The organism is Lichenicoccus roseus (assembly GCF_005844085.1).
Classification (GTDB): domain Bacteria; phylum Pseudomonadota; class Alphaproteobacteria; order Acetobacterales; family Acetobacteraceae; genus Lichenicoccus; species Lichenicoccus roseus.
The window spans coordinates 685400-799336 of sequence record NZ_VCDI01000002.1 but is presented as its reverse complement, the minus strand read 5'-3'; the positions used below and the strand labels follow the sequence as shown (position 1 = coordinate 799336).

Genomic DNA, 113937 nt, shown 5'->3' with positions numbered 1-113937 from the left:
TGCGCAGCGAGCAGAGTTTCGCGCCGATGCGCGCCGAACTGGGACGCGTCAGCGGCCTGCCCGTCGTCGAGATCATCGTCCAGGGCCGCAACATGCAGCCGGAAGCATCGGTGCTGGAAGCGCTCGGAGTCACCCGCGGCGACCCGCTGCTCGGCTTCTCGATCGAGCAGGCCCGTCGGCGCATCGACCGGCTCGCCTTCGTCGAGCACGCGACCGTCGAGCGCCGCCTGCCCGGCACCGTGCTGGTGCGGCTCACCGAGCGTCGCCCCTTCGCGGTCTGGCAGAACCAGGGCCGCTTCGTGCTGATCGACCGCAACGGCCAGGTGGTGGCGCAGCAGGGCATGAACGGCAAGGACGCCGAGGCTTTCGCGCAGCTGCCGCTGGTGGTCGGCGCCGGTGCTCCCGCCGCCGCCGCCGCCCTGGTCGACGCGCTGGACACCCAGCCGACGGTGCGCAGCCAGGTAGTGGCGGCGGTCCGGGTCGGCCAGCGACGCTGGAACCTGACGCTGCGCAGCGGTGCGGACGTGCTGCTGCCGGAAGGCGAGGAAGTGCCGGCGCTGGCCCGGCTGGCCCAGCTCGAGGACCACATGCAGCTGCTCGAGCGGCCGCTGGTGAATATCGATCTCCGGCTGCCGGACCGGCTGCAGCTGCGCATGCGTCCGCAGCCGGCGCCGGATGCCGCCGACTCAGGTCGGCCGCCGCTCGATCATGAGCAGTTGCCGGGCAGCGGCGTGGGCAAGGACAGTCCGTCCCACATCGCCCCGGAGGGCTCCGCCCCGACCAGGAGGCCGGCATGAACGAACTCACGCGTCCCCCGGAGCCACAGGATCCCGAGCGGCAGGCTGCCGGCAACCGGTTTCCTGTGCACGTTCCGCAACCCGAGCCGCCTGCCCCGGAGCCGGCTCCGCGCAAGCGCACTACCCGACGGACCCGCAAGGCGCTGCAGAGGAAGGCCGAGGACGCCGCGCAGTCGACGCCGGCCCGTACGCTGGCGATTGCCGACGGCAGCGGCGGCCAGCGCGCCCTGGCCCTTTCGCCGCCCGACCAGCGTCGCCGCCGCGAGTGGCAGCCGGGCGTGTTCGGGGTGCTCGATATCGGCACCAGCAAGGTCACCTGCCTGATCGGCCGCGGCGAGCCGGACGGCACGTTGCGCGTCATGGGCTGCGGCTGGCAGCGCAGCCGGGGCGTGCGGCTCGGCGGCATCACCGACCTCAAGGAAGCCGAGCGCGCCATACGCGCCGCCGTCGGCCAGGCCGAGGAGGCCGCGGACCACCATCTGCGCAGCGTCACCGTCAGCCTGACCTGCGGCCAGCCGGAGAGCCGGCTGTTCAACGTGCGCTGGCCGGTCGGCGGCCGCATCGTCGGAGACGCCGATATCCGCCGCATCGTCACAGAGGGCCGTCATCGCGCGAATACCGACGGGCGCGAGATCATCCATGCCCTGCCGCTCGACTTCGCGGTCGACGAAGTCACCGGCGTCGAGGATCCGCGCGGCCATCATTGCGAGCAGCTCGCCGCCCGGCTGCATGTCATCGATGCCAGCTCGATGTCGCTGCGCAACCTCACCGCGGTGATCGCGCGCTGCGACCTCGGCATCACCGAGCTGGTGGCGGCACCGTTCGCGTCCGGCCTGTCGGTGCTGGTGGACGACGAGCGCGAACTCGGTTGCACGGTGATCGACATGGGCGGCGGCACCACGCAGATGGCGGTGTTCGCCGACAACCAGCTGCTGCACACCGCGCAGTTGCCGGTCGGCGGGCTGCACGTCACCAAGGACATCGCCCAGGTGCTGTCGACGCCGCTGGGCAGCGCCGAGCGGCTGAAGGTGGTGTTCGGCAATGCCGAGCCCAGCAGCGAGGACGAGCGCGAGATCCTGCAGGTGCAGCAGGTCGGCGTCGACGAGCACAGCTTCATCCGGATGCCGCGCTCGCGCGTGGTGTCGGTGATCCGTCCGCGCCTGGAGGAGACCTTCGAGCTGCTGCGGGACCGGCTCGACAATGCCGGCCTAGGCCGTGCCGCCGCCGAGCGTGTGGTGTTGACCGGCGGCGCCAGCCAGCTCGACGGCGTGCAGCGGCTGGCGACCCGGGTGCTGAACCGCAAGGTCAGGCTGGGCGCGCCGACCGGCCTGCGCGGCCTGCCGGCGGATGCCAACGGTCCCGGCTTCGCCACCGCCAGCGGCCTGCTGGCATACGCCGCCGGCGGTGGGCGAACGCTGCACGATCTCGACCTCAGCGAGCCGCGGCCGACCGGGCTGCTGCGCCGCCTCGTCGACCTGCTTCGCGAGCACGTCTGAGATGACCCTCGCAGAGACCCTTCGCGAGCGTGCCTGGATCAATCGACGATGTCGGCTTTCGCAATCGTCAAGAACAAACCGAATCGGATGACCCGAGACGGATGCCTGCCTACAGTGACCCACCAGGGTCTAACCCAGGAAACCCCTAGGGTCCTCAAGCCCGGAGCGACGCCTTCATGACCCTCAACCTGACCTTGCCGCAGCAGACCTACTCGGACTTCACGCCACGCATCACGGTGATCGGCGTCGGCGGCGGCGGCACCAATGCCGTCGACAACATGATTGCGCTGCAGTTGCAGGGGGTCGAGTTCGTGGTGGCGAACACCGACGCCCAGCAGCTCACCCACAGCCGCGCCGACCGCCGCATCCAGCTCGGGCCGCACCTGACCCAGGGCCTCGGCGCCGGCGCCAAGCCCGAGATCGGCCGCGCCGCCGCCGAGGAGGCCGCCGACGAGCTCGCCCGCCACATGGACGGCGCGCACATGGTGTTCATCACCGCCGGCATGGGCGGCGGCACCGGCACCGGGGCGGCACCGGTGATCGCCCGCATGGCGCGCGAGCGCGGCATCCTGACGGTGGGCGTGGTGACCAAGCCGTTCACCTTCGAGGGCGTGCGCCGGAGCAAGGCGGCCGAGACCGGCATCTCCGAGCTGCAGCAGTTCGTCGACACGCTGATCGTCATCCCGAACCAGAACCTCTTCCGGCTGGCCAACGAGCGCACCGGCTGGAAGGAGGCCTTCAAGATGGCCGACCACGTCCTCTACATGGGCGTGCGCGGCGTCACCGACCTGATGGTGGCGCCCGGGCTGGTCAACCTCGACTTCGCCGATATCCGCACCGTCATGGCCGAGATGGGCAAGGCGATGATGGGGACCGGCGAGAGCGACGGCGAGAACCGCGCGATCCGTGCCGCAGAGGCCGCGATCTCCAATCCGCTGCTCGAGGACACCTCGATGGCGGGCGCGCGCGGCCTGCTGATCAACATCACCGGCGGCGACGACATGACGCTGTTCGAGGTGGACCAGGCGGCCAACCGCATCCGCGAGGAAGTCGCCGAGGATGCCAACATCATCTTCGGCTCGGCGATCGACGAGAGCCTGACCGGGCGTATCCGCGTCTCGGTGGTGGCGACCGGCATCGACACCCCGGTGGCGCAGGCCGACCGGCCGCGCATGGCCGAGGCGGCGCAGGTCAGCCAGCCGATCCCGTATCCGACGCCGGGTGCACATCCGCTCGGCGGCACCGCGCCGTCCTACGGCGGTTCGCGTTTCGGCGGTCCGGCGCGCAAGGCGGTGCCGGCGACCGGTCCGATCGGCGCCCCGGTGCTGACCCAGCAGCCACGCCACGCCGCGGGTGGCCAAGGCCACGCCAACAGCGACAACTGGTCGCAGTTCGCCCATGCGGCGGAAGCGCCGGCGCCGACGCCCAACTACGCGGCGCCGAACGCCTCCACCACCGGCTACTCCAGCGCCCCGTCGCAGCCAGGTCAGCGCGACGACCAGGACTACGTGCAGGCGCCGTCGCCGAGCGCGCTGCCGCACCAGCTGCCGGCGTCCGGAACCGTGGCCGGCGTCGGTGCACGTCCCGCCTCACCCCGTTCGGGCCTGTTCTCGGAGCCGCCGCGCGGCCATTCCGAGCCGATGCCGGCACCGGCTCCGAGCCGCAGCCTGTTCGGCATCGTCACCGGCGCGCTGCGTCGCGGCGCTGCCGGTCCGGTCCCTGGCGTGCCGCCGCAGATGACGCATGACGGCCGCCGCGCCGAGCCTCAGCTGGGAGACCAGCAGTACCGGGAGGCCGGGCCGCGCGAGGAGTACGACGCACGTGACGGCTCGGATCAGCGGGACCATCGCGATGTCCGGGAGACCAGGTCCGAGGCGCCGACCGCGACGGTGCGTCCGGTCGCCGCCGAGGAGGCCGGGCTGGATATTCCGGCATTCCTGCGGCGCCAGTCCTGACCACCGCCGCCTGATCACCGTCGCCTCGACCACGGCGGTTTGAAGCGAGTTGTGGCCGGCCCGGGGAAACCCTGGCCGGCCGCTTCGTTTTTGACACAAAAAGCGTGCGCGATGAGCCACTTAGCGCGAAATACTCGGCAATAATCGTTGACTGGCGATTGGGGGGTGGGCCGTCTAGACCTACGCTCAACGATATCCGTCCCGGCGCAGTGGCACGTGGGACCGATGCACGGGGACGAGGTAAATCCATGGATGGTCTGGCCACGCTGGAGAGCCTGCACGGTGCGGGTGGTGGCGACAGCATGGACAGCGCCCTCCAGGATCCGACCACCGATGCGCTGCTGGAGCAGTCCGCGTTCCCGTCCCTGGCCTCCGACATGCCGGTGCGTTTCGGCCGGGTCCGACAGCATACGCTGCGCAACCCGATCTCATGCGTCGGCGTCGGCCTGCATACCGGCCGCACCATCCGCCTGACCCTGCGTCCCGCGCCGGCCGATACCGGCATCGTCTTCGTACGCAACGACCTGGGCATCGAGATCCCGGCCCGGCACGACCTCGTGGTCGATACGCGGCTGAGCACGGTGATCGCCAGCCGCGAGCATCCCGAGGCGCGCATCGCCACCGTCGAGCACGTCATGGCGGCCTTGGCCGGTTGCATGATCGACAACGCCGTCGTCGAGGTCGATGGCCCGGAAGTGCCGATCCTCGACGGATCGGCGGCGCCGTTCGTGTTCCTGCTGGATTGCGCCGGCCGGCAGGAGCAGCAGGGCTCGCGCGGCATGATCGAGGTGCTGAAGCGCGTCCGCGTCGAAGCCGGCGAGTCTTTCGCCGAACTGCGTCCGGCAACCCGGCCCTGCCTGTCGCTGGCGCTCTCGATCGCCTTCCCGGCGCGGGCGATCGGCCGCCAGGCCTACAGCATGGCGCTGACCGAGCGGGCCTTCCGCGCCGAGGTCGCCGACTGCCGCACCTTCACCATGCTCGGCGAGATCGAGGCGCTGCGCGCCGCCGGACTGGCGCGAGGCGGCTCGCTCGACAACGCGGTGGTCGTGGACGATGCCCGCGTGGTCAACCCGGCCGGCCTGCGTCGTCGCGACGAGTTCGTCCGGCACAAGGTTCTGGACGCGGTGGGCGATCTCGCCCTTGCCGGCCAGGCAATCCGCGGCGCCTTCATCGGCCATCGATCAGGTCATGCGCTGAACAACCGCCTGCTGCATGCCCTCCTGTCGGACCAGTCCGCCTGGCGGATCAGCGGGCGCGGCGTGGTGCCGGACAGCATCGCGGCCTGACCCGGGGCGGCCTGACGCGGGGCAGCCTGACGCGGGGCGGCCTGAAGCCGGGCCACCCACTCTTCACCCTCGGACGCCGCGTGATATAAGGCGGCCCCTTTCGGAAGAGCTGGCATGCGCAACCCCCGACCCTTGACCACGCTCACCACCGGGATGGCGCCAGTCACTTGCCTGGCGTTGCTGCTCGCCGGATGCTCGACGCTCGACGCCATCAACCCGTTCAGCAGCTCGAAATCCGACCAGCAGCCGGTCGTCCGCGCCGACCAGGGCCCGGAGACGCTCTACAACAACGGCATCGACGCACTGCATACCGGCCGCTACCGGCTGGCGCAGGCGCAGTTCGAGGCGATCCAGCAGAACTACCCGTACTCCGCGTGGACCTCGAACGCGCAGCTGATGGAAGGCTACGCCTACTACCTGCAGAACAGCTATCCGGACGCGGTGTCGCAGCTCGACCGCTTCCTGCAGCTGCATCCGACCAGCAAGGACGCCGCGTACGCCTACTACCTGCGGGCGCTGTGCTACTACGAGCAGATCGCCGACGTCAGCCGGGACCAGCAGGGCACCGTCGAGGCGATGTCGGCGCTGAACGAGGTCGCGACCCGCTTCCCCGACAGCGCCTACGCCCGTGACGCCAGGCTGAAGATCGACCTCTGCCGCGACCATATCGCCGGCAAGGAGATGCTGGTCGGCCGCTACTACGAGAGCCAGCACTACTACGAAGCGGCGATCAACCGCTACCAGCGCGTGGTGCAGGACTTCCAGACCACCAACCACACCGCGGAGGCGTTGTCCCGCCTGGTCGAACTGTACCTCAAGCTCGGCCTGACCGACCAGGCCCGCCGCACCGCCAGCGTGCTCGGCTACAACTACCCGGGCAGCCCGTGGTACCAAACCAGCTATCGCGAGCTGCGGTCGGCGAAGGCGCTGGATCCGCACATGCCCGAGCCCGGCACCAGCGGCCCGGTCCCGGCCGCCGCAGTCCCGACGGCTCATCCGGGCTTCCTTGGCCGCGCCTGGAACTCCGTGTTCTAGCCAGCCGCAGCCGGCACCCCCATGCTGACCCTGCTCTCGATCCGCGACGTAGTGCTCATCGAGAAGCTCGACCTCGCCCTGCAGCCGGGACTCACCGTGCTCACCGGCGAGACCGGCGCCGGCAAGTCGATCCTGCTGGACAGCCTGGGGCTGGCGCTGGGCGAACGTTCCGCCGCCTCGCTGGTGCGCTCCGGCTCGTCGCAGGCCAGCGTCACCGCCTGTTTCGAGATCGGTCCGGATCACCCGCTGCATGCGCTGCTGAACGAGCAGGGCATGGTGCCGGAGCCGGGCGAGCCGGTGGTGCTGCGCCGGATCGTCACCATGGACGGCCGCTCACGCGCCTACATCAACGACCAGCCGGTGGGCGTCGGCCTGCTGCGGCGCGCCGCCGCTTTGCTGATCGAGATTCAGGGCCAGCACGAGCAGATGGGACTTGCCGATCCCGGCACCCATCTCGACCTGCTCGACGCCTACGGCACGCCACCGAAGCTGCGCGAGGCGGTGGCGCGGCACTACCGGGTCTGGATCGAGACCACGGCGTCGCTCGCCGCCGCCCGCGCCAGGCTCGAAGAGGCCGCCCGCGAGGAGGACTGGCTGCGCAATGCGGTGCAGGACCTGACCGCCCTGGCGCCGCAGGAAGACGAGGAGGCGGCGCTCGCCGGCACCAGGCAGGCGCTGCAGCAGAACGAGCGGCGCGGCGAGGCGATCGCCGCAGCCCTGGCCGAGATCACTCCGCGCGACCGCCGCAACCAGGGTCCGGCGGCGGCTCTGCGCAATGCCAGCCGGGCGCTGCAGCGGCTGCTGCCCTCGCCCTCCGATCCGCCGCCCGGCGAGGCCGACCCCGCCTCCCCGCAGGCACGCACGCAGGCGGCGCTGGCGGCGCTCGACCATGCCGAGGAGGCGCTGGCCGAGGCGGAGACCCTGCTCGACCGGCTGGCCAGCGATTCCGAAGCCGACCCGCGCCTGCTGGAGCAGACCGAGGAGCGGCTGTTCGCCCTGCGTGCGGCGGCGCGCAAGCACGGCATCGCCGTGGTCGAGCTGCCGGTGCTGCTGGCCGAGCTGCAGTCCCGGCTGGCCTCGCTGGAGGACGGCAACGCCCAGCTCGGCGCGCTGGAACAGGCGGTGACCGCGGCGCGTATCGCCTACGAGAACGCCTGCGCCAGCCTGTCCACTGCGCGAACCGCCTCCGCGCGCCGCCTGGAAACGGCGCTCACCGCCGAGCTGCGTCCACTGCGCCTCGAGCGCGCCCGCTTCTCGATCGCGCTGCCGAAGCTGGCGCCGGAAGCCTGGAACCTGCGTGGCGCCGAGCAGGCAAGCTTCCTGATTGCGGCCAATCCCGGCCAGGACCCGGGCCCGCTGGCGAAGGTCGCGTCAGGCGGCGAGCTGTCGCGGCTAATGCTGGCGATGAAGGTGGTGCTGGCCGGCCGCTCGGCGGTGCCGACGCTGATCTTCGACGAGGTGGATTCCGGCGTCGGCGGCGCCACCGCGGCGGCGATCGGCGACCGGCTGGCGGCGATTGCCCAGGACGTGCAGGTGCTGGTGGTGACGCACAGCCCGCAGGTGGCGGCGCGCGGCGACGCCCATCTGCGCATCAGCAAGCATGTTGCGCGCGACCGCACCGAGACCCGCGCCGAGCCGCTCGACGGCCGCGCCCGCCGCGAGGAGATCGCCCGCATGCTGGCCGGCGAGACCATCACCGAGGCCGCCCGCGCCGCCGCCGACAGCCTGCTGGGGGCGGCGTGACCGCCGCGGACCGCAGCACGGCGAACCGTCCCACCGCGGAGGTCGCGCCGGAGGCGCTGACCGAGATCGAGGCGGCCGCCGAACTCGAACGCCTGGCGGGCGCGATCGCCGGGCACGACCGCGCCTACCATGGCGGCGACGCACCGGGCATCGACGATGCCGGCTACGACGCGCTGCGCCGGCGCAACGATGCCATCGAGCGGCTGCATCCGGCGCTGGTGCGCGCCGACAGTCCGTCCGCCCGCATCGGCGCGGCGCCGGATCCCGGCTTCGCCAAGCACGCGCACCTGGTGCCGATGCTGTCGCTGGACAACGTGTTCGACCGCGCCGACTTCGATGCCTTCATCGCCCGCGCCCGCCGCTTCCTCGGGCTGGCCGAGGCGCCGCTCGCGCTGGTCGCGGAACCCAAGATCGACGGGCTCTCGATCAGCCTCACCTACGAGGACGGCCACCTGGTGCACGCCGCCACCCGCGGCGACGGCGCCACCGGCGAGGACGTCACCACCAACGTCCGCACCATGAAGGCCGTCCCGGCCCGGCTGCGCGGCGGTGGGCCAAAGCTGATCGAGATACGCGGCGAGGTGTTCCTGGCGAAGGCGGACTTCCTGGCGCTCAACGAGGCGCAGTCGGCGGCCGGCCAGCGCCTGTTCGCCAATCCGCGCAACGCCGCCGCCGGCTCGCTGCGGCAGATGGACGCGCGCATCACCGCGTCGCGCCCGCTCTCGTTGTTCGCCTACGCGCAGGGTCGCTCAAGCAATCCGGTCGCCGCCACGCACTGGAGCTACCTCAGGCAGCTCGAGTCCTGGGGTTTCGCGGTCAACCCGCTGTCGGAGCGGCTGGACGATGCCGCGGCGGCGGAGGCGTTCCAGGACCGCATGGCGCGCGAGCGTTCCGGCCTCGGCTACGATATCGACGGCGTGGTCTACAAGATCGACGATCTGGCGCTGCAGGAACGCCTCGGCTTCGTCGGCCGCGCGCCACGCTGGGCCACCGCCTGGAAATTCGCCGCCGAGCAGGCGATCACCCGGCTGCTCGACATACGCATCCAGGTCGGCCGCACCGGCGCGCTGACGCCGGTCGCGGTGCTGGAGCCGGTCAATGTCGGCGGCGTGCTGGTGACGCGCGCCACCCTGCACAACGAGGACGAGATCGCCCGCAAGGACGTGCGTCCGGGCGACCGCGTGCAGCTGCAGCGTGCCGGCGACGTGATCCCGCAGATCCTCGGCGTGGTTCCGCCCGTTGCAGACGGGGTGACGGGCGGGGCGGCAGGCGGGGCGGTAGACGGCGATCCGCCACGCGGGCCGGCATACGAATTCCCGCAGACCTGCCCGGCGTGCGGCAGCCGCGCCGAACGACCTGCCGGCGAGGTGGTGCGGCGCTGCACCGGTGGCCTGGTCTGCCCGGCGCAGGCAGTGGAACGGCTGATCCATCTCGCGTCCCGCAACGCCTTCGACATCGATGGGCTAGGGGCGCGCACCATCGAGGAATTCCACGCCGACGGGCTGATCGCGCGTCCGGCCGACATCTTCCGTCTCGGCGACCACGAGCCGGCGATCGCCGCGCGCGAAGGCTGGGGGCCGGTCTCCGCGTCGAACCTGATGCGCGCCATCGAGGCCCGCCGCACCATCCCGCTGGCCCGCTTCATCTTCGGGCTCGGCATAAGGCGGATCGGCGAAACCAACGCCCGGCTGCTGGCGCGTCACTATGGCAGCTATGCCGAGTGGCGCACGCAGATGCAGGAAGCGACCATGGTCGGATCGGATGCCCGGCTGGCGCTCGGCTCGATCACCGGCGTCGGCAGCAGCATCGCCGACGAGCTGGCGACATTCTTCAACGAGCCGCACAACCGCGACGGCGTCGACGAACTCGCAGGCCTGTTGACCATCGAGGATTCGGCGACGGCTTTTGCAGGCACCGGTGCATCGGCGGGCGCCCTCGCCGGCAAGACCATCGTGTTCACCGGCACGCTCACCAGCATGACACGCCCCGAGGCGCGCGCAATGGCGGAGCGCATGGGGGCCAAGGTCACCGACAGCGTCTCGAAGAAGACCGATCTCGTGGTGCTCGGCGCCGAGGCCGGTTCGAAGGCCAGGAAGGCGGTCGAACTCGGTATCGTGACGCTGGACGAAGCCGGCTGGCGCGAATTGGCGGGATTACCCGCTGAACCATAAAGGATAGGCAGCCTCGCAGCCGATGTTTTGGGATTGTAATATTCTCGGCGTGTAGCTATTTTGAGCAGTCGACGAATTTCGCGAGTGGCCTTAACCACTCCAACCAGATCAGTTCGTCGTCCCGATCCAGCCCGCTTCTCGCAACATGTGTCGCGACCTCGCGTCCCGGGCCTGATCGCCGACATGCGTGTGCTCCGCCGAAACAATCCCATGCAGGAGAGCGTCCATGGCCAAAGGACAGAAGCGCGGCAACCGCGAGACCAAGAAGCCGAAGGCCACCAAGGTCGCGGTCGCCCCGCCCTCGACCTTCATCCAGAGCAAGGCGGTGCGTCCGCTCCCGTCCAAGAGCGCCGGCAAGTAAAGGACCGCACGCATGGCAGCCCGCAGCGTCACCAAGCCGCTCGACCCGGACCTGGTCTGGTTCCAGGTCAGGAACGGCATCCACCTGATCACCTGCAACGTGTCGGACGAGGCACTGGAGGCGGTATCGAGCCTCGAGGCCGAATCCAGCATGAGCCTCCGGCGACGTTCGTTCGACCGCTTCCGCATGTTGATCGAGGCTGCCGCGAGGCTGAAGCTGACCTCGATGCCGGCAGACTTCAGCGGCCGCCTCGTGCTGTCCAGCCGTGACTTGCGGCTGGTGCCGCCGGCCGCGGGCGTGCCGGTCTATGGCAGCCTCGGCAGGCGTGCGCCGGATCCGGCAGTCGCCGCCTGAACCTTCCGGTCAGCCGCCTGAACCTTTTGGTCAGAAAGCGCACACAAGCGTAAGGCCACCGATCATCGTGATCGCGCCGACGATCCGCCAGATATTGGCCGAGTGGACCGAGAAGCCCAGCAGGCCGTAATGGTCGAGCAGGATCGATGTCACGATGGTCGAGGTCACCACCAGGCCATTGAACGCCGCCCCGCCGAGCCTGCCCGCGAACAGCAGGGTGGTGATCACCGGCACCGCGGCGATCACCGTGCCCACCCAGGCCCACCAGGGGGTGCCGGCGATACTGGCCAGCGACGGCAGGCTCTCCCTGCTGATAAGCACGCCGGGCAGGATGGCGATCCCGGATACCGCGCAGACGAAAACCGCGGCCCACCACGGCCGCGACATGCTGGTGGTGAGCTGGGCGTTGGTCCCGGAATGGATGGCGTTCAGCACGCCGGCCAGCACCGGGAACGCATAGAGCGCGATCTGCATGGACCGAAGTCCAGGTCAGATCGCGCGCGCGGTCAAGCGGCCTCCTCGAGTTTCAACGACGCCATGTCGATGACGTAGCGGAAGCGCACGTCGCCGCTCAGGACCTTCTTGTAGGCGTCGTTGATGTCCTGGATGGCGATGAGCTCGATGTCCGGCCCGATGCCGTGCTCGGCGCAGAAGTCCAGCACCTCCTGGGTTTCGGCGATGCTGCCGATGATCGAGCCCGCGATGCTGGTGCGGTGCATCGCGCGCTGCTGGTTGTTCACCGGCGCCAGCGGCTCGAGCGCGCCCACCACCGCGATCGTCTTGTCGCGCTTGAGCAGCGTCACGAACGGGTTGAGGTCGTGCTTCTCCGGCACCGTACTCAGGATGAAGTCGAAGCTGCCCTTGAGCGCCGTGAATGCCGCCTGGTCGCCTTCCAGCACGGCGGTGGCACCAAGCCGGGCGGCCTCGGACAGCTTCTCCTCGCTGCGGGTGAAGATGGTCACCTCGGCGCCCATGGCGCGGGCCAGCTTGGCGGCCATGTCGCCAAGCCCGCCGAAGCCGATGATGCCGACCTTGTCACCTTGCTTGACGCCCCAGTGCCGCAGCGGCGAGTACGTGGTCACGCCGGCGCACAGGATCGGCGCCGCCACCTCCGGACGCAGGCCGTCCGGGATCGCCAGCACGAAATCCTCCGGCACCACGATCACGTCGGAATAGCCGCCATAGGTGTTGTCGCGGCCGTAGCTGTTCTCGCCGGTCGGCGACATCTTGGCCGGCATCATCGGGCCGTTGTAGGTGGCAAGCCAGCTGTTCGGTCCCTCGCAGTAGTTCTGCTCGCCGGCCTCGCACGGCTCGCAATGGCGGCAGCTGTCGATCATGCAGCCCACGCCGACCATGTCGCCCACCTGGTGACGGGAGACCGAGGCCCCGGCACGCCTGACCCGACCGACGATCTCGTGCCCCGGCATGCAAGGATAGACCGTGTTGCCCCACTCGTTCTTCACCTGGTGGATGTCGGAGTGGCAGACGCCGCAATAGAGGATCTCGATCTCGACCTCGCCCGCCTTCGGATCGTCACGCTCGAAGCTGAGCGGCCTGAGGCGGCTGAAGGAGTGTTTGGCGGCATAGCCGGTTGCCTGGATCATGATGGTGCGCCTCGCTGGATGAGGCGAGGCAACGCCGGCGATCCCGGGAAGATCGAACACGCTCTGGCGATGCCGGCCTACGAGGCGACCCCGAGCAGGCGGCCGCCCAGGATGCGGTTGAGCAGGATCACCAGCCCGACCGCCAGGGCGTGCACCGCGAGGTCGGTGGCGGCGGCGTCGAACGGGTGGAACAGGTTGAGCAGCGTGGCAGCCGCCGAGGCGGAAGCGAGCCCGATCAGCAGCGCGCTCAGGTCCGGCCGCAGCGGGCAGGCACGACGCAGCATCAGCACCAGCAGCGCGGAGAGCGGCAGCGAGAACGAGACGATGAAGACGAGGCAGTGCATGCCGTCGCTCGGCGGCTCGACCATGCTGTCCGGCAGCAGGTCGGTGCGCAGGCAACCCAGTCCGCTGGCGCCGATCCACAGCGCGGCCGCCGGCAGCGGGAGTGCGGCCCACCAGGGCGAGCGCCCGGGAACGCTGCTGATGAAGGCGGCGATCGCAGCCAGGATCGCGCATCCTGCGGCGCCGATGGCGGCGAGGGTCATATCGGGGGTGGCGGTCAGCCGGGCCCACATCCGGTCGAGGTCGGCGAAGCCGGCCAACCCGATCCCCAGCAGGCAGACCACGGCGATCCACAGGCAGGCACGCCGCACCGGGCCGGGCAGCGGCCGCACCGGCGACAGGTCCTGCGCCAGGGCGTCGATCAGGGGATCGTGCAGCCGCGTCTCAGACATCCGGGCCGGTCCCCGAACGGCGCCGCAAGGCCGCCAGTGCCCGATGGAAGTTGACCTTCAACGCCCCCTTGCTGCGGCCGGTGATGCGTGACGCCTCCTCGAGCGACCGCTCCGCCAGGCCGAGTTGCTCGACCGCCTGGCGCTGGCCGGCAGGCAGGCGGTCGATCATCGCCCGCAGGGTCTGCCGCTGCTGCCGCCGCTCGATCAGCGCGACCGCCGGTGGCGCCGGATCCGCCTGCAACTCATAGGCTGGATGGTCGTGCAGTTCGCGCGACTGCTCGCGCCCGCTCCGGCGCAGCACGTCGATCGCCCGGTGCCGGGCAATGGCGCGCATCCAGGGCAGGAACGGACGGGACGGATCGTAGGTCGCCCTGGCCTGGTGCAGCGTCAGCAGCGTCTCTTGCACGGCATCATCGATCAGACTCTGGGCGACCCCTTGCGACCGGGCTACGCCGATGATGAGCGGCACGCATTCATGCAGCAGGCGGCGGTAGGCGTCCGCATCGCCTCCGAGTGCCGCACCCATGCGGTCCGCCAGACCCTGCTCGTCCGGGACCTGGCCAGTCACGCCTGTCGTGCCGCTACACTCATCGGTGAAGCATAGCAGCAGACGGGCCTGAGGCTATTGGTGCGGCGCCATCGTGTTCGGCGCCATGCCGCCACGCGCCATGCCGGGCGGCGGGACGACCGGGGTGGTCCCGTTCGGCATGGTTCCCGGGCTCATTGCATTCGGGGCCATGGAGTTCGGGGCCATGGTGGCCGTCGCGGTGCTTGCGCTCGAGCCGGGCGCCGCCGGCAGCGCGTTCGGCGACGGCTGCATTGCGTTTGGCGAGCTCATCGAGTTGGGCGAGCTCATGGCGTTGCTCTGGGCCCGCGCAGGAGCCGCGGCAACTCCTGCCGTCGCCAGCATCGCCGACGCGATCAACAAAGTCTTCTTCATGACAATCTCCGGGAGGGTGCCCGGTCCATCTACAGTGACCTCAACATTACGTGGCGGTGCGGCCAGGGTTACGATCTCGCGGAAATATGCCTCCGTCGCTACTTCGCGTGGCCGGATCCGGACCTGGGCAGCGGCCCTTCCATGCGCAGGCCGTGCCATGCCAGCAGGCTGTCGCCGATGAAGGCGGCGAGCGCGCCCATCGTGCAGACCAGGGCCACGCCGAACAACAGCACCAGCCAGGAGCCCGCCCCGGCATTGCGCAGGCTGCCAAGGAACAGCACAAGCGCCGCTCCGCACGTAGCCGCGCCGCCTACCGCGCCAAGGCCGATCGACATGTCGAGCATCACCACCCGCTGGTGCAGCCGGCGCGAGTGCCGGAGCAGCATCGCCGGCGCCGCGGCATCCGCCGGATCGGGCCCGGCCCGCAGGCCGTCCTGGTGTTCGGCGATGGCTTCCAGATGATCCGAGACGCGGGCCAGCCGGGTGTTGAACAGGTTCAGCAAGGTGCCGATGCCCGACAGCATGAAGACCGGCGTCAGCGCGACCTGGATGATATGCGCGACGTCGTCGACCGACTGGTTGGCGACCATGGCGGTGAACGGGAATACCATCGGGCGGTAGCCCGGATCAGGCCGGAGCGTGGATCGGCTCGGCGCGCAGCCATAGCGCGTCCTTCAGCGTCGCCACGAAGGCGGCATGCGCCTGAGCCGCCTGGGCGTCGGCTACCAGCAGCCGTGGGCGACGCCCTGCCACCGGCTGGTAGGTCACCGAAGCAAGGCCGCCACCCTCCTCGATGGCCAGCGCCAGGCCGCGCTGCCGGCCACCCATAAGCTCGAGATAGACCTGCGCCAGCAGCCGGCAATCGAGCAGGGCATTGTGGGTGGTGCGCTCGGACAGGTCGATCCCGTAGCGGCGGCACAGGCTGTCGAGGCTGTTCGGCAGGCCGGGGAACCGCTCACGCGCCAGCTCCAGCGTATCCACCATGCGCGCCCGCTCGAGCGGCGGCAGCTCGAGCCGCGCCATCTCGGCGTCGAGGAAGCCGAAATCGAACGGCGCGTTGTGTGCGACCAGTGGATCCTCGCCGACGAAGGCCAGGAATTCGTCGACCACGGCGGCGAACTTCGGCTGTCCGACCAGATGGGCACGGGTATAGCCGTGCACGCGCGAGGCCTCCTCCGGGACGTCGCGCTCCGGGTCGAGCAGCACGTGGTAGTGCCGCCCGGTCGGCAGGTCGTCGATCAGCTCGACGGCCGCGATCTCGATGACGCGGTCGCCGGTGCGGGGATCCAGACCCGTGGTCTCGGTATCGAACAGCACCGCCCGCCTCATGTCGCCCCCTGCGTTGCACCCGACTCGCGCCTGAGCCGCGCCAGCATGCGCCTGATCTGCCGCAGGCTGTGCCAGCGCGACAAGCCGGTCCGTATCACCACGTCGGCACGCCGGCGCTTCTCGGCATCCGGCATCTGCCGGGCGATCAGCGAGCGCGCCTCGCTCTCGCTCATGCCGCGGCGGTTGCTGATGCGGCGGATCTGCGTCGCCGCCGGCGCCGACACCACCACGACCACATCGCAGCCGCGCCAGCCGCCACGCTCGAACAGCAGCGGGATGTCCAGCACCGCGAACCGTGCGCCGCCGGCCCGGGCCTGCGAGCGGGCGCGGGCCAGGAAGCGCCGCTGCGCCGCCCGCACCATCGGGTGCATGATCTGCTCGAGCGCCTTGAACAGCGAGGGATCGGCGATGACGGCGGCGCGCAGCACGGCACGGTCGATGCGGCCGTCCTTCACCGAAGCCGGCACCAGGGCCGCGATCGCCGGCACCGCGGCGCCGCCCGGCGCCTGCAGCCGGTGCACCTCGCGGTCGGCGTCGAACACCGGCAGCCCGGCCCGGCGGAGCGCCTTTGCCGCAGTCGACTTGCCCATGCCGATGCCGCCGGTCAGGCCGATCACCTTCAACCAGCCGGTCTCCCGACACTCTCCGCAAGCAGGGCCGTCACCTCGTCATCGACAACCGGCGTCGTGCCGAACCAGGCCGAGAAGCCGGGCACTGCCTGGTGCAGCAGCATCCCCAGGCCGCCGACGGCCGCCAGGCCGCGTGCGCGCGCTGCCGCCAGCAGCGCCGTCTCGGCCGGCACGTAGACGATGTCTGCCACCACCAGACGGTCGCTCGCGCGCGACAGGTCGGCGGGCAGCGCGGGTTGGCCCGCCATGCCCAGCGAGGTGGTGTTGACCAGCAGGCCAGCCTCGCCGAGCCGGTCCGGCCAGCTCTCCCAGTCGATCACCGCGACGCGGCCCGCCGGTGCCGGCAGACGGGCGGCGAGCGCGTCGCTGCGTGCCCGGGTGCGGTTTGCCACCAGCACCGGCATACCGCGCCCGAGCAGGGCAGCGGCGATCGCCAGTGCCGCGCCGCCGGCGCCGAGCAGCAGCGCCGGACCGGTCGCGGCCGCCATCGCGAGGTCGATCCCGGCGGCCTGCAGACTGGCGAGGAAGCCGGCACCATCGGTGCTGCTCCCGAGACAGCGCCCATCGGCGCCGAACACCAGCGTGTTGACGCTGCCGGTAAGTGTCGCCGCCGCGTCCAGCCCGTCGCACAGCGCTGCCACCGCCTGCTTGTGCGGCACGGTGACGTTGAGGCCGGCAAAGCCCGCCGCCTGCAGGCCGCGTATGGCGGTCTCCAGCCGATCGGGCGGCACCGCCAGCGGCAGGTAGGCGCCGTCGAGACCATGCCGGGCGAGCCAGAAATTATGCAGCAGCGGCGAGCGGGACTGCGCGACCGGGAACCCGACCACGCCGGCGAGGCGTGCCGCGCCGGTGATCATCGACCCGCACTCACGGATTGTCCTGCCGGTAGCGCGCCCAGGCCAGCGGCAGCAGGCGCGCGAACCGGGCCGCCCAGGCCGCCTCGCCCGCCGCGTCGCCGATCAGGTCCTGGCGTATCTCGATCTCGACCTGCGGCAGGCCGCGCCGCTCGCCGTGCACCGGCACCGTGTAGTCGTCCTCGTCCGACAGCTGGTAGGGCTCGTTGTCGCCGACCACCAGGTCGCCCTCGTCGCGCAGCAGGTCGCGCAGGATCAGGGCGAAGCGCGGATCGTGGTTGTGCAGCAGGCCGACATGCCACGGACGCGGCGCGGTGCCCCCCGGCGCCGGGCGATCCGGCCGGCCGAGCTGTGGCGTGAAGCTGTGCAGCGCCACCAGCACGGTGGGCAACCCGAGCATCAGGCGGCGTTCGAGCAGGCCGGCGAGGCACGCGTGATAAGGCGCGAAGATCTCGGCCTCGCGCGCACCGCGTTGCAAGGCCGGCATGTCGCGGTTTGCCGGGATCGCGGTCCCGTCGCTCGCCTGCGGGATCGAGGAAGGATGGCCCGGCCGCCGGTTGCAGTCGATCACCAGGCGTGAGTAGGACTGCGCGACCAGTGGCGCCTCGAGCGCCTCGCTCAGGCGCAGGCCGGTGCCGGCGATGCCGATATCCCAGGCGATATGCCGGCCGAGATCGGCGATGCCGACACCGAGATCGCCGAGTCGGCCGGGGATCGCCCGGCCGGCATGGTCGGAGGCCAGCACGAACGGCGATGGCGAGTTTTCGCGCAGCACCGTGACCGGCGGCGGATCGTCCGCCTGCAGCAGGTACTGTCCGGCAGGGTGGGCCGATTTGGTTTGGCCGTGATCTTGCACCGTGTTCTTATCACTCACCCTGGTCGCATCCGATCATGTCGCCGGTTCCTGCAATGCCGCCAAAAGGACGGCCCCGCGCAGAAGACCCGGCTTCCGCCAGGCCACCCGCTTGCTCCGGCCGCTCTTTCGTTCAAGCCACTCGCTCATCCAGGTCATACGCCGGGACCCTGGCCAAGGCCGTCCCCCGGGAGAAGGATCTTCATGCCGGTTCTGTCTGTCCAGCATGTCACGACCTACCGATACCGCCGACCGGTTGGCTTTGGCGAGCACCGGATGATGTTCCGGCCGCGCGACTGCGTCGACCAGCGGCTGGTGTCCTGGCACGTCGAGATCTCGCCGGAACCGTCGCTGCTGCGCTCGGTGCCGGACGCGTTCGGCAACGTCATCACCCTTGCCGGCTTCAACCGCCGGGGACGCGAGCTGCGCGTCGAGAACCGGCTGGTGGTGGATCATGCCGAGACCCTGCTGGACCCCGCGCAGGTCGCCCCCTACGCCCGCCACTGGCCATTCACCTACGACCTCGACGACATGATCGACCTCGCCCGGGTGATGGAGCGGCACTATCCCGATCCCGAGCACCGGGTCGACGCCTGGGCACGCAGCCTGCTGCCGGAAAGCCGCACCGGCGCCACGCTCGACGTGCTGATGGCGATGACGCGCGCGATCAAGCACGACTTCACCTACTGCGCCCGCTACGAGGAGGGCGTGCAGGACCCCGCCCGCACGCTCGCCCTGCAGGCCGGCACCTGCCGCGACTACGCGGTGCTGATGATGGAGGCGGTGCGGGCGCTGGGCATGGCCTCGCGCTTCGTCACCGGCTACATCTATTCGCCGGCGTCCGAAGGCCGCGTGAACCAGGGCGGCGGTGCCACCCACGCCTGGGTCGAGGTGTTCGTTCCGGGGTGCGGCTGGGTCGATTTCGACCCGACCAACGGCATCGTCGGATCGCGCGACCTGATCCGAGTGGCCAGCGTGCGCGAGCCGCGGCAGGCGGTGCCGCTCGCCGGGACCTGGACCGGGTTTCCTGCCGACAGCCTCGGGATGACGGTCTCGGTCCATGTCGGCCGGGTGGACCCCGGACGCGAAGACGGCGGCAGCCAGGACGGCACGGTGGTGCAGTTGCGCGACCGCGACGGCTCTGCGCCGATGCTCGCCACCGCCGGCCGCGATCCGCTCGATCGCCGCCGGGACAACAGCTACGCCGCACCTTTCTGAAAGAAGCGAGAACGACCCATGCTCATCCGCGCCGGATTCGACATTGCCTTCAACGCACCGGTTCCGACGCCCCTGCTGCTCATGCTCAACCTGCATCCGAGCCGCCATGCCGACCTGCGCACGCCGCACAGCCTGATGTTCGACCCGCCGGTGCCGGCAACCGACTACACCGACGGTTTCGGCAACATCTGCACGCGGGTGGTGGCGCCGCCGGGCCTGCTCCGCATCACCAACCAGTTCACCATCTACGATAGCGGCGAGCCCGACCCGACCGCGCCCGAAGCGCAGCAGGTGGCGGTCGAGGAGCTGCCATCCGATGTGCTGGTCTACCTGCTCGGCAGCCGCTACTGCGAGACCGACCGGCTCTCCGACACCGCCTGGTCGCTGTTCGGCCAGATCGCGCCCGGCTGGGCCCGCGTCAAGGCGATCCTCGACTACACCCACGAGCGCATCACCTTCGGCTACGAGTACGCCCGCTCCACCCGCACCGCGCACGAGGCGTTCATGGAGCGCCAGGGCGTGTGCCGCGACTACGCCCATCTCGCCGTCACCCTGTGCCGCTGCATGAACATCCCGGCGCGCTACTGCACCGGCTACCTGGGAGACATCGGCGTGCCGCTGGACGAGAACCCGATGGATTTCTCCGCCTGGTTCGACGTCTATCTCGGCGGACGCTGGATCACCTGCGACGCGCGCCACAACAAGCCACGAATCGGCCGCCTGCTGATGGCGCGCGGCCGCGACGCCACCGACGTCGCCATCTCGACGGCGTTCGGCAGCGCCTGGCTCGCGGGCTTCGAGGTGATCACCTACGAGCAGACCGGCGATGTCGCGGGTGCCGACGCCCCGATCAGTGGGACCGCCGGCGCCTGACCCCGATGTCAGCCGGATTGCAACCGCGTTCCGGCTGGTGGCAGAGCGACGATGCGCTCGCCAGGGTGCTCTGCGACCTGATCGCCGCCGAGGGAAGGCGGCTCAGGGTCTCGCTGCGGCTGCCGCCCGGTCCCTGGCCGCGCGAGACCGCCATGGAAACGCTCGGCTTCGACAGCCTGGACCGCATCGCGCTCGCAGCCGCGGTGTCCGCCCTGCTGCACATGCACGAGAGCGGCCTGGTCGACAGCATGCAGTCGGCGCCCGGGTTCGGGGCCTGGTGCGACGCAGCCCGCGCCGCGTTGGACCGCGTCCACGCGCGACTGAGCTTCAGCACCTCCGGCAGCACCGGTGCGCCACGCTCCTGCACCCACGCCCTGGCCGACCTCGAGGCGGAGAGCGACGAGCATGCCGCCCTTCTCGGGGCGACACCGGGGACCCGCATCGCCCGCATCCTGTCGGCGGTGCCGGCCCACCACATCTACGGCTTCCTGTTCACCGTCCTGCTGCCGTCCCGCCTCGACGTGCCGGTACTGGACATCCGGCCGCTCTCGCCGGGTGCCGTTGCCGCCTGCTGCCGTCCCGGTGACCTGATCGTCGCCTATCCCGAACTCTGGAGCGCAATCGCCCGCGGCGCGCCAGCGGGCTGGCCACCCCGCGTGACCGGCGTGACCTCGACCGCACCCTGCCCCGCCGGGACCGCCCGGGCACTGACCGCGGCCGGGCTGCACCGGCTGCTGGAGATCCATGGCGCGTCGGAGACCGCCGGCCTCGGCTGGCGCGACGATCCGGCGGCGCCGTACAGCCTGTTCGCGCACTGGCGCCGGCTGTCCGACGATCGCCTGGGCCGCCCCGGATCGGACACCGCCACCGCCATGCCTGACCGCGTCGACTGGTGTGGCCCGCGCGCCTATCGCGTCCGTGCCAGGCACGACGGCGCGGTGCAGGTCGGCGGCGTCAATGTCTGGCCTGATCGCGTGCGCGACCTGCTGTGCCGGCATCCCGACGTGGCTGCGGCCACGGTCCGGTTGATGAACGAGGTCGAGGGCCGCCGCCTGAAGGCCTTCGTCGTGCCGGCGGCGCATGTCACCGACCTCGCAGCCCTGCGCGATGCCCTGGAGGCGCTGGCGGCAACCCTGTCGTCCGCCGATCAGCCACGTGCGTGGCGGTTCGGGCCGGTGCTTCCGTCCACCACCATGGGCAAGGCCGCCGACTGGACCATCGACGACCCGGAAACGGCCCCGGTCAGGTCTCCCAGCGGCTGAACATCCAGTAGCCGCCATCCGACGCCGGCAGCACGCGAACGGTCACCTCCCGCTCACCCTCCGGAAAATCGTAGACATAGTTGAATTCGATATCGAGGTGGCCGCGTGCATGCGCCGCATCGACCCGGCCGCGGAAGCCCGGTGTGTCGAGGCAGGGCGCAACCTCGGTGAAGAAGTTGCGGCCGACGCGGGCGCGATCGCCGGAACGCGATTCCTGCCGCTCAGTCGCGCTGTACGATGTCACGGTGCCGGAAGCATCGAGCCGCACCGCGCCGAACGGCAACGCATCGATCTCTCCCTGGGTCATCGCCTCGACGGCAGCGACCACATTCGGCATGTCGAAACGTGCCGGCTCACGATCATGTCCCATGCGGTGTCCAGTCCTACTCGCCAAGCTCGGTCGGCATGCCGTCCACGACCACCATCGCAACGAGCCGGTCGACGATCACGCCGTCGTCGCTGAACGGCAGCAGCAGCCGCTCGAACACCACTGGCCGGCCCTCGCCGAGATCGAAGCGGGCATATTCGTAGCTCGGCCGGCACAGACGGACACAGCGCCGGTAGGCCGCCTCGCGCGAGCCGAGCGCCTCGTCGCCGGTCACCGCGACATCCATGCCCTCCAGCGTCTTCAGCGAGAGCCTGGCGAACTGGGCCGGCATCTTCTCGACCTTGAAGGTCATCGGAAGCTGCGTGAGGTCTACCTTCAGCAGGACCAGCGTACGCGCGGTATCGCCGGTGGCGACGTCGAACGCGGCGAAGCCCGGCAGCCGGTTGCCGGCGCAGGCGGCGCGCCAGTGCCGGAACAGCGGCCTGAGCGCATCCGAGCGCAGCCGGCGGTCGAGACGGTCGAGCCCCTCCTGGTCGAGCCGCTGCAGGCCGAGCCCCTCCTTGTTTAGACTGGCCAATGGCCGGCGCCGCCCGAGCACGTCGAGCATGCGGTCGGCCAGCTGGGCGGGGGCAAACGGCTTCTCGATCACGGTCTCGCTGGCAAGCCTGGCCCGGTCGGCATGACCGGTCATGAACAGCACCGGCAGCGACGGTCGGGAGCGGCGGATGATCTCCGCAAGGCTGCGTCCATCCATGCCGGGCATGATCACGTCCACGATCGCCGCGTCGAACGGCGGCCCGGCTTCGGCCAGCTGCACCGCCGCGTCGCCATCGGCGGCCTCGATCACCACGTAGCCGAGATCGGCAAGCTGGGCGGCGAGAACACCGCGCACCGCGTCGTCGTCTTCGACCAGCAGCAGCCGCGCGCCGCCATGCAGCCGCTGGTCCGGCGCCACGCGATCATCAGGCTTCATCGCCACGCCCTCCGCCTCGCCCGCTGCGCTGGGCAGGTGCAGCATGATCCTCGTCCCGGTGCCGACCTGGCCGGCGATGCGCAGCGCACCGCCGGACTGGCGCAGGAAGCCGTGCACCATGGCGAGCCCGAGGCCGGTCCCCTTGCCGGCGCCCTTGGTCGTGAAGAACGGCTCCGTCACCCGCTGCAGCACGTCCGGCGGGATGCCGGGGCCATCGTCGGCGAGCTCGATGGTGACCGCGTCGCAATCCTGCAGCTCCGCCGGGCGCAGCACCTGATCGACCGGGCAGCGGGCAGCCGTGATCGCGAGCCTGCCGCTGCCCTGCATGGCGTCGTTCGCATTCACCACGAGATTGATCAGCGCGGTCTCCAGCTGCACCGGATCGACGCGCACCGACGGCAGGTCGGCGGCGCAGGCGATGGTCAGCACCACCCCCTCGCCGACCGAACGGCGCAGCAGCGGCTCGACCTCCTCGAACAGCATGCACAACCTGATGGTGCGCGGTTCGAGCACCTGCTGGTGCGCGAACATCAGCATCTGCCTGACAAGGGCGGCACCGCGCCAGGCCGCCTTGACGCCATGTGCGGTGATCTCGCGTATGCGCGGATCGTCGCAGCGGCGCTCGATCACCGAGAACGCACCGGAGATCGCCGCGATCACGTTGTTGAAGTCGTGCGAGATGCCGGCCGTGAGCTGGCCCAGCGCCTCGAGCTTCTGGCTGTTCACCAGCGCCGCCTGCACCCGCTCGCGCCGCTCCATCTCGATCAGCAGCTTCGCGTTCAACCGGCGCAGCTCGTCGGTACTGTCGGCGATCCGGCGCTCAAGCTCCCGGCGTCCGGCAGCCAGCGCCTCACGCGCCTCGATCACCCCCTGCAGATCGGTACAGGTGCCGATCCAGCGCACGATTTTGCCGGGCCCGGACGGTCCAAACTCGTCGTCCTCCCGGATCGGCAACGCACGGCCGAGCACCCACCGATAGGCGCCGCCGTGATGGCGCAGCCGGTACTCGATCTCGAACGTCGCGCCGGTGAGCAGGCAGTCGCGCCAGTGCGCCCAGGCCCTTGCCTGGTCGTCCGGATGGAACATGCCGTTCCAGCCGGCGCCCTCGGTGGCGCCGTCGCGCATGCCGGTGAACTCGTACCAGCGCCGGTTGTAGAAATCATGGCTGCCGTCCGGTCGCGCCGACCAGACCATCTGCGGAATCGCATCGATGATCGAGCGGAAGCGCGCACCGCTGGCCGCTGCGGCCGCCTCCGCGCGTGCCTGGCCGGCTGCCGCCCAGGTGCGCTCGCAGACTTCCTCGACCAGCTGGTGTTCTGCCCGCGTCCAGGTCCGCTGGTCGCAATGGTGCACGAACAGCACCGCCAGCAGCCGTCCCTGCTTGACCAGGGGGACATCGAGAAGCGCGCGCACGCCGATACGGTCGAAGGCCGCCGCCACCTCGGGCGCATTGGTCCGGCCGTCCGCGCGCACGTCGGCGATCGCCAGCGTCGCACCGCGCTTGAGATCGGCGATGATGCGCGGCCCGTAATCGTCGAGGCGCAGGGTGCCGGCGACGCTGGCGAGGCGGCCATCGTTCCAGTCGCGGTCGATCACCGCATGCATCTGTGCGGCGTCGATCTCGCTGTAGCCGACCTGGGCCACACGAAGATGGCGGCCCAGCATCTCGGCGGCGGTCGCCATCACCGCGACCGGGTCGCCGAGCGGACGCAGCCGGTCGGCCAGGGCGAGCAGGAAGCTCCTGCGCTCGTCCGCTTCCGCGAGCATCACCGCCTGCCGGCGCTGCTCGGTGATGTCCTCGATGATGGCCAGTGCGAAGTCGGGCTCGCCGGCGGCGTCACGCACCAGCGTCACCGTGAGGGCGGCCCAGACAGTCTGCCCGGCCTTGTGCCGGTAGCGCTTCTCGGTGCGGAAATGCGCCAGCCGGCCTTCCGCCATCCGGGCCAGCGATCCGGGGTCGTACTGCACCGGCTCCGAGATCGCAGTGCAGGCCAGCGCCATCAGCTCGTCGCGGCCGTAGCCGAGCATGGCGCAGAGCGTGTCGTTCACCTCGATCCAGCGCGCGGTGTGCAGGTCGATGCGCGCCATGCCGATCGCCGCCGCCTCGAAGGCGGACCGCAGGCGCTGTTCGCTCCGACGCAGGTGCTGTTCGGCGCGCTTCGCCTCCGTGAGGTCCCTGCCCTCCGGGATCAACTCGACGACGCGGCCGTCGTCGGCGCGGACCGGCGTAATGGAGAAATCGATGACCGCGATCCGACCGTCGGCCGAGCGCACCCGGGCCTCGTAGTGGATGAAGCTGCCCGCGGCAGCGCTGGCGACGGCGTCGCGCAACCGGTCGCGCTCCGCCTGGCCGACATCCCACCAGGGCGTGTCCCAGAACTTGCGTCCGATCACCTCGCTGCCCTGTAAACCCCCGAACGCGAGCGCCGCGTCGTTGACTTCGAGCAGCGTGCCGTCGAGGCAGAGCAGGCCTGCGAAGTTGAACATCGAGTGGAAGATGGTGCGGAACCGCGCCTCGCTGGCCGACAGCGCCGCCGCCACCTGTGCATGCTGCACGCGGCTGTTGGTCTGGGCCTGCTTGCTGTCGTCGATGTCGCTGCAGTTGCCGACCCACCGGACGATGCGGCCTTGCTCGCGCACCGCCGCGCCACGTACCAGGAACCAGCGATGATCGCCGTCGGCGGAGCGGAAGCGGTATTCGCTTTCATAGGGCTCGGCGGTCGCAACCGAGACTGACCAATTCTGCATGGTGCGGACGCGATCGTCCGGATGCACGACGTCGAGCCAGCGATCGCCGAGCAGCGCCGGGGCACCCTGGCCGGTGAAATCCTGGAAGCGCCGGTTGGTATAGAGGCAGCGGCCGGCTGCGTCGGTCACGAAGATCAGGGTCGGCAGCGTCTCGGCGAGAGCGTGGAAGTCCAGTTCGCCGGACCATGAAGCATCGTCGGAGCGGTATGCGCCTCGCGCCATCCTTACCTGCCCCAACCTCTGGATCTGCCGAACCGTTAATTCGGTCGCATTCATTGATTAGAGCCGGCACTCGACCATCCTGGCCGGCGTGGCGTGTATCGATCCGTGCATCCGCACCGTCTTCCGGCGCTGCGGAAGCAAAGCCACTAACGCATTGCGATAGCAACGCCCATCGCACTGTGCCTGGATTTTACTATGGATTTAACGTTCAACCGTGACCGCGGCATGGTCGGGGCCGGCGCCTTGCCGCCCTACTATGGACGACCATATTCGCGCTATGGCCAGAAGCTCGAACAGAGAGAAGATCCTGACGGAAGGCCTGCGCCTGATGCACCAGCGCGGCTTCGCCAGCGCCAGCGTGCGCGACATAGTGCAGGCCGCCGGCGTCCCGCAAGGCTCCTTCACCAACCACTTCGCGTCCAAGGAAGCCTTCGGACTCGAGGTCATCGACCTCTACTGCCACGGTATCCGCACCTTCAACGACGAGACGCTGAACAATGCGGGGCTGCCGCCGGACCGGCGGCTGCGCAACTGGGTCGCGGGCGCGGCCGGTGGCTCCTGCGACGGCTGCCTGCTGGGCAACTTCGCGGCCGGCGGCTGCGAGCAGAGCGAGCCTATCCGCCAGCGGGTGGCGTCGGCGTTCGCGGAGACCCGCACTGCCCTCGCCGCCTGCCTGCATGCCGCCGGCCAGGCCGGCATGCTGCGGCCCGGCCTCGACCACGACGACGTCGCCGGCTTCCTGCTCGCCTCCATCCAGGGCGCCAGCCTGCTGGCGCGGGTCACGCAGGATCCGGCACCGCTGCGCGGGATCGACCGCCTGCTGCTGGCCACCATCCTGACGTCCCCCGCTCCGGCGAACGACCACTTGCTGCATTAATACGGACGTCCATATTGGGGCTCGGGCGGCCGATCCCCGGCCGCCGGCAAGGAATGCATCCCATGAGCAGCCAGGTTGTCCTGATCACCGGGGCACTGACCGGCATCGGTCGCGCCACCGCCTTCGCCTACGCGCACGAAAAGGCGCAGATCGTCGTCTCCGGACGCAGGCGGGAGGCCGGCCTGGCGCTGGCCGCCGAGCTGCGCGATCTGGGCGTGGAGGCGGAGTTCATCCAGGCCGATGTGCGCCACGAGGACGACGTGCGGGCGCTGGTCGACCAGACCGTCGCACGATTCGAACGTCTCGACGTCGCCGTGAACAATGCAGGCACCGAGGGCACGGGCGGCCCGATCACCGGGCAGACGGTCGAGAATTACACGGCGATCTTCGACACCAACGTCCTTGGCGTGCTGCTCAGCCTGAAGCACCAGCTGCGCGTCATGCTGCCGCGGGGCCACGGCAACATCGTCAACGTCTCCTCGGTCGCGGGATCGGTCGGGTTTCCGAACGCCTCGGTCTATGTCGCCAGCAAGCACGCCGTCGAGGGGCTGACCCGCAGCGCCGCGCTGGAAGCCGCGAAATCGGGCGTGCGCGTGAATGCGATCGCGCCGGGGCCGATCGTCACCGACATGCTGAACCGCTTCACCGGCGGCAGCGAGGACGGCAAGACCTTCATGACCTCGCTGGTCCCGACGGGCAGGTTGGGCAATGTCGAGGAAGTCGCGCAGGCCATCCTGTTCCTCGCCTCGGACAAGGCGCCGTTCATCACCGGACAGAGCCTGGCCATCGATGGCGGCATGCTGGCCGGCTGATCCGCTCCCATCCCGCTCAAGAGCCGTCGCGCGCGCCGCATGAGGCGCGCACCATCAGGCGCGGCGGCAGCTGTAGGGTGCAGGCGGTGACCGTCGGATCGGCGATCACCGCCTCCATCAGGCAAAGCGCATGGCAGCCAATCTCCTCCACCGGCTGCGCGACCAGGGTCAGGCGCGGATCGAAGCAGTCGGCCCACTCGAAATCGTCGAAGCCGGCCACGGCAAGCTGTTCCGGCACTGCCAGGCCGGCATCCCGCACCGCCTGCATCAGCCCGATCATAGACCGGTTGTTGCCGGCGATCACCGCCGTCGGGCGGGTGCGCGACGAGAGCAGCCGCCTCGCGGCGGCGCGCGCAGCGGGCAAGTCGGCGCTGGCCGGCTCGGCGATGTCCGAGGATGCCCCCGCCAGTCGCCGGAACGCCGCGACACGCTCCGTCGTGGTGGCGACCCCGGGCTGGCCTGCGACCATGCCGAGACGACCATGGCCGAGACCGCGCAGGTGCTCGACCAGCAGCCGGATCCCCGCCTCGTTGTCGACACCGACCTGGCTGAAGCCGCCCGCCTCGCCCGCGCTCGGACTGACCAACCGGTCCACCAGGACCGTCGGTACCCGCGCCGCGGCGAGATAATCCAGCGAACGCCAGGGCGCCTGAACTCCCGCTGGAGCCAGCAGGATACCGTCCACCTGGCGCTGGTGCAGGGATCGCACGACATCGAGTTCCTGCGACGGGTCCTCGCCGGTGTCGGCCAGGAACACCGTCAAGGCGCGTTCGCTGCAGGCGCGCACGATCGACTGCACCATTTCGACGAAATACGGGTTCGCCACCGCCGACAGGGCGACCCCGAGCGTGTGGGTGCGTGCGCCGCTGCGAGCGAGCGAGCGGGCCAGCGTGTTGGGTACGTACCCCGTTGCGGCGATCGCAGCCAGCACGGCGGTGCGGGTGCGCGACTGCACCACCCGCGTGCCGTTGACCACGTGCGAGACCGTGGAGACCGCGACCCCGGCATGCCGGGCCACGTCCATCATCGTGGTCACCGCACGCATCCTTTGCTGCGAAGCCGGCTCCGATGGTCCGCCTTCGTCTTGCAATCCGGGCCGGTCAGAACGCGAAGCTGTCGACATTCTCCGGCGTCGCCACCTTCGGTGGACCTAGTAGGACGATGGTGTCCGTGCCGACGGTGTACTGGCCGAGATGGCCGGCGGTGAAGGTCGCGCCGGGCTCCGCCTTGAACTTGCACCGCGCCAAACCCTGCGCCGCGTAGTACGAAAGGTAGCCGAGGTCCGGCACGCTCCACCACACGTCCTGCACGGAGCCGTTGCGGATGTATTTCCGCAGCAGGCTGACCGGGCCCAGGCCGGACAGCTTGATCTTGCCGAGCAGTCCGGCCTGGTCGAGCGCCCGGGCTGCGGCGGGCAGGCCGATGCCGGCGGGAACGATGATGCCCTTGAGCTGCGGGAACGCCTGCACCAGCGCCAGCGTCTGCTGCTGGTTGATCTGCTCGCTCTCCTGGCCGTAGGCGACCTGCACCAGCTTCATCTTCGCGAACTTCGGATCGGTCGCGATGGTGTGCTTCATGTTCGCGATCCACTTGTTCTGGTTGGTCGCGGTCGGCGTGGAGGACAGGATGGCGAACTCGCCCTCATAACCGATGGCGCGGCCGAGGCTCTCGAGCATGCCCTCGCCAAGCAATTCCGACTTCGCCTGATTGACGAACAGAGAGCGGGCCTTGGGCGCCACGTCGGAATCGTAGGCGATCACCCAGATGTTCTGCGCCTCTGCGCGACGCAACGCGGGGGCCACCGCATTGGCGTCGTTGCCGGAGATGGCGATCACGTCGACGCCCTGGGTGACCATGTTGTTGATGAAGGCGATCTGCGCCTCGGCGGTCGCCTCGGACGGTGCCTGCAGCAGGATCTTGCCGCCGATCTCCTTCTGGGCCTGCTGCGCGCCGGTGTTGGCGGACTGGAAGAACGGATCGGTGTCGAGCTTGGGGATATAGCCGACGGTGACCGGCCCCTTGCGGCACTCGGCGGCGACGGCCGGCGACGAAACCGCAGCTGCGGTGGCCAGGGCCGCTGCCGCGACCCCGCCGAGGATCATGGTCCGGAACGGGAGCTTGAACATGAGATGGTGGTTTCCTCGACCTTGTTGATCATGGTTACAGGGTTAGGCGATGCCCCCGGTCAGGGCGGCGCCGGGACCGCGGGACTGCGCTGCCGGTCCCGGGTGGCTCTGAGCCGCGACTGTGCAACGCCGCTGAGCAGCAGCGACAGGATGAGCAGCAGCCCTATGGATATGCCCTGGGCGTCGCCACCGACGCCCTCGAGGCCGAGCACGTCGCGCAGCAGCGCCACCAGGATCACCGCCCAGATCACCCCGGACAGCGCGCCGCGGCCGCCGAACACGTTGATGCCGCCGAGCAGCGCCATGGTGATGATCTCGAGCTCGAAGCCCTGGGCATTGTTGGCCCGTGCATTCGACAGCCGCGCGGTGAACACGATGCCGGCCAGGGCACAGATCACCCCCGACAGCACGAACAGCCCGAGCTTGAGGCGATTGCTGTCGATGCCGGAATAGCGCGCCACCTCCGGGCTTCCGCCGACGGCATAGATGCGCCGGCCGGTCGCGGTCAGGTGCAGAACCACCGCAAAGACCGGCGCCAGCAACAGGAACGGCAGGATGGTCTGTGGCAGCACGCTTGTGATGAGCGGATCGATGCCGAAGTTGGTGAGTGCATCGGGCAGTTCGTTGACCGAGTCCGCGCCGAGGAGCACGTAGCCGAGGCCGCGGAACAGCCCCATGGTGCCGAGCGTCACCAGCAGGGACGCGAGGCCGAGGCGGGTCACCAGCCAGCCATTCAGCGCGCCGCAGGCGGCGCCGGCGAGCAGCACCACCGGGATCGCAGCCACCAGCGGCCAGCCGGCCTGCAGCAGAGCGCCGAGGATGCAGCTGGTCAGCGCCAGGATGCTGGCGACCGAGAGGTCGATCTCGCGCACGATCATCAGCAGCGCCATCGGCAGCACGATCAGGGCCTTTTCCGACACCACCGCAATCGCCTGCGACAGGTTGAAGGCCGTCGCGAAACGCGGCACCAGCATCGCGGCAAGCGCCAGCGCCAGCACCGTCACCGCGCCGAGGCAGCTATCCCAGGTCGCCAGCCGGCGCAGGCCCGCGGACGGTGGGCGTGTGCCGGCCGGACGCGATACGGGGGCGTTCACGAGGCCGCTCCCGCGCTGGCCGTGTTGGGTCCGGATGTTGGCCCGCGCGCGATGCGTCCGGTCTGCGACCTCGTCGCGCGGCGCGACACGAAGGCGTCGAGCGCGATCGCCATGACGATGACCAGGCCATAGACCCCGGACAACCAGAGCGGATTGACCCGCACCAGGGTCAGTCCGTTCTGGATCGCCAGCAGCAACAGCGCGCCGAGCACGACCCCGGTCACGGTCCCGACGCCCCCGCGTATGGCGGTGCCGCCGACCACCACCGCGGCCACGACGGTCAGTTCGTAGCCGGTGGCGACGCGCGCATCGACCACCGCATAGCGCGACGCCCACAGCGCCCCATCCAGCCCGGCCAGCATGCCGGAGGCGGCGAAGGCGAGCAGCACCAGCCGCTCGCGCCGGATGCCGATCAGCCGCGCGCCGTCAGGATTGGAGCCTACCGCGAACAGCTCGCGGCCCGGCTCGGTGAGCCGCAGGCCGGTGCCAAGCAGCGTCATCACCACCGCCGCCAGCAACAGGATCACCGGCACGCCGAACAGATGGCCGCCGGTCATGTCCAGCCAGGATTGCGGCACCTGCTCGGAGCTGATCTGGCGACCGCCGGCGATCATGGAGTTGAGGCCGCGATACAGCGACAGCGTGCCGAGCGTGACCACGATGGACGGCACCCGGCCGAACGCCACCACCAGCCCGTTGCCGATGCCGCACAGCGTGCCCACGGCGCAGGCGACCAGCACGCCGCCGACGACGCCAAGACCAGGCGCCAGGCGGAGCACGTCTGCGGCGATGTATGCCGACAGGCCGATGGTGGACGCCACCGAAAGGTCGATGTTGCGGGTGATCATCACCAGCATCATGCCGGCGGAGACGATCATCAGCAGCGCGAGATCCATCGCCACTGCATCGATATTGGCCAGCGACAGCAGGCGCGGATTGATGATTGCGGCCGGGATCACCACAGCCGCCACCGCGGCGAGCAGCCCGAGCTCGCGACGCAGCAGCCAGTGCCGCTTCGATGCCGGCGGCCGCACCTGAGGATCGGCACGGGCGGCCTCGATCGCACCGGTTGCCTCGATGTCGGCCTCGACCGCAGCCGGCGACTCGTGGCCGGCATCGGTGGCGGCGAGCAGTACCGCCTCCTGGGTCGCCTGCGCGCGCGGCATGATGGCGCTCAGGTGGCCTTCGCGGAACACCGCGATGTCGTGGCACATGCCGAGGAGCTCGGGCATGTCCGACGAGATCAGGATGATCGCCATGCCGTGCCGGGCCAGGTCGGCGATGATGGCATGGACCTCGCCCTTGGCGTTGATGTCGATACCCTGGGTCGGCTCGTCCAGGATCAGCACGCGCGGGTTGGTCGCCAGCCACTTGGCCAGCACCACCTTCTGCTGGTTGCCGCCCGACAGCGTGCTCACCGCCTGGTCGTAGCTGCTGAAGCGCAGCCGCATGCGGTCGAGCGGCCGCTCCACCAGGGCCAGTGCGCGGCCGCGATTGACCATCCCGCCACGCGTCGCCTCGCGCAGCACCGACAGCGAGGCATTGTCGAGGATGGAGAAATCCATCACCAGGCTCTGGCCGAGCCGGTCCTCGGACACATAGGCGATACCGGCCCGCATCGCCTCGCCGGAGCTGCGGAACGACACCTCGTTGCCATCCAGGACGATGCGCCCGACGCTTGCCCGGTCGATGCCGAACAGCGCGCGCGCCACCTCGGTACGACCGCTGCCGACCAGGCCGCCGAAGCCCAGCACCTGGCCGCCGCGCAGGCTGAACGACACATGCGAGAAGGCGCCCTGCCGCGACAATCCCTCCACACGCAGGATCTCCGCACCGGCCGGCGGATCGAGCGGCGGGTAAAGGTCCTGCATCTCGCGCCCGACCATCAGCCGCACGGCGGCGGCGGGGGTGAGCGCGTGCGCCGCGGCCTCGCCAACCTGGCGGCCGTCGCGCAGGACCACCACGCGGTCGGCGACGCGATACACCTCCTCCATGCGATGGCCCACGAACATCATCGCGACGCCGCGACGACGGAGGTCATCCACCACCGCGAACAGCTTCTCCACCTCGCCACGCGACAGCGAGGCGGTCGGCTCGTCCATGATCAGCACCTGCGCATCGACGGCGAGCGCACGGGCGATCTCGACCAGTTGCTGCTCGGACGAGCGCAGCAGGCCCAGCGTCCGGTCGGGCGGGCAGTGGAGACCGACGGTGCGCAGCAGCCGCACCGCCTCGCTATCGATGCGGGATCGATCCAGCAGGTGCAGCGACGAACGCGGCATGTGGCCGATGGCGATGTTCTCCGCGACCGACAGATCGGGAAACAATCCAGGATGCTGGTGCATGATGGCGATGCCGCGTGCCAGCGCGTCCTGCGGCGAACGCAGCACGATGTCCTCGCCGTTGAGGCGCACGCTGCCCTCGTCGGGGCGATGCACGCCGGCGAACATCTTCACGCAGGTGCTTTTGCCGGCGCCGTTCTCGCCCAGCAGGGCGACGACCTCGCCGGGTCGCAGCGCAAAGCTCGCATGCGCCAGCGCCACCACGCCGCCGAACACCTTGCGCACGTTGACCAGTTCGAGGGCGGCGCGGCTCTGCGGGGCTTTCGCCGCAGCTTCGGCGGCATGATCGGTCATGGCCGACATGTTCCCTCCAGGATCCACGTCCCGGCCCTTGAACAGACCATCGGCGGATCATCCCGAGGGAAGCCTGTGCTTATCGACGCCTTTGCGCAAGCGCTTGCCTTGGTTCCGGCGTGCGCATCTGGCGCGGTGCCTTCAGCCCGGCACGGCGGCGATCACCCGGGCCACCTCGTCGTCTGTCAGGTCCGGATGGATCGGCAGCGCGAGGATCCGGGTGGCCAGATCCTCCGACACCGGCAGCGCCGTGCCGTCGTGCTGGTCGCGGTAGGCCGGCTGGTGGTGCAGCGGGCGCGGATAGTAGATGGCGCTCGGCACGCCGGCCGCGCGCAGCGCCTCCTGGGTGGCGGTGCGCGCGGCCGCGTCCGGCAGCAGCACCGAATACACCGCCCAGGCACTGGAGCTGTCACGGACACGCACCGGAATGGCAAGCCTGTCGGCCAGGCCTGCATCGTACGCCTGCGCGATCGCCTCGCGCCGGGCGAGCTCCTCGTCGAAGACATCGAGCTTGGCCAGCAGTATCGCGGCCTGCAGCGTATCCAGCCGCCCGTTCATGCCGATGCGCAGCACCTCGTAACGGGTCTCGCCCTCGCCGTGCGTGCGCAACGACCGGTACAGCTTCGCGCGCGCCGGATCGTCGGTGAGCAGCGCGCCGCCATCGCCGTAGCCGCCAAGCGGCTTGGACGGGAAAAAGCTGATCGCGGTGGCGTCGGCCTCGCGGCCCAGCTTGCGGCCGTCCAGGCTGGCGCCGAAGCTCTGCGCGCAATCGTCGAGCAGGAACATCGCCTCCGCCTGCGCGATACCGCGCAGCTCCACCCAGGGTGCCGGCTGCCCGAACAGGTCGACCCCGACGATGGCCGCCGGCCGCAACCTCCCGGCGCGCCGCACGGCCTCGATCCGGTGGCGCAGCGATACGCAGTCGATCTGGAAGCTCCGCGGATCGACATCGACGAACACCGGGGTCGCCCCCAGCAGCAACGGCACCTCTGCGGTCGCGGTGTAGGTGAAGGCGGGCAGGAACACGGCATCTCCCGGTCCGATGCGCTCGGCCATCATCGCGATCTGCAGGGCATCGGTGCCGGAACTGACGCTGACGCATTCGGCGGCCCCGCAATACTCCGCCAGCCGCTGCTCGAGCGCCGCCACCTCCGGACCCAGCACGAACTGGCAATGCGCCAGCACCGCCTCCAGGCGCGCGCGCAGGCCGGTGCCGATGCGGGCCTGCTGCGCCTTGAGATCGAGGAAGGCGATCGGCGTCATCAGGCGGTCCTCTCGGCATGGATCAGCGGCACCGGCGGGTACGGGCTCGCCGGCGGCGCACCGTCCCGGTTGTGCGCGAACTCCGGGACCAGCGCGTGCAGCAGGCGGATCGCGACCGCGGGATCGCCGCCGCGGCAGGCCGTCTCGATGGCATCGATGGCATTGCCGACCGCCAGCAGGTCGGCGGTGCGCGGCGTGGCCATCAGCAGCCCGGGATGGCTGGTCGGCACCGGGGGCTCGTGGCCGTGGAACAGCTCCTCGACCAGCTTCTCGCCCGGACGCAGGCCGGTGTAGCGGATCGCCACGTCCTCGTCCGGCCGCAGCCCGGCAAGCCGGATCATCTGCCGCGCCAGATCGACGATCTTCACCAGCCGGCCCATGTCGAGCACGAAGATGCCGCCGTCGCGCAGGCGGGACGCAGTGCTGTCGCTCAGGCCGGCTGCGATCCCGGATCGTGCCGTGCCCAGCACGCTGGCCTGCAGCACCAGCCCGACCGCCTCCGGCACCGTCATGAAGTAGCGCTGCATGTCCGGGTGCGTCACCGTCAGCGGACCGCCACGCTCGAGCTGGCGCCGGAACAGCGGCACCACCGAGCCGTTGCTGCCGAGCACGTTGCCGAACCGGACCGTCACGCAGCGCATCGGGCCAGGCGCGTCACCTTCGGGCTCGCTCTGCCGCGCCCGGATATCGAGCGCCTGGCAGTACATCTCGGCAGCACGCTTGGAGGCGCCCATCAGGCTGCTGGGATTGACCGCCTTGTCGGTCGAGATCAGCACCATCGCCCGGGCTCCCGCCCGCGCGGCGGCGTCGGCGACCTGCCTGGTGCCGACGATGTTGGTCAGCAGCCCCTCGCCCGGATTCAGCTCGACCATCGGCACATGCTTCAGCGCCGCCGCATGGAAGACCAGTTCCGGCCGGTACGCCTGGAACACGCGTTCGATGCGCCCGGCGTCGCGGGTATCGGCGATCACCGCGGCGCGCCGAACGTGCGGCACCGTCTCGCCGAGCTCGAGGTCGATCTGCCAGAGCGCGAATTCGCCGTGGTCGACCAGGACCAGCAATTCGGGATCCAGCGAGGCGACCTGGCGCGCGAGCTCGGAACCGATGCTGCCGCCGGCGCCGGTCACCAGCACGCGCCGGCCGCGCACCAGCCCGGCCATGCCGTCGCGATCCAGCGGCACCTGCGGCCGGTTCAGCAGCTCCTCGATCGCCACCGGCCGCAGCTCGACCCGCGCCGCCGGGGCCAGCGTGGTCGGGTTGGGCGCCCGGCGTACCGCGATGCCGCGCGCATCCGCCGCCTCGATCAGGGCCGCGAGGTTCTCGCCGCGAAAATCCGGCTCGGTCACCACCAGCGCGCGCGGCGCGCGGCCGGCGGCGGCCAGGCGGTCCAGCACCGCGCCGGCATCGCGTACGGTGCCGAGGATGCCGTGGCCGCGTATGCGCCTGCCGGCCTGGTGGGTGCCGAGCGCCAGCAGGCCGAGGATGCGGAGGGACGAGGAGCGGTCACGGCCGATGGCGCGCAGGAACAGGTCGGCCGGCTCGTCGGCGCCGACCAGCAGCACCGGCTGCACCTCCTCGGCCGACAGCCGCACCCGCTTGGATTGCGACAGCCGGTAGACGATGCGCAGGCCACCCAGCATGAGCAGGAGCACCATGGCGTGGATCACCGGGAAGGTGACGCTCGGCAGCGGGTAGCCGGTGACGTGGAACAGCAGGGCGAACAGGGCGGCGCTCAGCACCGATCCACCGGCGATGCCGAGCAGGTCGGCGATGCCGGAGAAGCGCCAGTACTGCTGCGGCATGCGGAACGGTGCGCCGCCGACCAGCAGGGTGATGGCGCCGCTGGCGAGGAACCAGAGCGGATGGATCAGGCCGCCCTTCGGATCCGCGAGGTAGCGCGCGATCGGCGCCGCCGCCGCCGCGAACGCGCCGTCGAGTGCCATGTTGACGAGGATCCGGTTCGCCGCGCGCATGCGGGCCGACCGGCGGGTGCGCGCTGGATCCGGAGGCACCTGGGTTCCGTCGGGGCGTTGCGAGGCCATCACCGCCGCCGTATAGCCCAGCCGGTCCCGGCCTAGAAGCGCCCCGGGTCCTCCAGGGCGCCCGGCCCAAGAGCAACTCGCCAGCAGGGAGGCGGACCGCGCACGATGCCGATGGCCGTCTTCCCGCTGCTGCTCCCGCTCTGCCTCGCGGCCCTGCTGCTTTCGGCGGCGACGGTGCGGCTGATGATCGGGGTCGGCGTGCTCGACCGGCCCGGCCATCGCAGTTCGCATGCCAGACCGACACCCAAGGGCGGCGGCGTCGGCCCGGTGCTGGCGCTGCTGCTGCTGCTGCCGGTGGCTGGCTGGCTGGGCGCCGGTCCCGCGCCATCCCGGATGGCGGCGCTGCTGCTGCCGGTCGGAATGCTGGCCCTGGTCTCCTGGCTTGACGATGTGCGGCAATACAGGCCGATGGCGAAGTTGATGGCGCAGGCGGTCGCCGCTGCGATCCTAGCCGCCGTCCTCGCCCCGCTGCCCTCGCACCCGGAGATCGGGTTCGCGGTCGGCTTCTGCTGGCTGATGTTCGCGACGAACGCGCTCAACTTCATCGACGGCCTCAACGGCCTGGCCGCGGGAAGCATGGCGCTGGCCAGCCTGTTCCTCGGCCTCGACACGCCGGACCCGCTTGCGACCATTGCCGGCTGCCTGCTGAGCGCCGGCCTGCTCGGCTTCCTGCCGTTCAACTACCCTGGCGCCCGGATCTTCCTCGGCGACGTCGGCAGCCAGGGGATCGGACTGGCGGTTGCAGCCCTTGCCCTGCTGCACTGGCGCGCCGGAGCGATGACCGATGGCGCACTCGACGCCGCCCTCGCCGGCCCGCTGCTGCTGTCCGGCATCCTGTACGATGTCGGCTTCACCCTGTGTCGCCGCCTCGTGGGCGGCGAGCGGCTTTTGCAGGCGCATCGTGGCCATCTGTATCAAGTTGCGTTTCGCACCGGCATCCCGGCCTGGCAGGTCACGCTGGTGCATTGGGGCTTCGTGCTGTGGGGAGCGCTGCTGGCGCTGGCGCTGCAGGCCGGGACCGATGTCGCGGCCATCCTCGCCGGCGTGCTGCTGCCGCAACTCGGATGGACCAGCTGGGTAATCCGCCGCGCCCGCCTGCGACCGATCGGCTGTTGGTAGCCTGGCCCGCAACGAGAACGGGCGGCGCGCCTTTCAGCCCGCCGCCCGATCGCTCGTCGCTGGGAACATGCGGACCGACCGAAGTCGATCCGCACAGCCATGCTTACTGGGGCGACAGCTTCAGTTCGATACCCTGGGCGGCGCCGGAAAGACGGGCGCCCTTGCTGATGTCGTCGATGCGGATCTCGACGCCGTTGCCGTTCTTCAGCACGCGACCGCCGATGCCGTTGCCGAGCGTCGCCTCGCCGTCGGCAGCCGCGTAGGTACCGTCGAAATCATGCAGATGACGGAGGTGATAGACGCGGCCATGGCCGGTCACGCTGGAATATCCGACGGCGGCCACATCCACGCCCTTGACGCTGAAGTGGTAGTCGCGGCCGTGGAAGCGGAGCACGCCGTCTCCCCATGTATAGCCGACGCCGATATCGGCCGCCTTCGCGGTGATGGTGACGTGGCCGGCCACCGGTCCGGAGGCGCCGGGATCGCGCGCGGCTAGCGCGGGCAGGGCGAAGGTCGAGAGGGAGACTGCGAGACCGGTGGCGAGGGCAGCCATCCGCATGGCGAATTCCTTTCTTAAAGACTGGCGTGCGGCATCGACAGGAGATGCGCTTGCGCCACTATCGTTCGAGAACCGGGCCGGTTGCGACGGACGCCACAAGCATGCGCTGTCGGCTCGGCCGCGAAGCATATCGACCACCGCGCACCGCGTCTCCCGCCAGGACGGCAGACGTGGTGAAGCTGTGATGCCGGCGGCCCGTGACACCGGGCCGGAAGCGATCAGCCGGCGCGGCGAGATCCGTGCTCGGAGGCGTGGCCGCCCTTGCGCGCGATGCTGGAGGCTTCGGTCATGATCGAGCGAAGCTCGCGCAGATAGGCCGCGCCTTTCAGCGTGCGCTGCACCAGGATCGAACGGCGATCCATCGGATCGACCTTGCGGCGGGCAAGGTCGAGTTCGCCAAGGCGGTCCAGCGCGCGGGTGATCGCGGGCTTCGAGACGTTCAGCTCCGCGGCCAGGCCCCGGACCGTGTGCGCGCCCTCCTGGAGATAGCAGGTCAGGAAGACACCGAGTTGACGAGCCGACAGGTCAGGTCCGTCGCGACGGACCATGGAGACGACGGTATCACGCAGAGTTCCGACAAGCTGATCAGACGACGAGGGTTGCGGCACCTTAAAATCCTTTCTTCAACGACACGACCGATAATCCGGAGGGTCCGACTACAACCAAGCCAGGAGGACACGCGTGTGCGCCACCCCGGGAAGCGTTAACAAGATCGTAACAGCTCGCTTTATAGACAGGTAAACTGATTTGGTTCAGTCCCGATTACGTTACCAAGATGATTTGGTTACCCCTGAAGGTTAAGAGTCTGCAACAAACCTCTGTAACAGGCTCCGAGTCCCTGGGCATCACCCCCCTCCGGACGACCGGGTGACGCCGAGTCGCGCCATGCGTATGTATCGAGATGTGCCCAAGGTACAGATTTTTTGACGAATCGTTGCAGGAACAACGCTGCCGTGACTGCCCCGGCCATCGGTTTTGATGAAACATTATTCAGGTGACCGACAGAGCTGCTGAGCCAGTCGTCGTAGGCGGCGTGCAGTGGCAGGCGCCAGACCGGGTCGTGCGCTTCCACCCCGCCGCGCAGCAGGGCGCCGGCTAGCGCGTCGTCGTTGCAGAACAGCGCGGGCAGGTCCGGGCCGAGTGCCACCCGCGCCGCGCCGGTGAGCGTCGCGGCGTCGATCAGCACGTCGGGACGATCCTCGCAGGCCTCGTCCAGCAGGTCGCACAGCACCAGCCGGCCCTCGGCGTCGGTGTTGCCGATCTCGATATGGAGGCCGGCGCGGGTGGCGATGACGTCGGACGGCCGCATGGCCTCCCCAGAGACACTGTTCTCCACGCAGCCGAGCCGCAGCTGCAGCCGCACCGGCAGGTCGCGCTCCATGATCAGGCGCGCAAGGCCCAGCATGATCGCGGCGCCGCCCATGTCCTTCTTCATGCGCAACATCGCCGCCGAGGGCTTGAGGTCGAGGCCGCCGGTGTCGAAACAGACGCCCTTGCCGACCAGCGAGACCAGCGGCGCCTCGCCGGTTGCCGCCGAGCCACGCCATTCGGCACGCACTACCCGAGGCGTGCGCGGCGAACCCCGCCCGACGGCGTGGATGGCCGGATAGCCGCGCTCGATCGCCTCGCCTTGCAGGATGCTGACGTCCGCGCCGAAGCCTGCAGCAACCTCACGGGCAGCGTCCGCAAGCTCGGCCGGGCCGAGTGCATTGGCCGGCATGTTGATCAGGTCGCGTGCAAGCCAGATGGCCCGCGCCTGCGCCGCCCCCGATGCTCCGTCCCCCGACGGGTCGACGGAACGCGTCACCAGCCTGGCCGGCTGCCGCGGCTCGGCGTCCCTGTAGGGTCGGAAACCATAGGCGCCGAGGCAGAAGCCGAGCACGGCGCGATCGGCGTCCGGCAGCTCCGGTCCCTCCAGCTGCCAGTCCCCGGGCGGCAGGCCGCGCGGCAGACCGGCATAGGCGTAGGGTCCAGGCGGTTCGCCGCCGGAGCCGATGCCGAGCAGCGCCGCCGACACCCCCGCCTCGCCGGGCAGCAGCGCCAGTTCTCCGGCCTTTGCCGTGAAGCCGATGTCCCGCAGCCAGCCGCCGAGCTTTCCGGCCCCGCCGAGGCGGCCCAACGCATCATCCAGCGACTCGGGCCGCACGACGTGCACGGGCCGCACGCCGGTGGCGCGATCGGCGGCGACAAGACAGTCGAGCGGTCGGTCGAACATGAAGGTCATCCTTGTATGCGGGCCCTCGGCGGGCGTCCTCGAATCGCTGGCAAGCGTCCTGCAGGAAGCCAGTGCTTGCAATCGGCGGGCGGCGACCCGACCATCACAGGCATGCCGGGCTCATCGATCAGGGTGCGCAGCCCTAACCTGTCGGCCGCCGGCAGCCGACTGCACGGCACGGACGATCCGGGCCGCGTCCGGCATCGCGTCAAGGCCGTGCTTGGCCCCACCAATACCGGCAAGACCCACCTCGCCATCGAGCGGCTGCTCGCGCACAACTCCGGCATCATCGGCTTCCCGCTGCGACTGCTGGCGCGCGAGAACTACGACCGCATGGTCGCCGCCAAGGGCGAGCGCAACGTCGCGCTGATCACCGGCGAGGAGAAGATCGTGCCACCCGGCGCGCGCTACTTCTCCTGCACCGTCGAGGCGATGCCGATAGACCGCGGCGGCAGCTTCGTCGCCCCGGAGTTCCTGGCGGTCGACGAGATCCAGCTCTGCGCCGACGCCGACCGTGGCCATGTATTCACCGAGCGCCTGCTGCACGCACGTGGCCTGGTCGAGACCATGTTCCTCGGCGCCGAGACCATACGTCCCCTGCTGTCACGCCTGATCCCGGACGCCGAGATCGAGACCCGGCCACGACTGTCGCAGCTCACCTATACGGGTGCGGCCAAGCTCACCAAGCTGCCGCCGCGTTCCGCCGTGGTCGCCTTCTCGGCCGCCGAGGTGTACGCCATCGCCGAGCTGATACGCCGCCGCCGCGGTGGCTGCGCGGTGGTGATGGGCCGGCTGTCGCCGCGCACCCGCAACGCCCAGGTGGCGCTCTACCAGGACAAGGAAGTCGACTACCTGGTCGCCACCGACGCGATCGGCATGGGGCTGAACATGGACGTGAACCATGTCGGCTTCGCCGGGCTGTCGAAGTTCGACGGCTCGCGGCCGCGCCGGCTGACCGCCCCCGAGGTGGCGCAGATCGCCGGACGCGCCGGGCGCGGCATGCGCGACGGCACCTTCGGCACCACCGGGACCTGCCCGGAACTGTCCGAGGACGTGGTGGCGGCGGTCGAGGCGCACCGCTTCGATCCGCTCGAGCAGATCTTCTGGCGCAACGGTGACCTCGATTTCACCAGTCCCGACCTGCTGCTGGCGAGCCTGCTGGTGCCGCCGCCGCGCCGCGGCCTGGTCGCCGGCAACGAGGCCGCCGACCTGCAGACGCTCGATACTCTGGCCCGCGAGCCGGACATCCGCCGCCTGGCGAGCAGCCGCAGCGCCACCCGCCTGCTCTGGGAGGCCTGCCAGATCCCGGACTTCCGCAAGCTCGGCGACGACAGCCACACCAGGCTGTGTGCCCGCGTGTTCACCAGCGTGATCAACCAGGGGCGGTTGCCGACCGACTGGCTGGCGACGCAGATCGCCCAGCTCTCGCGCAGCGACGGCGACATCGACACGCTGATGCAACGGCTGTCCGGCGTGCGCGTGTGTTCCTACATCGCCGCCCGCCGCGACTGGCTGGACGATGCGCCGCACTGGCAGGCCAAGGCGCGCGAGGTCGAGGACCTGCTGTCGGATGCGCTGCACGAGCGGCTGACCGCGCGCTTCGTCGACCGCCGCGCCGCGCTGCTGTTCCGCCGGCTCGACGAGACCGAGGGCCAGGACATGCTGTCCGCGGTCACCAGCCAGGGCGAGGTGGTGGTCGAGGGCCACTCGGTCGGCCACGTGGCGGGCTTCGGCTTCCAGCCCGACCCGCTGGCGGAAGGTCCGGAGAAGCGCCTGGTGCTGCGCGCCGCGCGCCGGGCCCTGCGCGAGGAGATGCCGCGCCGGGTGCAGGCGCTGGCCGCCGCCGCCGATGCCGCCTTCTCGATGTCGGCGGATGCACGGCGCCTGCTCTGGACCGATGCCTCGGGCGGGCGTGGCGCGCCGGTCGCCCGGCTGCGACCGGGCGCCGGGCTGTTGCGGCCGATGGTCGAGGTGCTGGACAGCGAATTCCTCGACGGCTCGCAGCGCGAGCGGGTGCGGGCACGCCTGCAGGCCTGGCTGAACCGCGAGATCGAGATCCACCTGGCGCCGCTGTTCGAGGCGCAGTCCCGGGCACAATCGGACCCGCTGCTGCGCGGGCTGCTGCACCGGCTGGTCGAGGAGGGTGGCCTGGTCGGCGGTCCGACCGCGCAGGCGATCCCGCCGCTGCTGCGCCAGCGTCTCAAGCCGCTCGGCATCAGGGCGGGACGGCTCGCCTTGTTCATGCCGGCGCTGCTCAAGCCCCGGCCGGCGACCTTGCGCGCGGCGCTTCTGGCGGTCCGCGCCGGCGTCCCGGTGCCGCCGCTGCCGTTCGCCGGAGCGGTCAGCGTGCCGCGCCAGGAGGCAGCGACGGACGGCAGCGCCCTGCTGGCGGCGCTCGGCTGGGTGCCGGCCGGTCCGGTCTGGCTGCGTCTCGATGTCGCCGAGCGGATCATGGCGGAGATCGCCTGGCTGACCCGCGACCGGCCGGCAGCGCTTCCCGCCGACCTCGCATCGCGGCTCTCGGTGCGCGCCGACCTGCTGCCGGCGGTGCTGCGCGGCCTCGAGGTCCGGTTGCGGCCGGCCGCCCCGCTGCCGGCCGGCCATGCCGGGCCGCCCTGCCCGCCCTTGATGAGCATCGCCCGCCGCCGGGAAGCGCCTGCTCCGGGCAGCACCCGGCAGCGCGTTCAGGCGGCGCCGCCCGAGGTGACGCCTGCCCCCCAACCCAGCCGTGACGGCCCGTTTGCGGCCCTGGCCTTGCTGCGCGGTCGCCGGTGAGCAGGCCACCGGCGGTGCCGGACCAGGAGGACCGCAACTGGCAGCGGCTCGACAAGTGGCTCTGGTGTGCACGCTTCCTGAAGGCCCGGTCGGATTGTGCCCGGCTGGTGCAGGACGGCCTGATCCGGGTGAACCGGCAGCCGACCGACAAGCCGCATGCGCGCCTGCGGCCCGGCGACGTGGTGACGCTGCCCCGGCGTGGCCAGGGCGTCACCGTGCTGCGCATCCTGGCGCTGGCCTCGCGCCGTGGCCCGGCCAGCGAGGCGCGCACCCTCTACGAGGAGATCCCCGAGCCAGGCCGGTCCGGGATCGAACCGACGACGGCCGGTCTGCAGCCCGCCCCATGAAGCCGCGCGCCTTGCGCTTGCCCGCAAACCTCCGCATATCTCCCGGCCCGCCTTGTCCTGCCGGACGACCGCATTTCTGGAGATGGTGATGACCTACGTGGTCACCGAAAACTGCATCCGCTGCAAATACATGGATTGCATCGAGGTGTGTCCCGTCGACTGCTTCTATGTCGGCGAGAACATGCTCGTGATCAATCCGGACGAATGCATCGATTGCGGCGTGTGCGAACCGGAATGCCCGGCGGAAGCGATCTTCCCGGACAGCGACGACCGCGCCGGCGCCTGGGCCGAGAAGAACACCGAGTTCTCCCGCATCTGGCCGAACATCACCCGGAAGGGCACGCCGCCGGCCGACGCCGACGAGTGGAAGGACAAGCCGGACAAGGCCGCGCTGTTCTCGCCGGAGCCGGGCCAGAGCGCCGGCTGAGCGGCAGCACGGTCTGATCCGCCGACCTGACGGAAAAGTTTGCCGGATTCCCCTGGCAGCCGGCACGACCGCCACGCATAACCTCGATGGCGCGTGGCTTGGTGCAGGGTGGGACGGCATGACGAACTCCAGGCAGGCCAGCCCGCGCCGGCGCACCTAGGCCAGAGCGCACAGCGGCCCATGCGTCAGCTTTTTGCACCCGGAGCGGATGCCTGGCTTCGGCTTGCAATGTTGTCCCTGCTGCTGCTTGTGGGCGCCAGCGCTCTGACCCTGGAGCTGCTGCAGCACTCGTCGTACATCTCGCGTGTCGGCATCGCGCCGGAACAGCCGGTGCCGTTCAGTCACAAGCATCATGTCGGGGAGCTCGGCCTCGACTGCCGCTACTGCCACACCGGGGTCGAGGCGAGTGCGAGCGCCGGGCTGCCGCCGACGCACACCTGCATGACCTGCCACTCCCAGCTCTGGACCGGGGCGGCGATGCTGGCGCCGGTGCGCGACAGCCTCGCGCACGACATGCCGCTCGCCTGGGTGCGGGTGAACCGGCTACCCGACTATGTCTATTTCAACCACAGCATCCACGTCGCCAAGGGCGTCGGCTGCTCGTCCTGCCATGGCGCGATCGACCGGATGCAGCTGACCGCGCGGGCGCAGAACCTCTCCATGCAGTTCTGCCTAGACTGCCATCGCAACCCGGCGATGCGCCTGCGCAACCCCGACCAGGTCTGGAACACCGAATGGATGCCGCCCGCCGACCAGGCCGCACGCGGAAAGGCGCTTCTGGCGCAGTACCACATCCGCAGCGGGGCACAGCTCTCCGACTGCTCGGTCTGCCACCGGTGACGGCCGCACCGGCAGGCTGCGCATGAGCCGCGAGCATCCCGGCCTGGCGACGCTGCGCGGCAGGCTGTCGGCCCAGCACGGCGCACTCTGGCGCAGCCTGGACCAGCTCGACGGCAACGACGCCTTCCGCCGCTTCCTGCACACCGAGTTCCCGAACGCGTCGCCGGGGCGTGGCGTCGACCGGCGTGCGTTCCTGCGCCTGATGGCGGCGTCGCTATCGCTGGCCGGGCTCGCCGGCTGCGACGATCCGGATGACGACCCTCGTTCGAAGGAGATCCCGTACGTCGAACAGCCGCGCGAGGCGCATCCGGGACAGGTGATGCGCTACGCCTCGTCGACCCTAATCGATGGCCATGCCAACGGCGTCACGGTGCTCACGCGGGACGGCCGTCCGATCAAGATCGAGGGGGCGCCGGCGCATCCATGGAGCCGTGGCGGCACCGACATCGCCGGACAGGCCTCGGTGCTGGATTTCTGGGACCCGTTCCGCTCGCAGGCGGTGCTGCGGCTCGGACGCCCGGACGATTGGGACAGCCTGCGCCCCGTGATCGAGGCTTTGCCGCGCGACGGGCTGCATCTTCTGACCGGGCCGGTCACCTCGCCGTCGCTGCTGGCGCAGATCCGGGGCCTGCAGCAACGCTTCCCCGGACTACGCTGGCATGTGCACGCGCCCGCCGATGCGTTCGCAGCGCGTACCGGTGCCGCGCGCGCGTTCGGGCAGCCGCTCGACATGCTCTACGATTTTTCGCAGGCACGAACCGTGGTGTCGCTCGATGGCGACATCCTTGATCCGGGTCCGCGCCAGGTCGGGCTGGCCTCGCGCTGGGCCGAGGCGCGACGGGCCTCGGCAGCGCGCGGCACGCTGCTTACCCTGCACGCGGTGGCGCCGACACCGACACTGACCAGCAGCAAGGCCGACCATCTTCTGGTGGCGGCGCAGTCCGACATCGAGCGGCTGGCGCACAGGCTCCCCGATGGGGGCGACGATCCCTGGCAGAAGCGGGTGGCGCAGGCGCTCGCCAACGCGGATGGCAGCACGATGGTGGTGGCGGGCGCGTGGCAGCCGGTATCCGTGCACGAAGCAGTGCACAGGCTCAATGCCCGGCTTGGCAATCTTGGCCGCACCGTGCTGCCGATCGCCCCGGTGGCGGCGCAAGCCGAGGACCTGCCTGCCCTGGTGCAGGCGATGCAGCGCGGGCAGGTCCGCACGCTGGTGATGCTGGACGTCAATCCGGTGCAGGACGCCCCCTCCTCGCTTGGCTTTGCGCAGGCGCTCGAACGGGTGCCGATGAAGCTGCATGCCGGCCTCTACGCCGACGAGACCGCCGCCGCCTGCGACTGGCACATCCCGCTCGCCCATCCGCTGGAAAGCTGGGGCGATGCCCGCGCCGCCGACGGCACCATCGGCCTGATCCAGCCGACCATCCTGCCGCTGTACGCCGGCCGTACCGTGCCGGAGATCCTGTCGCTGCTGACCGACGCGCAGCCGCAGGACGGGCAGACGCTGCTGCGCGCCTACTGGCGAACGCGGATGGGCGGGAATTTCGACACGGCCTGGCACCAGGCGCTGCTGCAGGGCTTCATCGCGGATAGCCAGGCCGGACCGGTCGCGGTCACTTCCGCACCCGGTGGCGGATCGCCGACGCCGCCGGCTACGCCACCGGGCAAGGTGGACGTGCTGTTCAGGCCCGATCCGGTGCTCCGCGACGGCGCCGGCGCCAACAATGCCTGGCTGCAGGAGCTGCCGAAGCCGCTGACGCGTATCGTCTGGGACAACGCCGTGCTGGTCTCGCCCACCCTCGGCAAGGAGCTTGGCATCGTCGCGGGCGACGTGCTGCGGCTGGAAGCCGATGGCCGCGCGGTCGAGGGGCCGGCCTGGATCATGCCCGGACAGGCGGCGCGCAGCGTCACCCTGACGCTGGGCTATGGCCGCAGCAATCCGGACATGCTGGCGACCGGCATCGGCTACGACGCCGCCCTGCTGCGTCCGGTGGCGAATTCGTTCCACATCCCGTCGGCTTCCATCACGCGCACCGGGCGCAGGCACCAGCTGGTGACGACGCAGGACCACAACACGATGGAAGGCCACGACCTGGTGCGCGTGCAGCAGGTCGGCGCCGCACCGGTGGGCGACAAGGCTGATACGGCGGACCGGCTCTACGGCGGCAGGGCGGCAAGCGGCAGTTCCCCCGCCGACACCGGAACCACCGCCACCAGGGCATGGGGCATGGTGATCGACCTCGACAGCTGCATCGGCTGCAATGCGTGCGTGGTGTCGTGCCAGGCGGAGAACAACATCGCCGTGGTCGGGCGCGAGCAGGTCGCCGAAGGCCGCGAGATGCACTGGCTGCGCATCGACCGCTACTACGAGGGCGACGCGGCGAGCCCGGCGACGCATTTCCAGCCGGTTCCCTGCATGCATTGCGAGGACGCGCCGTGCGAGGTCGGCTGTCCGGTGGAGGCCACCGTGCACGACCATGAAGGCCTGAACGTCATGGTCTACAACCGCTGCATCGGCACCCGCGCCTGCTCAGGCTACTGCCCGTACAAGGTGCGCCGCTTCAACTACCTCGACTACAGCGCCGGCGCCGCGCCGCAGCTTGCCGAGCAGCGCAATCCCGATGTGACGGTGCGCGCCCGCGGGGTGATGGAGAAATGCACGTACTGCGTGCAGCGCATCGCCGAGGGCCGCATCGACAGCGACAAGACCGGCAATCCGATTTCCGACGGCACCGTGCGCACCGCCTGCCAGACCGCGTGCCCGACCCAGGCGATCAGCTTCGGCGACCTTGCCGACGCGACCAGCGCCGTGCGTGCGAAGCGGCAGGATCCGCGCAACTACAGCCTGCTCGGCGACCTCGGGGTGAAGCCGCGTACCACCTACCTCGCCAAGTACGAGCCCGCAGCGGGTCCGGCATGAGCGGGCCGGCGCGCTGGAAGCTGGCGCTTGCGGCCTCGGTCGGCCTGATCGGCGTGCTGCTGATCTCGCTTGGCTGGCTGCTGTACGAAGGCACCGGCATCTGGGGCAACAATATCCCGGTCACCTGGGCGCTCGACATCGTCAGCTACGACTGGTGGATCGGCATTGCCTGCGGGGCGCTGGTGGTGTCGTCGGCCATGCTGCTGCTCGGCACCCCGGAACGCGATGCGCTCAACCGCATCGCGGAAACCATCGCCGTGCTCGCCGCGGTCGCGGCGGCGGCGTACCCGGTCATCCATCTCGGCCGCCCGTGGTTCTTCTACTGGAACCTGCCATACCCCAACACGATGCTGCTGCAGCCGCAGGTGCGCAGCCCGCTCTACTGGGACGCGATCGACATCCTCGCCTACCTCGTCATCAGCGTCGCGTTCTGGGGCATCGGCCTGCTGCCGGATCTCGCCAGCCTGCGCGATCGTGCCGCCGAGCGCATCGCCGAGGGCGACCCGGACTACCAGCACCGGCGCAGGCTGGTCGCGCAGGTGTATGGCGTCGCCGCACTCGGATGGCGCGGCTCGGCGATGCACTGGCATCGCTGGCGGCAGGCGATGCGCTGTCTCGCCTGGCTCGGGCTGCTGGTGGTGCCGACCCTGCAGACCGGCGCCGCGGTGATGTTCGCCGGCACCGTGCTGCCCGGCTGGCACGATACCATCCTACCGGTGAGCTTCCTGGTCGGCGCGGTGTTCTCCGGGACCGCCGGGGTCGCGCTGGTCACCATGGTGGCGCGATCGGCGCTGCGCCTGGAGCGCACCATCGATGCGCGTCCGCTGGCGCTGCTCGCCTGGGTGCTGCTCGGCCTCGGGGTCGCGGACCTCTATTGCGAAGGCGCCAGCCTGTTCACCACGCTGATCGGCGGCGACAGCTTCGAGATCGCGTCGCTGCATCGCCGGCTGGCCGGCGGCCAGGCCTGGATGTTCTGGACCATGCTCACCGCCGGACCGTTGGCGGCGCAACTGTTCTGGCTGCCGTCCCTGCGCCGCTCCGCCACCGCGATCGCATCCATCGGCGCCAGCATCTGCGTCGGCATGTGGGCGGATCATGCGATGGTCATCGTGACCACGCTGGAACACGACTTCCTGCCGTCCTCGGCGCATTCGTACGGCATCGGCCCCTGGGGGCTTGCGACCTTCGCCGGAACCGGCGGGCTGTTCCTGTTCCTGCTGCTGGTCCTGCTCCGCGTGCTGCCCGCGGTGGTGCTGGTGCTGCGGCCGCAGGCGGACCCGCATCCGGCCGCGCAGTCCGACGATCCGGGGGACGGCGCGCCGCTCTGGGCTATCGCCGCCGAGTACGACACGCCGCAACCCGCCCTGGACGCCGCGCATCGCATGATGCGCGAGCACGGCGTCGTCCGCCCCGGCATCTCCCGGCTCGACCTGTTCTCGCCGATGCCGCTCGACGAGGCGGACGCGGCGCTGCAACTGGCGTCGCGCGGGGTTCCGGAAGCGGCTCTGGCCGGCTTCGCGATCGGCACGCTCGCGATGTTCGGCTACTGCGCCTACGTGAGCACCGGCTACTACATCCTCGATATCGGCGGCCGGCCCTGGTTCTCCTGGCCGTCCTTCATCGTGCCCAGCATCTCGTCCGGGCTGCTGTGCGCCGCGCTCGGCACGCTGGCGATGCTGCTGCTCAAGAACCGGCTGCCGCGGCTGAACCACCCGGCCTTCAACATCCCGAACTTCAACCACGCCTCGCACGACCGCTATTTCCTGGTGCTCGAGGGACTGGTCGAGAGCTTTCCCGCCGACCGCGCGCTGGCCGTGCTGCAGGACCTGAAGCCGAAGCCGTTGCAGGTCAGCCGGGTGCCGCGGTGAAGGCCGCGATCCCGCTCGCGGCTCTGCTGGCGCTGTCGGCGTGCAAGCGCGAGGACATGGCGGTGCAGGACAAGTCGCGGGTCTGGAACGCAAGCCGCCTGCTGCCGCACGGGCAGGTGGAGCAGCCGCCGGTGCCGGGCACCGTCTCCCCGGACGACCATCCGGCGGCGCCGCAGCCGGCCCGCATCGATGCCGGGCTGCTGGCGCGTGGCGAGCAGCGCTACGGCATCTTCTGCACGCCCTGCCACGGGCGCGACGGGCTGGGCGACGGCATGATCGTCCGTCGCGGCTTCCCGCATCCGCCCGACCTGCACGCCGCCGCGGTGCGGGGATTGTCCGCGGCAAGGCTCTACGACGTCATCGATCGCGGCTACGGAGTGATGTACGGGTATGGCGATCGCATCGCGCCGGCCGATCGGTGGGCGGTGATCGCCTGGGTACGGGCGCTGCAGCGCAGCGGCGACGTGCCTGCCGCAGAGCTGACGGCCGACGATCGCGCACGGCTGGACCGGGCGGCTCGCAATGGGGCGGGACCGCGATGAACCGCCCCGCGATCCTCCTCGCCAGCCTCCTCGTGGTCGCCGTGCTGCTCTGCCTGCCGTTCGCGGGTCCGGTCATGCTGCAATCCTGGCTGGCTGCCTGGCTGGCGCTATCGGCGCTGCCGGTCGGGGCGCTGGCGATGCTGATGGCCCTTGCCGCCACCGGGGCCGAGGACCATCCGCTGGCCGGCAGCCTGCGCCGGCTGCTGCCGCTGATGATCCCGTCGGCGCTGACGGCACCGTTGCTGGAGCGAAGGGCATTGCCGACGCTGCCCGGGGCGTGGTTCGCGCCGGAAGCACTGCTCGTGCGGGAGGGGCTGGTTCTGCTGGCCTGGTGCCTGCTGGCGGTGGTGTTCTTCCGTACGTCCCGACCATCGCCGCGGCCTGGGCGGCGCTTCGCCGGGACGATCGGCCTGCTGCTGCATGTCGCCCTGGTCACCCTGGCGGCAACCGACTGGATCGCGTCGCTGCGACCGGGCCTGGTGCCGGCGGGCCTGGGCCTGATGCTGCTGAGCGCGCAGGCCGGTGCCGCCGTCTCGCTGGCGATCCTGCTGCTGCCACCCGCGCGACGCCGCCAGCACGCAGGGCCGCTGGCCGGGCTGCTGATGCTGCTGCTCGCCGCCTGGGCGTTCCTGCATTTCACCCAGTACCTGATCGTCTGGTCGGCCAACCTGCCGCGCGAGGCGGGCTGGTACCTCGCGCGCACCAGCGGCACCGGCCTGGCGATGCAGGCGCTGCTGCCGGCTGCCCTGGTGGTGGCGATCCCGGCGCTGGCGCTCCGGCCTGCCCGCGCCCTGGCACCCTGCGCGGCGGCGCTGCTCGCGCTGCATGTGCTCGGGATGTTCTGGCTGGTGACGCCGAGCCTGCGCGGGAGGTTCGTCGTGATCCCGCTCGATCTGGCCGGCATGCTGGTGATCGCCGGGCTTGCCGGCGCAACGCTGACCCCGGCCGGCGATCGCCGGGAAACGCCCCGTGTCCCGGCCTGACAGCCACGAGCCCGGCCGGACGCCGCCCGGCCTGCTGCTCGGTGCTGCGATCGGCTCGGTGGCGGGGGCAGCCGCGGTGCTCGGCGGCGGCCTGCTCTGGCGATGGCGCCAGGCGACGCCGGGGATTGCGGCCGGTGCGGAGGATCTCGGTGCGCGCGGTCTGCCGGAGACACCGCCGAGCCCCGCCGCCCTGGAACGCGGCTTCGAGCCGTCCGACATGCGCGCCGGAACCCTGGCGCGCAGCATGGCGGTACTGTTCCTGGCCGCCTTCGTCGCGATCGCCCTCACGGTGGCCATGCTGGCGGCGTTCGGCCATGCCCGTCGCGGCATCCCGGCACCGACCCGGCTACAGGACACCACGATCGTGCCGCCGCAGCCGCGCCTGCAGGCCGATCCACTCCAGGAGTACAAGGACGCCATGCAGGCCATGGATCGCGCGGCCGGCTCGTGGTCCTGGCTGGACGCCGCGCACACCCACGCCCGCGTGCCGCTGCAACGCGGCGCCGCGCTGAGCGTCGGCCATTCGCTCGACGACGACGCCACCCCGGTTGCGCCATGAAGCCCGATCAGCAGGCCCTTGCCCTGTGGCCGACTTCCGCCTCGCTGAACGCCGCGGAGACCGACCACCTGGTGTTCGGATTCACCGCCCTGACGCTGCTGCTGACGGTGCCGATCTTCATCGCCATCACCGTCTTCGCGATCTGGTTCCGCGACGGCCGCATCGCCCATCGCAGCTACCGCGAAAACCGCAACCGGCTGCTCGAGGTGAGCTGGATGCTGATCCCGTTCCTGCTCACCCTCGTTTTCTTCTACTGGGGTGCGAGGATGTTCGACACCCAGAAGCACGCGCCGGGCGATGCGATCCACATCAGTGCCATCGCCAAGCAGTGGATGTGGAAATTCCAGCATCCCGGCGGCCAGGCGGAAATCAACGACCTGCACGTGCCGGCCGGCCAGCCGGTGGTGATCACCATGATCTCGCAGGACGTGATCCACGCGCTGTTCCTGCCGGCGTTGCGCATACAGATGGAGACCTTGCCAGACCGCTATACCGAGCTGTGGTTCAAGGCCGACCGTCCCGGCACGTATCGGCTCTACTGCTCGGAATATTGCGGCACCGATCATTCCGAGATGGGCGGCTACCTCACCATCATGCAGCCCGCCGCCTACCAGAGATGGCTGGAACGATCCTCGACGCCCGGCTCGCTGGTGGCGCAGGGCCGCGCCGCATTCAGCGCGCATGGCTGCTCGGGGTGCCACGATGGCGGCGGAATGGTGCGGGCACCGTCGCTGGCCGGGCTGTTCGGCTCGCCGGTGCCGCTGGCGTCCGGCGGCACGCTGGTCGCCGATGATGGCTACATACGCGACAAGATCCTGGATCCCGGCCGCAACCAGATCGCGGGCTACCGCCAGCTCATGCCGTCCTTCAAGGGTGCCATCGACGAGGGCGAGATGATCGCGCTGGTCTCCTACGTGAAATCACTGGGCAGCGCGGCCCCTTCGGAAGGAGCCACCCCATGAGCCTGTCCGAGAGCCTGCTGCATCGCGACCCGGCGCCGGGCCGCGGCACCATCGGCAGGCCGCCGGACTACCTGCATGACGAGCATACGCTGCGCTCGTGGTTCTTTTCCATCGACCACAAGCGCATCGGCATCCTCTACCTGCTGTCGATCACCTTCTTCTTCGTGCTGGGCTCGATCGCCGCCGGGCTGATCCGGCTGTCGCTGGTGGTGCCGAACGGCGCGATCTTCAGCAACGATACCTACAACAAGCTGTTCACCATCCACGGCGTGGTCATGGTGTGGTTCTTCCTGATCCCGTCGATCCCGACCACCTTCGGCAACTTCCTGCTGCCGATCATGATCGGCGCCAGGGACGTCGCCTTCCCGCGGCTGAACCGGCTGAGCTGGTACATCTTCGTGTGCGGCGCCTTGTTCACCCTGTTCACCATCGTGGTCGGCGGCGTCGATACCGGCTGGACCTTCTATGCGCCGTTCAGCACCACCTTCTCCAACACCTGGGTGATCCCGGCGCTGCTCGGCGTGATCGTCGTCGGGTTCTCCTCGATCCTGACCGGGCTCAACTTCGTCGTCACCCTGCACACCATGCGCGCCCCCGGAATGACTTGGTTCCGCCTGCCGATCTTCTGCTGGACCATGTATGCGACCAGCCTGATCTTCCTGCTGGCGACGCCGGTGATCACCATCGCCCTGCTGCTGCTGGTATTGGAGCGCGCCTTCGGCATCGGCATCTTCGACCCGGCGCTCGGCGGCGATCCGGTGCTGTTCGAGCACCTGTTCTGGTTCTACTCGCATCCGGCGGTCTACATCATGGTGCTGCCCGGCATGGGCGTGATCAGCGAGATCGTGCCGGCGTTCGCGCAGAAGAAGCTGTTCGGCTACCGCTTCGTCGCCTATGCCAGCCTAGGCCTCGCCTCATTGACGTTCTTCGTGTGGGGCCACCACATGTTCGTCAACGGCCAGAGCGAGGTCGCCAGCCTGAGCTTCTCGCTGCTGTCGTTTGCGGTCGCGGTGCCGTCGGCGGTCAAGGTCTATAACTGGACCGCGACCATCTACAAGGGCAGCATCAAGCTCGACACGCCGATGCTCTACGCGATGGGCTATATCGGCCTGTTCGTGCTCGGCGGCCTGACCGGCCTGTTCCTGGCAACGCTGGCGATCGACGAGCACGTGCACGACACCTACTTCGTAGTGGCGCATTTCCACTACATCATGGTCGGTGGTACCGCGCTCGCCTTCCTCGGCGGGCTGCACTACTGGTGGCCGAAATTCACCGGCAGGATGTATCCCGAGGGATGGGGCCGGGTCTCGGCCTTCTTCATCTTCATCGGCTTCAACACGACCTTCTTCCCGCAATTCCTGCTCGGCTATCTCGGGATGCCGCGGCGCTACCACACCTATCCACCCGAGTTCCAGCTGCTCAATATCCTGTCCTCGGCCGGCTCGCTGATCCTGGCGCTGGGCTACATATTCCCGATGATCTACCTGGTCTGGTCGCTGCGCTACGGAAAGCGGGCGCCGGCCAATCCATGGCATGCGCGCGGCCTCGAATGGATGACCACCTCGCCACCGCCGAAGCATAATTTCGAGACGCCGCCTACGGTGGATTTCGAGCCGTACGACTACCGCGATCGGGAGAGCCGGGTGTGAGGCCGGTGCTTTCGTACGTGGCCGCGGCACTTCCGGTCGATATCGCGCTCGAGGAGCAGTTCACCACCAAGGCCCAGCAGCGCCATGCCGCGAAGTTCGGCATGTGGTGCTGGCTGATCACCGAACTGCTGCTGTTCGGCGGCCTGCTGCTCGTCGCCACCGTGCTGCGGGTGCTGCATCCGGCGTCGGTCTCCGCGGCCGCCACGCACCTGAAGTTCTGGATCGGCGCCTCGAATACCGTCGTGCTGATCTGCTCCAGCCTCACCATGTCCGGCGCGATCAATGCGTCGCGCCTCGGCCTGCAGACGCTGATGGTGCGCTGCATGCTGGCGACCGGTGGCCTCGGCTCGGTGTTTCTGCTGCTCAAGGCATATGAATATTACCGGGACTACCAGGAGCACATGGTGCCGTTCCTGGATTGGCGTCCCTATGCCCTGCCGCACGACCATGCCAGCCGGCTGTTCATCAACGACTATTTCGCAGCCACCGGCTTGCACGGGGTGCATCTGATCACCGGCATCGCAATCCTGCTGGTGCTGACCCGGCAGGCGAGCCGCGCCGGCTACCTGTCGCTGCACCAGAACCGGATCGAGATCTTCGGCCTCTATTGGCACTTCATCGACCTGGTCTGGATCATCGTGTTCCCGACGCTCTACTTGGTGAACCGCGGATGACGCCGGATTTCGTCCGCTCCATGCGTGTGCCGGTGCTGGTCTGCGCGGCGCTGCTCGGCCTGCTCGGCGGCAACCTGCTGCTCGGGCAGTTCGCCTTCCCGGGTGCGGGATACTTCGAGGCAGCACTGTCGGGTGTCATGGTGTTGCTGCTGCTGTTCTTCTCGATGGAGCTTATCAGGGAGCCGCCGGTCATCCGCTTCTTCGGCGTCGCCGGCTTCCTGTGGGTCGCCATCATGTTCGTGATGACGCTCACGGACTACCTGACCCGCTGATATCCGGGTTTCCGCACGATCGCCCCTTCGCAACGAACCGCCGAACCGGGAACCAGCGCCGGGGTTGCGACATTGACGCAACGTCAAGTGGATCAGCCTCGACTGGATTACGACGATGAACGATGCCCAGGCCCTGCGCTACTACCCCGCCGTCGAGGAAATCCGGCCCGACGAGGCCGAAACGATCGCGGGCCTCAACCAGACCTTCGACACCATCCTAGAGACCACTGCACAGGATTACGGCCATGCGGTCCGCTCGGTGCATGCCAAGGCGCACGGCATCCTCGAGGGCAGGCTGGAGATCCTTGGTGACCTGCCGCAGGAACTCGCGCAGGGACTTTTTGCCATGCCGGGCGAGCACAAGGTCCTGCTTCGCCTGTCGACCAATGCTGGCGACATCCTGCCGGACGCGATATCGCTGCCGCGCGGCCTGGCGGTCAAGGTGCTCGACGTGAAGGGCGAGCGCCTGCCGGGTGCCGCCGGGACGACGCAGGATTTCATCATGGTGAACGGCCCGGTGTTCCAGGCCAGGACCGCCGACAAGTTCCTCGGCAACCTCAAGCTGCTCGCCGGCACCACCGACCGGATGCAGGGCGTGAAGAAGGCGATGTCGTCCGTGCTGCGTGGCGTGAATACCGCGCTCGAGGCAGTCGGGATCGAGAGCCCGAAGATCGCCTCCCTCGGCGGTGCACCGAATGCCAACCCGCTCGGCGAGACGTACTACAGCGTCACGCCGTTCCGGTATGGCGATCATGTCGCCAAGTTCAGTCTCTCGCCGGTATCGCCCGGCCTGCTTGCCCTGAAGGACAACGTGATCGACGCCCACGATCGGCCGGACGCGATACGCGAGACCGTGCAGGCCGGGATGCGGGATGTGGATGGTGTCTGGGAGTTCCGTGTCCAGTTATGTCGCGATCTGGAGCGCCAGCCGGTCGAGGATCCGACCGTGCGATGGGACGAGACCGAGGCGCCGTTCCACACGGTCGCCCGGATCACCGTGCCGCGCCAGGACAGCTGGGACGCGGCACTGGTGCAGACGGTGAACGAGGAGATGCAGTTCAGCGTCTGGACCGGCCTTGCGGCGCATCAGCCGCTGGGAAACATCAACCGGGCGCGACGGGACACGTATCGACATTCTGCCGAGTTCCGCCAGCGCTTCAATGGCTGCCCGATCCACGAGCCCTGAAACGGCTGCCGGCGCGGCGTCCGGATCGGAGCCGCGCCGGTCCGAAGTCAGTTCGGCAGCAGGACGTGGTCGATGACGTGGATCACGCCGTTCGACTGGTACACGTCGGCGATGGTGACGGTGGCGACATCGCCCTTGACGTCGGTCAGCGTGATGGTGCCAGGGGCGCCCATCATCGCCACCAGCGGCTCGCCGGCGACCGTCGTCAAGGTGGCCTTGCCGCCGCCATTCGCGATCGCGGCCATCAGCTTCTTGCTGTCCATGCTGCCGGAGACGACGTGGTAGGTCAGCACCTTGGTCAGCGCTGCCTTGTTTTCCGGCTTCAGCAACGTCGGCACCGTGTTGGCCGGCAGGAGCGCGAACGCCTCGTTGGTCGGCGCGAAGACAGTGAACGGACCGGGACTGTTCAGGGTGTCGACCAGACCGGCCGCCTTCACCGCTGCGACCAGTGTCGTGTGATCCGGCGAGTTCACCGCATTTTCCACGATCGTCTTGTTCGGATACATCGCGGCGCCGCCGACCATGGGATCGGCGGTGGCGGTCAGGCCGGGCTGCGGGCCGGCTGTCGGCTGTGCCATCTGGTCGGCGCAGCCGGCGAGCAGGACGGCCGCCAGTATTCCAGGCACGATGCTGAGTTTCATCGGATAGTTTCCTTCCCGAACCCGCAGGAGGCGGGTTGCTGGATGAGTTACCGACGAAGTCGCAGGTTGGATGCACGCGGAGTTATTCGCGACTGCCGCGGGTCGCTGTTCGGAGAAAAGCTCGCCGGGTTTCTCGAATGCCTCCAACCAAATGGCACTGCCTCCACAGTGGCGAAGGAACTTGGTCGCATGACCGCCGTCGACAAAGTCACCGTCGGCATCCGGCGCCGCTATTCCCGGCAGCGGACGGCTCTGCAACGGCCAGCGGCGGCCCCGGCACCCGCACCGGCCGGGGACCCCTCCGTCATCCGAGGTCGGGCTTGGTCTTCTCGTACGACGGCAGCGCCTGGATGCGGGTCCACCAGTCGGCGAAGCCGGGGACGTCGAACACGCTGTCCTGGTCGGGTGTCAGCGAGACATAGAAGGCAACCGGCGCCAGGTAGAGGTCCGCCAGGCTGAGTTCGCCGGCGATGAACGGCGACGATGCGCGCGTCTGCATGGCGAACTCGATGACCTTGCGCCCGGTCTCGATCCCCCGCTGCCGCGCCTTGTCATCCTTGCCGCCGACGAAGTCGGGAAACAGATGATATGCCGCAACCCCTCCGAGCAGGCTGCCATAGCCGTAGCTGTCGATCAGGCCGATGACCATGTCCATGCGCGCCCGGTCCTGCGGCGTCGACGGCACCAGCGACGGTCCCGGCAGCACATCGTTCAGGTAGCGCACGATCGCCGAGGTCTCGAGGATGCGCAGGCCGTCATGGTCGAGCACCGGCACCTTGCCGAACGGATGACGCTGCAGATGGTCGGGCTGCTTCGGCTCGCCCTTCAGGACGTTGAGCGGCACCTGCCGGTAGTCGGTGACGCCCTTCTGGTCCAGCAGCATGCGCACGGTGCGCACGTAGGTCGAGCCATTGAAGCCCCACAGGGTGATCTCGGACATATCCGTTCCTCTCGCGTTGGTTTCTGTCGCATTGCGTCCGGGCTTCCGGTCGCGCTGATGATCGTCTCAGCCAGCCAGTCGCTCGGCGGCCACGGCCCCGTCAGCCGTCCCTGGACCCGTTGCCGCGCCGGCCGGTCGCCCGGTCGCCCGCGCCGATCCTGCGCCGCGGACGCCCGCCAGCACATGGATAGGCGCCGGAGCATCGACAATACGCAGCGGCGTGCTGCCGGCCGGATCGCCGTCCGATTGTGCGGGCAAGGCGACCGGTGTGGTGATCGTGATCTCGTAGCCGCGCAGCCTTCGGGTTCCCGGCAGCCGCTGCAGCATGTTCAACGGCAGCGCTGCCCCCGCCAGCAGGGCGGATGCCACGCCGGCGCGCCCGAACAGGATGATCGAGAAGCCCCGCTCGCCCGGCACCGCCTCGGGCGCCAGCATATAGGGACCGCCATACAGGCTGCCCTTGCTGACGATGATGCCGCCGGTCTCGTGCGCCACCCCGTCGATGGTCGCCTGCATCCGCGCGAAGCCGTAGCGCGGCAATTCGCGCAAGGTCTGCACCACGTAGGCGCCACGGCCGAGCGCGCGCTTCACCGGCCGCGACACGTTGTGCACGACGTGGGCGTCGAAGCCGATGCCGAGCATCTGCACGAACAGCCGGCGGCCGGTGGGTCCGTGCGCGATACCCGGCCAGAGCGGCACCGGGCGCCCTGCCGCCAGCACCGCGGCAACTTCAGCGGCCGCATGCGGAAGTCCGAGTTCGTGCGCCAGCACGTTGGCGGTTCCGAGCGGGATGATGCCAAGGTGGCAGGCAACCGGACGCCGCGTCGCGGCCGGCGCCATGCGGCCGCCGCGAAGGGTTCCCTGCGGGCTGGCAGCCGGGTCGTGCTGCACGCTCAGTCCCTCGGCGACCTCGGCGATGGTGCCGTCGCCACCGGCGGCCACCACCAGCGTCGCGCCGCGCAGCACCGCCTCGCGGGCCAGCGCGGTCGCATGGCCGGGATGCGTGGTCTCCGCGACATCGAGCCGCACGCCGTGCGCCATCAGGATGTCGAGCACGCTCCACAGCAGCCAGATGCGTCGACGGCCCGCGGTCGGGTTATAGATGACAAGCATATGACAGCTCCGCTTCCGGCACGCCTGCAGTGCCGACAAGCCATATTCTCGATCCGTCGTCGTGACACCTTCGAAGCGAACATGTCCTGCGATTCATCATCTAACCGTCACGGGAAGACTCCAGGTGGGACAGTTATACCTCCGCGCGAAGACTGGAACCGAGTTGGAACCGACCCTGGGGGCGACGAGCGATGGGATCTTCTTCGAGAACGCCACGGGTACGATATCGGACAGTCTTCGTCTCCGACGTGCATCTCGGCACACGCGGTTCGCGCTGTGATTTCCTCACCGATTTTTTGCGCAGCTGCACCTGCGACACACTCTATCTTGTCGGCGACATCGTCGATGGCTGGCGCCTGAAGAAATCCTGGCATTGGGATGCGACGCACGACGAACTGCTGCGGGTGATCGTCGGCATGGCCCGCGGCGGCACCGATGTCGTCTACATCCCCGGCAACCACGACGAGATGTTCCGCTCCTGGCTGCCGATGTCCCTCGAGATCGCCGGCATCCGGCTGTGCCAGGACGCGGTGCACACCACTGCCGACGGGCGCCGCCTGCTGGTCATGCATGGCGACGAATTCGACAGCGTCGTGCGCTACGCCAAGTTTCTGGCCCTCCTCGGCGACCGCGCCTATGACGGCGCACTGGTGGTCAACCGCTATTTCAACATCGTCCGCCGGCGCCTCGGCCTGCCCTACCGCTCGCTGTCGGCGTGGCTGAAGCGCCAGGTCAAGGGCGCGGTGAAGGCGATCGACCGGTTCGAGATCGCGCTGGCCGCCGAAGCCCGCCGCCGTGGCCTGGACGGCGTGGTGTGCGGCCACATCCACCACGCCGAGATGCGCGACATCGGGGGAATACTGTACATCAACGACGGCGACTGGGTGGAGAGCTGCACCGCGCTCGTGGAGCACGAGGATGGCCGGCTCGAACTGATCGACTGGGCCGAGCGCAACCGCGTGTCCTTCATGCAGCGCCGCCTGGCGCAACCGGCCTGAACGGACCCCAGGCCATGGATGGCAGTCCGGTGCGCGACGCCTCGATCGCGCCCGATGCTGTCGCGACCGCTCCTGTCGCGCACATTCCGGTCGCGCGCATCCTGATCGTGTCGGACGCCTGGATGCCGCAGGTGAACGGGGTGGTGCGCACCCTGTCCACCGTCGCCGCCGAGCTCCGCCAGATGGGCCACGCCGTGGAGGTGGTCGGCCCCGACCGCTTCGTCACCATCCCCTGCCCGACCTACCCGGACATCAGGCTGTCGCTGCTGCCCGGCCGCCGGCTGGCGCGCCTGATCGCCGCGTTCCGGCCCGATGCGGTGCATATCGCGACCGAGGGCCCGCTCGGCATGGCCGCCCGCCGCTGGGCAAGGCGCCGGGGCGTCCCGTTCACCACCTCGTTCCACACCCGCTTCCCGGAGTACATCCAGGCCCGCACCGGCCTGCCGCCCGGCCTCGCCTACGCCGTGCTGCGCTGGTTCCACAACGGCGCCGCGGCGACCCTGGTCGCCACCGAGACGCTCTCTCAGGACCTGGCGTCGCGCGGCTTCACCAGGCTGCGGGCCTGGACCCGCGGCGTCGACCTGCAGCGCTTCCGGCCGGAGCCGCGCGAGGACTGGGAGGGCGACTGGAAGGCGCGCCCGCCGGTGTTCCTCTATGTCGGGCGCATCGCGGTCGAGAAGAACATCGGCGCCTTCCTCGATCTCGACCTGCCGGGCTCGAAGGTGGTGGTCGGCGGCGGCCCGATGCTGGCCAGCCTGAAGGCGGCCTATCCGGACGTGGTGTTCACCGGGCCGCGTTCCGAGCGGGCGCTGGCGCAGTCCTACGCCGGCGCCGACGTGTTCGTGTTCCCGAGCCGCACCGACACGTTCGGGCTGGTGGTGCTGGAGGCGCTCGCCTGCGGGGTGCCGGTCGCGGCCTACGACGTGATGGGACCACGCGACATCCTGCGCGGCGCCGCCGGGCGTCCGGGCGCGGTCGCGGACGACCTGCGGGCGGCCTGCCTGGCGGCGGTGGAATGCTCGCGAGCCGATGCCAGGGCGCATGCCGAGCGCTTCAGCTGGCGTGCCTGCGCGGAAATGTTCCTTGCCGCCCTCGCCCCGATCGGCAATGCCGCGCCGTTCTCCGGCGCCGCTGCCGCACCGGCTGCAACCAGGCGGCCGATCGACGCTTGACGCCACCTCACTGAAGTGGCGTCCAGGCCCGATGATATCCCGCAAGGCGGGCGACAGGCGCGCATCGGCCGCTTTCGTCCTGTTCACCGTCGCCCTCGACGCAATCTGCTTCGGCATCGTGATCCCGGTGCTGCCGGACCTGGTGCGCGAGGTCTCGCACCAGCCGCCGTCGCAGGCCTCGTTCTATGTCGGCGCGCTGTTCGCGGTGTTCTCGCTGACCCAGTTCGTCTGCGCCCCGATCCTCGGCGGCCTGTCCGACCGGTACGGCCGCCGCCCGGTGCTGCTGACGTCGCTGAGCGCGCTGGGCATCAACTCGCTGCTCTGGGTGTGGGTGGACAACCTGGCCCTGCTGTTCGCGATGCGGGTGTTCGCCGGCCTGTTCGCGGCCAACGTGCCGACCGCATCGGCCTACATCGCCGACGTCACCCCGCCGGAGCAGCGCGCGCGCTATTTCGGCCTGATCGGCGCGATGTTCGGCCTCGGCTTCATCCTCGGGCCGGTGATCGGCGGCATCCTCGGCACCTACTGGATCCGGCTGCCCTTCCTGGTCAGCGCCGGCCTGATCGGCTGCAACGTGCTGTACGGCACCTTCGTGCTGCCCGAGAGCCTGCCGCGCGAACGCCGGCGACCGTTCGAGTGGCGGCGTGCCAACCCGCTCGCCTCGCTGCTGCGGCTGGGCCGGGACGCGACCAGCCTGCGGCTCGGCTTCGCCTGGTTCGCCACCTGGTTCGCGATCGGCGCGCAGCAGACCAGCTTCATCCTGTCCAACCAGATGCGCTTCGGCTGGAACACGCTCGACAACGGGCTGGCGCTGGCCCTCGGCGGCGCCGCACAGGCGGTGGTGCAGGGAGTGCTGGTGCGGCGGGTCATCGGGCGGATCGGCGCCCGCGAGACGGCGATCTGCGGCACCCTGTTCGCCGCTGCCGGCTACCTTGTCTACAGCTTCGCGGTGACGCCGTGGCTGATGGTGAGCGGCATCCCGATCCTCGCCCTCGGCGCGATGTCCGGTCCGCCGGTGCAGTCGCTGCTGTCCGCCGCCGCCGGGCCGCAGAAGCAGGGCGAGGTCCAGGGCGGGCTTGCTTCGCTGCAGGGCCTGGCGATGGTTCTGGGTCCGCTGGTGATGGGCACCCTGTTCGCCGCCGCGACAAGGCCGCACGGACCGGTGCATGTACCGGGTGCGCCGTTCATGCTGGCGGCGCTCGCCTGTCTGGCCGCCGCCATCGGGTTGCGACGGGTGTCGGTGCCGGATGCCGGGACGGCGACCGCAGCCGCGGAAGCCGGCCGCGCCTGAGCGCCGTGCGGCTTCGAACGGCGCGGCTCCGTCCGACGCGGCCTCGGCCCACGCCGCTTTGGAGAGTGCGCCTTGCCGGGGCACGCCGCGCGCGTTAGTTCCGCCTCGGATGCACCGGAACCGGGGCCGCCTCCCGGACCGGACCGCGCGATGGAGACCTGAACAGATGGCTGTGGACTTGCAACGCGGAGGGCCGCAACCCGGTACGGTCCTGCGCGCAATCCGGCTGATGCTGTGGAGCATCGTGCATTTCGTGTTCTACTTCATGCAGCAGGTGGCCGAACTGCTGGCGCCGCTGCTGCTGGTGCTGGGGCTCGGCTGGTGGGCGCTGCCGCGGCTGGTGGACGCGATCACCACCCACGAGGCCACCGCCGACCAGCAGGCGCGGGATATCCTGAACAGCATCTCGGGCACCATCCCGCACACCCTGGTCCTGGCCGGTCATTCGCTGACGCCGACCGGGCTGATCTTCGACGGCTTGCTGCTGATGGCGCTCGCCGCCCTCGGCGCGACCATTTCGGCGGTAGCGGCACGCGGCATGTGAGCGTTGCCGAATGCGGCATAGAGCCTGGTCGAGGGCGGCCAGCGCAGCATGATCGGCTCGCGCCAGTGCACGCTGCCGGCGCCCGCCATCGCCAGCAGCAGCACGCTCGCCGCCCAGGCCGCCCGCCAGCGTGTCTCCCGGGAGGGTGGCACCGGTGGCGGGGACGGAGCGGCCGGCCCGGTGGCATGGGTGATGGGGGCAGGCAGGTCGAACTGCGGGAGTTCGGCGTCGCTCCAGTCGGGCTCTTCCGGATCGACCAGCTCCGGCCCGGCCTGCCCGGCCGGCGCCTCCACGACCTCGTCGGTCGCGGCTGCATGAAGCTGCAGGCTGGCTGCGATGCTGCGGCTGGGTTCGGGCGGCGTCACGTCGACCGGCGGCGCCTCGGCGTCCGGTGCGGGCGGCGGCAGCTCGAACGGCAGCCATTCCATCGTGCAGCCAGCACAGCGGACCAGGCGGTCCGGCCGTGCCTGCGCCTCGGGCACCGCGTAGGTGGCAGCGCAGCCCGGGCAGGTGATCCTGATCGACGGCATGCTCCGGTTGTCCCCAATGAGCCGGGGCACCGATGATCCGCCTGTCCGACGTTTCACTTCGTATCGGAAACGGACCGAATTGGCCAGGGCGAACTCGGTTCCTCGGTCGCGCCGCCCAGCGCCGCGAGGTGCTGCAGGGGGTCAGCTTCACGGTGCCCGCCGGCGCCTTCCGCTGGCTGCTCGGCGCGTCGGGGGCCGGCAAGTCGAGCCTGCTGCGCGTGCTGCAGCTCGGCGCGATGCCGACGACGGGGGAGTTCGAGCTGTTCGGCACCAGCGTGCAGCGTGCGCCACGCCGGCAGCTGGTGCGTCTGCGCCGGCGCATGGGCGTGGTGTTCCAGGATCTGCGGCTGCTGCCCGAGCTCTCGGTGTTCGACAACGTGGCGCTGCCGATGCGGCTGGCGCAGATCGCCGAGCCCCGCGTGCAGGCCGAGGTCAGCGAGATGCTGAACTGGATCGGCCTCGGCCGCCGTCTGCTGGCGCGGCCCGGCGAGCTGTCCGGCGGCGAACAGCAGCGCGCCGCGATCGCCCGTGCGGTGGTGCTGCGGCCGCCGCTGCTGCTGGCCGACGAACCGACCGGCTCGCTCGATGCGCCGCAGGCGCTGCGCCTGATGGAGCTGCTGATGGAGCTGAACCAGCTTGGCTCCACGGTGATCGTGGCCACCCACAACGACCACCTGGTGCGGCATTTCCAGGCGCCGTCGCTTCGGCTGGATCGTGGGCGCCTGGTCGAGGACGGCGCCCGCGCCGTACTGGTGCCATGAGCGAAGCGCCGCGCCTGCCCAGGGCACCCTCACGCCCTGCCGACGGGCTGGGGCTGCGGCGCGCCATTCCCGACCGCATGCTGCCGAGCGTGGTCGCCGCGATGGCATTCCTGGCGGCGCTTGCGCTGGCCGGCGCGGTAGGTGCCCACGCGCTGGCCACACGCTGGAGCGGCGGCGCCGGCGCCATCGTCATCGTGCAGGTGCCGGAACCGCTGGCCGCAGCTACCCCCGGCGCCGCCGGGGGCGCCGCTGCCGGGACCCGCATCGACGCCGTGCAGGCGACCCTCGCCGGCATGCCCGGCATCGCCAGCCGGCACCTGCTGGACGCGCGAGAGCTCGACCAGCTGCTGCAGCCCTGGCTCGGCGGCCACGGCGGAGCGCACGCCGATCTGCTCGCCCTGCCGCTGCCCGCCGTGGTGCAGCTCCGGCTGCAATCCGGCGCGAGCCTGCCGCCGGCGCTGCCGGACGCGCTGGACCGGCAGGCGCCCGGCACCCTGGTCGAGGACAGCGCAGCCTGGAGCGACCGCCTGCTGGCCCTGACCTACAGCCTGCAGGCCTGCGCCGGACTGGCGCTGCTGACGGTAGCGGCGGTCGCCGGGTGGGTGGTCGCGCTGGCAACCCGTGCCGGCATCGTCCGCCGTCGCGGCGCCATCGAGCTGGTGCACAGCCTCGGCGCCACCGACAGCTACGTGGCCCAGCGTTTCGCCCGTCGCACCGGCTTCCTGGCACTGGTCGGCGGCATCATCGGCGCCCTGGTGGCGCTGCCGGTGCTGGCCCAGCTCTCGCGGCTGGCGGCGCCGTTCTCCACAGGCGCTGCTGCGGGCGGTGCGGCCGGCGCCACGCCGCTGGCGGGAACGCTCCCCGGAGTGCTGGTCCAGGTCGGGGGCGGGGGTGGGGGCGGCCTGTTGCCGGGCCTGATGCTCGATGCGCTGCCGCTGCCGTTGCTGGTCGCGCTGCCGTCGCTGCCGCTGGCGACCGGGCTGATCGGCTGGCTGACCGCGCAGGCCACGGTGCGCGCCTGGTTGCGCAGGCTGCCGTGAGCAGACCGCTTCGCCTCGCCGCCGGCCTCGTGCTGCTGACCGGCCTCGCCCTCGGCGCCGGTTTCGCCTGGTTCGCGCACGACGCGCTGCAGCCTTCCGGACTGCCCGGGCAGGCCGACGGCATCGTTGCCCTGACCGGCGGCAGCGGGCGTATCGAACTCGCCCTGTCGCTGCTGGAGGGCGGCCACGCCCACAGGCTGCTGATCTCAGGGGTACGCCCGAGCCTTGACCTCAACCGCCTCGCCCGTGCGTCCCGCCTGCACATCCCGGAGGGCACCGCGCCCGCCGCCATCGCCATCGGCCACGACGCCACCACCACCAGCGGCAATGCCGCCGAGACGGCGTCATGGGCGCGCGCCAACGACCTGCACAGCCTGATCGTGGTCACCGCCGGCTATCACATGCGCCGCGCGCTGGCGGAGATCGGCGCCGCCCTGCCCGGGGTGCGCCTGATGCCGTGCTCGGTGCAGCCGCCGGCGCTGCTGCGACCGTTCTCGCCGGGCACGCTGCGCCTGCTGCTGGTCGAATACCTGAAGTGGCTTGCGGTCGAGATCGGCCAGGCCGTCGGTGCCCTGCGGACGCTCGCATGACCCTGGCCCGCGCTGCCCTGTTCAACCTGTATTTCGTGCTGCTGACGCTGGTGATGGGCATGGCTGCCTTCTGGGTCAGGCTGTTCGGGCGCCGGCACGCGCTGCGCTACGCGACGCTGTGGTGCAGCCTGTCGATCGCCGGACTTCGGCGCATCTGCGGCATACGCATCGAGCTGACCGGCCTCGAGCATCTGCCGGAAGGCCCGGTCCTGATCGCCTCCCAGCACCAGAGCGCCTTCGACACCCTGGTCTGGCTGACCCTGTTGCCACGCCCGGCCTACGTGATGAAGCGCGAGCTGACCCGGCTGCCGCTGGTCGGGCCGATGCTGCTGCTCGCCGGCATGATCCCGGTCGACCGCGACGCCGGCGCCCGCGCGTTGCGCAACCTGCTGCGCGAGACCACGCGGGCGGTCGAGGATGGCCGGCAGATCGTGATCTTCCCGGAGGGCACCCGGGTCGCTGCCGGCGACACCGCCGCCCTGCAGCCGGGCGTCGCGGCACTGGCGGCGCATTCCGGCCTGCCGGTGGTTCCGGTGGCGACCGATTCCGGTCGCTGCTGGCCGAGGAACGCCTTCATCAAGCGGCCGGGCACCATACGGATCGCCATCTCGCCGCCGCTGCCGCCCGGATTGCGACGCCAGGCCCTGCTCGACGCCATCCGCCAGGCGTGGCAGGTCGAGCAGGATCACATGGGATACGAAACGACCGAGCCGCCGATCGCGCGCTGCAAGCATGTGGATAACTCTGTGGGCGGTCCGCCTGTGCTGTCCTGATCCCGCGGGCCCGGCTTGCAACGCAAAGGCCGCCATCGGCCGTTTCCACGGGTCAGGCGTCACCGTCGCAATTCACCGCGCGTGCAGCCGGATTGGAAATCCCTTGTATACAGGCTTGAACTCTGTGACCGGCGGGGCCGCACAACGTCTGTTAAGGGCTATGGACACACGTCCGTTACCCGGTTTCGCGTCGTCACAACGCGTCGGCTGCATCTTGTGGATGATTTCCCGGCTCTGCGTGGAAGCGGTTGAAAACCAGCCCATTCAACGACTTCGAGGGGTACCCCGAGGTGATCTGTGAAAGTCGGGCGGTAATCGTCCGGATCGTTACGTGATGCGACGCAACCAGCCTTTGCGCATTGTGCTGGCGGTCGCCATCGCCCTGATCGCGGTCGACACGCTGGGCTGGATCGGCGGGCAGTTCCTGCTGGACCGGCAGATCTCCCGGCTGGATGCCGAGGCGGCCGCCAATGGCTGGAAGCTCGACCGCGGGACGCCCTCTCGTGGTGGCTGGCCGCTGGCGGTGACCCGGACCTTCACGAAGCCGGTCCTGCGGCCAGGGTCCGGTCAACCCGGTCCGGTCTGGACCGGGGACGCCGTCACCGTCGGGATCTCCGTGCTGCGACCCACGGTCCTCGGCATCCGCCTGATCGGGGGACAGGTGATCGCGCCGGCCGGCACCGATCTGCGCCACGCACTGCGTTTCCGGGGCACCGACCTCGAGGTGGTCCTGCCGATGCGGGGCCACGCCGGCACGCCCCATACCGGCGAGCTGGAATTCAAGGCATCCCGTCTGCGCGTCGCCTCCCCGGCGGGTATCCTGCCATCGCCCGGCGTGCTTGCGGACGTGTCGGACCTCGATGGCCGCATGCGCTGGACCGACGCGGCGCACGCCATCACCCTGACAGCGCGCGGCATCGTCCTGTCGACCCCCCTCGCGGTACCAGGCCTGTCGATCCCGGCCGGCAGCCTGGAGATGTCGCTGACAGGCGGCTCGGCAGTTGGCGGGGGTGGCCAGGGCAGCCGGCTGATGCTCGCCAATGCCGGACTGCGGTGGCCCGATGCGCGGGCCGACCTCGCCGGCACCGCGACGCTGGACGGAAAGTTGCTCGCCGACGGCGGTTTCAGCCTCCATGTCGTGGCGCCGGACCGCCTGCTCGATCATCTCACGCAAGCCGGCCTGCTCAGCGCCGCGCAGGCAGTTCCGGTCCGCGCCGTGATCGGCCTGCTGCAGGACGCACGCGGCGCCGCGCAACGCGATATCCTGGACCTTCCGCTCACCCTGCATGGCGGCCTGCTGTCCCTCGGGCGCCTGCCGCTCATGCAGATCCCGGCAGCTGGCGGGCTGCCACACCCGATGCCGTGATGGCTTTCTCCGGCACCGGGAGGATTGCCCGCCTGGACTGCATCACCATGTTTATGCTGCGACGCAGCACGCGAACTCGCTGACTTCCGCCTGAGGCAAAAACGCATGTTCGGCATCGACGCCCTCTATCTCGCCCGTGGGCAGTTCGCCTTCACGGTAGGCTTCCACATCGTCTTCCCGGCCTTCTCGATCGGCCTTGCCGCCTACCTCGCGGTGCTCGAAGGGCTGTGGTTGAAAACCGGGCGTCAGGTCTACCTGGACCTGTGGAAATACTGGGTGAAGATCTTCTCCGTCGGCTTCGCGATGGGCGTCGTCTCCGGCGTGGTGATGTCGTACGAGTTCGGCACCAACTGGTCGGTGTTCGCACGCAAGGCCGGCCCGGTGCTGGGTCCAATGCTGGCCTACGAGGTGCTGACCGCCTTCTTCCTCGAGGCCGGTTTCCTCGGCGTCATGCTGTTCGGCATGGAACGGGTCGGGCGCGGCCTGCATTTCCTCGCCACCTGCCTGGTCTCGATCGGCACGCTTATCTCGATGAGCTGGATCCTGGCCTCGAACAGCTGGATGCAGACGCCGCAGGGCTACACCATCGACAAGGTGACCGGGCAGTTTCTGCCGAAGGACTGGTGGGCGATCATCTTCAATCCGTCCTTCCCGTACCGGCTGGTGCACATGGGCCTCGCCGCCTTCCTGTGCGTGGCCTTCGTGGTCGGCGCGGTCGGCGCCTATCACCTGCTGCGCGATCGCAGGCTGGGCCGGAAGCCGACCGAGGCGGTGCGGACGATGTTCTCGATGGCGATGTGGATGGCCGCCATCGTGGCGCCGGTGCAGATCCTGGCCGGCGACACCCAGGGCCTGAACACCCTGCAATACCAGCCGGCCAAGATCGCGGCGCTGGAGGGCGACTGGCAGACCCGCGACCATGCGCCGGAGATCCTGTTCGGCATCCCGAACATGCAGAAGGAGCGCACCGACTACGCCATCGAGGTGCCATGGGCGGGATCGCTGATCCTGACGCACAGCCTGAGCGGCAAGGTGCCCGGCCTGAAGCAGTTCAAGCCGCAGGACCGGCCCTACTCGCCGCTGATCTTCTTCACCTTCCGCATCATGGTCGGGCTCGGCATGCTGATGGCGCTGCTCGGCGTGGTGTCGCTGTTCCTGCGCTGGCGCGGCAGCTTCTACAGCAATCCGTGGCTTCACCGGTTCGCGCTCGCCATGGCGCCGTCCGGCTTCATCGCCCTGCTGTGCGGCTGGATCACCACCGAGGTCGGCCGCCAGCCGTACACCGTGTATGGCCTGCTGCGCACCACGGAGAGCGTCTCGCCGATCGCGCTACCGGGCATCGCGACCTCGTTCGCCGCTTTCGTGGTGGTGTATTTCGTGGTGTTCGGCGCCGGCCTGGTGTTCATCCTGCGCATGATGGCGCACGAGCCGGTGCCCGGTGAGACCGGCCTCGATCCGCACGAGCCGACCCGCACCGCGGGCATCACTCCCGGCCCGGCGCAGGGTCCGGGCGAGCGTGTGCTCGACCAGCGTCCGGGCGGCTTCGCGCCGCACGCCGCGGAATGATGGCGCTCTCGCACGGCCATCTGCTCACCGGCCAGGCCTACTGGCTGCCGGTGCTGTGGAGCGGCATCGCGGCCTTCACCATCCTTGCCTACATCGTGCTGGACGGCTTCGACCTCGGCATCGGCCTGCTGTTCGCCGTCGAATACCGTCCCGACGACCGCAACGTCATGGTCAACACGGTGGCCCCGGTCTGGGACGGCAACGAGACCTGGCTGATCCTGGGCGGCGCCTCGCTCTACGGCGTGTTCCCGGTGGCCTACGCGACCGTGCTGCCGGCACTGTACCCGACCATCATCGCCATGGTGCTGGCGCTGATCTTCCGCGGCGTCGCCTTCGAATTCCGCTTCCGGGCAGACTCGAAGCGTGGCCGGTTCTGGTGGGACGTGGCCTTCTTCGGCGGCTCGCTGCTGGCGGCCTTTGCGCAGGGCCTGACGCTGGGCGGCCTGATCCAGGGCATCAAGGTCACCGACGACGCCTATGCCGGCGGCTGGTGGGACTGGCTCACGCCGTTCTCGCTGCTGTGCGGCGTGGGCGTCGTGATCGGCTATGCGCTGCTCGGCGCCGCCTGGCTGGTGTGGCGCACGGACGGCCCGCTGCAGGCGCGCTGCCGGCATCACGCCCGCACCCTCGGTCTGTGCACGCTGGCCCTGATCGTGGCGGTCAGCCTGTGGACGCCGACGCTGCAGGGGCACTACCTGCGGCACTGGTATGCATGGCCGCGCATCCTGTTCGTGAGCCCGGTACCGGTCCTGGTGGCGGGGCTCGCGGTGGTGTTCTGGCGCGGACTTTCGCGCGAGGACGTCCACATCACCCCGCTGCTGTGCGCGCTCGGCTGGTTCTTCCTGTGCTTCACCGGGCTGGGCATCAGCGTCTGGCCGTATATCGTACCGCCCGGCATCACCATCTGGGATGCCTCGTCGCCGCCGAGCAGCCAGTATTTCCTGCTGGTGGGAGCCGCCGTGCTGATCCCGACCATCCTCGCCTACACCATCTATTCGTACTGGGTGTTCCGCGGGAAGATCGGCGTCGAAACGCATTATCACTGATGGAGCCGGCAGCGATGCCTCAACCGCGTTCGTTCACGATGCGCATGCTCTGGTTCATCGGCATCTGGGCCGCGAGCGTCGTGGTGGTCGGCGTGGTGGCGGAAGGGCTGAAGCGCATCATCCTGGGCTGAGGCAACGATTGACTACGCCGCCAGGCCGGACAGGCGATAGGCGACGGCACGCAGCATCGTTCGGGATGGTCGCTCGACCATCCACCACGTAATTGCCGAACAGATGAGAAGCAGGACGTAGAACAGGCACAACCAGCTTCCTTTGGTCGCGCTCAGGCCGTAAGCGACAAGCACTTGTTGCGCGTCGTGGGTCAACCGGGTTTGCCCCTTGAGAACGATCAGCGGAACCTGCAGCAGGTAGACGGAGTACGAAACCTGCCCGGCCCAGTAGGCTGGTCCCGTACGCAGCATCCGGTCGACCACTCCGCGCTGCCTGGACAGGCAGAGGATCAGCAGGCTGAACAACGCCACGATGGCCAGGTCCGTGTGCGGCTTGCCCATCATCGCCAGGATCAGCCCAGTGGCCACGACATCCGCGAGCGGCGAGGACACGAGCGGCTCCAGGCGCCGATGTCCGCATCCACGCCAGAGCGCCATGCCCATCGCAAACGACGCCATGCACCGCAACACCGGGAAGGGTGTTGCGGGAAGTGCCAGATCGAGCCCTCCGGCGCGAGCCGGTACCGGCAGCCACGCAAGCACCGTGAGCACCGCGAAGGCGGCGAGATAGAGACCGGCCGCCGAGCCTCCGCGACGATTGTCGAGCAACCGCAGGAACAGCGGGAACATCAGGCAGCACGCCCATTCTCCGCTGACCGACCAGCCGGGCACGTCGATGCTATCCTGACCGACCCATGCCTGCGTCATCGTGAGATTCGCGACCAAGACCCATCCCCAGGGGTGGATCGTGTCGGCATACCAGGTACGTCCTGTCTGTCGGGCGACGAACGTGGCCACCGTCGCCAGGGCGAACAGCGGCCACAGGCGTGCAAGCCTGCGCAGCAGGAAGTCGGCGTAGGCGATCGGGAACGGCCTCTCCTGGAACAGCCGTTCGTATGTCCGCAGCAGGATGAAGCCGCTCAGCAGCAGGAACATGTCCACCCAGAGGTAGCCGTGCCGGATGAAGACGGCACCGAAACCTGCTACCCCGCCCGCCGGCGCCGTATGAAGCAGGACGACGAGCAGTGCGGCGATGCCACGCAACCCGGTCAGGCTGCGCACCTCCCGTCGATCAGCGCGCGTGCCCATGCCCATCGCCGGACCATGCCGCCTTCAAAGCAGGCTGTTCAACCTGAAGCGGCCGGCGTGGCCGCGCCATCAACACCACGGGCCTCAGGCCGGAACTGGCCTCGCAAGACGGCGGAATGGTCGCTCGATACCGACATAGGTGAAGTGCGCGAGGCCGATCGTCGCAGCGAGGTAGAGCGCGATGAACATCGGGATCGCCGCGGCCGGTGGAAAGTGATGCGACAGGTGCGTCTCTATCGACATCATCCGCGGCAGCAGGAGCCCGAACAGCATGTAGATCGAGAACGAGATCTCGCCCAGCCAGAAGATCCAGTGCTGGCGGAAGACGCGCGAAACCACCCCGGCGTCCGAGAAGAGCAGGAACACGAGGCCGCCGGTGATGACCGGCACAAGGCGAAGCCTGTCGGCCGCCACGACCACGAGCAGGCCGGCGACACAGGCGACTTCACCGATGCCCGCCCAACGTGGCGGGCATCTCGGGACGCGCAGGGCGAGTGTACCGAGTACCACGCCGGGCCAGAAGCTGCTCATGCCGCGGGCCACGCCGTGCCAGCCGCACGGCCAACCAAGACAGAACCCCTGGATCCACCATGAAAGCGCGAGGAGCAATGCGGCCAGGGCCGCGACGATACCGGTGGGAAGGCGACGCAGGCCGATGACCACGAAGGGGAAGCAGGCGTAGCACGCCAGCTCGACCCCGACCGACCAGGTGACCGGATTCCAGGCCGGAACCGGCCACGGCTTGAAACCCTCCAGCATGAGGATGAACAGCGGCAGCTGGTGCGGGTCGGTCCAGGACCCCAGCGGCATGATCGTCGCCGACAGCACACCAAGCACCAGCAGGATCGCGATGTTCAAGGGATACAGGCGCAGGATGCGCTTGAGGAAGAAGCGCGGCGTGCCCGCAAGCCGTAGCGGCTGGTAGACAACGCTCAGGATGAAGCCGCTGAGGACGAAGAAGACATCGACGCCCATGTAGCCGTCCCGCAGCATCCGCGCGGATGCCCCGGTCCACTGCGCCGTGAAGTTCGGCGTGATATGCGAGAAGATCACCCAGATGGCGGCGAACGCGCGCAACGAGGTCAACGGTCTGTTTTCGGCGGCGGCCATGACGGTTTCAGAACATGCCGGTCACCCCGGTGCAACCTCTCACGATGCCCCCGAGGCGATCCGGCGGCACGGTGCTGCCTGATCAAGCCTGGTCGGGCAGGCCCGCCAGAACCTTGTCCAGCGTCATCGGGTAGTCGCGGATGCGGACGCCGCTCGCATTGTAGATGGCATTCGCGACCGCGGCTCCGGCGCCGCAGATCCCCAGCTCGCCGACGCCCTTCGCCTTCAGCGGATTGGCGATCGGATCGACCTCCTCGACGAAATACGCCTCCACCGCCGGCACGTCGGCATGCACCGGCACGTGGTATTCGGCGAGGTCGTGGTTGACGAAGTCGCCGTGCCGCCGGTCCGGCACCACGTCCTCCATCAGCGCGGCACCGATGCCGAAGATCATGCCGCCGATCGCCTGGCTGCGCGCCGTCGAGGCGTTCAGCACCCGGCCGATCCCGAACACGCCCAGCATGCGGCGCACGCGCACCTCGCCGGTATCCGCGTCCACGCCGACTTCCGCGAAATGCGCGCCGAACGAGGCCTGCGCGTACTTCTTCAGCAGGTCGCCCGGCTTGATCCCGCCGGTTGCCGCGATCCCCTGCGCGCCGGCCAGCGACGCCAGGGACACCGCACGGCCGTCCTGGATGATCTGGCCGTTCTCGAAGCGCGACCTGGCCGGGTCGAACCCGGCGCGGCGGGCCAGCGCGATGCGCAGCTGGGCGCAGGCATAGTAGACCGCCGAGCCCGAGCTCGCGGCGCCGAACGAGCCGCCCGATCCGGAGGCCTCCGGCAGGTCGGTATCGCCGAGCTGCATCACCACGCGCTCCGGCGGCAGTCCCAGCATCTCGCCGGCGATCTGCGTCAGGATGGTGTAGGTGCCGGTGCCGATATCGGTCATCGCGGTGCCGACCGTGAGGATCCCCCGGCCGTCCAGTGTCGCCTCCGCATTCGACGGCTTGAGCGCCACGTTGCGTATGGCGGACGCCATGCCCATGCCGACCAGCCATTGGCCCTCGCGACGCTGCCCGGGCACCGGCGAGCGCTTCTCCCAGCCGAAGCGCGCGGCGCCCTCGTGCAGGCATTCGGTCAGCCGGCGGCTCGAGAACGGCCGCGACGGCCCCTTCTCCGGATCGTACTGGGTGTCGTTCCTGACCCGCAGCGCCACCGGATCCATGCGCAGGCGCTCGGCCAGCTCGTCCATGGCACATTCCAGCGCCAGCAGCCCGACCGCCTCGCCCGGCGCACGCATCGAGGAGGCCAGCGGCAGGTCCAGCCGCACCTGCCGGTGCGCCGTCATCCGGTCGTGCGCCGCATACAGCAAACGGGTCTGGTTGGCGGCGGTCTCGTAGAAGGTCTGTCCCTGCTGGTTGCCCGACCAGCTCTCGTGGCCGATGGCGCGCAGGGTGCCGTCGGCGTCGGCGCCGAGCCTCACCCGCTGGATGGTCGCGGTGCGATGGGTGGTCTGGCCGAACACCTGCGGCCGGGTCAGCGCGATCTTGACCGGGCGCCCGAGCTGCCGGGCGGCCGTCGCCGACAGGATGGCATCGGCATAGGTGACCAGCTTCGATCCGAAGCCGCCGCCGATATAGGGCGACAGCACCCGCACCTGGTCCGGCCGCAGCAACAGCGTCGAGGCCAGCGTCTGCGCGCAGGTCGACAGCATCTGGTGGGAGGTGTGCAGGGTGAGATGGTCGCCGTCCCACACCGCCATCGACGCATGCGGCTCCATCATCGCGTGCGCCTGGTGCGGCGTCGTGTAGGTGGCGTCGATCTTCACCGCGGCAGCCGCGAAGCCCTGCGCGAAGTCGCCGACATTCGTGTCGACCGGCTGCGACGGGCTGCGCGGCGGCGGCACCGTCGCCTGCGGCACGCCGGCGGCGAGATCGGTGAGCGCCGGCTTCACGTCGTAGGCGACCGCGACCATCGCCGCGGCGGCGTTCGCCTGCTCGAAACTGTCGGCCACCACCAGCGCCACCACCTGGCCGTTCTGCCTGACGGTCGCGTCCGCCATCTGCGGCTTGCAATGCTCCGAGGCGGGACCGCCCTGGCGCTGCATGTTGCGATGGGTCAGCACCAGGCGCACGCCCGGCGCATGCTCGGCGGCCACGGCGTCGAGCGTCCTGATGCTGCCCTGCGCCACCGTGGACAGCACCAGCACGCCGACCAGCGCGGTGTTCGAGGGGTCGTGCACCTCGTAGGCATACGGCGCGCGGCCACTGACCTTCAGCGGGCCGTCGACGCGGGCGATGCCGCGGCCGAGCAGATGCTCCTGGTCGAGCGGGTTGGGGCCGGCCGGGCTGTCGAACAGGCTGGGCCGGATCGGTGTCTGCGACTGCATGCTGCTCAGCCTTCCGTCGCCTGCCGAAGCGTCGCCACCAGGGTGCGTCGCAGCAGCGGGATCTTGTAGTCGTTGCTGCCCTGCCCGGCCGCACCGGTCACCACGCTGTCGGCAACGCGCTCGAACAGCGCATGCGATGGCGCGTGGCCGACCAGCAGCTGTTCCGCCGCATGGTTGCGCCAGGGCCTGTGCGCAACGCCACCGAAGGCCAGCCGCGCCAGTTCGATCCGGCCGTGGCGGGCCTGGATCAGCGCCGCCACCGAGACCGCCGCGAAGGCGTAGGAGGCACGGTCGCGCACCTTCCGGTACAGCTGCACCGACGGCACCGGCGGCGGCAGCCGGACGGCCACGATCAGCTCGCCCGGCTGCAGCGTGTTGTCGATCTGCGGGGTGTCGCCGGGCAGCCGGTGCAGCTCGGCGATCGGGATATGGCGACGGTCGGTCTCGACCACCGCATCAAGCGCCAGCATCGCCACCGCCATGTCCGACGGGTGCGTCGCGATGCAGGACGCACTCGCGCCCAGGATGGCGTGGATGCGGTTGTAGCCGCCGATCGCCTCGCAGCCCGAGCCTGGAACCCGCTTGTTGCAGGCCTTCGAGACATCGGTGAAGTAGTAGCAGCGCGTGCGCTGCAGCAGGTTGCCCGCGGTGGTCGCCTTGTTGCGCAGCTGGGCGGTGGCGCCTGACAGCAGCGCCCGGGAGAGCACCGCATGATGCCGGCGGACATGCGGATCGGCGGCCAGCGTCGAGTTGCGCACCAGCGCGCCGATGCGCAGCGATCCGTCGTTGAGCAGTTCGATCCGCTCCATCGGCAAGCGGTTGACATCGACCAGATGCGCCGGCTGCGCGACATCGAGCTTCATCAGGTCGAGCAGGTTGGTTCCGCCGCCGATATAGGAAGCGTCCGGATGCGTGGTCGCGGCATGGGCGGCCTGGGCGACCTGCGTCGGCCGCTCGTAGCTGAACGCCCTCATGCGACCTGTCCACTGGCGTCGCGGATCGCGGCCACGATGTTCGGGTAGGCGGAGCACCGGCAGATGTTGCCGCTCATGCGTTCGCGCAGCTCGGCATCGGTCAGGCCCTGGCGCGTCTCCTGCAGATCGGCGCTGACATGGCTCGGCATGCCCGCATGCAGTTCGGTCAGCATCGCCACCGCCGAGCAGATCTGGCCCGGCGTGCAGTAGCCGCACTGGAAACCGTCGTGCTTCACGAAGGCGGCCTGCATCGGATGCAACGCGTCGGGCTCACCGAGGCCCTCGATGGTGGTGATGTGCTCGCCGTCGTGCATCACGGCGAGGGAGAGGCAGGAATTGATCCGATGGCCGTTCAGCAGCACGGTGCAGGCGCCGCACTGGCCGTGGTCGCAACCCTTCTTGCTCCCGGTCAGCAGCAGATGCTCGCGCAGGGCATCCAGCAAGGTGACCCGTGGATCGAGCTGAAGCGCGTGCCGGGTGCCGTTGACGATCAGTTCCACCGGAATGGCCATCCCGGGCGCAGCCGCCGGTCCCCGGGTCGAAGCCGGAGCATCCGCCCCGGCAGGCCCGCCAACCCCGAGGACAGCGCCGGCTGCCAGGGTGGCGGCGCCCCCCTGCAGGACTCCACGCCGCGACGGCTGCGGGAGCCAGTCTGTATTCACCCCGTCCTGGGTCGCCATGCCGCCACTCTCCCGGCGCCGCTTCGGCAGCCGGCCGGCGGGTATCCCGGTCGAGCCTGCCGTGGCAGCGGCGTCAGACGTGAGCGAAAGGCGCCGCCGGATCAAGCATGCACCGCGCCGTGGTGGCGGATTGTGAAGTGGCTGTCACACTTCGTAAGGTTGCGAGCGACGGCCGGGCAGCGACACCAGGGGATCCAGGCATCGCGTCAGTGCCGGGCGCCGCCCCGGACCAGGCTACGGATCGGCTGCTCCGGCAGAGCAGCGGAGGCCTCCGCCAGCTCCCGCCGGAGTCGTGCCACCTCCTGTCGCAGCAACAGGTTCTCCGCGAGTGCCTCGGCCGGATCGAGCTCGACGGCGGCCGCCGTCTCCGCCGTTGCCGTCTGCGATACGGCGGCCGTATCAGGTCCGGGCCGGTGGAAGGGCTTGTAGAGGTTCGTCGTCCGTTCGAGTACGGCAATCCCTGGCTGGACGGCCTCGTCCCGGCTTGGCAAGGCCGGGCGGGCGGGCTGCGCCAGGGGCTGCACGACAGCCTCCGACGCTGCCTGCTGTTCGGCCGAGAACTGCTGCATCATGCGCTCGAGATAGGCCGGCACCAGGCCCTGCAGACTGTCGCCGTATAAGCCGATCAACTGGCGGAGGAACGAGGTCGGCAACATGTTGCGACCCTTGGTCTCCTCTTCCATGATGATCTGCGTCAGCACCGCGCGTGTGATGTCGTCGCCGGTCTTGGCGTCATAGACGACGAAATCCCGTCCGCGCCTGACCATGTCGGCCAGGGTATCGAGCGTGATGTAGATCGAGCTCTCGGTGTCGTAGAGTCGCCGGTTGGCGTATTTCTTCACTACGACCGGCTGCAGCGGGCGATCCTCTTCCGACAAGACGTCCTCCCATCCGGGATCCACTTCGGTCTGCTGCGACCCGAAACCCCGTAGCTAGCACGGGAGGCAGCCGATCGTCCCAGTGCGCGGTTGCATATCACCCAATCGGGCGGCGGCCCAAGCCCCGTCGATGCCGGCGGGATGCATCGTCACGCCTTGTCCAGGGCGGAGGGCCGTCGCATCTAGGGTGTCGCCCCTAAACTGGAGAGTTCATGTTCGATTGCACCGGCTATGCAAGCCACGCCGCCGACAAGCCCCTGTCGCCGTTCCGCTTCGAGCGCCGCGACCCCGATGCCGACGACGTCCAGATCGAGATCCTGTACTGCGGCGTCTGCCATTCCGACCTGCACATGGCTCGCAACGAGTGGTCCAACAGCGTCTTCCCGGTGGTGCCGGGGCACGAGATCGTCGGCAGGGTGACCAGGGTGGGCGCCAACGTGACCCGCTTCAGCGCTGGTGACCTCGCCGGCGTCGGCTGCATGGTCGATAGCTGCCGCAACTGCGCGAGCTGCCGGGAAGGCCTCGAGCAGTATTGCGAGAAAGGCTTCACCGGCACCTACAACGACCCCGATCGCAAGACCGCTGGCCTGCGCACCTATGGCGGCTACAGCCGCGCGGTGACCGTGGACCAGTCCTTCGTTCTGCGTATCCCCGAGAACCTCGAGCTGGCAGCGGTGGCGCCGCTGCTCTGCGCCGGCATCACCACCTATTCGCCGCTGCGCCACTGGCGGGCCGGCCCGGGGACCAAGGTGGGCGTCGTCGGCCTGGGCGGCCTCGGCCACATGGCCGTCAAGCTCGCCGTCGCCATGGGCGCCGACGTCACGCTGTTCACCACCTCGCAGAACAAGGTCGAGGACGGCAGGCGCCTGGGCGCGCAGCATGTCGTGGTGTCGAAGGACAAGGAGGCAATGAAGGCGGTCGCCGGCAGCCTCGACCTGATCATCGATGCGGTGGCAGCCGACCACGACATCAACAGCTACCTGGCCCTGCTCCGGCGCGACGGCACGCTGGTGCAGGTCGGCGCCCCGGAGAAGCCGCTCGCCCTGCAGGTCTTCAGCCTGATCGTGCCGCGCCGCAATTTCGCCGGATCGCTGATCGGCGGCATCGCCGAGACCCAGGAGATGCTGGATTTCTGCGGCGAGCACGGCATCACCTCGGACATCGAGATGATCCGGATGGACCAGATCGACGAGGCCTACGAGCGGATGCTGCGCAGCGACGTGAAGTACCGCTTCGTGATCGACATGGCGACGCTGGCCGCCTGATCGGTCCTACCGCCGCGGCCAGCCGCGGCGGCAGCCTCTACCGGAAGCTGTCCTTCCAGCGCCGCAGCCGGGTGAAGTCCGCAAGATCCGGCGAGCGCAGGAACGGGTTGGTCGACAGTTCCAGTCCCAGCTGCACCGGCAATGTCGCGGCATGGTTCCGGCGCAGGGCGAAAACCTCGGCCGCCCGTTCCGCAACCACCCGGTCGTCCGGCAGGGCGGCGAGTGCGAAGCGGGCATTCGCCTCGGTGTACTCGTGACCGCAGCAGACCAGCGTCTGCGGCGGCAGGGTCGCCAGACGGCGGAGGCTGTCGAACATCTCGGCCGGGCTGCCCTCGAGCAGCCGCCCGCAGCCGAGACTGAACAGCGTGTCGCCACAGAACAACGCCGGCGTCGCGGCAAAGAAATACGAGATGTGGCCGCGCGTATGGCCGGGTGTCTCGATGATCTGCGCGACACTCTCCCCCAAAGCCAGCGTGTCGCCTTCGGCAACCTCACGGTCGAGCCGGGGCAGACGACGGCGGTCGGCGGTGGCGCCGACGATCGCCATTCCGGTGCGCTCGCGGACCGCTTCCGCCGCGTCGATATGGTCGGAGTGATGGTGGGTGAGCAGGATCATCGCCGGCCTGCCGCCTGCCTCGCGCTCTGCCTCGATGGCCTTCATCACCGGATCGAGTTCGGCGGGATCGACGATGGCGAACTCGTCGCTCGCGGCATCGCGCAGCAACCAGGCGTAGTTGTCCGAAAGGATCGGGATCGCCCGGATGTTCAGCGCCACGCTCTTCCTCCTGTTCCGTCTGGCAGGCAGATACAGCGAAGCGGCCGGGCATGCCACCACCGGCCTGATCCCGACGCCTTGTGCAGCGGCCGGATCAGCGCCAGCTTTTGTCCGGCACCGGTCTTCATCAAGCCGACCTGGCAAACGACAAGCAGAGCATGATCAATCGGGTCATGCTCCGGCCTTCATCTGGATCCCCGGCATGAGTGACGATTTCCGCGCGATGACGGAATTCTACGCCAGCCGCGGCGGACGCGTGGCGGCCCGGCTGCTCCGGCGCCAGCTTGGCGAACTCTGGCCCGACCTCGCCCGGCTCAACGTCCTCGGGCTTGGCCACGCACAACCGTTCCTGTCGCTCTGGCAGGACGATGCCAGGATCTGCATCGCCGCCGAGACACGGGCGCTGGCCGACACCCAGGCGCTCGCCTCGGCCACGTGCATCGTCGACGAGCAGGGCCTGCCGTTTCCCGACCTGAGCTTCGACCGCATCCTGCTCTGCCATGCCCTCGAGACCGCCGTCAGCGCCCCTCGCCTGCTGCGCATGGTCTGGCAGGTGCTGAAGGACGACGGCCGCGTGATCCTGATGGTGCCGAACCGGCGTGGCCTGTGGGCGCACCGGGAGAGCACGCCGTTCGGTCAGGGGGCGCCCTGGTCGCGCGGACAGATCGACCGGCTGCTGGCGCAGTCGCTGTTCCGGGTCGAGCGCAACGCGGGGGCTCTCTGGATGCCGCCCGTCGATCTCCGGCCGGTCCTGCGCCTTGGCCGTCTGGCCGAGCGCACCGGGGCGAGGATGGCGCCGCAACTGCCGGGCGTGCTGCTGGTCGAGGCGGTCAAGGACGTCTACGCCGCGCTGCCGACGGCGAAGCGTGCGCGGCGGCGGGTGCTGGTGCAGGCGGTCTGAGGCCTTCTCCAGCCAGCCAGTCGACGAACCCCGCCGCGACACCGGCGGCATCGAAATGTTCCGGGATGATCGCGACGTAGCCCTGTCGTGGAACCCGGATGTGCGGCAACGGCGTCATCAGCCGGCCAGAATCCATATCGGCCCCCAGCAACGGGAGCGGCCCGATACCGATGCCGAGCCCGTCCTCCACCGCCTGTCGCGTTACGAAGAAGTGATCGTAGATCTGGCGGGAGTGCCCGGCCAGGCTGCGCAAGCCGGCCGCCTCCAGCCAGTCGGGCCAGTCGCCGGCGCGGGTCTCGCTCGCAAGCCACACATGGGCATCGATGTCGGCAGGCTGCAGGATCGGCCGGCGTGCGAACAGGCCCGGGCTCATGATCAGCGTATCGATATCATCCAGCACCGGAACGACCCGACGGCCGGGCCAGGCCGGCCCCGCGACACCACGGCGGATCGCCACGTCGACGTCGCCACGCACCTGCTCGATGATGGTCGTGACCGTGGTGACCGCGATCTCGACGTTCGGATGGTCGGCCTGGAAGCGATCGAGGCGGGGGATCAGCCAGCGGATCGCGAAACTGGTCGGCGCGCTGACGCGCAGGATCCGGCGCGTTGCGGGACGGCCGCAGGCCGCCGCGGCCACGGCCAGCCGATCGAACGCCTGGCCGACCTCGGTCGCGAACGCGATCGCCATCGGCGTCGCGACCATGCGGCGGCCTTCCCTGGTGAAGAGGCGCTGTCCGAGCCAGCCCTCGAGAGCCGCGATCTGCCGGCTCACCGCGCCGTGGGTGACGCCGAGTTGCGCCGCCGCCTCGGCGTAGCTGCCCGTGCGTGCAGCGACTTCGAAGACCCGCAAGGCATTGAGAGGGGGCAGCCGGCGCATCGACCCGTGATTAAAGCTGCCCCGTATCGTGAGCAATCACCGGCTGGTTGCACCGCTGGCGCCTGCCTACCGTTGGACGCATGACCATCGCTGCCCAACTTCGCATCCTCGGCGACGACGGGACCTCGTCGGAAGCAAGCCGTTCACGCAGCCTGCTCGCCGCCTGCCTCGCCCACGCGCTGCATGATGGCTACACCGACGGCCTCTACGCCTTCCTTCCGGTCTGGCAGGCGCAGTTCGGCCTGTCCTATGCAGGCCTGGCGGTCATGCGCGCCCTCTACTACGGCACCATGGGCGGCCTGCAGCTGCCGGCCGATCGCGCCCTGCGCGGCCTGTCGCCACGCGCTGCCCTGATCCTTTCGACGGTCGTCGCGGCGACCGGCCTGCTGACGATGGCGCTTCCACTGGGGTTTGCCGGCCTCTGCATCGGGCTCGTCGTCGCCGGCATCGGATCGAGCATCCAGCACCCGCGCGGCTCCATGCTGGTCACCGACAGTTTCGGTGCATCGGCGCGACGTCCGCTCGGCGTGTATAATTTTTCCGGCGATCTCGGCAAGGCGATACTGCCGGCCGGTGTCGCGCTGCTGCTGCCGATCCTGGCCTGGCGACCGGTGCTGGGCCTGATGGCGGCGTTCGGGGTCGCGGTCGCGATCATCCTGGCATCGCTGGCCCCGGCGACCCGCATCACGAAACCGGCCGGCGCCGTGGTGGCCGGCGCTGGCCGCGGCGGGTTCGGCCTCCTCACCATCATCGGCGGCCTCGATACCGCGACCCGCATGGGCTACCTGCTGTTCCTGCCCTTCCTCATCCATGCGCGGCACGGCGGCTCGCCGACGGTCGGGATCGCGCTGGCCCTGCTGTTCATCGGTGGCGCGCTCGGCAAGGCGACGTGCGGCTGGCTTGGAGAGCGGCTGGGCGTGGTCGGCAGCGTCATGCTGACCGAGACCGCGACGGCCCTGCTGATCGCAGCCACGCTGGCCACGCCGCTGACCTGGACACTCGTGCTGCTGCCGCTGCTCGGCATCGTGCTCAACGGCACGTCCTCGGTGCTGTACGGGACCGTGCCCGAACTGTCCGGTGGCGATACCGGCCGCGCCTTTGCCGTCTTCTACACCAGCGTGATCGGCTCGGGCGGGGTCGCGCCGATTTTGTACGGCGCGGTCGCGGATCACAGCAGCCAGACGATCGGCGTCCTGGCCTCCGCGGCGACCGCGGTCCTGGTCGTGCCGCTGGTGCTGGCGCTGCGGCCACATCTCCGCTCCAAAGCCTGAAAGGCCACACGATGGGAAACGCCATCCAGGCACCGCTCATCCTGGTCACCGGGGGTGGTCGTGGCGTCGGCGCCGCGACCGCCCGGCTTGCCGCCGCACGCGGCTACGATGTCGCGATCAGCTTCGTCGCCGATGAGGGCGCGGCGGCGGCGGTGACGGCCGATGTGCAAGCGAGCGGACGCCGCGCCCTCGCGGTGCGCGCCGACAGCGCCGATCCCGTGCAGGTCGCCCGGCTGTTCGACGAGATCGACCGAGTGTTCGGCCGCATCGACGTGCTGGTGAACAACGCCGCGATCCTCGCACCGCAATCCCGGCTGGAGGATCTCGGCTTTACGCGGATGCAGCGGATCTTCGCGGTGAATGCGATCGGCCCGATGCTCTGCGCGCAACAGGCGGCAAGGCGCATGGCGTATCGTCACAACGGCCGTGGCGGCGCCGTCGTCAACGTATCGTCCGCCTCTGCCAGGCTCGGAAGCCCGGGCGAGTATGTCGACTACGCCGCCTCGAAGGGCGCCCTCGAGACCTTCACGATCGGCTTCGCGAGGGAAGTTGCGCGAGAGGGCATACGCGTGAATTGCGTCCGGCCGGGGCACATCTACACCGGCATGCATGCAAGCGGCGGGGAGCCCGACCGGGTCGACCGCGTCAAGCACTCGATCCCGATGGGACGCGGCGGCCAGCCCGAGGAGGTTGCCCGCGCGATCCTGTGGCTGGCGAGCGCGGAGGCGTCCTTCGTGACCGGCACGTTCCTCGATGCCACCGGGGGGAAGTAGGCCGGCGGGGTTCGTTCACGCGCTACCGGTCCAGCCCCAGGCCATTCTCGTCGAGCAGGTCCAGGAACGGCGCGGCGGTCAGGCAGAACTGCACCATCGGCACCAGCAGGTCGCTGATCAGGGCCGGCATCGGCACCTCCTGCTCGGTGTACAGGTAGAGGCTGTGGTCGCAGGCCAGGGTCAGGGTCCAGCCGGGAGGTAGCAGCGGCGGCAGGTTCGAGGCGAGCGAGAGCGCGTCCGGCCGGACCGCGGCGGAATGCAGGCTGCTCGGCACCCGCCCGACCTGCGCCCGCAGGGCGATCATGCCGACGCCGTCCGACAGATCCTGCAACTTCGTCGAGATCCGCCGGCCCCTCCAGCGGCACTCCATCATCGGCATCGCATCCGGCGGGTTCGGCCGCAGCCGCCCCGTCGTATCGAAGCCGAAGAAGCCGAGATCGCCCATCAGGGCGGCGGCCGGACTACCGGCGTCCGCACTGCTGGCGGCCGGACTGCTTGTCTGCGTCATACTCATGGCCTGCCGAAACCTCCTGGCCAACGATCCGCTCGATCAAGCCGACCCCGCCGGCCTGCAGCTTGACCGCAAATGGTGAACCCCCCATGAACGGGCCCGCATGTCCTCGATCATAAAGTCCCTCAGGCTCGTCCTCGCCCCGCCGCATCCGGCCGGGCGTCCCTTCCTCGCCGCCGGTGCCGGCGCCGTGCTCGCCGGCTGGCTGCTTCGGCGCCTCACCGGCTGGCGCGGCTTCCGCCTGGCCAGCCGCGCCGGGCTGCTGTTCAGCGGCTTCTGCCTGTATTTCTTCCGCGATCCCGCGCGCGTGACGCCCGCCGGCGAAGGCACGGTGGTGGCCCCGGCAGACGGTCGCGTGGTCTCGATCGCCCTGGTGCCGCCACCCGCCGAGCTCGGTCTCGGCAGCGAGCCGCGCTGGCGCGTCGGCATCTTCCTCTCGGTGCTCGACGTCCACGTGAACCGCATGCCGGTCACCGCCACGGTGACCCGGATCGCCTATCACGAGGGCAGCTTCCTCAATGCCAGCCTCGACAAGGCCAGCGACGAGAACGAGCGCAACGCGATCGGACTGCGACTCGTCGATGGCCGCACCATGGCAGTGGTGCAGATCGCAGGCCTGATCGCGCGGCGCATCGTCTGCAGCATCCGCGAGGGCGACACCCTCGCCACCGGCGAGCGCTTCGGCATCATCCGCTTCGGCAGCCGCACCGACCTCTATCTTCCGCCGGAAGTCACCCCGCTGGTCGCCGATGGCCAGACCATGATCGGCGGCGAGACCGTCATTGCCCATCTCTGACCCCGCGCCGGGCCGCCCTCCGCCGGGCGGCCCCGGTTCTGATGGCCCCACTTCTGATGGCCCAGATTCTGATGGCCGGCTTTACGGTGGCCCGGTGCCGGTACGCCGGCGCCGCCTGAAGCGGCTGCGACGGCTCGGCCGCCGCGGCAGGCCGCGCTTTCGCGGCCAGTCCTTCAACCGGCTGATTCCGAACCTGCTGACGATGATCGGCCTGTGCGCCGGGCTCACCGCCATGCGCTTCGGGCTGGACGGGCATTTCGGCCACGCCGCGGTGGCGCTGCTGCTGGCCGCCGGCATCGATGGGCTCGACGGCCGCATCGCCCGCCTGCTCCGCGCCACCAGCCAGTTCGGCGCCGAATTCGACAGCCTGTCGGACTTCCTGTGCTTCGGCGTGGCGCCGCCGTTCATCCTCTACATGTGGTCGCTGCACAACGGTGGGCGCTACGGCTTCCTGCCGTGCATCCTGTTCTCGGTGTGCATGGCGCTGCGCCTGGCGCGTTTCAACGCCGCCATCGTCGGCCCGTCGGAGACACCGACCTACGCCTACAACTTCTTCACCGGCGTGCCCGCCCCGGCGGGCGCCGGCCTAGCCCTGTTCCCGCTGTTCGCCGGCCTCGAGGCGCGCAAGACCGACTGGCTGTGGCTCTACACCACCGTCAACCACCCGGCCTTCGTGGCGGTGATGCTGACCGGCGTCGCGTTCCTGCTGGTCTCCACGCTGCCGGTCTGGTCGTTCAAGAACTTCAAGGTGCCGGCGGAGTTCGTGCTGCCGCTGCTGCTCGGCACCTGCGGCTTCGCCGCCGTTCTGGTGGCCGATCCATGGGCAGCGCTGGCGGGCGCCGGGCTGATCTACCTGGTCATGCTGCCGTTCAGCCGGCGCAGCTTCCACCGCCTGCGTGCCGATGCCGAGGCACTGCAGGAGGAAGTCCCCGAGGAGGATGTCGCCAGCGCCTGACTGGCGCTGCGTCGCCGCTCAGTCGCCGGCAGCCCCGAGTATCGCGCCGCCGGAGCCGTCCTGAACCAGCACCGCGGTCCTGAGGCCGTTCCGGCTGGCGGCAGGCAGGGCGTAGGACCGCGTGCGGCCATCCGACGTGCCGAGCAGCGCCACGTCACGGACGACGTTGCGATGCGGCAGCGTGCGGCCGCCGTTCTCGCCCCGGGCAATCGGCACCTGGATGACGTGCGGGTCGTAGCGCACCAGCAGCACGATCGCGCCCGAAGGAGCCGCGGAGACCGTGACCCCGGTTCCCGACAACATGATCGCCGGTCCACCCTCGCCGCGATCGGCCCGCGAGATCAGCGCCTCCAGCTCATCCCGTCGGTTGCCGACGACGTCCGCGCGGCCGTTGACCACGATCTCCGGCGTGAAGACCTGGTCGCGGCCGAACGCCCGGGCGTAGTCGCGCTGGCGATCGGTGAATGCAGCCTTGCCGAAGGTGTCGGTCCACCCGAGCTGGTCCCAGTAAGTCACCTGCCAGGAAAGCGCGAGCAGATCCGGCCGGTCGGCCAGGGCCAGCAGGTTGGCGTTGGCAGGCGGGCAGGACGAACAGCCCTGGCTCTGGAACAGTTCGACGACGGTCGGGTGCACGCGATCCGCCGCCGTTGCCCCATCCCATCCGGCCAAGCCTGCAATCACGCCGGCGACGATTGCCAGTCCCGTAGATCGTACCATCCGAATGCTTCCCCGCTGCCTTCGTCATGCGTGGGCGGGGGTGCCGAGGTTACCTCACGAGGCGACTACAGCATCGCCAGCGGCTGCTTGCTTTCCGGCGGCGGAAACGCCCGGTCCAGTTCTGCAAGATCATCCGGCTGCAGCGCCAGATCGGCGGCGGCGGCGTTCTCGCGGACATGCGCCTCGGTGGCGGCCTTGGGAATGCTGATGATGCCACGCTGCCGGATGGTCCAGGCCAGCGCGACCTGCGCCGGGCTCACCCCATGCCGCCCGGCGACCGTTCGCAACGCCGGATGGCGCAGCAGTTCGCCGCCCTGCCCGACCGGCGAATACGCCATCAGGGTGACGCCCTGCTCGACGCCATACTGGATCAGGTCGTGCTCGATGCCACGATGCTCGAGATTGTACAGCACCTGGTTGACCAGGCAGCCGCCCGGCCGGGCCTTGCCCACGAACTCCTGCATGTCGTCGACGTCGAAGTTCGAGACGCCCCACTGCAGGATGAGCCCCTCGCGACGCAGGATCTCGAAGGCGTCGATGGTCTCCGCGAGCGCCACCCCGCCACGCCAGTGCAGCAGGTAGAGATCAAGCCGGTCGGTGCCGAGCCGCTTAAGGCTTTCCCTGCAGGAGCGGGCGACTCCGGGCCGGCTGGCATTCGATGGCAGCACCTTGCTGACCAGGAACACCTCGTCGCGCCGCCCGGCGATCGCCTCGCCGACCAGGCGCTCGGATGCACCGTTGCCATACATCTCGGCGGTGTCGATCAGGGTCATGCCGAGGTCGAGGCCGAGGCGCAGGGCCTGGATCTCGGCCTCGTGCGCGGCGCGGCTGTCGCCGATATTCCAGGCGCCCTGGCCGAGCACCGGAACCTCGACGCCACCGGCCATGCGCACCCTGCGGATGCTCACGCTCCGGGAACCTGTTCTCCGGGGTCCTCCTGCGCGCCCGGCTGGCCGGCCGCGGTCTCGCTCTGCTCGCGGTCGCTGGTCGGGTGCGCCGACGCACTGCCCTGGTCAATGTCGTCGGGCACGCCATTGGTCATGCCGGGGCGGTTGGTCTCCGAGTGTCCGCCCGGCTCCTCCGGATTGTGCGGATGCTCGGTGTCGGGGCCGGCAGGCTGGGACGCTTTGTCACTCATGGGATCCTCCGATGTCCTCAACCAGCCGGCGTCGGGCAGGTTGCGCGTCGTGCCGGCGCCAAACCGATCAGCGCCGTGGGGCACCCGCTTTGGCGGCGAGGCTTGCAGCCAGGTCTCGCGGCTGCGGGATGACCGGGATCTGCAAGCGTCCGGCAGTCCGGTGGCCAGCAGCGGGCTGAGCAGGCCACGCCGGTGGACCGGGAGTGCAGCAACGGCATTGGCGGGCGATCAGCCGGCCCGGCTCCAGCCTTTGCTGTCCTGGCGCCAATAGGCCAACCGGTGGCCTGCCGCCTTCAACGCCGACCAGCGTTGCCGGGCCGCCGCCACGGATTGCTCGTCCGCGCCATCGAACAGATCGAACGCCCGCTCGAAGCCGTCGAGACCCGCCGCGACGCCATCGAGCAGGAACAGGTAGCTTGCCTTGTTCGGTGCCTCGACCACGCCATCCGCACCCGGCGCCGGCGCGATCCATATCGGCTGCAGCGCGGCATGGCCGATCTTCGCCGTGCCGTGCGGCAGCCAGGAAGGCTCCGGGGCCTGCCACAAGGCCTCGTCGATCTGCTGCACCCGCGCCTGGTCGCGGCACAGCACCAGGGCGCGGTGGCCGGCCTCCAGCGTCAGCCCGAGCAGCCGCGGCAGCGCCTGCTCGGCGCTGCTCCGGGTCAGGTGGTAGAAGCCGATCTCCGCCAGCGGGGCTACACCCCGTCCTCGTAGTGCGCCGTCACCAGCCGGTCGAGCAGGCGGACGCCGAACGCGGTGGCGCCCTTCGGAATTCCGGGCGCGTCCTTGCTGCTCCACGCCATGCCGGCGATGTCGAGATGCGCCCACGGGGTGGTGCCGACGAAACGCTTGAGGAACTGCGCCGCGGTGATCGCGCCGCCGGGCCGGCCGCCGATATTCTTCATGTCGGCGATGTCGGAGCGGATCAGCTTGTCGTAGCTGTCGCCCAGCGGCATCCGCCAGACCGCCTCGCCGGTCGCAAGCCCTGCCTCGGTCAGCTGCTGCGCCAGGCTGTCGGTGTTGCAGAACAGCCCGGCATGCTCGTGGCCGAGGCCGACGATGATCGCCCCGGTCAGCGTCGCGAGGTCGACCATGAAGCGCGGATTGAACCGCTCGATCGTGTAGGAAAGCACGTCGGCCAGCACCAGCCGCCCCTCGGCATCGGTGTTGAGCACCTCGATGGTCTGGCCGGAATGGCTCTTCACCACGTCGCCCGGCCGCTGCGCGCTCCCCCCCAGCATGTTCTCGACAAGGCCCACCACGCCGATCGCGTTCACCCGCGCGCGCCGTCCGGCCAGCGCGGCCATCAGCCCGACCACGGTGCCGGCCCCGGCCATGTCCCACTTCATGTCCTCCATGCCGCCGGCCGGCTTGATCGAGATGCCGCCGCTGTCGAACGTCACGCCCTTGCCGATGAACGCCACCGGGGCGGTGCCTGCCGCGCCGCCGTTCCAGCGCATGATGACGGTGCGCGGCTCCTTGTCGCTGCCCATGGCGACGCCGAGCAGCGCCCCGAAGCCGAGCCGCTCCATCTCGGCCGGCCCGAGCGTCTCGATCTCGAGGCCGAGGCTGGCGAGCGCCTCGATCCGCTCGGCGAACACCGGCGGGCTCAGCACGTTGGCGGGCTCGCTGACGAGGTCGCGGGTCAGCGCGACGCCGTGCGCCACCGCCTCAAGCGCCGGCCAGGCCGCACGCGCCGCCTCGACGGTGCCGAAATCCCCCGCGAGCACCGTGAGGCTGGCGAGGCGGGGCTTGTCCTCGGCGGTCTCGCGGGTGCGGTAGCGGTCGAAGCGGTAGGCGCCGAGGCGCGCTCCGAGCGCCGCATGGGCCGCCTGCTCGCCGCTCAGGCCGTCCACCGACAGGTATCCGGCGGCGGCGCTGCGCAGCGCGCCCGCCGCGGTGCTGCCGGCCGCCTCCAGCGCCCGCGTCTCGAGATCGGCACGCCTGCCGAGCCCGACCAGGACGACGCGCGAGAGGCCGGCGCCGGGGCCGTGCAGGATGCAGGTCTTGTTGCGGCCGAAAGTGAACTCGGCGGACTGCAGGCTCCGCGTAACGGCGCCGCCGGTGGCAGCGTCGATGGCGTTGAACAGGGCCGGCCGGTCGCCATCCTCGGCCACCAGCAGGGCCAGGGCGGCCGCATCCGGCAGCGTGTCCAGCCGCCCCTCGGCGAAGTTGATCTCGAGCATGGCGCTGTCTCCGGCTGGCGTGGTCTCGGCAATGACCCCGTAGGTATGTGACAATCACGCAGATCGCCAGGGGGCGGCCGCCTTTGCGTCCGCCGGCCCGGACCGCTAGGTGATCGACGATGAACGATCCCGAGCTGCTCGACCTCGCCGCCGGCCTCGCGCGGGCGGCCGCCGACACCATCATGGCGATCCGCGCACGCGGCTTCTCGACCCTCACCAAGTCGGACGACAGCCCGGTGACCGAGGCCGACCACGCCGCCGAGATCCTGATCCTGCATGGGCTGCGCTCCGCCACCGACATCCCGGTGATCGCCGAGGAGGAGGTCGCCGCCGGTCATGCGGTCGGCCACGCGGGCAGCTTCTGGCTGGTCGACCCGCTCGACGGCACCCGGGAGTTCGCCGCCGGGCGCGAGGACTTCACCGTCAACATCGGCCTGGTGCGCGATGGTGCCGTGGTGCTGGGCGCGGTGGCGCTGCCGGCCTATGGCGAGCTCTATCTCGGCGACGTCGGCGCCGGGCGCGCGATCCGCCGGGACGCCAGCGGCGAGCACCGGATCCAGGTCCGGACGGCGCCCGCCGAGGGCCTCGCGGTGCTGGCGTCGCGCCACTACGCCAACGACGAGCGGCTGCGCGCCTGGCTTGGCGCCCAGCGCGTCGCCAGCGTCGGCAATATCGGCTCGGCGGCGAAATTCGTGCGCGTCGCCGAGGGCCGCGCCGATCTGTATCCGCGGCTCGGCCGCACCATGGAATGGGACACGGCGGCGCCTCAGGCGGTGGTGGAGGCGGCCGGCGGCAGCGTGTGCCTGTTCGATGGCAGCCCGCTGCGCTACGCCAAGCCCGGCTGGGAAAACCCGCATTTCATCTGCCGCGGCGCGACCTGAGGCGACGGGCAAGCTGCTATGGTCGGCGACGATCGTGCCGATTCGGGGCGGCCTGAGCGAGAAGGGATGCGGGCGGGACGCATGCTGGTAACCGAGAGCCTGGGCGCGGGACCGGAGGGAGCGGCACGGGCTGCGGCATTGCTGCAGGCCGGCCGCCTGGTCGCATTCGGCACCGAGACGGTCTATGGCCTGGGCGCTGATGCCACCGATCCGGTCGCGGTGCGCGCCGTGTTCGAGGCGAAGGGCCGGCCCGTCCACAATCCGCTGATCGCGCATGTCGCGGACGCCGACGCGGCGTTCGCCCTGGTGGTGCGCACGCCGGCCGCCCGCGCCCTCGCTGCCTCGTTCTGGCCCGGTCCGCTGACCATGGTGCTGCCGAAGCGGCCGGACTGCATCGTCTGCGCCGAGGCCACCGCCGGGCTGCCGACCCTCGCCATCCGGGTGCCCTCGGGACCGATCGCGCAGGCGTTGCTGCGGACGGTGGCGCGGCCGGTCGCGGCGCCCTCCGCGAACCCCTCCGGACGCATCTCGCCGACCACCGCGGCGCACGTGCTGGATGGACTGGCCGGACGCATCGACGCGGTGCTCGACTGCGGCCCGTGCCCGGTCGGGCTGGAAAGCACGGTGATCGACCTCTCCGGCGAGCGTCCACGCCTGCTGCGGGCCGGTGGCATCGCTGCAGAGGCGATCGCGTCGGTCCTCGCCGCGGCCGGGCTGCCGGAACTCGACCACGCCCCTCGTGCCTCCGCAGCCGGGCCCGCCTCGCCCGGCATGCTGGCGTCGCACTACGCTCCCCGCCTGCCGCTGCGTCTCGAAGCGGATGCGGTCGCCGGCGACGAGGCGCTGCTGGCATTCGGCACCGCGCTGCCGGGCGCCGCGCTGACCTGGAACCTGAGCGCCGGCGGCGACACCGGCGAGGCTGCCAGCCGCCTGTTCGCCGGGCTGCGCATGCTCGACGAGAAGGGCATACAGCTCGGCCTGCGCGGCATCGCGGCGATGAGGGTGCCGGGCGCCGGGCTCGGTCCGGCGATACGCGACCGGCTCGCCCGCGCGGCGGCGCCGCGCCCTGGCCAGCCGACCGGTGCGGGACCGGCTGGCGGATGAGCCCGGCGATCGATCCGAAGGAGCTGAAGACCCTCTCCGACATCCTCGCCCTGGTGCTGGAGGACCAGCCCGGGCAGTCGGCGAGCGCGCTGGAGGCGATCCGCGCCCGCGCCCGCAAGAATGCGGTGACCGGCGGCGCGCTCAAGAACCTGTTCGTGGCGATCGCTCCCAACCCGCCGGCCCAGGCCGCACCGGCGCCGCGCACGACCCGCACCCGCACGCCCAAGGCCACCACCGGGTCGCCCGCCGAGATGCAGGCCGCGCGCACCCGCATCTCGCAGCTCACCGCCGACCTCAACCGGCTCGATCTCGAATTGCGCGAGGCGATGTCGCGCAACGAGTCGATGCGCTCGGAACTGAACCTGACCCGGCGGGCGCGCGCCGAGGCGCAGCAGGCGGCGATCCAGGCGCAGGCCGAGAGCCGCCCGCGCGCCATGCTGCTGGTGCTGTCGCTGCTCTGCGGCGTGCTGGTCGGCATCGCCGGCAGCGCGGTGGTGCGGGACATGATGCCTGCGCGCACCACCACCGACATCTCGCCGCTGTCGCCATAGGCCCGTGGCCACACTACCTTGATCGCCATGCCATTGCCCCATCCCGCCTCCTCTTCCAGACCGGCCGACACCGCCCTGCTGGCCGCACTGCGCGAACAACTCGGCGAGGCCGGGGTGCTGACCGGCCGCGACACCGATGGCTATGTCGAGGACTGGCGCGGGCTGTATCGCGGCCGCACGATGGCGGTGGTCCGGCCGGCCGATACCGACGCGGTGGCGGCTGCGGTGCGGCTGTGCGTGCAGCACCGGGTCGCGATCGTGCCGCAGGGCGGCAACACAAGCATGGTCGGCGGCGCGTCGCCGCACGCCGACGGCAGCGAGATCGTGCTCAGCCTGTCGCGCCTCAACCGGGTTCGTGGCGTCGATCCGGTCGACATGACGCTGTCGGTCGAGGCCGGCGTCACGCTGCAGGCGGCGCAGGCCGCGGCGCGCGAGGCCGGCTGCCTGCTGCCGCTGTCGATCTCGTCGGAGGGCTCGGCGCAGATCGGCGGTGTGCTGGCCACCAACGCCGGCGGCAACAACACCGTGCGCTACGGCAATGCGCGCGAGCTGGTGCTCGGCGTCGAGGCGGTGCTGCCCGATGGCCAGGTGTTCAACGGCATGCGCCGGCTGCGCAAGGACAATACCGGCTACGCGGTGCGCCACCTGCTGGTCGGATCGGAAGGCACCCTCGGCATCATCACCGCCGCCGTGCTGCAGCTGGCGCCGCAACCGCGCAGCGTCGAGGTGGCACTGTGCGGCGTCGCATCCCCCGAGGCGGCGCTCGCCCTGTTCAGCGAATTCCGCCGCCGCGATCCATCCGCGATCCAGGCTTTCGAGTTCATGTCGGGCACCGGCATGGCGCTGGTCACGTCGCTGATCGACGGCGCCACGCTGCCGCTGGCGGAAACCGCGCCGCACTACGTTCTGGTCGAACTGGCGTCGGGGCGCGAGACCGCCGGCCTGCGCGAGCTGATCGAGGAAGTCATCGGACAGGCGCTCGAGGACGGCTCGGTGGCGGACGCGGTGGTGGCCGAGAGCGGCGCGCAGCGGGCGGCGATCTGGCGGTTGCGCGAGGAGCATTCGGAGGCGCAGAAACGTGCCGGCGCCAGCGTGAAGAACGACGTCTCGGTGCCGGTCTCGAAGGTTCCCGAACTGATCGCGCGCGCCACCGCGGCGTGCGAGGCGCTGGTGCCCGGCGTGCGGATCGCGCCGTTCGGCCATCTTGGCGACGGCAACATCCATTTCAACCTGATCCAGCCTGCCGACATGACGCGCGAGGCGTTCCTGGCGCGTGACCACGAGATCATGGACACCGTCTGCGCGGTGGTGCGAACACTCGACGGGTCGTTCTCCGCCGAGCATGGCGTGGGAATGCTCAAGCCGTACATGATGCCGGACTGGCGCGGCGGTGCCGAGCTCGACGCCATGCGCCGCATCAAGCAGGCTTTCGATCCGCTGGATCTGTTCAATCCCGGCAAGCTGCTGCCCTGATCTTTCCTCCGACGTCCGAGTCCCGATGCAAACAACGTCCAGAACCCTGTTGCCGCGCGCGCTTCTGCTGCTCGGCGCGATCGCCCTGACCGGAGCCGCCGCCATGTCGCCCGCCAACTACGATGTGCAGCACAAGGGGATTGCCGACGTGGCTGCCGACATGCAGGCGGGGCATGTGTCGTCTGCCGCCCTGGTGCGGGCCTATCTCGCACGTATCTCGGCAATCGATCATGCCGGGCCCTCCCTGCACTCGGTGATCGTGGTCAACCCGCAGGCCGAGGCCGAGGCGGCGGCCAGCGACAGGCGGCGCCATTCCGGGGCGGCGCCGCGTCCGCTCGAGGGCGTGCCGATCCTGGTGAAGGACAATATCGAGACCGCGGATGCGATGCCGACCACCGCCGGCTCGCTGGCGCTGGCAAACAACGTCACCCACCGCGACGCGCCGCTGGTGGCGAGGCTGCGCGACGCCGGCGCCATCATCCTGGGCAAGACCAACCTCTCCGAGTGGGCCAACATGCGCTCGTCGGCCTCCATCAGCGGCTGGAGCGGCGTCGGCGGCCTGACCCGCAACCCGTATGCGCTCGACCGCTCGGCCTGCGGCTCGTCGTCAGGCAGTGCGGTGGCGGTGGCAGCCTCGCTGGCGCCGGCGGCGATCGGCACCGAGACCGACGGCTCGGTCACCTGCCCGGCCTCGCTGACCGGGCTGGTCGGGCTGAAGCCGACGGTGGGCCTGATCTCGCGCACCCACGTGGTGCCGATCTCGGCCAGCCAGGACACCGCCGGGCCGATCACACGCACGGTCGCGGACGCGGCCCTGCTCGCCTCGGTGCTCGCCGGGCGCGACCCCGAGGATCCGGCGACGGCGGATGCCGACCGGCATCGCCCGGCGCCGCTCGGTGCCGACGGCGCGGGCGCCCTGAAGGGCGTGCGGATCGGCGTGCTGCGCTTCCTCGCCGGGCACCATGCCGCAACCGATGCGGTGTTCGGCAAGGCGCTCGACCGGCTGGGCGCGGCCGGCGCCACCCTGGTCGAGATCAAGGACGGCCCGGATCTCGACGCCATCAGCGCCGCCGAGATGACCGTGCTGCTGAGCGAACTCAAGTCCGGGCTGGACAGCTACCTCGCGACCACGCCGGACACGGTGAAGACGCGCACCATGGCCGACGTGATCGCCTTCAACGAGGCGCACCACGACCGCGAACTCGGCCTGTTCAACCAGGACCTGATGGTCCGGGCGCAGGCCACCACAGGCCCGGACGATGGCGGCTACCGCGATGCGCTGACACGGTCGCGCCGCATGGCCGGCGTGGACGGGCTCGACCGCATACAGGTGCAGAACAACCTGGACGCCATGGTCGCCCCCACCGGCGGCCCGGCCTGGGTGGTGGACCTGGTCAACGGCGACCATGATGGCGGCAGCGCCTCGACGTTGCCCGCCGTCGCCGGCGCGCCGCATCTGACGGTGCCGATGGGCGACGTGGACGGGCTGCCGGTCGGGCTCTCCTTCATCGGGCCGCGCTGGTCCGAGCAGCGCCTGCTCGAGTTCGGCGCCGCCTACGAGGCGGCCGCCGGGATACGCCAGCAGCCGCACTACCTGCCGACTTTGCCGGAATCCGCGGCGCAGCGCTCGCTGCTACGCCCTGCCGGGTGATCCTGAGGTGGCGGTTCCGGTCCGCACGGTTCCGGGCATGACCGCGCCGGCTGCCAGCCCACGGTAGAGCGCGGCCCCGGCGGTGGCGCCGATCAGCCAGCCCCAGGCGCCGCAATCCGGCACCAGCCGCCAGGCGCCGAGCAGCGAAAGTCCGATCGACAGCAGGCCGGACAGGGCCAGCGCCACGACCGCGCGGCGGTTCCAGCCACCGTCATAGTGGAAGGCGCCCGAGGGATCGAGGGTGTAGAGGTCGGCGACCGGCACCTGCTGGCGGCGCACCAGGTAGTAGTCTGCGATGATGATGCCGAACATCGGTCCCAGCACGGCGCCGAAGATGCTGACGAACAGGGTGATCGCCTGCGGGCTGGCGACGAACAGCCACGGACAGGCCAGCACCGACAGGATCGAGGTGATCACCCCGCCGCGGCGGAAATCGATGCGCTCGGGATACAGGTTGGCGATGTCGTAGGCGGGCGATACGAAGTTCGCCACGATGTTGATGCCCATGGTGGCGACGATGAAGGTGAGCGAGCCGATCACCGCCACCACCGGGTTGCCGATCCTGGCCACGATCTGCACCGGATCCATGATGGCGCTGCCGAACACCTGCCGCGTGCCGGCGGTGACGATGACGGTGATGAGCGAGAAGACCAGGAAATTGACCGGCAGGCCGAGGAGATTGCCGCGCCGCATCGCTCTCCCGTCAGTGGCGAAGCGGGCGAAGTCGCCGAAGTTCAGCAGCAGGGCCGCGAAATACGCGACGATCAGCATGGCGGCATTGGCCATCGTGCCGATCGTCGCCCAGGCGGTTGCGGGCGGCGGACTGAGCTGCATCGAGAGGCTGGACAATCCGGTATGCCAGAGGATCCAGCCTGCAAGCGCCAGCATGACCAGGTAGACCACCGGGCCGCAGAAATCGATGAAGCGCCTGATGCGGTCCATGCCGGCGAGGAAGATCACCAGCTGGAACAGCCACATGAACAGGAAGCTTAGCCATCCCAGCGTCGAGAGTCCGACGATGCTGTCATGGTCGAGCGATGCAGCGGAGGGCAGCAGCGTGACCACCAGCACCTCGACCGCCCTGGAGGCGAAGTAGGTCTGCACGCCGTACCAGACGATGCCGACGACGCCGCGCACGACGGCCGCAAGGTTGGCGCCCATGACGCCGAAGGCGATGCGGGCCACCACCGGATACGGGATGCCGTAGCGCTGCGAGGGCCGCCCGATCAGGTTCATCAGCCCATACACCGCCATGATGCCGGCCAGCATGGCGATCAGCACCTGCCAGCCGGTCAGGCCCAGGAAGAACAGGCTGGCGGCGAAGGTGTAGCCGCCGACGGAATGCACATCCGACATCCACATCGCCAGCAGGCTGAACGCGCCCCAGCGCCGTCCCTCGGGGGCGGTCGGTGCAAGATCCTGGTTGATCAGGCGCGGATGCGCGCCGGTTAGGACCAGCGTCGGCACGCTGCGGCTGTCGGGCGACATCGGGCACATCCTCCGGGGCCTGGCGGACCGGCAATTGCCGGTCCGCAGTGATGCAGGTCAGAGAGGGACAAGCAACAAGCGGGCCGATGGTGCGCAATGAGGTCCGGGCGGGCAGCAGCGTCCGGCCCGGCGGGCAATCGGCAGGAGCAGAGAAGGCGTCCGGCCGATCGATCCCGCACAACCTGAGTGATTCCCTCTAACGGTTCCTTAGTGCCTCCTCGATAGGTTGTCCGTGCACGTCGGACAGTTGGCGGGCACTGCGAATTCGAAAGATCCTCAACCGAGAGTTCGAGTGGGACGATTTCGGCTTCACCATCGCTTACGGAGTTCGCATCCTTCCACGCATCGCCGCTAAGCAGCAATTGCCTGAGGATACTTCGAGAATACCAGCGATACCCACTCGTCTTCGTGCACCAGGAGCGGGCATCGCATGCTCGCCTGCCTCAGAGCATCCGGACCCGGAGGCGAAAGAGCATCGCAGGCGACACATCGGGCTCACGCAGAAGCAGCGCAAGATCAAGCGGATTTCCAATCAACCGACGCCGGTATCGTCCGGTGTCGAGGAGCCTCAAGTGCGTATCCAACCTGTCGTAATCGTTCCCTGGTGGCTCATCGGAGTCGAGCTTGTCGTCAAGGCGGCGGGCTTTGCGGTTTTAGGACTGTTCTGCATCGGCCTGCTGGTGTTTCGTCCAGACGACGCCATCTCCCTCTTTGCCTTGTTGATGATGTCCGTCGTGCTTGTCTGCACGCCCTTTGTCTACCTGTACCGCCGCTACCAGCGAATGGTGAAGGAGGCCGACGACGAGGCGGCGGCGATGGCCGCGCGTGCGAATGCCCGCATGGCGGCGCGGCGGTCCGGCGGGAGCCGCTGAGCCCGACCGGCCAACACCAGACTTCGGATACTTCTTTGCGGTGGTTACCGGACTGTCATGCAAGCTAGGCAGCGGGATGATCTGCCACGGGCGGTGCTCTAACCGGTACGGACGGCCTGAGACGGTGAGAGACCGGCAGCGCCGGTCATCGGGGGCGGCAATCGGCTGGGCGCCCTGGCACAAGCTCGCCTCGTCGTCACGATGCGGCGCGGTTGCACGGATTGCCATTCTCTTCCGCCTCATTTTCCGGACGGGATGGCGCCGGACCGGACGCAAGGGCCCCCGCCGCATTTCACTCCCCGCACCTGCACGGCGATCGCCCTTCGGCGCCTTCGTCCGCGGCCGCCGCCGGGATCGCCCCGGGCATCGGTCCCGGCACGATCTGCCCGGCCGCATCGAAATTGCACCACTTCCGCGGCGGGCCTACCTTCGCGTTCCCTGATCCGGACCCGAGGCCTGCCATGGACGTTGCCGTCCCCGCCGTCACCCTGCTGCACGAGCGCGACAACGTCGCGGTGGCGCGGCGCCCGCTGGCCGAGGGTGAGCGGCTGGCGCCGGGCGGCCTCGCCGTACGCATGCCGGTGCCGCGCGGACACAAGGTGGCGCTGGCGGCGATCCCCGCCGGGCAGCCGGTGCGCAAGTACGGACAGGTGATCGGCTTCGCAACCGCGCCGATCGAACCCGGCGATCACGTCCACACCGCCAACATGGCGATGAGCGACCTCGCCCTGACGCACGAGTTCTGCGTCGACGCCGTTGCACCCGCGCTGCTGCCGGAGGCCGAGCGTGCCACCTTCCAGGGCTACCTGCGCCCCGACGGCCGCGTCGGCACCCGCAACTACATCGCGGTGATCGCGTCGGTGAACTGCTCGGCGACGGTCTGCCAGGCGGTCGCCGAGCACTTCAACCGGCCGGATGCACTGGCCGGGTTCGACACCGTGGACGGCGTCATCGCGCTCACCCATGGCGGCGGCTGCGCGCTCAACCTGCAGACCGAGGGCTACCAGTACCTGACGCGCACCATCGCCGGATACGCAACCAACCCCAACGTCGGCGGGGTGCTGATGATCGGCCTCGGCTGCGAGACCAACCAGATCCCGGCGCTGATGCAGGCGCATGGGCTGGTCGAGGGCGAGACCCTGCGCACCATGACCATCCAGGAGACCGGCGGCACCCGGCGCACCATCGAGGCGGCAGTCGCCGCCGTGCGCGCCATGCTGCCGGCGGTGGGAGCCGCGCGACGCACCGCGCAGCCGGCCAGCGCGCTGGTGCTGGCGCTCGAATGCGGCGGCTCCGACGGCTATTCCGGCATCTCGGCCAACCCGGCGCTGGGCTACGCATCGGACCTGCTGGTGCGGCACGGCGGCACCACGGTGCTGGCCGAGACACCGGAAATCTACGGCGCCGAGCACCTGCTGACGCGTCGCGCGGCGCGCCCGGATGTCGCCCGCAAGCTTCTTGGGCGCATCGAATGGTGGCGCGACTATGCGCGGCGCCACCAGGCCGAACTCAACAACAATCCGTCGCACGGCAACAAGGCAGGCGGGCTTACGACCATCCTGGAGAAGTCGCTCGGCGCCGTCGCCAAGAGCGGCACCGCGCGACTGGAAGCGGTGTACGAATTCGCCGAGCGCATCGACGCGCATGGCTTCGTGTTCATGGACACGCCGGGCTACGACCCGGTCGCCGTCACCGGTCAGGTCGCCGGCGGCTGCACGGTGATCTGCTTCACCACCGGGCGTGGCTCGACATCGGGTTTCCGGCCGGCGCCGTGCATCAAGATCGCCACCAACACGCCGATGTTTGAGCGCATGGCCGAGGACATGGACGTCAATACCGGCGGCATCATCGATGGCAGCGACACCATCGCGCAGGCCGGCGAGCGCATCTTCCGCACCATCCTGGCGGTCGCGTCAGGCACCCACACGCTGAGCGAGGATCTAGGCTATGGCAGCAACGAGTTCGTGCCCTGGCAGCTCGGGGCGGTGATGTGACGATGGACGGCATGGCCGCCTACCGCGGCGTCTTCCCGGTGATGCCGACGATCTTCGATGCCGACGGCGCGCTGGATCTCGACGGACAGCGCCGCTGCGCCGACTTCATGATCGATGCCGGCTCGGACGGGCTCTGCATCCTTGCGAACTTCTCCGAGCAGTTCGTGCTGTCGGATGACGAACGCGTGCTGCTTACGCGCAGCATCCTCGAGCATGTCCGTGGCCGCGTGCCGGTGATCGTCACCACCACGCATTTCTCGTCGCGCATCTGCGCCGAACGCTCGCGCGAGGCGCAGGCGCTCGGGGCGTCGATGGTGATGGTGATGCCGCCCTATCACGGCGCCACCATCCGGGTCCCGGAGGCCGGCATCGAGGCGTTCTTCCGCGCGCTGTCGGACGCAATCGATATCCCGATCATGATCCAGGATGCGCCGGTCAGCGGAGTTCCGCTGTCCGCCTCGCTGCTGGCCCGCATGGCGCGCGAGATCGAGCATGTCGCCTATTTCAAGATCGAGATCGCGCAGGCGGCATCCAAGCTGCGCGACCTGATCGCACTCGGCGGCGACGCCATCGAGGGTCCCTGGGACGGCGAGGAGGCGATCACCTTGCTCGCCGATCTCGATGCCGGCGCCACCGGCAGCATGACCGGCGGCGGGTTTCCGGACGCGATCGGCGGGATCGTCCGCGATTATCTTGCAGGGCGCCGGGACGCTGCGGTGGCGGGCTACGAGCGCTGGCTGCCGCTGATCAACTACGAGAACCGCCAGTGCGGCCTGCTGGCGGCGAAGGCGCTGATGCGCGAGGGCGGCGTGATCGCCTGCGACGCGCCGCGCCTGCCGCTGCTGCCGCTGCATCCGGCCACCCGCGCCGGCCTGATCGAGATCGCCCGCCGGCTGGACCCGCTGGTCCTGCGCTGGGCACGCTGACCCACGCCGCCAGCCGGCAGTCAACAGGGATCGAAACTATATCGATAACATAACGATAAAACCTGAACCCTCCGGTTCATCTGTGACATTTCAGGCATAAACCGGAACAAGTTCGTTCCACCCCCCGCCGGGTACTGGACGCCGGCCGGGGCAGGCCATAGGGACGCATCGGGCGCTCGATCGTGCTGCGCTCGTTCCGCCGGGGCCGATTGCATGACCAGTACTGCCAGCGACACCTACTACCCCTTCCTGCACGGCGTGGGCCTTCAGTTGGATTTTCAGAATTCGGGGGATATCGCGAGCGACCTCTACGACCTGGTCCAGAACTCGGCGCTCTTGAGCCAGGAAGTCACCACGCTCGGAGACGAGGGTTACGCAGCCGACTTGGTGCCCTCGGGACAGGCCGGGACGAACCCTTTCAGCTTGCCGAACCTCGCTACACACGACACCACGATTGTTGGCTACGGTGGCAGCCTTTCGACCGGCAATGACGCCGTAGTGGAAAGCGGTTTGTTTGCCGGAGAGATTGCAGCCCAGTTTGCCAAGGTCACCGACACAAACCTGACGCAGATTGACGCTGGCAACTACGCTAACATCTCAGACGAGCGGATGCTTGGCTACCTCCTGCTCGACCAGAGCAAGCAGGATTACAGCCAGATGATCGTGAAGGAGCAGGCTCAGGCTGCTCCGAAACCTACAGGCATGGCAACGCCGTATATCGGGTTCGACAACGGCGGCACGGTCAACGAAGCTTCTACAGTTCTACAGCAGGCGGCCGCAACTGGATCGGTTCAGGCGGCGGAAGACCTATTCGGGACCTACACGTTCAACTTCGCCGAGGGGCGGGCGGATCTCCAGCAGGTCCAGGCCGCCGCCGGTCAGCCCGGAGGATCCTCGAACTCCCTGGCTATCGACTTGGCTCACGTGACTAACGCAACCGCCACCACGGATGCTTCTGGCAACGCGCTGATCGGGACAGTGATCACGACCGCCGCGAACGGCGTCGAGTTCAACTATACCACCGCCTACTCGACGACGGTCCCGGCCGAGAGCACGGTCGTCGTGGCGACTGGATCCAACGCCCAGCTCACCGCGACCGGGACCGCCTTCTCGGTGAACGGCAACGACAACTTCGTCAGCGACAGCCAGGCCGCCGCGATCACCCTCGACGGCGCCGGCAATACCCTGGTCTCGACGGTAAGCGGCGGGCTCGTCGAGGTCGAGGGCTCCGGAGCCCTGCTGGTGTTGAACGGTGGCGCGACGCACGTCGTCGGTGCCGGCTCCGGCACGAGGCTGTTCAACGGCTCCGGCTCGCTCGACTACTCGGCGCCCCCCGGCACCCTGGTGCTGGGTTCCGGCAGCGCCACCATCGCCGGCTCCGACACCGTGTTCGGCGGCACCGGCACCATCGCCTACCAGGGCGCCGGCGGAACGGGCGACGTGATCGGCGGAGCCTCCGGGCACGACACCATCTCGGCGGCGCAGAACGGCTGGTTCGCCGGCGGTTCGCAGGGCATGAACCTGATCGTCGGCAGCAATTCCGGCCAGGGCACGGTGCTGCAGGCCGGCGGTGCCGGGGATCACCTGATCGGCGGGACGCAGGGCGGCGATTACTTCCTGGCCGGCGCCGGCAACGAGACCCTCACCGGCGGCAATGCCGCCGGCACGCAGGCTATATTCGGCGGCACCGGACAGGATCTGGTGCAGCTCGGCAGCGCGAACGCGATCATCAACACCTCGACCGGGGCGATGTCGATCACCGGTGCGGGCACCTCTGCGATCTACGAGGCGACGAACGGCGGCGCGCTGACGCTCAATGCGTCGGGCGGCACGCAGGACGTGCATGGCTTCCGGGTCGGGACCGACCATGTCAACCTGTCCGGCGGTGGCTGGACCGAGGTGCAGAGCGGTGGCAGCACGATCCTCAGCTCCGCGCACACCGGCACCGTCTATCGCCTGGAGGGTGTGAGCGCCGGACTGGGCTCGCTCGGATAGTAGCCAAAGCCGTATCGAAACAGACGAACCCATGTCCAAATCGGCATGGGTGAGGCCGCAATCGTGATTGGACGGTTATGGTTGCGCTGTCTAGACCAGCCGCTTCGTCGCCGGTGCATCCACGCCAACGAGATGCAGCCGCAACCCGAACCGGGAGGACCAGCTCGATGTCCGCAGCCTCGACAGCAGACACCTCGCACACGCTCACCAACCTGAACTGGCCGATCGCGGCCGCGATGATCCAGTATCCGAACCTCCTGCCGGACGGCAGTTCGGTGCAGGACCATTCCGCCGAGCGTTGGGCCGAGACGGTCGCGGACGTCAGCGGCGCCGGCTTCACCGAGATCGATCCGTACGACAGCTGGATCCGGCTTGCCGATCTCACTCCTGAGCGCCGCCGCGAATTCCTCGCCGTCCTCAAGGCTCACGGCCTGACCATCCCGGCAATCTCGACCGCGCGACGCAGCATCATCGACCCGGAGCGCGGCGCGGAATTCCTGGAATACAGCCACCGGCTGCTCGATGTTGCCGCCGAGGTCGGCGCCAAACACGTGAGCTTCGGATTGTTCGGCCCGCTGACCGAGGCGCAGAAGAAGGTGAACTGGTTCTGGACCGTCGACGGGGTCAAGAACCCGGACGATCCCGCGACCTACAAGCGTGCCGTCGAGGGCTACCGTGAGCTCGGCAAGCACGCCGAGAGCGTCGGGCTGGATATCGGGCTCGAGATGTACGAGGACACCTATATCGGCACCGCCGACGGCGCGGTGAAGATGGTGCGCGACATCGACCATCCGGCGGTCGGCATCAATCCCGACATCGGCAACCTGGTGCGGCTGCACCGCCCGGTGGAGCGCTGGCAGTCGATGGTCGAGAAGACCATGCCGTACGTGAAGTACTGGCATGCCAAGAACTATTTCCGCGACGAGGTCGAGGCGGAAGGCTTCGTCGCCACCTCGCCGGCGCCGCTCGAACTCGGCATCATCAGCTACCGGGTTGCGGTCAAGCAGGCGATCGCGCACGGCTTCCGCGGTGCGTTCTGCGTCGAGCATTACGGCGGCGACGGCCTCAGCGTGGCGGCGACCAACCGCGAGTATCTGCGCCGCATCCTGCCGAAGTCGGTTGGCCCCGCCTGATCGCCAACCCCTGACGGGATCCACTTCGCCATGACGCATCTGCATGACGATCCCACCGCTTTCGCGGCGACCGCGCTTGCCGGCTACTGCGACGTGTTCCGGCAATTCGTGCGCGCGGTGCCCGACGGCGTGGTGCGCTCGACGGCGACGCCGGACGGCAAGGTCGCGCTGGTGATCGGCGGGGGCAGCGGCCACTACCCGGCCTTCGCCGGCTACGTCGGTCCCGGCCTCGCCGACGCCGCGGTTGCCGGCGACGTGTTTGCATCGCCCTCGACGCGGGCGGTGCGCGACATCTGCGCACGCGCCCACCGCGGCGGCGGCATCCTGCTCGGCTTCGGCAACTATGCCGGCGACGTGCTGAATTTCGGCCTGGCGGCGGAACGGCTTCGCGGCGAGGGCATCGACGTCCGCGTGCTGGCGGTCAGCGACGACGTCGCCAGCGCGTCCGCCGAGGAGCATGAGCGTCGCCGCGGCGTCGCCGGCGATCTCGCGGTGTTCAAGATCGCAGGCGCTGCCGCGGAAGCCGGCAGGCCGCTCGACGAGGTGGAGCGCATCGCCCGCCTCGCCAATGCGCGGACGCGCTCGTTCGGGGTGGCGTTCGGCGGCTGCACGCTGCCGGGGGCGAAGCAGCCGTTGTTCTCGGTGCCGGAAGGCCGCATGGCGATCGGGCTCGGCATCCATGGCGAGCCCGGCATCGACGAGGTGCCGATCCCGTCCGCCGCCGAACTGGCCGCGATCCTGGTCGACCGCCTGCTGTCGGAAGCGCCGGCGCATGGCGGCAAACGGGTGGCGGCGATCCTGAACGGCCTCGGCAGCACCAAGTACGAGGAGCTGTTCGTGCTGTGGTCCGCGGTGGCGTCGCGGCTGGCCAAGGCCGGCCTGGCGGTGGTGGCGCCCGAGGTCGGCGAGTTCGTCACCAGCCTGGACATGGAAGGCTGCTCGCTCACCCTCACCTGGCTCGACGACGAGCTGGAAACCTGCTGGCTGGCGCCCTGCGACAGCGCCGTGCTGCGTCGCGGCGCCACCATCGCCGCCGAGCCGGCTGCGATCCGGGACGAGGCCGAGGTTGCGGCGAAGCATTATCCGGAGGCTTCGGCGGAGGGCCGGGCCGGCGGGCGTTGCATTGCCGGAGTAATGGCACACCTCGCCGACATCCTGCGCGACGCCGAGCAGGAGCTTGGCCGGATCGACGCGCAGGCCGGTGACGGCGACCATGGCCAGGGCATGGCGCGCGGGTCTGCCGCCGCCGCCGCCGCGGCGAAGGAGGCGGCCGAAGCAGGCGCCGGAGCGTCCAGCGTACTGGCCGCCGCCGCCGATGCGTGGGCGGATCGTGCCGGTGGCACGTCGGGTGCGATCTGGGGCGTCGGGCTTCGCTCCTGGAGCCAGTCACTCGGCGACGACGCGCCCATCGATGCAGGGCGGCTTGCCGCCGGCGCGCTCGCGGCGCTGTCCGGGGTAACCCGGCTCGGCGGTGCCAAGCCTGGCGACAAGACGCTGGTCGACGCGCTCGAGCCGTTCGCCCGTACGCTCGAGGCAGAGGTGTCCAAGGGCAGCGCGCTGCGGGCGGCCTGGCAGGCAGCCTCCGACGCCGCCACCGGGGCCGCCAAGCAGACCGCCGACCTGGTACCACGGCTCGGGCGGGCAAGGCCACTGGCGGAGCGCTCCAAGGGTCATCCGGATGCCGGCGCGATCTCGCTGGCGATGGCCGCGCGCGCGGTGCTCGACCGGCTGCCAGACGGCCCGGGCTGACCGATGAGTGGCACGGGATCGCCGCTGATCGGGGTCAGCCTCAAGATGTACATGGGGCTGGAGCGCACGCGCGGCTGGATGACGGAGCTGGCGGCGATGGTCGGTACGCTGCCGCTGATACCGTACGAGCTGTTCGTCATACCAAGCTTCCTGTCGATCGGCGACGCGGTGCGCATCCTGGACAACACCGGTGTCGGTGTCGGCGCGCAGGACGTGTTCTGGGAGGATAGCGGCGCCTACACCGGAGAGGTGTCGGCGCCGATGCTGGCCGAGGCCGGCTGCAGCTATGTCGAGATCGGCCATGCCGAGCGACGCGCGTTGTTCGGCGAGACCGACGCCGACGTGGCGCTGAAGGTCAAGGCCAGCGTGCGGGCCGGGCTGGTTCCGGTGCTGTGCGTCGGCGAAGTGGTGGAGGGCGACCCCGGGGCGGCGGTCGATGCCTGCGCCCTGCAGCTCGATGCGGCGCTGGACGGCATTCCGTCCGACAGCGACCTGGTGATCGCATACGAGCCCGTGTGGGCGATCGGCGCGCAGCAACCCGCATCGCCTCCCTTCATCCGTGATGTCGCGAGGGGCCTGCGCCAGCACCTGGCATCCTTCCCGAATGCCAGCCTGATCTATGGCGGCAGCGCCGGACCAGGATTGTTGGGCAAGCTGGAAGGCACCGTCGACGGGCTGTTCCTGGGCCGTTTCGCCCACGATATCGGCGCCCTGCACGACGTGCTGATGGAAGCCGGCCTGGCCGCCAACAACTGTGAGTGACAGGAAACGACAATGATTGAGAAGATCAACACCGTCGCCGTGGTCGGAGCCGGCTACATGGGCGGCGGCATCGCGCAATCCCTGGCGCTCGCCGGCATGCAGGTCACGCTGGCCGACGTCTCCGCGCCGGCGACCCATGCCGCCCTGGAGCGCCTGCTCAAGGAGAGCGCGCAGTTCGAGGAGCAGGGCCTGTTCCCGAAGGGCGCCACCGAGACGATCCGCGCCAACCTGAAGGCCGCGGAGTCGATCGAGGAAGCGGTGGCCGGCGTCGACTTCATCGAGGAGGCGGTGCCGGAAATACCCGCCATCAAGCACGACGTGCTGAAGCGGATCTGCGCCGCCGCCCGTGCGGACGCCATCATCGGCACCAACACCTCCACCCTGCCGGTGCATACGCTGGCGCCGGCGGTGACCCATCCCGAGCGCTTCCTGACGGTGCATTTCAGCAACCCGGCGCCGTTCATTCCGGGCGTGGAGCTGGTGTCCGGCAAGGCGACCGATCCGGCCATCGTTCCGGTGGTGAAGGACATGCTGGTGCGGGCCAAGCGCCGCGGCGCCGAGGTCGCCGACACCCCCGGCTTCGTGCTGAACCGGCTGCAGTACGTGCTGCTGAAGGAGGCGATGTCGATCGTCGAGGAGGGCATCGCGTCGCCCGAGGATGTCGACACCATCGTGTCCACCACGTTCGGCTTCCGGCTGGCGTTCTTCGGCCCGTTCGCCATCGCCGACATGGCCGGTCTCGATGTCTATGCCAACTGCTTCAAGACCTTCGAGGACGCCTACGGCGACCGCCTGGCGACCCCGGCGATTCTCAAGAAGCTCGTCTCGGAAGGCAAGTTCGGCACCAAGACCGGCGAGGGCCTCACCGGCAAGTTCACCCCCGAGCAGCTCGCCGGCCTGATCGCCTACCGCAACAAGGCCTACGCCCGCATGGGCCAGCTGATGGACGAGCTGGGCCCGTCCCCGCTGCGCCAGTAGTGATTGAGCCCGGGGCCTCCAGGCCCCGGACTTCTGCCTAGCGCACGAGCACCCGGACTTCGGCCCCGGAAGCGGCCGGGTCGGCCAGGCCGCTCATCTCGACCTGCAGCGCGGAGGCGCCATCGGCGGCGATAGCCTGTGCGACCGCCCTGCCCTCGCTGTCGATCACTGCGCGCAACGCCGCGGCCTGTGCGTCGGGATCCTGCCCCGCCGCCGGACGGGTGACGCTCTGTACGGTGAACAGCACGTTCGGCTTGCGAGCCAGCGCTTCATGAACGGAAGCCGCCAGACGCTTCTGCCAGTCCTCGGGTGCCTCCCGCGTCTGGATCACCAGCAGCGGCGGGATTGGCGGGGGCGCGACGGATACGACCTTCGGCGCATGCGCCACCGGCTTGCGGCCAGCCTGGCTGTCGAAGGTGCGCTGGTCGATGAGCTTGCAGCCGCCGAGAAGGCTTCCGCTGGCCAGCAGGAGACCGAGGGCGAGCGCCGCGCCGGAGCGAAGGTGCGGATGTTCGGAGGGCGGAGAGATCGGCGGCATGTCGCGGCAGACGTTGCAGGAAGCCGCACCGTGTCACAAGAGCCTGCGCTTCCGAGCCCCGGGCACTCCGAGGTCTCGTCTGCTTCGAAGTCCGGGGCGCTTCGAAGTCCGGCCACGGCGACCGGCCCGGCTTGCCCGGCGCGGCAGCAGCCACCTATACCACCGGCATGGATGCAGACCTGCTCCTGGAGCACCGTTCCGCCGTTCCGGGCGAGAGCCGGGATGCAGCTCTGGATCGCACCGGCCGGGCCGCGCCGGCACCACCGCAGGCTCTGGCGGCGAGCCTTCGTCTCGCCGTCGAGAGCCAGCCGAACGTCGCGGCGGGCTCCGCGCTGGGCATGGTCGACGCCGCCAGCGTGCTCTGGAGCCGGATCCTCAAGTTCGACGCCGCCGATCCGCACTGGCCCGACCGCGACCGCTTCGTGGTCTCCAATGCACGCTTCGCACCACTGCTGCGTGCCTTGCTGGCGCTTGCCGCACCGGATCCAGGTGATGCGGCGGAGGGCGCGCACGAGATCGGCACCGCCGGTTTCGGCCAGCATCCGGGGGTCGAGATGGCGATTGGACCGGCTGGCCAGGGGATCGCTACCGGAACCGGCATGGCGCTGGCGGAGCGGCTGCTCGCCGCCCGCTTCGGCCATTCCCTGGTCGATCACCGCACCTGGGTGCTCGCCTGCGAGACCGATCTGGCGGCGGGCATCGCGCTCGAGGCTGCCTCGCTGGCAGGGCAGCTGCGGCTGGACCGGCTGTGCGTGCTGTTCGAGATGGATGCGGGCGCAGGGAGCGACACCGGCGGCCCGATGGCCCGCTTCGCCGCCTGCGGCTGGTCGGTGCGCAGCGTCGATGCGCACGATCCGGAGGCGCTGGCGCAGGCGCTGGCCGGTGCAGCGCGCGGGCGTCGTCCGAACCTGATCGCCTGCCGGATCCGCAACGACGACGTCCCGGCGCCCGGGATCGAAGCGGCTGCTGGCGGGGCCTGGCGCGACTGCGGCAGCCGCGGCGCCTCCGCCCGGCGCAGCTGGCTCAAGCGCCTGGTGCGGCACCGGCTGCGCGGGGAGTTCGACCGGGTGATGGCCGGACAGTTGCCGTCGCACTGGCGGCGCGACTGGCGCGAGGCCTTCCGGTGCCTCGAGGAGCAGCCCGCCGGGACGTCCTCGTGGTCACCGGCCGGCGCGATCGACACCCTTCTAGACCTGCTGCCGGAGTTCGTCGGCATCTCGTCGGCGCCGGGCGGCCAGCGCACCGGGCCCAGCCTGCAGATCGCCCGACGACTTTGCTTCGGCACGCAGGAGCATGCGATGGCGGCGCTGCTCAACGGCGTCGCCCTGCACGGCGGCCTGATCGCCTGCGGCAGTGCCTCCTTCATCTCGGTGGACCGCATGCGGCCGGCGTTGCGTCTCGGGGCGCTGATGCGGCGCCAGGTCATCCACCTGCTCACCGATGACGGATTGTCGATAGGCGAGGACGGCGCCGCCTGGCAGCCGGTGGAGCAGCTCGCCAGCCTGCGCGCGATGCCGAACGTCGCGGTGTTCCGCCCGGCCGACAGGATCGAGCTGATGGAATGCTGGGACCTTGCGCTTCATCGCACCGATGGTCCCAGCGTGATCGCGGTGCCGCCCGGACTTTTGCCCCAGCCGGCGCAGCCAGACGGGCCGGCGCAGCCAGACGAGCCAGCGCAGCCAGACGGGCCGGCGCAGCCCGTCCATCCTGCGCAACCCATCCAGGCGGCGCATCGTCGCGGTTCGAATGCCTGCGGACGGGGCGGCTACGTCGTGGCCGAGGCCGGCGTCGCAGTGGGGGTCGGCGTGGCGACGGGAGCATCGGCGCATCGTGACGTGACCCTGATTGCGACGGGTCCCGAGCTGGCGGTGGCGCTGGCCGCCAGGGATCGCCTGGCCCGCCGGCATGTCGCCGCGGCGGTTGTCTCGCTGCCTTGCTGGGAGTTGTTCTCGCGCCAGGGGGCCGCCTACCGGGAGGCCGTCCTGGGGACCGCGCCGCGCGTCGGCATCGAGGCGGCGTCCGGCTTCGGCTGGGAACGCTGGCTGGGAGCCGACGGGGTGTTCATCGGCATGGACGAGTTCGGCGTGCCGGCGTCGGCAAGCGAGCTGTACAGGCAGTTCGGCATCACGCCGGAGGCGGTAGCCGAGAACGTGCACCGCCGGCTGCGCACCCACCCGCGATCGACCGGACGGCTCGACGAAGGCAGCCCGGTGGAATCCAGGGCCCGGGGCTCGCAACGCGACGGCGGGTGACGCATAACCTGGAGCAGCATCCGGTCACCCGGGGATCGCATCGCGAGGCCAGGTGTCGGATAAAGCTGCTCCGTCAAACGACAAGCGGAGCATGATCGACCGGATCATGCTCCGGCTGGAACCATGCTCCGGGTATCGGCGGCCAGCGCGCTGGACCGTCCAGCATCGAAAGGATCTAAAGCAATGGCTGTGAAGCTTGCCATCAACGGTTTCGGCCGCATCGGCCGCCTGGTTCTGCGCGGCATCGTCGAGAGCGGCCGCACCGATGTGGAGGTGATCGCGATCAACGATCTCGGCTCCGTCGCCGACAACGCCCACCTGCTGCGCTACGACAGCGTGCATGGCCGGTTCCCGGGCAAGGTCAGCTCCGAGGGCGACACCATCACCATCGAGGCGAACGGCCGCACCTACGGCCCGATCAAGGTCTCGGCCGAGCGCGACCCGTCGAAGGTGCCGTACCAGGGCGTCGACGTGGCGATGGAATGCACCGGCCTGTTCACCAAGAAGGAGGCGGCCGCCCAGCTGATCACCGCCGGCGCACGCAAGGTGCTGGTCTCCGCCCCCGCCGACGGCGTCGACGCCACCATCGTGTTCGGCGTGAACGACAAGACCATCACCAGCGAGATGACCGTCATCTCGAACGCCTCCTGCACCACCAACTGCCTGGCGCCGATGGCCAAGGTGCTGGACGACGCCTACGGCATCGAGCGCGGCTACATGGTGACCATCCACAGCTATACCGGTGACCAGCGCACGGTGGACACGCTGCACAAGGACCCGCACCGCGCCCGTGCAGCCGCGCTGAACATGATCCCGACCAGCACCGGAGCGGCCCGTGCCGTCGGCCTGGTGCTGCCGCAGCTGAAGGGCAAGCTGGACGGCACAGCGATCCGGGTACCGACGCCGAACGTCAGCCTGGTGTCGCTCGATTTCGTGCCGCGCACCGTGCCGGGCAGCGTCGCCGAGGTGAACAACCTGTTCCGCGATGCCGCCGAGGGTGCGCTGAAGGGGATCGTGGTCTACAGCACCGATCCCTGCGTCAGCACCGACTTCAACCACGTGGTCGCGTCCTGCTCGTTCGACGCCACCCAGACCGCGCTGATCGATGGCGGCAAGCTGGTCCGGGTGTGCGGCTGGTACGACAACGAGTGGGGCTTCTCGAACCGCATGGCGGACACCGCCGCGGCGTTCGGCGCGCTCTGATGAGTGGTGATCCGGCTGTGACCCAGGCTGTTCCGGAAGAAAAGAAGGCTGCCTTCCGGACCATCGACCAGCTCGAGTGCCGAGGGAAGCGCGTGCTGCTGCGCGCAGACCTCAACGTGCCGGTCAAGGACGGCCGGATCACCGACCTCACCCGCCTCGACCGGCTGACGCCGACCATACGCGAGCTCGCCGACAAGGGCGCGCGGGTCATCGTGGTCAGCCATTTCGACCGCCCCAAGGGGGTCCGGGTGCCGTCGATGTCGCTGGCCCCGGTCGGCGAGGCGCTTGCCGGGGTGCTCGGCCATCCGGTGCATTTTGCCGCGGACTGCATCGGTCCCGAGGCCGAGGCGGCGGTGTCGGCGCTGAAGGACGGCGAGGTGCTGGTGCTGGAGAACACCCGCTACCACCCGGGCGAAGAGGCCAACGACCCGGAGATGGCGCGCGCACTGGCGTCGCTCGCCGACATCTACGTCAACGACGCGTTCTCGGCGGCGCACCGGGCACATGCCAGCACCGAGGGGGTGGCGCGCCACCTGCCCGCGCATGCCGGACGGCTGATGCAGGCCGAACTGACGGCGCTCACCCTCGCCCTGGAGCATCCGGAGCGACCGGTCGGCGCCATCGTCGGCGGTGCCAAGGTCTCCACCAAGCTCGACCTGATCGGCAACATCCTCGGCCGCGTCGACGTGCTGATCATCGGCGGCGCGATGGCCAACACCTTCCTGGCCGCACAGGGCGTCGAGGTCGGCCGCTCGCTGCAGGAGCCGGGCATGCACGACACAGCGCGCTCGATCCTGGAGCAGGCGAAGGCGCGCGGCTGCGAGATCCTGCTGCCGGTGGACGCGGTCACCGCCACAGAGTTCAAGGCAAATGCCGCGACCCGCACCGTGCCGATCGCCGAGGTGCCTGTGGATTCGATGATCCTGGATTGCGGCCCGGAAACGGTGGCGCTGCTCGGCAGCCGGATCGGCTCGCTGCGGACCCTGGTCTGGAACGGGCCGATGGGCGCCTTCGAGACGCCGCCGTTCGACGCCGGGACCAACGCACTGGCACGGATGGTCGCCTCGCTCACCGAGGCCGGGACGCTCCGATCGGTGGCGGGCGGCGGCGACACCGTATCGGCGCTACGCCATGCCGGGGTGATGGGCAAGATGTCCTACGTCTCGACCGCGGGCGGCGCCTTCCTGGAGTGGCTGGAAGGCAAGATGTTGCCGGGCATCCAGGCGCTGGACGCCCTGGCCGGCATCGTGCTGCCGCGCTGATATCCAGCATCCGCCCGGGCTTAACCGCTTCTTAAGAGCTGCCGGGGCATCATTCCGGCATGATCAGTCCCAGCAGCCTCTCGGCCTTCTCGGTCACCAGGCCGGCCACCCAAGCTGCCCCGCCGGCGCTCGCCGCGTCGCGCGGAAGCCAGGTCGCCAGCGCCATCTCGGCCGTGCAGCCGCCGGTCGCCACCGGATCGGGCCAGCGTCCGGCGCAGCCCGATCCGACGGCACGCCGCGGCAGCCTGCTCGACCGCATGGCATAGTTGGCCCGCTCGCCCAGTCTTCAACTCCGGTAACGGTTTATGTCGTTGCGACAAAACCCATTGAAATGACCGGCTGATCCGTTCACGATCTCTCGATGTCGCGCTTCTCTCGCCTCGTGCCGGACGGTGACCATCGCGAGCGGGTCTCGTGCCTTGATTGCGGTCACGTGTTCTACGAGAATCCCAAGCCGGTGGTGGGTGCGGTGGTTTCGCACGAGGGGCGTGTGCTGCTGTGCCGGCGCGCCATCGAACCGCGCCGCGGCTACTGGACCCTGCCTGCCGGATACATGGAGCTTGGCGAGACCGCCGAGGAGGGCGCGCGCCGCGAGGTGCAGGAGGAGGCAGGGGCGGAGATCGTGACCGATGGCATCCTGGCGCTGTTCAGCATCAGCCGCATCGGCCAGATCCAGATCATCTATCGCGCGCGCTTCGCGGGGGCCGGGCAGCCGGTCTACTCGGCAGGCGAGGAGAGTCTCGAGGTCGGGCTGTTCGACTGGTCCGACATTCCCTGGACGGAACTCGCCTTCCCGAGCGTCCGCTGGGCACTGGACGCCTGGGCCGACGCCGGCGGCGATCCT

At 69.8% G+C, this 113937-nt stretch carries 106 protein-coding genes (2 of these 106 only partly in view); 65 read left to right on the top strand and 41 right to left on the bottom strand.

Annotated elements, in window-relative coordinates; translation table 11 throughout:
• From FE263_RS09005 to FE263_RS08970, 9 genes are all read left to right on the top strand, one after another.
• A protein-coding gene (locus FE263_RS09005; RefSeq protein WP_240759247.1) for a cell division protein FtsQ/DivIB crosses the window boundary here: on the top strand, positions 1-797 show its 3' portion. The gene continues 172 nt to the left of window position 1, outside the view; the window shows 797 of its 969 coding nt (coding positions 173-969); its start codon lies beyond the left edge, outside the window; the stop codon is at positions 795-797.
• Entirely contained in the window at positions 794-2293 is a 1500-nt protein-coding gene (gene ftsA / locus FE263_RS09000) for a cell division protein FtsA (protein ID WP_138325584.1), read from the top strand. The genes FE263_RS09005 and ftsA overlap by 4 nt, the downstream gene beginning before the upstream one ends.
• 176 nt (positions 2294-2469) lie before the next feature.
• On the top strand, positions 2470-4248 hold the full coding sequence (ftsZ, locus tag FE263_RS08995) for a cell division protein FtsZ (RefSeq protein ID WP_138325583.1): 1779 nt from the start codon (positions 2470-2472) through the stop codon (positions 4246-4248).
• Between the two features lie 302 nt (positions 4249-4550).
• Positions 4551-5534, top strand: a complete 984-nt coding sequence (lpxC, locus tag FE263_RS08990; protein WP_138325740.1) for a UDP-3-O-acyl-N-acetylglucosamine deacetylase — start codon at positions 4551-4553, stop codon at positions 5532-5534.
• 114 nt (positions 5535-5648) lie between these two features.
• Positions 5649-6569, top strand: coding sequence for an outer membrane protein assembly factor BamD (locus tag FE263_RS08985; protein ID WP_240759237.1), 921 nt, complete (start codon positions 5649-5651; stop codon positions 6567-6569).
• 21 nt (positions 6570-6590) lie between these two features.
• On the top strand, positions 6591-8312 hold the full coding sequence (gene recN, locus FE263_RS08980; protein ID WP_138325582.1) for a DNA repair protein RecN: 1722 nt from the start codon (positions 6591-6593) through the stop codon (positions 8310-8312).
• A 56-nt stretch (positions 8313-8368) separates the two neighbouring features.
• Entirely contained in the window at positions 8369-10483 is a 2115-nt protein-coding gene (ligA, locus tag FE263_RS08975; protein WP_138325738.1) for an NAD-dependent DNA ligase LigA, read from the top strand.
• A gap of 226 nt (positions 10484-10709) precedes the next feature.
• Positions 10710-10844, top strand: a complete 135-nt coding sequence (locus FE263_RS22795; RefSeq protein WP_276611177.1) for a hypothetical protein — start codon at positions 10710-10712, stop codon at positions 10842-10844.
• Positions 10845-10856: 12 nt separating this feature from the next.
• Positions 10857-11198: a DUF1488 family protein gene (locus tag FE263_RS08970; RefSeq protein ID WP_138325581.1), complete on the top strand. Its 342-nt coding sequence runs from the start codon at positions 10857-10859 to the stop codon at positions 11196-11198.
• Positions 11199-11228: 30 nt separating this feature from the next.
• Here the strand turns inward: FE263_RS08970 and FE263_RS08965 are convergent, their stop codons facing one another.
• From FE263_RS08965 to FE263_RS08920, 10 genes are all read right to left on the bottom strand, one after another.
• Positions 11229-11672: a DMT family transporter gene (locus tag FE263_RS08965; RefSeq protein ID WP_138325580.1), complete on the bottom strand. Its 444-nt coding sequence runs from the start codon at positions 11670-11672 to the stop codon at positions 11229-11231.
• A 32-nt stretch (positions 11673-11704) separates the two neighbouring features.
• Positions 11705-12802 carry an NAD(P)-dependent alcohol dehydrogenase gene (locus FE263_RS08960; RefSeq protein WP_138325579.1) on the bottom strand — a complete coding sequence of 366 codons (1098 nt, stop codon included), beginning with the start codon at positions 12800-12802 and terminating at the stop codon, positions 11705-11707.
• A 77-nt stretch (positions 12803-12879) separates the two neighbouring features.
• The gene (locus tag FE263_RS08955) at positions 12880-13536 is read right to left on the bottom strand and encodes an NrsF family protein (protein WP_138325578.1); all 657 of its coding nucleotides are present in this window, start codon (positions 13534-13536) and stop codon (positions 12880-12882) included.
• Positions 13529-14104 carry a sigma-70 family RNA polymerase sigma factor gene (locus FE263_RS08950; RefSeq protein ID WP_205880314.1) on the bottom strand — a complete coding sequence of 192 codons (576 nt, stop codon included), beginning with the start codon at positions 14102-14104 and terminating at the stop codon, positions 13529-13531. The genes FE263_RS08955 and FE263_RS08950 overlap by 8 nt, the downstream gene beginning before the upstream one ends.
• Before the next feature lie 54 nt (positions 14105-14158).
• The gene (locus FE263_RS08945; protein ID WP_138325577.1) at positions 14159-14476 is read right to left on the bottom strand and encodes a hypothetical protein; all 318 of its coding nucleotides are present in this window, start codon (positions 14474-14476) and stop codon (positions 14159-14161) included.
• Positions 14477-14574: 98 nt separating this feature from the next.
• Entirely contained in the window at positions 14575-15087 is a 513-nt protein-coding gene (locus tag FE263_RS08940) for a DUF2721 domain-containing protein (RefSeq protein ID WP_138325576.1), read from the bottom strand.
• A 16-nt stretch (positions 15088-15103) separates the two neighbouring features.
• Entirely contained in the window at positions 15104-15805 is a 702-nt protein-coding gene (gene dnaQ / locus FE263_RS08935; RefSeq protein WP_138325575.1) for a DNA polymerase III subunit epsilon, read from the bottom strand.
• A complete protein-coding gene (gene coaE, locus FE263_RS08930; RefSeq protein ID WP_138325574.1) occupies positions 15802-16428 on the bottom strand; it encodes a dephospho-CoA kinase in 627 nt (208 codons plus the stop codon). Before coaE ends, dnaQ begins: the two co-directional genes overlap by 4 nt.
• A complete protein-coding gene (locus FE263_RS08925; RefSeq protein WP_138325573.1) occupies positions 16425-17291 on the bottom strand; it encodes a shikimate dehydrogenase in 867 nt (288 codons plus the stop codon). Before FE263_RS08925 ends, coaE begins: the two co-directional genes overlap by 4 nt.
• A gap of 10 nt (positions 17292-17301) precedes the next feature.
• Positions 17302-18096 carry an N-formylglutamate amidohydrolase gene (locus FE263_RS08920; RefSeq protein ID WP_138325736.1) on the bottom strand — a complete coding sequence of 265 codons (795 nt, stop codon included), beginning with the start codon at positions 18094-18096 and terminating at the stop codon, positions 17302-17304.
• Between the two features lie 249 nt (positions 18097-18345).
• Between FE263_RS08920 and FE263_RS08915 the strand changes: the two genes are divergently transcribed.
• The 3 genes from FE263_RS08915 to FE263_RS08905 are packed head-to-tail and all read left to right on the top strand — an operon-like array spanning position 18346 to position 21494.
• Positions 18346-19359: a transglutaminase family protein gene (locus tag FE263_RS08915; protein WP_138325572.1), complete on the top strand. Its 1014-nt coding sequence runs from the start codon at positions 18346-18348 to the stop codon at positions 19357-19359.
• Between the two features lie 18 nt (positions 19360-19377).
• Entirely contained in the window at positions 19378-20232 is an 855-nt protein-coding gene (locus FE263_RS08910) for a transglutaminase-like domain-containing protein (RefSeq protein ID WP_138325571.1), read from the top strand.
• A gap of 17 nt (positions 20233-20249) precedes the next feature.
• On the top strand, positions 20250-21494 hold the full coding sequence (locus tag FE263_RS08905) for an AMP-binding enzyme (protein WP_205880313.1): 1245 nt from the start codon (positions 20250-20252) through the stop codon (positions 21492-21494).
• On the opposite strand, the gene FE263_RS08900 is transcribed toward FE263_RS08905, so the two are convergent.
• Positions 21475-21864, bottom strand: a complete 390-nt coding sequence (locus tag FE263_RS08900; RefSeq protein WP_138325569.1) for a PAS domain-containing protein — start codon at positions 21862-21864, stop codon at positions 21475-21477. The two genes, FE263_RS08905 and FE263_RS08900, sit on opposite strands and share 20 nt — an antisense overlap.
• A 13-nt stretch (positions 21865-21877) precedes the next feature.
• Entirely contained in the window at positions 21878-25765 is a 3888-nt protein-coding gene (locus FE263_RS08895) for a PAS domain S-box protein (protein ID WP_171034010.1), read from the bottom strand.
• Between the two features lie 277 nt (positions 25766-26042).
• On the opposite strand from FE263_RS08895, the gene FE263_RS08890 reads away from it, so the two are divergent.
• Together FE263_RS08890 and FE263_RS08885 are read left to right on the top strand one after the other, a co-directional pair.
• Entirely contained in the window at positions 26043-26642 is a 600-nt protein-coding gene (locus FE263_RS08890; RefSeq protein WP_171034009.1) for a TetR/AcrR family transcriptional regulator, read from the top strand.
• A 62-nt stretch (positions 26643-26704) separates the two neighbouring features.
• Positions 26705-27454 carry a glucose 1-dehydrogenase gene (locus FE263_RS08885; protein ID WP_138325566.1) on the top strand — a complete coding sequence of 250 codons (750 nt, stop codon included), beginning with the start codon at positions 26705-26707 and terminating at the stop codon, positions 27452-27454.
• Between the two features lie 16 nt (positions 27455-27470).
• Here the strand turns inward: FE263_RS08885 and FE263_RS08880 are convergent, their stop codons facing one another.
• The 6 genes from FE263_RS08880 to FE263_RS08855 all read right to left on the bottom strand — a co-directional run bounded on the left by FE263_RS08880 (position 27471) and on the right by FE263_RS08855 (position 36615).
• The gene (locus tag FE263_RS08880; RefSeq protein ID WP_138325735.1) at positions 27471-28481 is read right to left on the bottom strand and encodes a LacI family DNA-binding transcriptional regulator; all 1011 of its coding nucleotides are present in this window, start codon (positions 28479-28481) and stop codon (positions 27471-27473) included.
• 73 nt (positions 28482-28554) lie between these two features.
• Complete coding sequence (locus FE263_RS08875) at positions 28555-29580, bottom strand: rhamnose ABC transporter substrate-binding protein (protein ID WP_205880312.1); 1026 nt, start codon at positions 29578-29580, stop codon at positions 28555-28557.
• 59 nt (positions 29581-29639) lie between these two features.
• Entirely contained in the window at positions 29640-30674 is a 1035-nt protein-coding gene (locus FE263_RS08870; protein ID WP_205880311.1) for an ABC transporter permease, read from the bottom strand.
• On the bottom strand, positions 30671-33310 hold the full coding sequence (locus tag FE263_RS08865; protein WP_138325565.1) for an ATP-binding cassette domain-containing protein: 2640 nt from the start codon (positions 33308-33310) through the stop codon (positions 30671-30673). The genes FE263_RS08870 and FE263_RS08865 overlap by 4 nt, the downstream gene beginning before the upstream one ends.
• A 141-nt stretch (positions 33311-33451) precedes the next feature.
• Positions 33452-34573 (bottom strand): DegT/DnrJ/EryC1/StrS family aminotransferase, encoded by a 1122-nt coding sequence (locus FE263_RS08860; RefSeq protein ID WP_138325564.1) that lies wholly within the window; start codon positions 34571-34573, stop codon positions 33452-33454.
• Positions 34573-36615 (bottom strand): polysaccharide biosynthesis protein, encoded by a 2043-nt coding sequence (locus tag FE263_RS08855; RefSeq protein ID WP_138325563.1) that lies wholly within the window; start codon positions 36613-36615, stop codon positions 34573-34575. Before FE263_RS08855 ends, FE263_RS08860 begins: the two co-directional genes overlap by 1 nt.
• 105 nt (positions 36616-36720) lie before the next feature.
• Between FE263_RS08855 and FE263_RS08850 the strand changes: the two genes are divergently transcribed.
• Complete coding sequence (locus FE263_RS08850; RefSeq protein WP_240759235.1) at positions 36721-37734, top strand: glycosyltransferase family 4 protein; 1014 nt, start codon at positions 36721-36723, stop codon at positions 37732-37734.
• 103 nt (positions 37735-37837) lie between these two features.
• Here the strand turns inward: FE263_RS08850 and FE263_RS08845 are convergent, their stop codons facing one another.
• The 3 genes from FE263_RS08845 to FE263_RS08835 form a co-directional block, all read right to left on the bottom strand.
• Positions 37838-38293: a hypothetical protein gene (locus tag FE263_RS08845; RefSeq protein WP_138325562.1), complete on the bottom strand. Its 456-nt coding sequence runs from the start codon at positions 38291-38293 to the stop codon at positions 37838-37840.
• Positions 38294-38511: 218 nt separating this feature from the next.
• Positions 38512-38901 carry a MarR family transcriptional regulator gene (locus tag FE263_RS08840; protein ID WP_138325561.1) on the bottom strand — a complete coding sequence of 130 codons (390 nt, stop codon included), beginning with the start codon at positions 38899-38901 and terminating at the stop codon, positions 38512-38514.
• A gap of 176 nt (positions 38902-39077) precedes the next feature.
• Entirely contained in the window at positions 39078-40508 is a 1431-nt protein-coding gene (locus tag FE263_RS08835; protein ID WP_240759233.1) for a leucyl aminopeptidase family protein, read from the bottom strand.
• A gap of 111 nt (positions 40509-40619) precedes the next feature.
• Here FE263_RS08835 and FE263_RS08830 point away from each other — a divergent pair, with 111 nt between their 5' ends.
• The 14 genes from FE263_RS08830 (at position 40620) to FE263_RS08765 (ending at position 56512) form a co-directional block, all read left to right on the top strand.
• On the top strand, positions 40620-43283 hold the full coding sequence (locus tag FE263_RS08830; protein WP_138325731.1) for a helicase-related protein: 2664 nt from the start codon (positions 40620-40622) through the stop codon (positions 43281-43283).
• Positions 43280-43630, top strand: a complete 351-nt coding sequence (locus FE263_RS08825) for an RNA-binding S4 domain-containing protein (protein ID WP_338086699.1) — start codon at positions 43280-43282, stop codon at positions 43628-43630. The genes FE263_RS08830 and FE263_RS08825 overlap by 4 nt, the downstream gene beginning before the upstream one ends.
• Before the next feature lie 88 nt (positions 43631-43718).
• Positions 43719-44057 (top strand): ferredoxin FdxA, encoded by a 339-nt coding sequence (fdxA, locus tag FE263_RS08820; RefSeq protein ID WP_138325559.1) that lies wholly within the window; start codon positions 43719-43721, stop codon positions 44055-44057.
• Positions 44058-44285: 228 nt separating this feature from the next.
• Entirely contained in the window at positions 44286-44897 is a 612-nt protein-coding gene (locus tag FE263_RS08815) for a cytochrome c3 family protein (protein WP_240759229.1), read from the top strand.
• A 22-nt stretch (positions 44898-44919) separates the two neighbouring features.
• Positions 44920-47817 carry a TAT-variant-translocated molybdopterin oxidoreductase gene (locus tag FE263_RS08810; protein WP_138325557.1) on the top strand — a complete coding sequence of 966 codons (2898 nt, stop codon included), beginning with the start codon at positions 44920-44922 and terminating at the stop codon, positions 47815-47817.
• Positions 47814-49685 carry a quinol:electron acceptor oxidoreductase subunit ActD gene (locus FE263_RS08805; RefSeq protein ID WP_138325556.1) on the top strand — a complete coding sequence of 624 codons (1872 nt, stop codon included), beginning with the start codon at positions 47814-47816 and terminating at the stop codon, positions 49683-49685. The genes FE263_RS08810 and FE263_RS08805 overlap by 4 nt, the downstream gene beginning before the upstream one ends.
• Positions 49682-50227 (top strand): c-type cytochrome, encoded by a 546-nt coding sequence (locus FE263_RS08800; protein WP_205880310.1) that lies wholly within the window; start codon positions 49682-49684, stop codon positions 50225-50227. The genes FE263_RS08805 and FE263_RS08800 overlap by 4 nt, the downstream gene beginning before the upstream one ends.
• Positions 50224-51210, top strand: a complete 987-nt coding sequence (locus tag FE263_RS08795) for a hypothetical protein (protein ID WP_138325555.1) — start codon at positions 50224-50226, stop codon at positions 51208-51210. Before FE263_RS08800 ends, FE263_RS08795 begins: the two co-directional genes overlap by 4 nt.
• A complete protein-coding gene (locus FE263_RS08790) occupies positions 51197-51769 on the top strand; it encodes a hypothetical protein (RefSeq protein ID WP_138325554.1) in 573 nt (190 codons plus the stop codon). Before FE263_RS08795 ends, FE263_RS08790 begins: the two co-directional genes overlap by 14 nt.
• Entirely contained in the window at positions 51766-52731 is a 966-nt protein-coding gene (locus FE263_RS08785; protein WP_138325553.1) for a cytochrome c oxidase subunit II, read from the top strand. Before FE263_RS08790 ends, FE263_RS08785 begins: the two co-directional genes overlap by 4 nt.
• On the top strand, positions 52728-54380 hold the full coding sequence (ctaD, locus tag FE263_RS08780; RefSeq protein ID WP_138325552.1) for a cytochrome c oxidase subunit I: 1653 nt from the start codon (positions 52728-52730) through the stop codon (positions 54378-54380). The genes FE263_RS08785 and ctaD overlap by 4 nt, the downstream gene beginning before the upstream one ends.
• Positions 54377-55054, top strand: a complete 678-nt coding sequence (locus tag FE263_RS08775) for a cytochrome c oxidase subunit 3 (RefSeq protein WP_205880309.1) — start codon at positions 54377-54379, stop codon at positions 55052-55054. Before ctaD ends, FE263_RS08775 begins: the two co-directional genes overlap by 4 nt.
• On the top strand, positions 55051-55326 hold the full coding sequence (locus FE263_RS08770; RefSeq protein WP_138325551.1) for an oxidase: 276 nt from the start codon (positions 55051-55053) through the stop codon (positions 55324-55326). Before FE263_RS08775 ends, FE263_RS08770 begins: the two co-directional genes overlap by 4 nt.
• Before the next feature lie 115 nt (positions 55327-55441).
• Positions 55442-56512, top strand: coding sequence for a catalase family protein (locus FE263_RS08765; protein WP_138325550.1), 1071 nt, complete (start codon positions 55442-55444; stop codon positions 56510-56512).
• Between the two features lie 47 nt (positions 56513-56559).
• On the opposite strand, the gene FE263_RS08760 is transcribed toward FE263_RS08765, so the two are convergent.
• The 3 genes from FE263_RS08760 to FE263_RS08750 form a co-directional block, all read right to left on the bottom strand.
• Complete coding sequence (locus tag FE263_RS08760; RefSeq protein ID WP_138325549.1) at positions 56560-57153, bottom strand: fasciclin domain-containing protein; 594 nt, start codon at positions 57151-57153, stop codon at positions 56560-56562.
• Between the two features lie 304 nt (positions 57154-57457).
• Positions 57458-58093 carry a glutathione S-transferase family protein gene (locus FE263_RS08755; protein ID WP_138325548.1) on the bottom strand — a complete coding sequence of 212 codons (636 nt, stop codon included), beginning with the start codon at positions 58091-58093 and terminating at the stop codon, positions 57458-57460.
• A gap of 66 nt (positions 58094-58159) precedes the next feature.
• Positions 58160-59206: a diacylglycerol/lipid kinase family protein gene (locus FE263_RS08750; RefSeq protein WP_138325547.1), complete on the bottom strand. Its 1047-nt coding sequence runs from the start codon at positions 59204-59206 to the stop codon at positions 58160-58162.
• A 191-nt stretch (positions 59207-59397) separates the two neighbouring features.
• Here FE263_RS08750 and FE263_RS08745 point away from each other — a divergent pair, with 191 nt between their 5' ends.
• From FE263_RS08745 to FE263_RS08730, 4 genes are all read left to right on the top strand, one after another.
• Positions 59398-60204, top strand: coding sequence for a UDP-2,3-diacylglucosamine diphosphatase (locus FE263_RS08745; protein WP_138325546.1), 807 nt, complete (start codon positions 59398-59400; stop codon positions 60202-60204).
• 122 nt (positions 60205-60326) lie between these two features.
• Positions 60327-61376, top strand: coding sequence for a glycosyltransferase family 4 protein (locus tag FE263_RS08740; RefSeq protein ID WP_240759298.1), 1050 nt, complete (start codon positions 60327-60329; stop codon positions 61374-61376).
• A gap of 31 nt (positions 61377-61407) precedes the next feature.
• A complete protein-coding gene (locus FE263_RS08735; protein ID WP_171034008.1) occupies positions 61408-62667 on the top strand; it encodes an MFS transporter in 1260 nt (419 codons plus the stop codon).
• A 166-nt stretch (positions 62668-62833) separates the two neighbouring features.
• A complete protein-coding gene (locus tag FE263_RS08730) occupies positions 62834-63211 on the top strand; it encodes a hypothetical protein (protein ID WP_138325543.1) in 378 nt (125 codons plus the stop codon).
• Here the strand turns inward: FE263_RS08730 and FE263_RS08725 are convergent.
• Positions 63109-63741, bottom strand: coding sequence for an MJ0042-type zinc finger domain-containing protein (locus FE263_RS08725; protein ID WP_138325542.1), 633 nt, complete (start codon positions 63739-63741; stop codon positions 63109-63111). The two genes, FE263_RS08730 and FE263_RS08725, sit on opposite strands and share 103 nt — an antisense overlap.
• A gap of 32 nt (positions 63742-63773) precedes the next feature.
• Here FE263_RS08725 and FE263_RS08720 point away from each other — a divergent pair, with 32 nt between their 5' ends.
• The 8 genes from FE263_RS08720 to FE263_RS08685 all read left to right on the top strand — a co-directional run bounded on the left by FE263_RS08720 (position 63774) and on the right by FE263_RS08685 (position 71014).
• The gene (locus FE263_RS08720; protein ID WP_138325541.1) at positions 63774-64502 is read left to right on the top strand and encodes a cell division ATP-binding protein FtsE; all 729 of its coding nucleotides are present in this window, start codon (positions 63774-63776) and stop codon (positions 64500-64502) included.
• Positions 64499-65542, top strand: a complete 1044-nt coding sequence (locus FE263_RS08715) for a cell division protein FtsX (protein WP_138325540.1) — start codon at positions 64499-64501, stop codon at positions 65540-65542. Before FE263_RS08720 ends, FE263_RS08715 begins: the two co-directional genes overlap by 4 nt.
• On the top strand, positions 65539-66132 hold the full coding sequence (locus tag FE263_RS08710) for a YdcF family protein (protein ID WP_138325539.1): 594 nt from the start codon (positions 65539-65541) through the stop codon (positions 66130-66132). Before FE263_RS08715 ends, FE263_RS08710 begins: the two co-directional genes overlap by 4 nt.
• Positions 66129-66905, top strand: coding sequence for a lysophospholipid acyltransferase family protein (locus tag FE263_RS08705; protein ID WP_138325538.1), 777 nt, complete (start codon positions 66129-66131; stop codon positions 66903-66905). The genes FE263_RS08710 and FE263_RS08705 overlap by 4 nt, the downstream gene beginning before the upstream one ends.
• Positions 66906-67239: 334 nt before the next feature.
• Positions 67240-68271, top strand: a complete 1032-nt coding sequence (locus tag FE263_RS08700; protein ID WP_240759296.1) for a DUF2125 domain-containing protein — start codon at positions 67240-67242, stop codon at positions 68269-68271.
• A 105-nt stretch (positions 68272-68376) separates the two neighbouring features.
• On the top strand, positions 68377-69837 hold the full coding sequence (locus FE263_RS08695) for a cytochrome ubiquinol oxidase subunit I (RefSeq protein ID WP_138325536.1): 1461 nt from the start codon (positions 68377-68379) through the stop codon (positions 69835-69837).
• A complete protein-coding gene (gene cydB / locus FE263_RS08690; RefSeq protein WP_276611176.1) occupies positions 69834-70883 on the top strand; it encodes a cytochrome d ubiquinol oxidase subunit II in 1050 nt (349 codons plus the stop codon). Before FE263_RS08695 ends, cydB begins: the two co-directional genes overlap by 4 nt.
• A 14-nt stretch (positions 70884-70897) precedes the next feature.
• Positions 70898-71014 carry a DUF2474 family protein gene (locus FE263_RS08685; protein WP_240759227.1) on the top strand — a complete coding sequence of 39 codons (117 nt, stop codon included), beginning with the start codon at positions 70898-70900 and terminating at the stop codon, positions 71012-71014.
• Between the two features lie 12 nt (positions 71015-71026).
• Here FE263_RS08685 and FE263_RS08680 read toward each other — a convergent pair whose 3' ends face one another.
• From FE263_RS08680 to phaR, 6 genes are all read right to left on the bottom strand, one after another.
• Positions 71027-72115 (bottom strand): acyltransferase family protein, encoded by a 1089-nt coding sequence (locus tag FE263_RS08680; protein ID WP_171034007.1) that lies wholly within the window; start codon positions 72113-72115, stop codon positions 71027-71029.
• A 111-nt stretch (positions 72116-72226) separates the two neighbouring features.
• Positions 72227-73252, bottom strand: a complete 1026-nt coding sequence (locus tag FE263_RS08675) for an acyltransferase family protein (protein ID WP_138325533.1) — start codon at positions 73250-73252, stop codon at positions 72227-72229.
• 82 nt (positions 73253-73334) lie between these two features.
• Positions 73335-75581 carry a xanthine dehydrogenase family protein molybdopterin-binding subunit gene (locus FE263_RS08670; protein WP_138325532.1) on the bottom strand — a complete coding sequence of 749 codons (2247 nt, stop codon included), beginning with the start codon at positions 75579-75581 and terminating at the stop codon, positions 73335-73337.
• 5 nt (positions 75582-75586) lie between these two features.
• On the bottom strand, positions 75587-76555 hold the full coding sequence (locus tag FE263_RS08665) for an FAD binding domain-containing protein (protein WP_138325531.1): 969 nt from the start codon (positions 76553-76555) through the stop codon (positions 75587-75589).
• A complete protein-coding gene (gene paoA / locus FE263_RS08660; protein ID WP_138325530.1) occupies positions 76552-77235 on the bottom strand; it encodes an aldehyde dehydrogenase iron-sulfur subunit PaoA in 684 nt (227 codons plus the stop codon). Before paoA ends, FE263_RS08665 begins: the two co-directional genes overlap by 4 nt.
• 206 nt (positions 77236-77441) lie before the next feature.
• Positions 77442-78113 (bottom strand): polyhydroxyalkanoate synthesis repressor PhaR, encoded by a 672-nt coding sequence (phaR, locus tag FE263_RS08655; RefSeq protein WP_138325529.1) that lies wholly within the window; start codon positions 78111-78113, stop codon positions 77442-77444.
• A 212-nt stretch (positions 78114-78325) separates the two neighbouring features.
• Here phaR and FE263_RS08650 point away from each other — a divergent pair, with 212 nt between their 5' ends.
• Positions 78326-79378: an NAD(P)-dependent alcohol dehydrogenase gene (locus FE263_RS08650; RefSeq protein ID WP_138325528.1), complete on the top strand. Its 1053-nt coding sequence runs from the start codon at positions 78326-78328 to the stop codon at positions 79376-79378.
• Positions 79379-79415: 37 nt separating this feature from the next.
• Here the strand turns inward: FE263_RS08650 and gloB are convergent, their stop codons facing one another.
• Positions 79416-80153: a hydroxyacylglutathione hydrolase gene (gloB, locus tag FE263_RS08645; protein ID WP_138325527.1), complete on the bottom strand. Its 738-nt coding sequence runs from the start codon at positions 80151-80153 to the stop codon at positions 79416-79418.
• 202 nt (positions 80154-80355) lie between these two features.
• On the opposite strand from gloB, the gene FE263_RS08640 reads away from it, so the two are divergent.
• Positions 80356-81054 carry a methyltransferase domain-containing protein gene (locus tag FE263_RS08640; RefSeq protein ID WP_171034006.1) on the top strand — a complete coding sequence of 233 codons (699 nt, stop codon included), beginning with the start codon at positions 80356-80358 and terminating at the stop codon, positions 81052-81054.
• On the opposite strand, the gene FE263_RS08635 is transcribed toward FE263_RS08640, so the two are convergent.
• Positions 80984-81934, bottom strand: a complete 951-nt coding sequence (locus tag FE263_RS08635) for a LysR substrate-binding domain-containing protein (RefSeq protein WP_138325525.1) — start codon at positions 81932-81934, stop codon at positions 80984-80986. The two genes, FE263_RS08640 and FE263_RS08635, sit on opposite strands and share 71 nt — an antisense overlap.
• 80 nt (positions 81935-82014) lie before the next feature.
• On the opposite strand from FE263_RS08635, the gene FE263_RS08630 reads away from it, so the two are divergent.
• Together FE263_RS08630 and FE263_RS08625 are read left to right on the top strand one after the other, a co-directional pair.
• Positions 82015-83205, top strand: a complete 1191-nt coding sequence (locus FE263_RS08630; protein ID WP_138325524.1) for an MFS transporter — start codon at positions 82015-82017, stop codon at positions 83203-83205.
• 11 nt (positions 83206-83216) lie between these two features.
• Positions 83217-83978 (top strand): SDR family oxidoreductase, encoded by a 762-nt coding sequence (locus FE263_RS08625; RefSeq protein ID WP_138325523.1) that lies wholly within the window; start codon positions 83217-83219, stop codon positions 83976-83978.
• Positions 83979-84000: 22 nt separating this feature from the next.
• Here FE263_RS08625 and FE263_RS08620 read toward each other — a convergent pair whose 3' ends face one another.
• Positions 84001-84492, bottom strand: coding sequence for a hypothetical protein (locus FE263_RS08620; RefSeq protein WP_138325522.1), 492 nt, complete (start codon positions 84490-84492; stop codon positions 84001-84003).
• A gap of 100 nt (positions 84493-84592) precedes the next feature.
• Here FE263_RS08620 and FE263_RS08615 point away from each other — a divergent pair, with 100 nt between their 5' ends.
• Complete coding sequence (locus tag FE263_RS08615; protein ID WP_138325521.1) at positions 84593-85285, top strand: phosphatidylserine decarboxylase; 693 nt, start codon at positions 84593-84595, stop codon at positions 85283-85285.
• 124 nt (positions 85286-85409) lie between these two features.
• Positions 85410-86240: a CDP-alcohol phosphatidyltransferase family protein gene (locus FE263_RS08610; RefSeq protein ID WP_338086705.1), complete on the top strand. Its 831-nt coding sequence runs from the start codon at positions 85410-85412 to the stop codon at positions 86238-86240.
• 18 nt (positions 86241-86258) lie between these two features.
• Here FE263_RS08610 and FE263_RS08605 read toward each other — a convergent pair whose 3' ends face one another.
• The 5 genes from FE263_RS08605 to FE263_RS08585 all read right to left on the bottom strand — a co-directional run bounded on the left by FE263_RS08605 (position 86259) and on the right by FE263_RS08585 (position 90281).
• Entirely contained in the window at positions 86259-86957 is a 699-nt protein-coding gene (locus FE263_RS08605) for a DUF1223 domain-containing protein (protein ID WP_138325520.1), read from the bottom strand.
• A 65-nt stretch (positions 86958-87022) separates the two neighbouring features.
• A complete protein-coding gene (locus FE263_RS08600) occupies positions 87023-87859 on the bottom strand; it encodes an aldo/keto reductase (protein ID WP_138325725.1) in 837 nt (278 codons plus the stop codon).
• A 2-nt stretch (positions 87860-87861) separates the two neighbouring features.
• Positions 87862-88095, bottom strand: coding sequence for a hypothetical protein (locus tag FE263_RS08595; RefSeq protein WP_138325519.1), 234 nt, complete (start codon positions 88093-88095; stop codon positions 87862-87864).
• Positions 88096-88323: 228 nt separating this feature from the next.
• Entirely contained in the window at positions 88324-88785 is a 462-nt protein-coding gene (locus FE263_RS08590; RefSeq protein WP_138325724.1) for a DNA polymerase III subunit chi, read from the bottom strand.
• A 5-nt stretch (positions 88786-88790) separates the two neighbouring features.
• Positions 88791-90281 (bottom strand): leucyl aminopeptidase, encoded by a 1491-nt coding sequence (locus FE263_RS08585; RefSeq protein ID WP_138325518.1) that lies wholly within the window; start codon positions 90279-90281, stop codon positions 88791-88793.
• A 119-nt stretch (positions 90282-90400) separates the two neighbouring features.
• On the opposite strand from FE263_RS08585, the gene cysQ reads away from it, so the two are divergent.
• The 5 genes from cysQ (at position 90401) to FE263_RS08560 (ending at position 95941) form a co-directional block, all read left to right on the top strand.
• Positions 90401-91162: a 3'(2'),5'-bisphosphate nucleotidase CysQ gene (gene cysQ, locus FE263_RS08580; protein ID WP_138325517.1), complete on the top strand. Its 762-nt coding sequence runs from the start codon at positions 90401-90403 to the stop codon at positions 91160-91162.
• 81 nt (positions 91163-91243) lie between these two features.
• Positions 91244-92266: an L-threonylcarbamoyladenylate synthase gene (locus tag FE263_RS08575; RefSeq protein ID WP_138325516.1), complete on the top strand. Its 1023-nt coding sequence runs from the start codon at positions 91244-91246 to the stop codon at positions 92264-92266.
• The gene (locus FE263_RS08570; protein WP_138325515.1) at positions 92263-92817 is read left to right on the top strand and encodes a hypothetical protein; all 555 of its coding nucleotides are present in this window, start codon (positions 92263-92265) and stop codon (positions 92815-92817) included. The genes FE263_RS08575 and FE263_RS08570 overlap by 4 nt, the downstream gene beginning before the upstream one ends.
• Positions 92818-92844: 27 nt before the next feature.
• The gene (locus FE263_RS08565; protein WP_138325514.1) at positions 92845-94290 is read left to right on the top strand and encodes an FAD-binding oxidoreductase; all 1446 of its coding nucleotides are present in this window, start codon (positions 92845-92847) and stop codon (positions 94288-94290) included.
• Between the two features lie 49 nt (positions 94291-94339).
• Positions 94340-95941 (top strand): amidase, encoded by a 1602-nt coding sequence (locus FE263_RS08560; RefSeq protein WP_240759225.1) that lies wholly within the window; start codon positions 94340-94342, stop codon positions 95939-95941.
• Here the strand turns inward: FE263_RS08560 and FE263_RS08555 are convergent.
• Entirely contained in the window at positions 95924-97429 is a 1506-nt protein-coding gene (locus FE263_RS08555; protein WP_171034005.1) for an NCS1 family nucleobase:cation symporter-1, read from the bottom strand. The genes FE263_RS08560 and FE263_RS08555 overlap by 18 nt on opposite strands.
• A 572-nt stretch (positions 97430-98001) precedes the next feature.
• Here FE263_RS08555 and FE263_RS08550 point away from each other — a divergent pair.
• The 8 genes from FE263_RS08550 to FE263_RS08515 all read left to right on the top strand — a co-directional run bounded on the left by FE263_RS08550 (position 98002) and on the right by FE263_RS08515 (position 107838).
• Positions 98002-98301, top strand: a complete 300-nt coding sequence (locus tag FE263_RS08550; RefSeq protein ID WP_138325511.1) for a hypothetical protein — start codon at positions 98002-98004, stop codon at positions 98299-98301.
• Between the two features lie 461 nt (positions 98302-98762).
• Entirely contained in the window at positions 98763-100295 is a 1533-nt protein-coding gene (locus FE263_RS08545) for a UxaA family hydrolase (protein ID WP_138325510.1), read from the top strand.
• A 2-nt stretch (positions 100296-100297) separates the two neighbouring features.
• A complete protein-coding gene (locus FE263_RS08540; RefSeq protein WP_138325509.1) occupies positions 100298-101221 on the top strand; it encodes a dihydrodipicolinate synthase family protein in 924 nt (307 codons plus the stop codon).
• Between the two features lie 213 nt (positions 101222-101434).
• Positions 101435-103216, top strand: a complete 1782-nt coding sequence (locus FE263_RS08535) for a beta strand repeat-containing protein (RefSeq protein ID WP_138325508.1) — start codon at positions 101435-101437, stop codon at positions 103214-103216.
• A gap of 167 nt (positions 103217-103383) precedes the next feature.
• The gene (locus FE263_RS08530; RefSeq protein WP_138325507.1) at positions 103384-104349 is read left to right on the top strand and encodes a sugar phosphate isomerase/epimerase family protein; all 966 of its coding nucleotides are present in this window, start codon (positions 103384-103386) and stop codon (positions 104347-104349) included.
• A 30-nt stretch (positions 104350-104379) separates the two neighbouring features.
• Complete coding sequence (locus FE263_RS08525) at positions 104380-106098, top strand: dihydroxyacetone kinase family protein (RefSeq protein ID WP_138325506.1); 1719 nt, start codon at positions 104380-104382, stop codon at positions 106096-106098.
• Positions 106099-106101: 3 nt separating this feature from the next.
• Complete coding sequence (locus tag FE263_RS08520) at positions 106102-106860, top strand: triose-phosphate isomerase family protein (RefSeq protein WP_138325505.1); 759 nt, start codon at positions 106102-106104, stop codon at positions 106858-106860.
• 12 nt (positions 106861-106872) lie between these two features.
• Complete coding sequence (locus tag FE263_RS08515; protein ID WP_138325504.1) at positions 106873-107838, top strand: 3-hydroxyacyl-CoA dehydrogenase family protein; 966 nt, start codon at positions 106873-106875, stop codon at positions 107836-107838.
• A 37-nt stretch (positions 107839-107875) separates the two neighbouring features.
• Here the strand turns inward: FE263_RS08515 and FE263_RS08510 are convergent, their stop codons facing one another.
• Entirely contained in the window at positions 107876-108376 is a 501-nt protein-coding gene (locus FE263_RS08510; protein ID WP_138325503.1) for a hypothetical protein, read from the bottom strand.
• 131 nt (positions 108377-108507) lie between these two features.
• Between FE263_RS08510 and FE263_RS08505 the strand changes: the two genes are divergently transcribed.
• The 5 genes from FE263_RS08505 to FE263_RS08485 form a co-directional block, all read left to right on the top strand.
• The gene (locus tag FE263_RS08505) at positions 108508-110628 is read left to right on the top strand and encodes a transketolase-like TK C-terminal-containing protein (RefSeq protein ID WP_240759223.1); all 2121 of its coding nucleotides are present in this window, start codon (positions 108508-108510) and stop codon (positions 110626-110628) included.
• A 183-nt stretch (positions 110629-110811) separates the two neighbouring features.
• A complete protein-coding gene (gene gap / locus FE263_RS08500) occupies positions 110812-111831 on the top strand; it encodes a type I glyceraldehyde-3-phosphate dehydrogenase (RefSeq protein ID WP_138325502.1) in 1020 nt (339 codons plus the stop codon).
• Positions 111831-113093 (top strand): phosphoglycerate kinase, encoded by a 1263-nt coding sequence (locus tag FE263_RS08495; protein WP_138325501.1) that lies wholly within the window; start codon positions 111831-111833, stop codon positions 113091-113093. The genes gap and FE263_RS08495 overlap by 1 nt, the downstream gene beginning before the upstream one ends.
• A gap of 59 nt (positions 113094-113152) precedes the next feature.
• The gene (locus FE263_RS08490) at positions 113153-113359 is read left to right on the top strand and encodes a hypothetical protein (RefSeq protein WP_138325500.1); all 207 of its coding nucleotides are present in this window, start codon (positions 113153-113155) and stop codon (positions 113357-113359) included.
• Between the two features lie 95 nt (positions 113360-113454).
• Positions 113455-113937: the 5' portion of an NUDIX hydrolase gene (locus tag FE263_RS08485; RefSeq protein ID WP_138325499.1), read on the top strand. 114 nt of this gene lie beyond the right edge of the window; only the first 483 of its 597 coding nucleotides appear in the window; it begins with the start codon at positions 113455-113457; the stop codon falls past the right edge of the window.

Coding starts and splice junctions, on each gene's coding strand:
- FE263_RS08985 (WP_240759237.1), top strand. CDS start 5,649: ATGCGCAACCCCCGACCCTTGACCACGCTCACCACCGGGATGGCGCCA.
- FE263_RS08885 (WP_138325566.1), top strand. CDS start 26,705: ATGAGCAGCCAGGTTGTCCTGATCACCGGGGCACTGACCGGCATCGGT.
- FE263_RS08730 (WP_138325543.1), top strand. CDS start 62,834: ATGGCTGTGGACTTGCAACGCGGAGGGCCGCAACCCGGTACGGTCCTG.
- FE263_RS08915 (WP_138325572.1), top strand. CDS start 18,346: ATGCCGGTTCTGTCTGTCCAGCATGTCACGACCTACCGATACCGCCGA.
- FE263_RS08595 (WP_138325519.1), bottom strand. CDS start 88,095: ATGAGTGACAAAGCGTCCCAGCCTGCCGGCCCCGACACCGAGCATCCG.
- FE263_RS08625 (WP_138325523.1), top strand. CDS start 83,217: ATGGGAAACGCCATCCAGGCACCGCTCATCCTGGTCACCGGGGGTGGT.
- FE263_RS08805 (WP_138325556.1), top strand. CDS start 47,814: ATGAGCGGGCCGGCGCGCTGGAAGCTGGCGCTTGCGGCCTCGGTCGGC.
- FE263_RS08545 (WP_138325510.1), top strand. CDS start 98,763: ATGGACGTTGCCGTCCCCGCCGTCACCCTGCTGCACGAGCGCGACAAC.
- FE263_RS08810 (WP_138325557.1), top strand. CDS start 44,920: ATGAGCCGCGAGCATCCCGGCCTGGCGACGCTGCGCGGCAGGCTGTCG.
- FE263_RS08665 (WP_138325531.1), bottom strand. CDS start 76,555: ATGAGGGCGTTCAGCTACGAGCGGCCGACGCAGGTCGCCCAGGCCGCC.
- FE263_RS08630 (WP_138325524.1), top strand. CDS start 82,015: ATGACCATCGCTGCCCAACTTCGCATCCTCGGCGACGACGGGACCTCG.
- FE263_RS08635 (WP_138325525.1), bottom strand. CDS start 81,934: ATGCGCCGGCTGCCCCCTCTCAATGCCTTGCGGGTCTTCGAAGTCGCT.
- FE263_RS08910 (WP_138325571.1), top strand. CDS start 19,378: ATGCTCATCCGCGCCGGATTCGACATTGCCTTCAACGCACCGGTTCCG.
- FE263_RS08605 (WP_138325520.1), bottom strand. CDS start 86,957: ATGGTACGATCTACGGGACTGGCAATCGTCGCCGGCGTGATTGCAGGC.
- FE263_RS08895 (WP_171034010.1), bottom strand. CDS start 25,765: ATGGCGCGAGGCGCATACCGCTCCGACGATGCTTCATGGTCCGGCGAA.
- FE263_RS08760 (WP_138325549.1), bottom strand. CDS start 57,153: ATGAAACTCAGCATCGTGCCTGGAATACTGGCGGCCGTCCTGCTCGCC.
- FE263_RS08855 (WP_138325563.1), bottom strand. CDS start 36,615: ATGGCCTCGCAACGCCCCGACGGAACCCAGGTGCCTCCGGATCCAGCG.
- FE263_RS08525 (WP_138325506.1), top strand. CDS start 104,380: ATGACGCATCTGCATGACGATCCCACCGCTTTCGCGGCGACCGCGCTT.
- FE263_RS08865 (WP_138325565.1), bottom strand. CDS start 33,310: ATGACCGATCATGCCGCCGAAGCTGCGGCGAAAGCCCCGCAGAGCCGC.
- FE263_RS08745 (WP_138325546.1), top strand. CDS start 59,398: ATGGGATCTTCTTCGAGAACGCCACGGGTACGATATCGGACAGTCTTC.
- FE263_RS08890 (WP_171034009.1), top strand. CDS start 26,043: ATGGCCAGAAGCTCGAACAGAGAGAAGATCCTGACGGAAGGCCTGCGC.
- FE263_RS08515 (WP_138325504.1), top strand. CDS start 106,873: ATGATTGAGAAGATCAACACCGTCGCCGTGGTCGGAGCCGGCTACATG.
- FE263_RS08770 (WP_138325551.1), top strand. CDS start 55,051: ATGACGCCGGATTTCGTCCGCTCCATGCGTGTGCCGGTGCTGGTCTGC.
- FE263_RS08965 (WP_138325580.1), bottom strand. CDS start 11,672: ATGCAGATCGCGCTCTATGCGTTCCCGGTGCTGGCCGGCGTGCTGAAC.
- FE263_RS08960 (WP_138325579.1), bottom strand. CDS start 12,802: ATGATCCAGGCAACCGGCTATGCCGCCAAACACTCCTTCAGCCGCCTC.
- FE263_RS08570 (WP_138325515.1), top strand. CDS start 92,263: ATGAGCCCGGCGATCGATCCGAAGGAGCTGAAGACCCTCTCCGACATC.
- FE263_RS08900 (WP_138325569.1), bottom strand. CDS start 21,864: ATGGGACATGATCGTGAGCCGGCACGTTTCGACATGCCGAATGTGGTC.
- FE263_RS08740 (WP_240759298.1), top strand. CDS start 60,327: ATGCCGCAGGTGAACGGGGTGGTGCGCACCCTGTCCACCGTCGCCGCC.
- ftsA (WP_138325584.1), top strand. CDS start 794: ATGAACGAACTCACGCGTCCCCCGGAGCCACAGGATCCCGAGCGGCAG.
- FE263_RS08650 (WP_138325528.1), top strand. CDS start 78,326: ATGTTCGATTGCACCGGCTATGCAAGCCACGCCGCCGACAAGCCCCTG.
- FE263_RS08955 (WP_138325578.1), bottom strand. CDS start 13,536: ATGTCTGAGACGCGGCTGCACGATCCCCTGATCGACGCCCTGGCGCAG.
- FE263_RS08535 (WP_138325508.1), top strand. CDS start 101,435: ATGACCAGTACTGCCAGCGACACCTACTACCCCTTCCTGCACGGCGTG.
- FE263_RS08695 (WP_138325536.1), top strand. CDS start 68,377: ATGTTCGGCATCGACGCCCTCTATCTCGCCCGTGGGCAGTTCGCCTTC.
- FE263_RS08725 (WP_138325542.1), bottom strand. CDS start 63,741: ATGCCGTCGATCAGGATCACCTGCCCGGGCTGCGCTGCCACCTACGCG.
- FE263_RS08495 (WP_138325501.1), top strand. CDS start 111,831: ATGAGTGGTGATCCGGCTGTGACCCAGGCTGTTCCGGAAGAAAAGAAG.
- fdxA (WP_138325559.1), top strand. CDS start 43,719: ATGACCTACGTGGTCACCGAAAACTGCATCCGCTGCAAATACATGGAT.
- FE263_RS08620 (WP_138325522.1), bottom strand. CDS start 84,492: ATGAGTATGACGCAGACAAGCAGTCCGGCCGCCAGCAGTGCGGACGCC.
- ftsZ (WP_138325583.1), top strand. CDS start 2,470: ATGACCCTCAACCTGACCTTGCCGCAGCAGACCTACTCGGACTTCACG.
- lpxC (WP_138325740.1), top strand. CDS start 4,551: ATGGACAGCGCCCTCCAGGATCCGACCACCGATGCGCTGCTGGAGCAG.
- FE263_RS08530 (WP_138325507.1), top strand. CDS start 103,384: ATGTCCGCAGCCTCGACAGCAGACACCTCGCACACGCTCACCAACCTG.
- FE263_RS08835 (WP_240759233.1), bottom strand. CDS start 40,508: ATGTTCGACCGACCGCTCGACTGTCTTGTCGCCGCCGATCGCGCCACC.
- FE263_RS08670 (WP_138325532.1), bottom strand. CDS start 75,581: ATGCAGTCGCAGACACCGATCCGGCCCAGCCTGTTCGACAGCCCGGCC.
- FE263_RS08735 (WP_171034008.1), top strand. CDS start 61,408: ATGATATCCCGCAAGGCGGGCGACAGGCGCGCATCGGCCGCTTTCGTC.
- FE263_RS08705 (WP_138325538.1), top strand. CDS start 66,129: ATGACCCTGGCCCGCGCTGCCCTGTTCAACCTGTATTTCGTGCTGCTG.
- ctaD (WP_138325552.1), top strand. CDS start 52,728: ATGAGCCTGTCCGAGAGCCTGCTGCATCGCGACCCGGCGCCGGGCCGC.
- FE263_RS08540 (WP_138325509.1), top strand. CDS start 100,298: ATGGACGGCATGGCCGCCTACCGCGGCGTCTTCCCGGTGATGCCGACG.
- FE263_RS08685 (WP_240759227.1), top strand. CDS start 70,898: ATGCCTCAACCGCGTTCGTTCACGATGCGCATGCTCTGGTTCATCGGC.
- FE263_RS08845 (WP_138325562.1), bottom strand. CDS start 38,293: ATGCGGATGGCTGCCCTCGCCACCGGTCTCGCAGTCTCCCTCTCGACC.
- FE263_RS08945 (WP_138325577.1), bottom strand. CDS start 14,476: ATGAAGAAGACTTTGTTGATCGCGTCGGCGATGCTGGCGACGGCAGGA.
- FE263_RS08715 (WP_138325540.1), top strand. CDS start 64,499: ATGAGCGAAGCGCCGCGCCTGCCCAGGGCACCCTCACGCCCTGCCGAC.
- FE263_RS08615 (WP_138325521.1), top strand. CDS start 84,593: ATGTCCTCGATCATAAAGTCCCTCAGGCTCGTCCTCGCCCCGCCGCAT.
- cysQ (WP_138325517.1), top strand. CDS start 90,401: ATGAACGATCCCGAGCTGCTCGACCTCGCCGCCGGCCTCGCGCGGGCG.
- FE263_RS08850 (WP_240759235.1), top strand. CDS start 36,721: ATGCCGATGGCCGTCTTCCCGCTGCTGCTCCCGCTCTGCCTCGCGGCC.
- FE263_RS08585 (WP_138325518.1), bottom strand. CDS start 90,281: ATGCTCGAGATCAACTTCGCCGAGGGGCGGCTGGACACGCTGCCGGAT.
- FE263_RS08795 (WP_138325555.1), top strand. CDS start 50,224: ATGAACCGCCCCGCGATCCTCCTCGCCAGCCTCCTCGTGGTCGCCGTG.
- FE263_RS08765 (WP_138325550.1), top strand. CDS start 55,442: ATGAACGATGCCCAGGCCCTGCGCTACTACCCCGCCGTCGAGGAAATC.
- FE263_RS08640 (WP_171034006.1), top strand. CDS start 80,356: ATGAGTGACGATTTCCGCGCGATGACGGAATTCTACGCCAGCCGCGGC.
- FE263_RS22795 (WP_276611177.1), top strand. CDS start 10,710: ATGGCCAAAGGACAGAAGCGCGGCAACCGCGAGACCAAGAAGCCGAAG.
- FE263_RS08815 (WP_240759229.1), top strand. CDS start 44,286: ATGTTGTCCCTGCTGCTGCTTGTGGGCGCCAGCGCTCTGACCCTGGAG.
- dnaQ (WP_138325575.1), bottom strand. CDS start 15,805: ATGAGGCGGGCGGTGCTGTTCGATACCGAGACCACGGGTCTGGATCCC.
- FE263_RS08880 (WP_138325735.1), bottom strand. CDS start 28,481: ATGATGGACGTGGCCCGGCATGCCGGGGTCGCGGTCTCCACGGTCTCG.
- gap (WP_138325502.1), top strand. CDS start 110,812: ATGGCTGTGAAGCTTGCCATCAACGGTTTCGGCCGCATCGGCCGCCTG.
- cydB (WP_276611176.1), top strand. CDS start 69,834: ATGATGGCGCTCTCGCACGGCCATCTGCTCACCGGCCAGGCCTACTGG.
- FE263_RS08875 (WP_205880312.1), bottom strand. CDS start 29,580: ATGTTCAAGCTCCCGTTCCGGACCATGATCCTCGGCGGGGTCGCGGCA.
- FE263_RS08565 (WP_138325514.1), top strand. CDS start 92,845: ATGCCATTGCCCCATCCCGCCTCCTCTTCCAGACCGGCCGACACCGCC.
- FE263_RS08555 (WP_171034005.1), bottom strand. CDS start 97,429: ATGTCGCCCGACAGCCGCAGCGTGCCGACGCTGGTCCTAACCGGCGCG.
- FE263_RS08830 (WP_138325731.1), top strand. CDS start 40,620: ATGCCGGGCTCATCGATCAGGGTGCGCAGCCCTAACCTGTCGGCCGCC.
- FE263_RS08750 (WP_138325547.1), bottom strand. CDS start 59,206: ATGCTTGTCATCTATAACCCGACCGCGGGCCGTCGACGCATCTGGCTG.
- FE263_RS08700 (WP_240759296.1), top strand. CDS start 67,240: ATGCGACGCAACCAGCCTTTGCGCATTGTGCTGGCGGTCGCCATCGCC.
- FE263_RS08785 (WP_138325553.1), top strand. CDS start 51,766: ATGAAGCCCGATCAGCAGGCCCTTGCCCTGTGGCCGACTTCCGCCTCG.
- FE263_RS08520 (WP_138325505.1), top strand. CDS start 106,102: ATGAGTGGCACGGGATCGCCGCTGATCGGGGTCAGCCTCAAGATGTAC.
- FE263_RS08860 (WP_138325564.1), bottom strand. CDS start 34,573: ATGACGCCGATCGCCTTCCTCGATCTCAAGGCGCAGCAGGCCCGCATC.
- FE263_RS08675 (WP_138325533.1), bottom strand. CDS start 73,252: ATGGCCGCCGCCGAAAACAGACCGTTGACCTCGTTGCGCGCGTTCGCC.
- FE263_RS08755 (WP_138325548.1), bottom strand. CDS start 58,093: ATGTCCGAGATCACCCTGTGGGGCTTCAATGGCTCGACCTACGTGCGC.
- FE263_RS08490 (WP_138325500.1), top strand. CDS start 113,153: ATGATCAGTCCCAGCAGCCTCTCGGCCTTCTCGGTCACCAGGCCGGCC.
- paoA (WP_138325530.1), bottom strand. CDS start 77,235: ATGGCGACCCAGGACGGGGTGAATACAGACTGGCTCCCGCAGCCGTCG.
- recN (WP_138325582.1), top strand. CDS start 6,591: ATGCTGACCCTGCTCTCGATCCGCGACGTAGTGCTCATCGAGAAGCTC.
- FE263_RS08940 (WP_138325576.1), bottom strand. CDS start 15,087: ATGGTATTCCCGTTCACCGCCATGGTCGCCAACCAGTCGGTCGACGAC.
- FE263_RS08510 (WP_138325503.1), bottom strand. CDS start 108,376: ATGCCGCCGATCTCTCCGCCCTCCGAACATCCGCACCTTCGCTCCGGC.
- FE263_RS08575 (WP_138325516.1), top strand. CDS start 91,244: ATGCTGGTAACCGAGAGCCTGGGCGCGGGACCGGAGGGAGCGGCACGG.
- FE263_RS08925 (WP_138325573.1), bottom strand. CDS start 17,291: ATGATCACCGGCGCGGCACGCCTCGCCGGCGTGGTCGGGTTCCCGGTC.
- FE263_RS08720 (WP_138325541.1), top strand. CDS start 63,774: ATGATCCGCCTGTCCGACGTTTCACTTCGTATCGGAAACGGACCGAAT.
- FE263_RS08970 (WP_138325581.1), top strand. CDS start 10,857: ATGGCAGCCCGCAGCGTCACCAAGCCGCTCGACCCGGACCTGGTCTGG.